This window comes from Flavobacterium sp. B330r, from assembly GCF_056824325.1.
Genome location: NZ_CP124860.1, coordinates 461,372 through 576,714, shown reverse-complemented (window position 1 = coordinate 576,714; position 115,343 = coordinate 461,372). Strand labels below are relative to the sequence as shown.

Below are 115,343 nucleotides of genomic sequence, written 5' to 3'. Positions count from 1 at the left end.
AGAAATCAGGAGTGGAAAACGCCTTTCACACCAGAAAATGCGCGTCCGGCGGTTTATACATTTGATGGTGACGTTTATGCAGGTTTAGATGCTTATACAATTCCGTTAGAAAAATTAGATGATTTACAAGATAAACTTCGAATTCTATCAGGTCTTTACGGTCTTTTGAAACCGCTTGATTTAATGCAGGCGTATCGTTTGGAAATGGGAACAAAAATGCCGGTTGGTGAATCTAAAAATCTGCATGAATTCTGGAAACCAACTGTGACTAAAGCTTTGAATAAAGAATTGAAAAAAGACGAATTGTTTGTGAATTTAGCGAGTAACGAATATTTTTCGGCTATTGATGTAAAAGCTTTAAAAATTCCTGTAATTACTCCAGATTTTAAAGATTACAAAGATGGAAAATTAAAAATGATCAGTTTCTTTGCGAAAAAGGCGAGAGGTATGATGGTTCGTTATATTATCGATACAAACACTGAAACTATTGACGATTTAAAAGGTTTCAATTACGATGGATATCAGTTTGATGCGAATCTTTCTAAAGGGAATCATTTAGTTTTTACAAGATGATTTTAAAAAGATGCTAAGGTTCTGAGGGGCTGAGGTTCTAAGTTTTTTTTACCGTGCAAAGTTCGCAAAGTTTTTTATGATAAAGCTTTGCGAACTTTGCGTTTTGTGACCTCGTAAAAATATAATCTTTGCGTTCTTTGCGGTAAAATAGAAATAAAAAACAACGCCGAATTCAATTAAGAATTCGGCGTTTATGCGTATTATAAAATTATTATTATCATTAATGCATTGCGTCGGCTGCACTAATTTTGTTCTTCCCTTTTTTAATAAAGAGAATAATCGGTATGCAACATAAAAACATGATTCCGAGATACATGAAAATATCCATGTATGCCATTACAGTACTTTGCTTCATCACTGACATTTCAATAGCCTGATACGCTTTTTTCAAAGCAACATCTGCGCTATATCCTTTTGCCATGAACGCGTGCTGCATTCCTGCAATTCGCTGCTGTACTTCAAACTTGGCAGGATCTAGGTTATTAATTAAATCTACTCGGTGTGACTGGCTGAAACGTGTGATGAAAGTAGTAATGATCGCGATACCAAAAGACCCGCCTAACTGACGCATCATTCCTGTAAATGCTGCTCCTTCACCGATTTGTTTTCCTTTCAAAGTAGAAAGAGAAAGTGTTGTAATAGGTACGAAAAGTAGTCCTAAACCAATTCCTCTTAAAATTAAAGGCCAATACATATGTTCAACTCCTGTATCTGGTGTCATTCGGCTATACATCATAAAAGTAAAGAAGAAGAAAACTAAAAATCCTACTCCAACCATGTATCCTTGAGGAACCCCTTTTTGAATCATATTTCCAACAAATGGCATCATGATCGCCGTTGTGATAGAACCTGGAATCAGTAATAACCCTGCATCAGTTGCCGTCCATCCTAAAATAGACTGTGTATAAATCGGAATGATTAATGTTGAACCATAAAGACCAAAACCAAGAATAAAACACATTATAGTTCCAATTCTAAGGTTACCATCTTTTAAAACGCTTAAGTTTACGATCGGATGTTTGTAGGTAAGCTCTCTCCATATAAAAAGAACCAATCCTAAAACTGTCACAACACTTAAGGTTACAATAAGTGAATCGTTAAACCAGTCGTCTTGCTGTCCGTGCTCTAATACGAATTGTAAAGAACCAATAAAGGCACTTAACAAAATAATTCCCCACCAGTCAACCTGATTGGCTTTTAGTTTTTCTCCATATTTCGGACTTCTAACAAATGTTAATGCCAAAATAGTTGCAATAATTCCCAACGGAATATTGATATAGAAAATATAAGGCCAAGAATAATTATCTACTAAATATCCTCCCAAAGGCGGACCTAGAGTTGGACCAACAATTACACCCATACCGTAAATAGCCTGTGCCATTCCACGTTTTGCTACTGGGTAACTTTCTGTAATAATCGTTTGGGCTGTTACTAGTAAAGCTCCTCCTCCCATACCTTGTACGAAACGGAAAGCTACAAGCTCCCAAATATTTGTGGCATTACCACACAAAAAAGAACAGACTGTAAATATTATAATGGAAGCCACAAAATAGTTACGTCTTCCAAATTGCTGCGATAGCCAGCTCGTCATCGGAATTACAATAACATTCGCAATAGCGTATGCTGTAATTACCCATGCCACATCGGTCAAGGTAGCACCAAGACTTCCGCGCATGTCAGTTAGCGCTACGTTTACAATCGTAGTATCTACAATTTCCAGCAGTGCACAAAGTACTGCTGTAATCGTAATGACAACACGTCTGAAACCGTATTCTACTAAATCGTCATCTTGTACTGCTGTTGCCATTTATTTTATTTCAAATGTACATCTACATCAACATTCATTCCTGGTCTTAAAAGTTTTACTTTCTCAGGATCGTTTGATTCATCTATACTAATTTTTACTGGTAATCTCTGAATTGTTTTTACGAAGTTTCCTGTTGCATTGTCAGGAGGTAATAATGAAAAACGAGATCCTGTAGCAGGTGAGAAAGAAGTTACAGTGCCTTTAAACTCATAGTTTGGATACGCATCTACTTTTAAACTTACTTTTTGTCCCACAACCATTTTGTTTAATTGTGTTTCTTTAAAGTTTGCTACAACCCAAGCTTCGTTGTTGTTAATGATGTAGAATAAAGATTGTCCTGGCTGAACCAATTGTCCTGGCTGAATATCAACTTTAGAAACCTGACCATCAATTGCAGCAGTTACTACGGTATAAGAAAGGTTTAAGTGAGCCACATCTAGCATTGTTTTTGCTTTTTTGATATTTGCTGCAGCAACTTCTGTTTGTTTGTCTGAAACTTTAGATTTTGACTGAATAACAGATTTTTGGTAAGAAGTAGCTTTTTGTTGTTGCTCTAAAACACGTACTTGGTTTTCTGCTTCTTCTTTTGCTGTTAAAGCTTGCTCATATTGTTGTTTTGTAATAGTATGAGTTTTGTACAAGTTGTTGTAACGATTGTAATCGTTTGTAAGCTGTCTCAATCTAATTCTTGCACTTTCGATAGAACCGGTTGCAGATCTCATTTGAGCATCAGATACTGAGATGCTTGCATAAGCACTTCCAATATCCGCTTTTGCAGCTTCGTACTGACCTTCAGCACCTAATAAAGCAGCATTAGCTTCATCAATCTTTAATTGATAATCTCTCTTGTCAATAGTAAATAAAGTATCTCCTTTTTTTACATAATCATTATCTTTCACATAAACTTTGCTGATATATCCTGAAACTCTCGGGATAATCGGGTTCATTTTTTTCTCGATTTGAGCATCATCCGTTTCTTCGTGAGCTTGACCGTGTAGGTATTTAGATATTCCGTAAGTTCCGCCTCCTAAAATCAGAACTGCAAGTATGATGATGAATTTTTTATTTGTTTTTTTCTTTTCCATGAGAGCTATCGATTATATTTTAGAAAGATTGAATGATTGTGATAATTGTCCTGATACTGAAAGTAATTCGTAATATTTTTGAATAATGGTTGCTTTAGATAAAGCAGTTTGAATTTTGGCATTTAAATGCTCTACATCTGCTTCTACTAAATCATTAGTGTCAGATAAACCATTGTCAAATTTATCTTTTACTAATCTGTAGTTTTCTGCTGCTTGCTGTAATGCTTCTTCATAAACCACACTTTGATTAATTGCAAGGTCATAATCTTCAATAGATTTTTGAACCTCTACTTTAATGCGGTCTGTCATAATTGCTTCAGTATTTTTTACTTCCAAAGCTCTGCTTTCTGCTTCTTTTACGTGAACACTATTTTTTAGAATTCCAGATAAATCATAAGATAATCCGATTCCAAAGTTCATCGCATATTTTACTGTTACAATGTCTTTAAGATCAAATGCAGTGTAACCGCCTAAAAGTGAAATTGAAGGATAATATCCAGCTTTTGCAATTTTGACATTAGCTTCTGAAGCTTTACCTTGTAATCTTATTGCTTCTAAATCTTTTCTGCTTTCAAGTGCAACAGCATCAGATGTTATAGAATTGCTTGTTTTAAGATTAAAGAAATCTTCTTCATTTACCTGAATTTTTACATTAGGATCTAGTTTCAGCAAAGTAGTCAAATAGAAGTTGATATTATTGATGTTGTTATTAGCTTCATCAATAGATAATTGCGTTTTAGAAACTAATAATTGCGCTTTCAATAAATCATTTCTCGGAATAATTCCGTTTTTCTCCAACTCTGTAAAATCAGTAACACGCTGTTTAGCACTTTTTTGATTTTCGTTTAAAACATCTAAAGTTTTTTGAGCCTTGTATAATGCCGTATAATAAGTAATTGCTTTTAAAGCAACATCTTCTTTAGTTTTTTCAGCATTTGCGCTTTCAGCTTCATATAAGTTATCGTATGCATCAATGCTGTTTTGAATTTTAAATCCAGCAAAAATAGGAAGACTTAAATTTGCCATTCCAAGCATTGCTCTATCTGGAGAAGCTAATGAAGCACTTTCACCCTGATTAGGCATATCAATCGATGCTTTTGTAAGACGCTGATATTGACCGGAAATTTTAAGATCTGGGTATTGATTATTTTTTACGGTTTTTAATTCGTATTTTTTTGTGTTTACCTTAGTATTGGCAAGTGTAACTTCGTTACTCTTTTCCCAAGCCATTTGTACGGCTTCGCCCAAGGTTAAACTTGTTTTCTCTTGTGCTTCCATTGAAGATATTCCGATAAAGAAAACTCCAAAGAGCATTAATTGACTAATTTTCATAAACAAGTAGCGCTTTTATAGTTTGTTGAATGTGCTTTGTAAGATCGTTTTTAATGTAATTGTTAAACATTTCTTCGGTTTTTAAATCAAATATTTCTTCGAAGAAAGAGCGATTCATGTGAAAGTGAAAAAAGGTTCCGATAATTGTTGGTGTAATAAGCTGGATATTTACATCTTTTCTAAAAACCCCCACAGCTTGACCTTGCTTAATAATGCTTTCAACCGATTTTAAATTTCCTTTTTTAAGCTCAGTAAAAGCTTGAAGGCTTTTTTCTCTCTTTTTGTTGTAAAGTTCAAAATGTAAAACCCTGTAAATCCCTTTATTAAGGCAAATTCTGTTGATGTAAATTTCGATTAATTTATTGACTTTTTCAAGAGGTTCTATGTCTTCTTGTAATAAATTTTCGAGTTGTAGTTTTAAATCAACGGTCTTGTGAAAAATAAGAGCTTCCAGTAGCCTTTCTTTCGAACCAAAATAATAAGAGACCATTGCAATGTTAATTTTGGCCTCCTTGGAGATATCCCGTATCGATGTACCCTCAAATCCTTTCTCAGAAAATAGCTTTTCTGCAACATTGAGAATCTGAATTTTTTTATCGTTCAATTCGATGTGTGACATGGTATTGTTTCTAATCGGATGCAAAATTAAACACTTGTTTAATTTAAACACTTGTTTAATTTTATTTTAACACAATATTAACATAAAACGCTTTCGATAATTTATGTTAAATCGTGCATTAATTAGTTAAAATAAAAAAGCTGAAATACTTTAGTATTTCAGCTATGTGAGCTTGTTTTGTCATTCTGAGGAACTAAGAATCACACTAGAAATTCCGCAAACTATGTCGCCAATCTTTATAGAGTTACGAGTGTGATTCTTCGTTTCTCAGAATGACAAACGATATGCTTATTGAGATTTATTTATCGAATCTCTCCAACAAATTCTTCAATTTTTCCGCTTCCGTTTTCGCTTAAATGTTTAATAAAAGCACTTCCAATTATTGCACCTTTTGCATATTTGGTAGCCTGATTGAAAGTTTCTTTATTCGAAATTCCGAAACCAACTATTTGAGGATTTTTCAAATTTAGATTAGCGATTCTTTCAAAATAGCTTTCTTGAACATCTCCAAAACCAGATTGAGATCCTGTAACGCTTGCAGAACTTACCATATAAATAAATCCGTTTGAAACACTGTCAATAAAACGAATACGTTCGTCTGAAGTTTGAGGCGTAATCAAGAATACATTAATTAATCCGTATTTTTCAAAAATCGCTTTGTATTCATCTGCATAAACATCAACTGGAAGATCTGGAATAATTAAACCGTCAATTCCAATTTCAGCACATTTCTGGCAAAAAGCTTCAACACCATATTGTAACATCGGATTAAAATATCCCATAATAATCAACGGAATTTTTACGCTTTCGCGGATGTTCTTCAGTTGATCAAAAAGAATTTGCGTTGTCATTCCGTTATGTAGCGCTGTTGTAGAACTAGCCTGAATAGTTGGTCCGTCTGCCAAAGGATCACTAAAAGGAAGTCCAATTTCGATTAAATCCACTCCATTTTTTTCTAAATCCTGAATAATCTGCACCGTATCATTTAAATTCGGATATCCCGCAGAAAAATAGATCGAAAGGATCTTTTTATCTTCTTGTAATTTTTGAGTTATTCTGTTCATTTTTATATTTTTTCTCCTGCAAGGTTTTCAAAACCTTGTAGGTGTTTGTATTTAATTGTTTGTAGACCTACAGGGTTTTGAAAACCTTGAAGGAAATTCTGCTAAGCGACAATAATTTTACTTATCCAATTATCGTTTTGTTTTTCGATCAATAATAATCCAGAATCAGCATCATTCATTTGGGCGACTAATTCTCCTTTATTATTCCAAAAAGCACTTTGGCCTGCTGACGGCGATCCCCAAGATTCTCCACTGAAATTCGACATCAAAACATTCATTTTATGTTTTTCAGCATAATTTTGTAAATCTCTATACGCATTCGGAATTCCGTTTGGCGAAAAGAAAATACTTGCGATATAAATATCGGTATCATTTTTAGCTGCGTTTTCAGGATGTAGCGGATTGTCAATGTCGGCGCAAATTGCAAAAGAAATATTTTGACCCTCAATCGTTAACATAGGGTTGTAATCAAACGAAGAATCGAAAAAATCACCTTCGCCTTCATGTAAAAATTGTTTCGTATAAATAGAAACAGAATCATCTGGAGCTATAATAAATTCGCCAATAAACAGTTTTGAATCTATTCGAATTGGCGCTCCAGCTATAATGACAATATTATTTCTAACCGACAATTCTTTTAAGTGATCAATTCTATAATCGTCTTCTGTAAAAACTAAAGCTTCTGCATTTTCTCTTTCATAACCCGTAATAGATAATTCAGGAAACGCAATCAAACTAGCGCCATTTTGCGCCGCCAATTCAATAAGATGATAATGATTCAGTAAATTAGAAGATATGTCTCCACGTTTTGGTTTGGTCTGCGCAGCCGCTAAAATCATTTTATATTATTTATTTTCTGTATAAACCCAAGCTACTCTTCCTGATTGAAGTTTGACCTGAACTCTTTTGTATGAATTAGACTCGAATTGATCTACTTTTAACAATTCTTGATTAGAAACTTCAAAAGCAACACCGTGTATAATGTCTTCCAAGCTTTCACTTGGTACAGCCACAACATAATCTGCCATTCCAAACTCTTCTTCAATTTGTAAACTTTTAAGTTTGAAGCCCAGTATTTGATCTGGACTGCCGCTTAAAACTTTATTAAAAATCTGCATCTGAATTTGTTTCGATCTTAATGTTCCGTAGGAGAATAATAGTTCCATAATTATGATTTTCTCTTTATTTGTTAGCGTACAGACTCCCGATAACTTTCGGGATTTGAACGCCCAAATTACAATTTTTATTACAATTTAAAGTAATCTATATAATTATCTAAATCTTTGTCACCACGACCAGAAAGACTTATTACAACAACATCTGTAGGCTTGAATTTCTTCTGATCTAGAACTGCAAAAGCGTGTGCACTTTCAATTGCTGGAATAATTCCTTCTAATTTTGTTAATTGAAGACCGGCATTCATCGCATCATCATCAGTAACTGAGAAAAATTCTCCTCTTCCTGTTTGTGCTAAATGGGCGTGCAAAGGCCCAACTCCAGGATAATCTAGACCTGCAGAAATAGAATAAGGCTCTGTAATTTGTCCGTCTGGAGTTTGCATTAAAAGTGTTTTACAACCATGAATAACGCCAACTTTTCCTAATTTACTAGTTGCAGCGCTGTGTCCGCTGTCAACACCTTTTCCAGCAGCTTCAACCGCGATAATTCCAACTTCTGGTTCGTGCAAAAAGTGATAATAAGTTCCAGCCGCATTACTTCCTCCGCCAATACAAGCTACTACATAATCAGGATTCTCACGACCTTCTTTTTCTTTTAACTGCCATTTGATTTCCTCAGAAATAATGCTTTGGAAACGTGTCACCATATCTGGGTAAGGATGTGGCCCAATTGCAGATCCGATGATATAATGCGTATCAACTGGGTTATTAATCCAATCACGAATTGCCTCATTTGTAGCATCTTTTAAAGTTCTTGAACCCGAAAGTGCCGGACGAACTTCTGCGCCTAACATTTTCATACGAGCCACGTTTGGTGCCTGACGCGCAATGTCGATTTCACCCATGTAAACGATGCATTCAATTCCCATTAAGGCACAAACTGTTGCGGTTGCTACACCGTGTTGGCCAGCTCCAGTTTCGGCAATAATTCTTTTTTTACCTAAACGTTTTGCAAGTAAGATTTGCCCAATTGTGTTGTTAACTTTGTGTGCTCCAGTATGGTTTAAGTCTTCTCTTTTTAGATAAACTTTGGTATTGTATTTCTCAGATAAACGTTTTGCAAAATACAATGGACTAGGGCGTCCAACGTAATCTTTCAGTAATTGGTTGAACTCCGCTTTAAAATCAGGTTCATCCATTATGCTTAAATATTTCTGACGTAGTTCTTCTACATTTGGATATAACATTTCTGGAATATAAGCACCGCCAAATTCTCCATAATATCCTTTTTCGTTAACGTTAAAACTCATTTTATTTAAATTTTAAAAGTTGGCAACATCAAATTTTCGCTTGAAATTGCTTAATAGATTTTTATTTTTTAGCCCTGGCTCGATTTCAAATTTACTATTTACATCGACAGCATAAATAGGTAATTTGGTTTTTGAAATTTCTTCAATGGCTTTTAATTCATTCATTCCAATTCCGCCACTTAAAAAGAAAGGCTTTTTCGAATTGTATTTTTTTAATATGCTCCAGTCGAAAGTTGTTCCATTTCCGCCTGGTAATTTTCCTTTGGTGTCAAATAGAAAATAATCGCAGACATTTTCAAAAGGTTTTATGATTTCAAAATCGAAATTCTCATCGGCCGAAAAGACTTTAATAATTTCAATTTTTTTTGGAAGTTTTTCTTTTAATGTTGAGCAAAATTCAACTGATTCTTCCCCGTGTAATTGAACTGCTTGTAAATTGTATTTTTCGACTTTTTCCAGAATTTCTTCCTGACTTTGATTAACAAAAACGCCCACTTTTTTGATTGTTTTTATCAATTCGGGAACATTCCCATTGCAATATCTAGCGGATTTTTCCCAGAAAATAAATCCCATATAATCGGGTAGGAGTGAACCTACTTCGAGAATGTTTTCGGGATATTTCATACCGCATATTTTGAGTTTCATTTTTTTTAAATGCTTTAAGCTTTAAGCTTTAGGCTTTAGGCTAAATTAGTAATGTTAAGAAGGCTTATTGCTTACAGCTTAAAGCCTATAGCTGTTTAATAAATTCTGTTGCCGCTTGACCAGCATTGTCGGTTTTCATGAAGTTTTCTCCAATTAAGAAACCTTTGTAACCGTAAGGTTTAAGTTCTTGAATGGCTTCAATTGATGAAATACCGCTTTCGGATACTTTTACAAAATCATTAGGAATTTGTGAAGCCAATTCTTTACTGAAATCTAAACTTACTTCGAATGTTTTTAAATTTCTGTTGTTTACGCCAATCATATCTAAAGTCGGCATAATTGATTTTTCTAATTCTTCTTGATTGTGAACTTCCAACAAAACTTCTAAACCTAAACTTTTTGCAAATTCAGATAATGATTTGATTTCTTCTCGAGTTAAAACTGCTGCGATTAACAAAATCAAATCGGCTCCGTGTGCTTTTGCTTCCAAAATCTGATATTCGTCTACAATAAATTCTTTTCGCAAAAGCGGAATATTTACTGAAGCTCTAGCTAAAAGTAAATCGTCAAGAGATCCGCCAAAATATTTACCGTCGGTTAAAACTGAAATTCCGCATGCACCGGCATTCTCATAACCTTTAACTACTTCTTCAACTGTAAAATTATTGTTGATGATTGATTTTGAAGGCGAACGGCGTTTATGTTCGGCAATAATTCCAGAATTACTTTCTTTTAATTTCTGACTAAGAGAAATGGTCTGTTTTCCAAAAAACACAGAAGCTTCTAACTGAGAAACCGGAATGATCGATTTCTTTAGAACAACTTCTCTTTGTTTGTCAAGTATTATTTTATCTAAGATATTCATTGTTTTGTTTGTTTCAGGTTTCAAGTTTCAGGTTCGTTCCAACAACTTGAAACTTGAAACCTGAAACTTGAAACAATTTTTTACCTGCTTAATTCTTGTAATTTCTGTAATGCTTTTAACCCTTTTCCAGACAATAAACTTTCTTTAGCCAGTTCAAATCCTTCTTTTGGAGAACATTTCGTAACAGTCGAAATTGCCATTGCAGCATTGGCACAAACTACATTATTCTGTGCTTCATTTCCTTTTCCAGAAATTATATTCGTAAAAATTTCTGCAGATTCTTCAATTGTTTTTCCTCCTTCAATTTCGGTTTGAGAAAGAAGACGAACACCAAAATCTTCTGGATTCAACATTCCCTCCATATGGTTGGAAATTGTTTTGGTTGGACCAGTTAATGAAATTTCGTCATATCCGTCAAGCGAATGTAAGATCGTAAAATTGGTATCTGTATTTTGATATAAATAAGCATACATTCTTGCCAATTCTAAGTTGAAAACTCCAACCAATTGATTTTGTGGAAATGCAGGATTTACCATTGGTCCTAACATATTAAAGAATGTTTTTACTGCCAATTCTTTTCTAATTGGTCCAACATTTTTCATTGCTGGGTGAAATAGGGGAGCATGCAAAACGCAGATTCCAGCCTGATCGATACATTTTTCTAAAAAGGAAGAGTCGTTGCTAAATTTAATTCCCATTTTCTCCATTACGTTGCTGGATCCAGAAATAGATGAAACTCCGTAATTTCCGTGTTTTGCTACTTTTATTCCTGCTCCAGCCGATACAAATGAAGCTAAAGTCGAAATGTTGAAAGTGTCTTTTCCGTCACCACCCGTTCCGCATAAATCGATGGTATTGTAAGCTGATAAATCAACACGAATGCAAAGATCTAATAAAGCTTCGCGAAAGCCAGAAAGTTCATCAATTGTAATGCTTCGCATCATAAAAACAGTCAAAAATGCCGAAATCTGACTTGGATTGTATTGACCGCTTGAAATATTAATCAATACGTTTTTTGCTTCTTCTTTAGTAAGAACTTCGTGGTTGATTAATTTGTTTAATATAGTTTTCATTTTTTTTAAAGTTGCTAAGGTTCTAAGATGCTGAGATTCTAAGTTTTTTACTGAGACTGTAAACTGAGACTGAAATACTGATCACTAACTCTTAATCCAATTCTCTAAAATCCTTTTACCGTTTGGAGTCAAAACGCTTTCTGGGTGAAACTGAACGCCTCTCACGTCATAAGTTTTGTGTCTTAAAGACATAATTTGTCCGTTTTCGTCTACCGAAGTTGCTTCTAAATCTTCAGGCAAATTGCTGTTTACGACCCATGAGTGGTATCTTCCGACTTCAAATTCGTTTCCTAAACCTTCAAACAAAATTTCGTCTGAAACTACTGTTTTTACATTTGTAGCAACTCCGTGGTACACTTTATCAAGGTTAGAAAGCGTTCCTCCAAAAACTTCTCCAATGGCTTGTTGTCCTAAACAAACCCCAAGAATGCTTTTTGTCGGACTATATTTTTCGATTACTGCTTTTAACAAACCTGCTTCATCTGGAATTCCAGGCCCTGGAGAAAGTAAAATTTTCTCAAAAGAAGCAATTTCATCAATATCAAATTCGTCGTTTCTGTAAACGGTAACTTCGCAGTTTAAATCTTCTAAATAGTGCACTAAATTGTAAGTGAAACTATCGTAATTATCTATAACTAAAATCTTTTTCATTTTTTTTTAAGGTACTAAGTTGCTAAGATTCTAAGGTTCTAAGGTTCCTAACTTGAAACTTGAAACAAAGAAAACTTGAAACTAAATTTTATTTATTTTTCTCGAACGTATTTTTCTATTATAACACGATCTACTCCTAATTTTTCTATTTTTTCTACACCTTTTTGAATTAAAGTGTCGTTTTGAACTTTCACTACAAATTCAAATTTGTTGTTTTCCCAATCGCGGTTGTTAAAGAACTCTAAGTTTTCTGTATAAATACTGTCTTTTAAAGTATATTTTCCGCCGCCTCCAAAGAACAATGCTGTTGTTGAATCTTTTCCATTTTTCAAATCATGATTAAAAAAAGCAAAATGTGTATCGTTAATAATCTTAATCATTTTTGTTTTAGTATTGAAAGTTGAAAAAGTCGAATCTTTCTCAGTTGTTTCAGCTGATATAAGACGCCAGGTTCCTTCAATCGGATTGTGCTTTTTTTCTGAATTACAAGATGTCATCGTAATGATTAAAACTAAAATTGATACTGCTTTTTTCATGGTTTTATAGTTTGTGGTTTTATATTTTATGGTTAATTGTTTCAGGTTTCAAATTTCAGGTTTCAGGTTTTGCGACTGAAAACTGAACACTGATGACTAAATCTTCTCTGCCATTTCTAGCGCTGTATTTAATGCTCTTAATTTATTATAAACTTCCTGCATTTCACTTTCTTCATCAGAACTTGCTACAATTCCGGCTCCAGCTTGACAATGCAATTGATGATTTTTGGAAAGGAAAGTTCGAATCATAATGGCGTGATTAAAGTTGCCGCTAAAATCCATAACTCCAATTGCGCCTCCATAAAAATTACGATTTGTTTTTTCGCAATCTTCAATTAACTGCATCGCTCTGTGTTTAGGCGCGCCACTCAAAGTTCCTGCTGGGAAAGTGTCTGCTACAACTTGCATTGTAGTTGCTTTGTCGTGCAAATGTCCCGTAACTTTTGAAACTAAGTGTATTACGTGAGAGAAAAACTGCACTTCTCTATATTTTTCTACATTAACATCGTGACCATTTCTGCTCAAATCGTTTCTTGCCAAATCAACAAGCATAACATGCTCGCTATTTTCTTTTTTATCTTCTGAAAGTTCTTTTGCTAAAAGAGCATCGCGTTCGTCATTTCCAGTTCTTTTGAAAGTTCCTGCAATTGGGTGAATTTCGGCTTTTCTATCTTTTACGATAATTTGTGCTTCTGGCGAAGAACCGAATATTTTGAAATCTCCATAATCAAAGAAAAATAAATATGGAGAAGGGTTAATGCTTCTTAAAGCTCTATAAACATTAAATTCATCTCCTTTGAAGCCTTGAGTAAATCGGCGAGAAAGAACTAATTGGAAAACATCTCCACGATAGCAATGTTTTTTGGCTAAAGCCACATTTGTTTTAAATTCCTCATCGGTTAAGTTAGAGAAACCTTCGCCTTCTTTAGAAAATTTATAAGAAGCTATATTTCTAGATTGTAATAATTGCTCGATTTCTGAAATATTGTTTTTTCCATCAAGACTATGGCAGAAAATATAAGCTTCATTTTTAAAGTGATTGATTGCAATAATGTTCTGATAAACAGCATAAAAAATATCTGGAATAGAAGTCGCATTGTCTTTTTTTGCAATAGATACTTTTTCAAAATAACGAACAGCATCGTAAGAAATATATCCAAATAAACCGTTGTTGATGAATTTAAAATCGTTTTTTTCTGATTTAAACTGACTTGAAAATTCCTGAATTACCTGAGGAATATTTGTAGAAGCATCAATATTGATTTTTTCTGAAGTTCCGTCAGGGAAAGTTTTAGAAATAACTTCATTTTCTATTTTGATTGTAGCAATCGGATTGCAGCAGATATAAGAAAAACTGTTGTCATTTCCATGATAATCACTACTTTCTAGTAATAAACTATTTGGGAATTTATCTCTGATTTTGAAATAAATACTTACTGGCGTTACCGTATCTGCCAGAATTTGTTTGTAATGTGTATTAAGAATAAAAGGTTTCAAAATATATAGTTTTATGTTGTTCTGTTAATTTATTTTCAATTTGATCCAAAAAAAAGGGCTTGTCGTGATGACAAGCCCTTTATATTTTATAGTTTTAACAATACCATAGGAAGCTTCGTTCACGACGTCTGACGTAAATTGCTCCACCACCAAGTATTGTTTAAAATTGTTCTCATTTCTTTATTTTGATTTCACAAAGATATAAATGTAATTTTAATTAGAGTACATAAAATTTGAAAAAAAACTTTTCGAATTTGTAAAATTTGTTAAATTTTAATTCAAAGTATCTCTATAACTCCTTAGTTACCACTTGCTACCGTGTTATTTACATTTAGTCTAAAATCTGGATTTCCTTTAATATTTGGAATAGCAAATAGCTCGCTAAGTTTCATTTTTGTATACTCTATTCCGTAAGCTGGGTTACCATAATAATTTTTTATGCCAGGAATATTGCTTCCAGATTCACTTTCAATTTCTCCTTGACAATTGTTTGCAATTACATTTTTAAATGTGATTTTTGATAGATTAGCTTCACCATTTCCGATATTTCCTTCCAATAAAATAAAAGGAGCAAATCCAGAAACTACACTATTGGTTAAATTGAAAAAAGTGTTTTCTTTAATATAGGCAGATTCTCTAACCAAGCCTTGATTGTTTTCTTCTAAATTAACCAATGTAATATTGTTGGCATTTATTTTAGTCATTTTTTTAGTCATGTCTGTAGCCGCAACTTTTTCGTATGAATCTACCTCAAAACATCTTGAACCTGAAATATCTGAAGAAAACGGATGGCGAACAGCAATACTATTGCTAATGTTAATTTGAGCACCTTGGGTAAAATCAAAATCATCATCTGTTGTTCTAAATGAAACCAAATTGCTTAGATTTAAATCTCCACCATAACATTCGAAAGAATCATCATTCGAAAAGCTAACTTGAACATGACTAACAATTGTTTTTCTTCCAACGCCAGCAAGAGAAAGACCATTTAATTCTTTAGAAGCGCTTAATTTTCTTCCAGCATATTCGATTCTCACGTATTTAATAATTCCCGAGTTATCTTCTGGATCTTGACCTCCATAGTGATTTAAGGTTGGATCTAAATCGAAAGGCAATGTATGTATACCTCCAAGAGAGTTTATTGGAGCTTTTCCTAAAACGATAATTCCGCCCCAGTCACCTGGTTTTCTATTGTTTATTTCATTTTCAGAAGTAAAAATAATCGGATCGGTTTCTAATCCTTCAGCTATAATTTTAGCTCCATTTGTAATTACAAGAGTTCCGCAGGTTTTATCATCGCCACGTATTACAGTACCAGGCTCGATTGTTAAAGTGGCATTATTTGTAACGTACACAACACCAACTAAATGATAAATATTACGCTTTGCCAATCGGGTGTCTTTGTCGATTGTTCCGGCAATTATATTGGTTGCTTCGCCATAGTCATTACCAGCTGGTTTAAAGCTCGTCCAGTTGGTCATCCAGTTTGAAGTTCCAACGATTCCTTTTGGTTGTTGTTGAGCTTGTGCTAAAAAGCTGATAATGAATATTATAGATGCAAAATGTAATTTTGTTTTCATAACTATGATTTTAATTTCTAGTTTTTGATTTTTTTAATTGTCCCAAAAATAGAAGCCGTATGTTAATCAAAGTCCTGATACTTATTACGAAAGAGTTACTATATTATTAAGAATGTTAAGTTTTTGAAAAGCTTAGAAAAGAATAAACCCCAACAGTAAAAAAACTGTTGGGGTTTATTGTATTTCTGAATTAGTAAGCTTGAAATATTAGAATTTTAAAGCTACAGCCAATTCGAATTCGTCATTGATAGTTTTGTCTCCTAAACCGTCGAAGAAGCTACCTGAACCGTATTTAATATCGTATTTAGTTCTGTCAACTTTGAAAGCAGTTGTAGCAGTGTTTCCTTTTACAGTGATATCAAAAGTTACTGGTTTAGTGATTCCTTTGATAGTTAAGTCTGCAGTTACAGTATAAACGTCAGCAGATTTTGCACCGATAGTTTTGAAAACTAATTTTGAAGTTGGGAATTTGTCAGTTCCGAAGAAATCGTCAGCTTTTAAGTGACCGTTTAATTTTCCTTGGTATTCTCCAGTTAAATCTGTAGAAGTTAATGAAGTCATGTCAACTGTAAAGCTTCCTCCAGTTAATTTTTTTCCTTTGAAAACTACAGAACCTTCTTTGAAGTTTACTGTTCCGGAGTGCTCTCCAGTTACTTTTTTACCTACCCATTTAATAGTAGATGCTTTTACGTCGATTTTTTTAGTTTGAGCATTTACTGAGATACTAGCAGCTGCTACGAATAATGCTATTGCAATAGTTTTTAAATTTTTCATGTTTTTTAAAATTAAAATTTGAATTTGATTAATAAATAATTATAGAGTGATAAATAATTCTTCGTGTGATTTTCTAACTTTTTTCTGGTGTTGAGATTTGTCCTCATCATGTCTGTAACCTACAGTTGCAATTACAGAAGCATTTAGACCTAATTTGTCAAAACCTAAAATTTCGTTGAAAGAAGCTGCGCTGAAACCTTCCATTGGAGTAGCATCAATTTTTAATTCGGCAGCTGCATTTAATAAGTTTCCTAAAGCTAAATAAGTTTGTTTTGCCGTCCAGATATGTTTTGCGTCTTCAGATAAATTTGAAATTACACCTTTCATCATATCGCTAAATCCGCCTAAAGCTTCAGCAGGAACGCCTCTTACTTCGCTAATATTGTTGATGTATTTGTCAACAGAACCTCCGTCAAGGCTTAAATCATTTGCAAAAATGAATAGGTGAGAAGCATCTGTAATTTGAGTTTGTCCCCAAGCTGCTCCTTTTAATTTTTCTCTTAACTCTGGATTTTCAACAATAACTACTTTATAAGGTTGTAATCCGTATGAAGAAGCACTTAATCTTACTGCTTCTTTTAATGTATTTAAATCAGCATCTGATATCTTTTTTGAAGCATCATATTGTTTGACTGCGTATCTCCAATTTTGATTTTCTAAGAAATTGCTCATAGTTTTTATTATTTTATTTGTTGGTTCTATATTTCTCTAATAATTGATTTAAGAAAACTAATTCTTCTGGTTGTAAATTGTTAGCAAACGTTTGTTCGTGTTCATCTACTTTCGGATCTAATTCTTTTAAAACATCTAATCCTTTTTCTGTAATCGAAACTTCAATTTTTCTTCGATTATCTGGACAGACATTTCGAGTTACAAAATCCTTTAATAATAATTTGTCTACCAAACGTGTTGTGTTGCTTGTTTTAGCAAGCATTCGCTCTTGTATCACGCACATATTAGCAGGTTTTCCTTTTTGTCCTCTTAATATACGCAACACATTATACTGTTCTCCAGATAAATCATACGGTTTGATCAACTCGTTGAAATGATCCTGAATCACATTTTGCGTGTACATGATATTCAGAATAACTTTTTTCGCATTATCCATCTTAACCGTACTCTTAATAACCTCTTCAATTGTCATAGTCGTAAGTGTATAATTTGTATATACAAATGTATAACTTTTAATAGTTGTATATACAAATGTTGTGTTAATTATTTGTTAACATGTTTAATTGCGCTTTTAGCAAGAACTAAAAGACTCGTTTTTCGATACTAAAATTAATGTAATTTTTTAATATAACGATCTGATATATTGTGAATTAATGATTTTTTAAAATCAAGAAGCAATTTTGATTTATACTATTTTTTAAATGCCTTTTTGTAAGAATATTTTAAAACAAAAGTTATTGAAGATAAGCTGAATTTACCATTTATTGGAATTCCGAGAGAAGAAAACCGTTTGCAATTTGCCTGAAATTGGCAATTTCTGTGTTGATCCAAGCTTCATCATGTTCTAATTCTTTAGCAATTACTCTTGCTGTTTTCTCAGAAACTTCAATTGCAGCTCTCGCATCTAAGAACAATAAACGAACTCTTCTTGCTAAAATATCATCTACCGTTCTTGCCATTTCGTAACGGATAGCCCAAACGACCTCTGCCATTGTAAATTCGTAATCAGGATGCAGTTTTTCTTTTAACTCTTGTTCGCTTTCTTGTAATTCAATTATTTTAGGAATATCAGTACCATATATATAAAGGTGATTTTCTCTATCTAAAGAATTCGTAGATTTATTTCCATGAATGGGAAGATGTTCTGTGCGACATTCCTTCGGAGATAATTTTCCAGTTTTGATTGCTTTATCCATAATATCTTCAGCAATTTTTCTGTATGTTGTCCATTTTCCTCCTGTAATAGTAATTAGCCCCGTTTCTGAAACTATAATTTTATGACTTCTAGAAACTTCTTTGGTGCTTTTACCTTCTTCTTTGGGAGCAGCCAATGGGCGCAATCCTGCAAAAACAGAAAGAACATCTGCTCTTGTGGGTTTCTTGGTTAGAAAACGTTGAGCGGTTTCGAGAACAAATTGAATTTCGCTTTCTAAAGCAATGGGCTCTAAGCTTTGTTTTTTAATTAAAGTATCGGTCGTTCCAACTACAACACGATTATGCCACGGAACAGCAAATAAAACTCTCCCGTCTTTTGTTTTTGGAATCATTAAGGCATGATCTCCAGGCAAAAAAGATTTATCAAATACTAAATGAATTCCTTGACTTGGAACAATGTATTTTTTATAAACGTTATCATTCAATTTCATGATTGCATTTGTAAAAACACCTGTTGCGTTAATTACGACGGCACCTTTTATATCCTGTTTAATTCCGCTTTCCTGATCTTGAACTTGAACACCAATAACTTGATTTCTGTCGTCTTTTAGCAAATTGACAACTTTTGCATAATTCAAAACACAAGCTCCGTTTTCTACAGCCGTTTGAGCAAGGTTAATCGCTAAACGAGAATCATCAAATTGGCCATCATGATAAATAACGCCATTCACCAATCCATTTTCTTCTACGTTTGGAAGCATTTCAATAGTTTTCTTTTTCGAAAGATATTTAGAACTTCCTAAACTCACGCAACCAGACAATAAATCGTAAATCTTTAATCCGATGGTATAAAAATAACCGCTAAACCAATGATAATTTGGAATAACAAAGGATTGGTTTTTAACTAAATGATTTGCATTTTGCGCCAATAATCCTCTTTCTTTTAATGCTTCTCTAACTAAATGAACATCGCCCTGCGCCAAATATCTTACACCGCCATGTACCAATTTGGTGCTTCTGCTAGAAGTTCCTTTTGCAAAATCTACAGCTTCAAACAAGATTGTTTTATAACCACGACTTGCTGCATCAATTGCGGTTCCGAGTCCACTTGCTCCGCCGCCTATAATTATTACGTCCCAATTTTCTGTATTTTGTAGTTTTAGTAACTGCTCTGAACGATTCATATTTTTTACGGGACTTTTTTGTTTAAAGCAAACTTAACGAAATGAAATTAAAAATTGATGAAGAAAAAGTTTCAGGTTTTATTTGTTTTAGGTTTCAAGTTGGATTTACTAGATCTAAAAAAAAATAAACCCGACAGGCTTTTAAACCAGTCGGGTTATTAATTTTATATATATTGTTTATCTAGATCAATCGTTTTTCAAAAGCTTTTCTTGCAGCGCCTCTTAAATAGACTTCGCCGCAATACGTATATTTTAGTTTATCTAAAATTTTAAGCATTGGAACATTGTCAAAATTAGTGTCAACTTTTATGCTGTAAATGTTATTTTCAACAGATAAACTTTCAATCTTTTCAAATAGCTTTGTTGCAATCCCTTTTCCTTTTGCTAGTTTTGAAACTGCGACGCGGTGTACAACAGTATAATCGCTATCAGTTAGCCATTTTCCTTCGATGTTTTCGTAAGCAGGATCTTTGTCGAACATAATAGCGGCATAACACAAAATAGATTCGTTTTCTGTTAGTACATAACCGTAGCCATTTTCGATATCATTTTTAACAGAAAGCTCGTTCGGATAACCATCTTGCCACTGCGTGCTTCCGTCTAATCGTCTTTGTTCAATTGCATCTTGCAGTATTTCCCAAATTGCAGGCACTTCAGAAAGAACTGCTTTTCGTAATACTAACTGTTCTGTAGAATTCATTTTTGGATTTACTTTATAAAAAATTAATGAGGCAATTTATCTTTAATCAAACCATAAACCCAAGTTCCAGCAATAGCACTTACCAAAGTAACCACGATTACAGTAGCACCAGTTCCTATTTGAGCGAAAAGCGGACCAGGACAGGCTCCCGTAATAGCCCATCCGAAACCGAATAATAATCCGCCATAGATTTGTCCTTTGTTGAAAGTCTTTGGCTGGATTTCGATTTTTTCGCCATCAAGAGTTTTGATATTAAATTTTTTAATCAATTGTACTGAAATTAATCCAACAGCAACAGCGCATCCAATTACGCCATACATATGAAACGATTCCAGATTGAACATTTCCTGAATACGAAACCAACTGATGATTTCTGCTTTTACGAATACAATTCCGAAAAAGATTCCAACGATTAAATATTTTAGGTTTGCAAATGCAGTTTCTTTTTTCTGGCTTGCGTTGATTCCTTCGCCGTCTATATTTTTATTTTCTAAACTCATTTTTGAAATTTTAAAGTGAAAGAATATAAGGTAAAATCAAAAGTGCCATTACAAAACCGCCAATCATAAAACAGATTGTTGCTACCAATGATGGCCATTGTAAGTTTGATAATCCCATAATCGCGTGTCCGCTTGTGCATCCGCCAGCGTAACGTGTTCCGAAACCTACTAAAAATCCGCCAACCACAATCATGATAAATCCGCGAAGCGTTAATAAACTTTCCCAAGAAAATAATTGCGATGGAACTAAACCACTGTGATCTGTAATTCCGTAAGTCGCTAATTTCTCCGATAATTCGGGAGCAATTTCTACAGGATTTGGATTTGATAAAAAGTGAGCCGCAATAAAACCACCGAAAAATATTCCTAAGACGAAGAATAAATTCCAGCTTTCTTTTTTCCAGTCGTATTTAAAAAACGAAATATTTGCAGGAATACAAGCAGCGCAAATATGACGCAATGAAGAACTAATCCCGAAAGATTTATTCCCAATAATTAATAAAATTGGAACTGTTAATCCAATCAGCGGGCCAGCAACATACCAAGGCCAAGGTTCTTTAATGATTTCAAGTATACTCATTTACTTTTAAAATTTAGATTTTTTATTTTTAACCATTAAGATATTAAGAATATTAAGCCAATCTAACTTAATGAAACTTTTTAAAGAAGGTTAAGAAAAATTAAGCATTCCAACTTAATTAACTTAATATCTTAATGGTAAAAAATTATGCTTTATAGTGTTTTGCTTTGACAAACAAAATCTGATTTTGGGATATTTGTTTTAGAAATCGCTCCAAAACCGCCTTCAACTTCAGAGAAATTTCTGAAACCTCTTGCTTGAAGAATAGAAGCTGCGATCATACTTCTGTATCCTCCAGCGCAATGCAAATAAAAATGCTCATTTGGGTTAATATCTTTTACCCAGTCATTGATGTAAGCCAAAGGTTTGCTGTAAGCGTCATCAATATGTTCTGCTGCGTATTCTGTTTCTTTACGGATATCTACGACTTTATCTTCGCCAAATTTAAACTCATTTGCAAATTGCTCAGCAGTAATTCTGTTAACAGTGTCAATTTCGAAACCTTCATTTTGCCAAGCTTCAAAACCGCCTTCCAAATGCCCAATAATCGTATCAAAACCTACACGGCTTAAACGCGTTACAGTTTCTTCTTCCATGCCAGCCGCAGTAACCAGAATTATTGGCTGCTTTACATCGGCAATTAAAGTTCCAACCCACGGCGCAAAATCACCATTGATTCCGATATTGATCGATTGCGGAATAAATCCTTTACTAAAATCGGCGGCACTTCTTGTGTCTAGAATTAAAGCGCCAGTTTCTTCAGCAACTGCTTCAAATTCTTTTACATTTATCGCTTTCATTCCGTTGTGTAAAACTGTTTCAAAGCTTTCGTAACCTTGTTTATTCATGGCAACGTTCATGCTGAAGTAGGCTGGAGGAGGCAATAATCCATCTGTTACTTCTTTGATGAATTCTTCTTCGGTCATATTAGCACGCAAAGCATAATTTGTTGCTTTTTGATTTCCGATTGTTGAAACCGTTTCTTTGCTCATGTTTTTTCCGCAAGCGCTTCCCGCACCGTGCGCAGGATACACAATTACGTCATCAGCCAAAGTCATGATTTTATCTCTTAACGAATGATATAAAATTCCAGCCAATTGATCTTGTGTCATTCCAGCTGCTTTTTGAGCCAAATCAGGACGGCCAACATCTCCGATAAATAAAGTGTCTCCAGAGAAAATGGCGTGATCTTTTCCGTTTTCATCAATCAGTAAAAAAGTAGTACTTTCCATGGTATGACCTGGAGTATGTAGTGCTTTAATTGTTATTTTTCCGATTTTGAATTCCTGACCATCTTTCGCAGAAATGCAGTCAAATTCGCAAGCAGCATTTGGACCGTAAACGATTGGAGCTCCGGTTTCTTTGCTTAAATCAACGTGACCTGAAACGAAATCGGCGTGAAAATGCGTTTCAAAAATATATTTCAGTTTAACGCCATCACGCTCTAAACGATCCAGATAAGGCTGAATTTCTCTAAGCGGATCAATAATGGCCGCTTCGCCATTTGAAGTGATATAATATGCACCTTGAGCAAGGCATCCGGTGTAAATTTGTTCTATTTTCATGATAGGTATTGTAAAATGATGGGTTACAAAGGTAACTTTGTTTTTTAAAAAAATAGGTGACTAATGTTACAGAAATTAGGTTTTTGTGTAAAAAAATGTGCCGTTTGTCATATTCGGTTGAGATAAATTAAATTTAAAGTTGAGCAATTACGCTTTAAGCTTTAATTTTGCATATGACGAATGTCATTTTAAAACAAAAAATAAAATGAACACACAACACTTATTGGATCAAATTGCTTTTATAAAAGAAATTGATAAAGTAAAATACATTCAGCGCAAGACAAAATTATTCAATAGCGACAGATGTGAAAATGATGCAGAACACAGTTGGCATTTGGCTTTAATGGCAATTGTTTTGGCAGATCATTCTAATGAACCGATTGATGTTTTGAAAGTCGTGAAAATGGTTTTGATACACGATATCGTAGAGATTGACGCGGGAGATGTTTTTATTTATGATACTGTAAAAAATCATGATAATACAGATGAAGAACGTTTGGCCGCAAACAGAATTTTTGGTCTTCTGCCTAAAAATCAAGCGGAAGAATTTATTGCAATCTGGGAAGAATTTGAAGCAGGAGAAACCAATGAAGCCAAATTTGCAAGATCTATGGACAGATTAGAGCCTTTATTGCAGAATACATCAAACAACGGCGGAACTTGGAAAGAGTTTGGAGTGAAGTACGATAAAGTTTATGAGAAGAAAAGCATCATTAAAAATGGTTCAGCATCTTTATGGAATTACGCAGAAGGTTTGATTAATGAGAGCGTTGAAAAAGGGATTTTAGAAAAATAATTTTTTACTCTTTTTTTAGCAATTATTGTACACAATCTTGTCATTTCGACGAAGGAGAAATCTTCGTAAGAAGCTCGACAAACAATGGCTTCTCGTTGCGGAGTTACTTGCGGAGATTTCTCCTTCGTCGAAATGACAAAACAATACGCAAAAAATATATACTAAGAAACTTTGTCAAAGTTCAAAACTTTGACAAAGTTGTAATGACAAGTGTAATTTCTACCCTTTAAATTGTTGAAAAGTTTAACAAATATCGGGCGATAAACTTTTTTTAAAGGACGTTAATTCGGGTTCTAATGGTTAAATTTGTGGAACTTCATAAACAAATTACCATTATGGAAGAAATGCTCTTTTATGATCGAATGCAATTTGCCTTCACGATTACTTTTCATTATCTTTTTCCGCAACTTACAATGGGTCTTTCGTTGATCATTGTGTACTTTAAGTGGAAATATCTCAAAACTAAAGACGAACAATACAATCACGCCACCCATTTCTGGATGAAAATCTTCGCCCTCAATTTTGCAATGGGAGTTGTAACCGGAATTCCGATGGAGTTTCAGTTTGGAACCAACTGGGCTAAATTCTCCGAATTAACAGGAGGAATTATCGGGCAGACATTGGCAATGGAAGGAATGTTTTCTTTTTTTCTTGAATCTTCTTTCCTCGGATTATTTTTATTTGGAGAAAAACTACTCGGACATAAATGGCATTTTGTAACAGGATTATTAATCATGATTGGTTCGTGGGCGAGCGGTTACTTAATTATTGCCACACATTCTTGGATGCAGAATCCTGTGGGTTACGAAATCTTAGAAAATGGAAAATTTGTACTCACAAATTTCAAAGCTTTATTTTTAAATCCGTGGCTTTGGCCTTCTTATTTACACAATCAAGCCGCTTCTTTGGTAACCAGTTCTTTTGTTGTAGCTGGAATTGGAGCTTTTTATATTTTAAGTAATAAAAATGTTTCTTTCGCGAAATTGTTCTTGAAAACAGGTGTTATTTTCGGATTGATTTCGAGTGTAATTGTGGCTGTTCCAACAGGAGATTTATTGGCTAAAAATGTTGTGAAATACCAACCGGTAACTTTTGCGGCTATGGAAGGAATTTTTCATACCGAGAAAAAAGGTTCCGAAATTGTTTTAATCGGACAGCCCGATGTAAAAGATAAAAAACTGGACAACAAAATTGCCGTTCCTAATATTTTGAGTTTCTTGACTTATGGAAATTGGGATCAAGAAATAAAAGGTTTAGATCAGTTTGAAGAAGACTTGCATCCAACTAATATTTCTGGACTGTATTATGCGTATCATATCATGGTTGGACTCGGAACGGTTTTTATCGGATTAATGGTGCTTTCGCTTTTTCAATTAATTAGAGGGAAATTGTTTGAAACTAAATGGATATTATGGTCTTTAATGTTCATGATGCCGTTTCCTTACATTGCCAATACAACAGGCTGGTATACGGCAGAATTAGGAAGGCAGCCTTGGTTGGTTTATAATTTATTACGAACTGCAGAGGGAGCTTCGCCAACGGTTTCATCGGGAAATACCTTGTTTACATTGCTTGGTTTTATTGGTTTATACCTTTTACTAGGAATGCTGTTTTTACTTTTAGTTGGAAAAATTATTAATAAAGGCCCTCATAATGTGGACCTTTCATCAGAAAAAATATAAGTATGGAATTTTTTTGGTACGTAGTTTTAATGGGAATTTTGGCTGTTTATCTGGTTTTAGATGGCTATGATTTTGGTGCAGGAATTATTCACTTATTTTTTGCCGATACAGAAAAAGATAAAAAAGCAATTACAAATGCCATTGGTCCGTTTTGGGATGCCAATGAAGTTTGGCTAATTGCGGCAGGAGGGGTTTTGTTTTTTGCCTTTCCAACTTTATACGCTTCTTCTTTTAGCGGATTTTATCTGCCTCTGATTATGATTTTATGGCTTTTGATTTTCCGTGCCATCGGATTAGAAATGCGTGGACAGATTCATAATCATATGTGGGAAAGTATTTGGGATAAAGCTTTCGGAATTGCGAGTCTGCTTTTGGCTCTTTTCTTCGGAATTGCTTTAGGAAATATTGTTCGAGGTGTGAATCTCGGAATGGTTCAAAACGGAGTTTCTACGCAGGAAGCGCATTATTTCTTTTTGCCTTTGTGGAATCCGACTTTTAGTCCGCAAGCAAATGAATTGGGAATTATTGACTGGTTTACGCTTTTCTTAGGAATTGTGAGTGTTGTGGCATTAACGATTCACGGTGCAAACTGGATTATTTACAAAACGAATTCGGCGCTGAATCCGAAATTGAAAAATGTAGTTTTTAAACTGAACTTTGTTTTGCTGATTTTGGTCTTTATTTCTTTAGGAATTTGGCATTTTATCGAACCAAGACCATTTCATAATTTTATTGAAAATCCGATTCTTTGGTTTTTTCCTTTAATGACTTTTGTTGGAATTGCGGGATTATTCAAAGTTCGTTCTTTCAAAAAAGATGGTCAAGGATTTATTTTTTCGACCTTATTTTTAGTTGGCGGATTTGCGTCTACAGCGGTTTCGATTTTCCCGAATGTTTTGCCATCCACCAATAAAGTAAATCCGTCTTTAACGATTTACAACACTGCAGCTCACGAATACGGATTAAACGCTGGTTTGAGCTGGTTTTTTATTGCTTTGTTTCTTGTAATTATTTATTTTATTATTCAATATCGCGTTTTCAGTGGAAAAATGGATGATATTGGATATGGAGAACATTGATTTTTTTATAGCCACGAATTCACGAATTTTAGTTTCAATATAAAATGAATTGCCTCCAGCTTTAGCTGGAGGTTTTTTGTTTGAATTTGAATTAGGCTTTAGCCAAACTTTACGATTTTGGCTAAAGCTTTTTTTTATATAGATTTGTTTACCTCCAGCTGAAGCTGGAGGCAATTTTTTTTAAAAAGCATCAATGAAAAAACAAATAATAGCATTACTTATTTTCTTATTTGGATCTATAAAAGCAGTTGCTTGCAGTTGTGATACACCTAAACCAATTTTAGAGTTTTATTCTTCCAAGTATGTTTTTGAAGGATTAGTAACACTTAAAAAAATTGCCAAAGATTCTGCTACTTATTCTATAAAAGTTAAAGTGCTCAAAAATTATAAAAAAGCTAATATTCCAAAAGAACTAAATTTTACATTTTACTACGAAAAAGTATACTCTGGTGGGAGTTCTTGTTATTCGGAAGTTTATAAGAATCAGAAATTACTAGTTTTTGCCTCTGAATATCAAGGAAAATTAGGTTTTAGTATTATGTGTTCCAATTCGCAGGTTATTCGGGAAAGAGGAATTGATCCTCGTCTGCAAAAGGTGTTGGATCATGGCAATGAATTTAAATTAGATAACTACATCTATGATCTTGACTATACGGTGAACAATGAATTTAATCCTACGAAACCAATTACCAATCTCGACTCCATTTTTAAAGATGCGAAAGCTATAAAATCTGATAAACCATTCGGGCTTTTTGCATTGTACATTAATAAAAAAGGAGAATTAGTTTCTGTTTTTAATTTTTTTGATTGGCATAAATCTTCTGAGGATTTTAAAATTGATCCGAATTTTGGTTTAATGACAGAATTTAATGTAAAAAGTAAAAGACCTATAACAGAATTTGAAATTTATGCTACAGAATTGCTCAAAAAAGTAAAGAGTTGGGAATTAAAAAGGAGTAAAGTAACACAAATTGCTGTTGATTACATGGCTTATATTTCTGTAGATTTTGATGAAAAGACTTCAAAATGGACTTATGAATTGAGATAAAGTTTTTATTTTAAAGTCAATTTGGCTTTAGAAAAATCATAAAGTTAGACTATGGCTTTTTTGCATTAGTACGAAAAACTTGTATTTTTACGAATCAAATAATTTTTCAAGAAATTTAAATATCTTTGAATTATGAGCACAACAGCAAAACCAAAACATATAGGAAGGAACATAAGCCGAATTAGAGAGCTTAAAGGAATGAAGCAGGAAGCTTTGGCAATTGCGATTGGGCTAAGCCAGCAAACTGTTTCGAATATAGAATCGAGTGAAACGATTGATAATGAGAAATTGACAGAAATTGCAAAAGCACTTGGTGTTTCTATTGAAGCAATTGAAAATTTTTCGGAAGAATCTGTCTTCAATTTCTTCAATAATTTTTATGATAATAGTTCAAGTCAAGGAAATAGTTTTAATCAAGGAATGTATGCGACTTTTAACCCTTTAGATAAAGTGGTTGAACTTTATGAACGATTGGTCCAAGCTGAAAAAGAAAAAGTAGAATATTTAGAGAAATTGCTTAAAAAGTAATAGAAAAACATAAAGAAAGAAATGAATTGCCTCCAGTTTTAACTGGAGGTTTTTTGTTTGAATTTGCATTGGGCTTTAGCCAAACTTTCCAGGTTTGGCTAAAGCCTTTTTTGTATACATTTGTTTACCTCCAGCTAAAGCTTGAGGCAATTGATTGAAAATTTTAAAGACTAAAACGTCATTTTACCTGAGTCTGCGTTAGGGATAGGAGCGGTATCTCGCGATTTAGAAAAACAAGGCTTTTTAGCCGTAGTTTTTGTTAATCGGGAATATAGCGGATAGCCCGGCCGGAGGCAACGCCCAAAAGAATCTTCTTACTTGAGATTTTTTTTTGTAAATAAAGTATAAGATAACTTTTACGAAAGATTTAATTACAACCGATAGTTATATTCTATAATGTTAATTGTAAGAAAAAAAAAGTGTTAATGCTTAATATTGCGTATCTAAGAATTTTTTCCCCCTAAGAATTTTTAGAAATTGATTTTTCACTAGAAGCTTAAATCTATTTTTACCTACTAAATTATTATGCCTTTAACAGTTTTTTCCGACAAGGTTAGATTTCGTTACAAATCTAAGAATTGGCAGTATCACTTTGATGAAATTAAAGAAATTGGACTGCTTAAAAAAAAGAAAAAATATTTTCTTGAAAACGGTGCTTTTTTAGCCGTAACCGCTGCAACATATTATTGCATGCTATTTTCCAATTTAATGGACTTGTATTACATTATTCCTGCAATTTTGTGCTATTCGTTTATTTTAGCTATGAGATTCGGGAACAAGGCCGAATTTGCCTATTTTGTTTTTGTAAAAGATATTTACCAGAACAAAATAAGGACTAAAATTGCCGCCAAAGACCGCATATTGGTTGGCAAGCAGATCGATTCTTACTTAGATCTTCAGTTTGAAAGAAGTGTAAAAAGAACTGCTTAAAAAAAATCAGAGATGTTTATATTCAGTATTTCCCGTTATGATTGCATTTTTCATAATGGCAGCTTTGATGTACGGTTATTTTATCATTACACAAAGAAAAAATTAACAAAACGCTGCGACATAAGTCTTTAGTTATGAAGTAGTTTTATAATTTCCCAATAAAAATAATAGTATAGTCTTGCCGTTACATTCTAACGGCTGGCTGTTTTGACTATACATGACCACAAATCAGAAATAATATGGCCACAACAATTAAAAGTAAAATCAAAAATATTAGAGAGTTAAAAAATTATACTCAGGAATACATGGCAGAAAGATTAGGCGTAACCCAAGCTGGTTATAGTAAAATTGAAAAAGGAAAGACTTCTTTGAGTTACGAAAAATTGGTTGAAATAGGAAGAATTTTGGATGTAAGCGTAGAGGATATAATTAGTTTTGATTATGATAAATACTTTAATAATTACAACAAAATAACAGGAAACAATAACGGTAGTATTTTGATTAATGCCGATAATTCTTCAGTTTTGAAGGAGCTTTATGAAGATAAAATTCAATTGCTTGAAAAACTGCTTTCGAGAACTGAAATCGAGCTTGAAAGATATAAAGATAAATTTGGAGAAATCTGAAGGTTTTAGTTTCATCTTTGTCAAAGTTTAAAACTTTGACAAAGATTACTCTACAAGTGAAACTAAATAAAGCGTTGAAATTCTTTTTAGAATAAAACTTCTTTGGCAATGATATAAAATCCCATTACGAGCACAAACCACCCAAAAAGAGGTTTTAATTTTGTGCCGTCCATTTTTTTTGAAAGCTGGCTTCCAATAAACATTCCGATTAAAGCCATTGCAGAAACGCTTAATAAGAAAGTGTAATTTATTGGTGTCCCAATGTATAGATCGCCAGCAAAACCTATTGACGAATTAATAGTGATGATTAATAATGAAGTTCCAACGGCTTGTTTCATGGGCAGATTGGCAAAAAAAAGCAAGGCAGGAATAATTAAGAATCCGCCGCCTGCACCTAGAAATCCGGTTACGATTCCGACCAAAAAACCTATAAAACTCAATTGCGAATAATTAGTATCTGTTGATTTAATTTCGGACTGATTTTTTTTAATCATAGAAATGGCTGCCGTAATCATTAGGATAGAAAAGATGATCATAATTAGAAAATCTTTTGAAACGGTATAGGAAGCAACAGAAAACAAAGTCGATGCAATTTGCGGAAATATGACTTCACGAATTATTAAAATCGAAATAACTGAGGGAACAGCAAAGTACAAAGCCGATTTCAGTTTTAGATTTCCCATTTTATAATGGCTGTAACTTCCAAATAAAGCGGTTAATCCGACAATAAATAAAGAATAAGAAGTGGCTTGATCGGGATTTACTTTAAATAAATAAACTAAAATAGGAATAGTAAGAATAGAGCCTCCGCCGCCTATTAAGCCAAGCGAAATTCCGATTATGATTGAGGCAAAAAATCCTAAATATTCCATTGCATTTGTTTTGATGCAAAGTTGCCTCGGAATTTAGAAATCTACAGTAACATTTATCACAGACCTAAAATAATTTTACCATTAAGATATTAAGGAAATTAAGCTATGCTTTCTTAATGAAACTTTTAAAGGTTAAGTAATATTAAGCGATCCAACTTAATTAACTTAATATCTTAATGGTTAAAATTTAGCAATTCAATCTGGTTTCGGTTGAGTTTGACCAAACCGCGTTGTTCCATTTTTTTGAGTAATCTGGAAACGACTTCTCGCGAAGTATTTAATTCGGTTGCGATTTCCTGATGCGATAAATTTACCTCAGAACAGCCACAGGCATCAGAATGTCTTTTTAAGTAGAATTCTAATCTTTCATCCATAGAACGGAAAGCGATATTGTCTACCACTTCGAGAACTTCTTCAAAACGGCTTCGGTAGGTTTCAATTACAAATTCGTACCAGCTTCTATGTTCCATCATCCATTTGTCCATTAATTGCAACGGAATCATCATAACAGTAACATCCTCAACCACTTTTGCCATAATCTGGCTTTTTTCGCTTTTTGCTGTACAAATCATTGATATCGCACAAGCTTGTCCAGGCTGCAAGTAGTACATTAAAAACTCTCCGCCGTCTTCACCTTCGCGATAGATTTTGATTTTACCTTTAGTTATCAAAACTGTATTTTTAATATACTGACCGGTACGCATTAAAATGGTTCCGGCTTCAAAATCTTGAAGGCTTCCGTTTTCTTCTATCGTAGCAATGAGTTCGTTCGAGAAATTAGGAAAGATGGTTTTTAATGAATGTTGCATATTGTAGATTTTTTTTGCCATCAATTGCATTAATTCAAAACAATTAATTATTGAGAATTCGTGTAATTGGTGGCGAATATTTTTATCAAAATCGGATAAAAATATAGGATTGTTTGCAAAGATAAGGGTTTGGAATGGGAATAATTATCAGAAAACTAGATTTAAGATTAATTTTATGTAAATGAAAAAATCCTATTTTCTATCGATTTTGTAGGCTGAATTTTTAAAAATAGTAACTAAATTTGTAATTCACTGATTATAATACTTTCTCTAAAACGTTTTCTGAGAATAATAATCGAAATCGCATTTGGTACGTTTTTTATATAAAGAAACGTCGTAATTTTACAAAAACACATTTTATTATGAATTTATCACAAGAAGATTGGGTTGCTCAGTTAGAAGCTGACGAAAATGCAGTTATACTTGACGTAAGAACTGAGGACGAATTTAATGATGGCTATATTGAGAATGCTCTAAATATTGATATCAATAAAGGGCAGGCTTTTATTTATGAGATTGAAGAATTAGACAAAAATAAAAACTATTATGTATACTGTCGTTCTGGGGCTAGAAGTGCAAAAGCATGCCAGATTATGAACGAGTTGGGTATCGAAAACGCCTACAATCTACTTGGAGGAATCCTAGATTGGGAAGGTGAAACAGTACAACCATAAATGAAGAAGAGGCAATAAAAAAGCCTCTTTTTTCTTTTGAAAATAAAATTACCAGACCATTAAACAAACCAAATTATGAGTTTTATACCAGAAGAATATCAGATTAATAGTCTGATAAATCAAGATACCTATCTTGTAAATGGAGAATTGAAACAATGGACAGGGCAAACCACACCTGTGTTTTCTACTATTTCTTCAACAGAAAAGTATTCGCCGACTTTATTAGGATCTATTCCTTTTATGGGAGAAAAAGAAGCAGCAGAAGTTGTCGAAGCTGCTACCAATGCATACGATATGGGACAAGGCTTATGGCCGACTATGAAAGTAGTTGATCGTATTAAATGCATGGAAAAATTTGTGAAACAAATGAAAGAAACCCGCGAAGAAGTAGTGAAATACTTAATGTGGGAAATCGGAAAGTCATTAGGAGATTCGCAAAAAGAATTTGATAGAACTGTAGAATATATTTACGATACTATTGCCAGCTACAAAGAATTAAACGGACGCAGTTCGCACTTTGAAAAAGTGCAAGGTGTAAACGCCATGATTCGCCGTGGACCTCTTGGAGTTGTATTATGTCTTGGACCTTACAATTATCCTTTGAATGAAACTTTCTCATTGTTGATTCCTGCCTTGATTATGGGGAATACTGTGATCTTCAAACCAGCTAAACATGGTGTTTTATGTATTTCGCCATTATTGGAAGCTTTTAGAAGCAGTTTTCCTAAAGGAGTAATCAATATTGTTTATGGAAGAGGACGCGAAGTGGCTTCTCCGATTATGAAATCTGGAAAAATAGACGTTTTAGCTTTAATTGGAAACAGTAAATCGGCAATTGCTTTACAGGATCAGCATCCAAACAAAAATAGACTGCGTTTAATTTTAGGTTTAGAAGCTAAAAATCCAGCAATTATTCTTCCAGATGCCGATTTAGATTTGGCTATTCAGGAATGTATTACAGGAAGTTTGTCTTTTAACGGACAACGTTGTACTGCTTTGAAAGTGTTATATGTTCACGAATCGATTGCTGAAGAATTCAATAAACGTTTTTCTGAAAAAGTAGACAGTTTGCTTTTTGGAAATCCGTGGGAAAAGGGAGTTGCTCTAACACCGCTACCAGAAACCGACAAACCAAAATATATTCAAGGCTTAATTGATGATGCTCTTCATAAAGGAGCTAAAGTCATTAATGAAAAAGGAGGAAAACATACTGATAACTATATTTTTCCAGCAGTTTTATATCCAGTAAATAAAGAAATGCGTGTGTATCACGAAGAACAGTTTGGGCCAGTTGTTCCTGTACTTTCTTTCAAAGATATTAAAGAACCATTGAAAGATATGGCAGAATCAAATTACGGACAGCAAGTAAGTTTGTTTGGTAAAGATATAAAAACTCTTGCACCGCTAATTGATGCTTTAGTTAACTTAGTTTGTAGAGTAAACCTCAACAGTTCTTGCCAAAGAGGGCCAGATGCTTTCCCTTTTACAGGAAGAAAAGATTCTGCTGTAGGAACTTTGAGTATTCCAGATGCTTTACGTTCTTTCTCAATTCGTACGTTTGTAGCTTCAAAAGATATCGATTATAATAATGAGATTCTGCAGGAATTGCTTAACAGCAAAGAATCGAATTTTATTAATACAGATTATATTTTGTAGTATCAAGGTTATATATTAATTGTAGATGCCGTCTATTCCTTTTGGTGATAGACGGTTTTTCTTTTTAAAGATGCTAAGTTTCTAAGGAGCTAAGATTCTAAGTTTTTTTGTAAAAGTTTGATGTAAAATGTAAAATGAAGTTTTTCTGCATCTCACATCTCACATTTCACCATTTACAATTCACATCTTACAATTCATCATTAACAATTAATAATTAAATTTGTAACATTGTTTTAAAACAGCAGTCTTATACATCAAACAATTTAAAGACCTAAGAATTATTTATGAAAAAGAGATTTTTGCAATTTGCATTAATAGCATTCGTTCTTTTTGCCCAAGATACTATTGCTCAAGAGCTTTACATGCCTCGAAATATAAAAAAAGCCTATGAAAATGGAACACGTTCTAAAGACGGAAAACCAGGCGCAAACTATTGGCAGAACCGTGGAAAATATAATATGGAAATTTCAGTTGATCCGAAAACGAGATTGGTTAGTGGAACTGAAACCATTATTTACGAAAACAATAGCAAGGATACTTTAAGAAACTTAGTTATTCGTTTTGTAAACAACCTTCACAAGCCTTCTTCTCCAAGAGGAGGTGAAGTAAGCAATGATTTTTTAAGCGATGGATTAACAATTACTTCATTGAAAGTAGAAAATGAAGTGTATAAAGAAGACGCTAAAAACTGGGGAACTGTTGGAAATATAAAATTGCAAAAACCAATTTTACCCAATTCAAAGACCATTATAAATATTCAATGGAATTATCCTTTGTCTAAAGAAAGCGGTAGAGAAGGCCAGATTGACGAAACGACATTTTTTGTAGCGTATAGTTATCCTCGTGTTTCAGTTTTTGACGATTATAATGGATGGGATAGATTACCACATACAGATCGCCAAGAATTTTACAATGACTTCAATGATTATGTTTTTTCTGTAAAAGCACCAAAAAACTACGTGGTGTATGCAACTGGAGATTTATTAAATCCAGATGAGGTTTTGCAACCTGAATTTGCTTCACGCTTAAAAAAATCATACACAACAGATGAAATTCTGCATATTGCAAACGAACAGGAAATGAAAAGCGGAATCGTAACTAAACAATACGATTGGAATGTCTGGAAATTTGAAGCTAAAAACATAACAGATGTGTGCTTTGGTTTAAGTGATCATTATTTATGGGACGCTAGTAGTGTTGTAGTGGATAAGAAGACAAATCGTCGCGCGAGCGTTCAGGCGGCTTATAATGTTAAAGGAACCGATTTTGTGAATTCGGTAAAAAATAATCAATATGCTTTAGATTGGTTTTCTAACAATTGGCCAGGAGTTCCGTATCCATTTTCTAAAATGACGGCTTTCCAAGGTTTTGCCGATATGGAATATCCAATGATGTGTAACGATTCTGAAATGGGAGATCCTATTTTTGCACAGTTAGTACAAGATCACGAAGTAGCGCACACTTATTTTCCTTTTTATATGGGAATCAATGAAACGCGTTATGCCTTTATGGACGAAGGTTGGGCAACAACTTTTGAATATTTAATCGGAATTGCTGAACATGGTAAAGAGGCTGCCGATAAGTTTTATAAAGAATTTAGAGTGAAACATTATATAAGCGATCGATCTTCAGAACAAGATCAGCCCATTATAACAATGTCTACACAGGTTTCTGGCGCAGGTTATGGAAATAATTCTTATGGTAAAGCTTCTCTTTCTTATTTGGCTCTAAAAGATATGTTAGGAGATGAAATGTTCAAAAAAGCGCTTCATTTTTATATGGATACTTGGAACGGAAAACATCCTATTCCGTGGGATTATTTTAATTCATTTAATACAGCAGCAGGAAAGAATTTAAATTGGTTTTTTAATAATTGGTTCTTTACTAACAATTACATAGATATTGCTGTAAAAGGTCTTTCTTCCGATAAGAAAACCATAACAATAGAAAACATTGGAGGTTTTGCAATTCCTTTTGATGTTGTAATTACGTACGCTGATAAGTCAAAAACAATTTTGCATCAAACGCCAGCGATTTGGGAGAAAAATCAAAAAATAGCTAGAATAATTTTGAAAAGCGCAAAAAAAATCGAAAAAATTGAGATTGATGGTGGAATATTTATGGATGCAACACCAGAGAACAATGTTTTAAATGTTAAATAATTGAATTAAATTTAACTAAATAAATTAAAGCGTCACTTTGTTTTAGCAAAGTGACGCTTTTTGTTTAAAATAATTAAAAATATTCAAGTTACGGAAAAACAGCACAAATATTTCTCGGAAAAATATTACGTTTGCCAAATACTAAAAATACCACCAAATCTAATGAAGAATACTTTTTTTCTGATTGCTTTGCTAAGCAGTCTTCAGTTTTTTGCGCAGAATGATCAAAAAGCAGCGTTTCAAAAAAGTAAATATGAACTAGCTGTTTCTTACTACAAAAAAGCCGATTTTGTAAAAGCTATCGACTTATTTTCTTTGGCTGCAAAGATTAAGCCGGACAACGAAATTGGAAAAGATGCTGTTAATAAAGTAGATACTTTACGTGAAATTTTAAGAAAAGAAATTCTAAGTCAAGCAATTGGAACTTGGAGAAGAACTGGAAGTCAGCCAGTTTGGTCTGCGGCAACAGCAGTTACCGCCAGTCAATCTACTTTTGATGAAGTGGTCGAAATTAAAGAAAATGAGATCTTGTTTTACGAGGTCGACAAAAAAACAAAAGTAAAGAAACTTCTTAAAACTGAAAATTTAGTTTATAATGATGCCAAAAGTACGGTCTCATTATTTTCAGAAATTATTCTTTCTGATGGAACAGTTTGGAACTGTAGTCTTAATGAAAAGTCAGATGTATTGCATGTTGTTAATGTAGCTGTTAAAACAGAAGAGGGAATAAAAAAGATACAAAGTGATAATGAGGAAAATTATTACGTTAAAATGTAAATGATAAATAAAAAAAGGGAATCGATTGATTCCCTTTTTTATTATGAGTTTTATAGAAATTTAAATCCAATGGAGAGATTGGTAACTCCAGTTTTAATTTCACTGCTAGAGGCATCTATATCACTAAGTCCAGCAAGATATCTAACATCAAAAGTTAGTCTCCAGACATCCACTCCAACACCTCCAAGAATGCTATGATTATTTTTTTCTATAGCTATAGAATTGAGATTATTGCTGGTACTTATGTCTGAATAATTTTTCCAGTTGTATCCCACAAAAAGCCTCACATTTCCGAGTTTTCCAAGCGGAATAATTTTAAGTCCTGCAATTAATGAAGCATCTGTTCCTGATAGTTTAAATTCGGTTTCTCCCACGCCGTTTTGGTATACGCTAAAATTAGTTTGACCATATCCAAATTCGCCCTGGGCATAAAAAAGTGCAAGGTTTAATCGGCCAAATGCGGCAAATCCAATTCCTGTATTCGTATGATCGGAACTGAAATTTTTGGCATTGACAGAAGTAATGCTTGTAGAAAACTGCGGCCCGATTTGTATTAATTGCGCAAATCCATTGGCACAAATACATAAAAATGTTGCTAAAAGGAATTTTCTCATAACGGAATTTATTTGATTTTGGTACTATAAAAATAATCATAATAGATTAGAATTGAATGATTTGTCTGATTTATTTTTCTGTAAAGTTTTGATAATTAATCAGATCAAGATTTCTGGTTTGTTTTTTTCGATTAAATCAAAATGAATTAATTTTGAGAAGATTTAATACATTAAAATGAAAGTTAAAACAATAAACCCTAGTGATACTTGGCCAATAAGACACGAAGTAATGTGGCCAGACCAGCCTTTTGAGTTTGTACAGCTTGAAGAAGATAATTTAGGAATTCATTTTGGAGTTTTTGAAGAAGATAAATTGGTTTCTATAGTCTCTTGTTTTATGGAAGAAAAAGAAATGCAGTTTAGAAAATTAGCTACTTTAGAAGAGTATCAAGGTAAGGGAATTGCGTCTCATCTTTTAAAGTATATTCTAGAATTTGCAAAGGAAAAAGGTGTAGAAAAAGTATGGTGCAACGCCAGAACCAATAAAAAATCATTTTATGAGAAGTTCGGAATGATAGATACTTTTAAAACTTTTGTAAAATCAGGACAAGAATTTACGATTATGGAAATTTTGCTTTCTTAATTGTGAAGTTTAAGTTGTTGATTTTTAATGTTGTAAATAAGGATTTTAATTTTGAAGTAAAGTGATTAATAAAAATTAAGAGAATGAAAACGTTTTCGTTTTATGGAACTGTTAAACCTTGTTAAAAATTCTTTTTTTGTTTTAATTCTTTTACTACTTTCGCACCGAAATGAGAAAGTTAATAGTATTTTTAGTATTCATGAATATGCTTCTGTTTGGCGGAGGCCAATATTTGAATGCAAATACTTTTGGTGCTCATACTCACCATCACCTACAGAAACATAGAGTTAAGTTTACTAATCAAGATCGTGGAACTTCAACAATTGAAGAAGCTACAGATATTGATTTAGAAGAAGATCTTGTTGGAGGTGAAGATGTTGATTTACTTACGAACAAATATTTTACTGCTTCGTATAGTTTGGTAGACGCTTTGTATCTGGCACTTTCAGATCAGTCTGCAGCGAATGATTCCAATCGTTTAAAAATTTCTACGCCTTTATTCGGGCATTCAAATCCTATCTATATTACTCAACGAGTATTAAGAATTTGATTCTAAAGTATACATCGGTTACCTGAGTTTTGATCTCTGCGTATCTTGCTGTTGTATATTTTTTCTACTTCTGCTTATATAAAGTTAAGGTCTGGGCTAAGGCTGACTGATGCATTTTAACATCCAAAAGGAATTTTCATTCCAAAGCATTCAATCGCTTAATTTCCAAACTAAATCATGAAAAAAATTATTGTGTTCACAGGCTTAATGGCCTTGGTGTGCTTAACGAGCTGTACATCTAAAAAAGAAGAAAAAGAAGAAGTAGAAAAATTCACCGTTACTAATCCAGTAAGAATCGATACTTCATTTACAAAAGAATACGTTTCACAAATAAAATCGGTTCGTAATATCGAACTTCGCGCCCAAGAAAAAGGGTTTTTACAAAATATATATGTTGACGAAGGACAGTTTGTAAAAAAAGGACAGCTGTTGTTTAAAATTATGCCAAACATGTATCAGGCAGAATTATTAAAAGCGCAGTCAGAACAAAAATCTGTAGAAATTGAATTGCAAAATTCAAAATTACTGGCAGATAAAAATATCGTTTCTAAAAACGAATTAAGTGTCGCTCAGGCAAAATTGCAATCTGCAAAAGCTGAGGTTGCGCTGGCAAAACTTCATTTATCATTCACAGAAATCAGAGCTCCGTTTGACGGAACAATCGACCGTATTCCTTTAAAACTAGGAAGTTTAATAGATGAAGGAGAATTACTGACAAGTCTTTCGGACAACAGTCAGATGTTTGCTTATTTCAATGTTTCTGAGCCAGAATACATTAGTTATGAAACAAATATTAAAGACCGTGCAGATAACAAAGTGAATTTGGTTTTGGCTAACGGAGATATTTTTAAAGACAAAGGAAATGTTGAGGTAATCGAAAGTGAATTCAACAACGAAACCGGAAACATTGCTTTTAGAGCAAGATTCCCTAATTCTGGAAAATTACTTAGAAATGGCGAAACAGGCCAAGTTCAGATGAATGTTCCTCTTAAAAATGCTATTGTGATTCCGCAAAAAGCGACTTACGAAATTCAAGACAAAAAATATGTTTTTGTAGTTGGAAAAGACAATAAAGTAAGTTCTAGAGAAATCACTATTACTGGCGAAATCCCTGATTTATATGTAATCAAAAGTGGTCTTACAGAAAATGATAAGATCTTGCTTGAAGGTGTTCAGAAAGTAAAAGAAAACGACAAAATTAAATTCGATTACGAATCTCCTAAAGAAGTAATCAATCATTTACGCTTAAAAGCAGAATAGTTTTTTGTTTTAATAGTTTCAAGTTTCAGGATTCAAGTTACGTACTGAACCTAAAACTTGAAATCTGAAACTTGAAACATTTTAAACTTCAATAAGTTTAATCATTTAAAAAATATAAAAATGTTTAATAAATTTATTCAAAGACCTGTTCTGTCGATAGTAATATCGTTGATTATTGTCTTTTTAGGGGTATTGTCGGTTTTAAATTTACCAATTACACAATTCCCTACAATTTCACCTCCAATGGTGAATGTTACCGCAGATTATCCTGGATCTAACGGTGAATTGATGGTTAAGGCTGTTGTTATTCCTTTGGAAAGAGCCTTAAACGGAGTTCCAGGAATGAAATATATGGCTTCAGATGCTGGAAACGATGGTGAAGCTACGATAAAAGTAGTCTTTAACTTAGGAACAGATCCTAATCAGGCAGCAATTAACGTTCAAAACCGTGTAGCTTCTGTTACCAATAAACTTCCTCCTTTAGTAATTCGTGAGGGTATCAAAATCACTCGTGAGGTACCAAGTATGTTGATGTACGTGAATCTTTACAGTACAGACAAAAATACCGACATGAAGTTCTTATATAACTATGCCGATATCAACGTTCTTTCTGAATTGAAAAGGGTAAATGGTATTGGTTCTGGAGATATCTTAGGAACACGTGAATATGCAATGCGTATCTGGCTGAAACCAGACCGTATGCTAGCTTATAAAATTTCTGCTGATGAGGTAATGGAAGCATTATCTAGTCAGAGTTTGGAAGCTTCTCCAGGTAAAACGGGAGAAAGTTCTGGTAAACGTTCTCAAGCATTTGAATATGTATTAAAATATTCTGGACGTTTTACAACAAAAGAACAATACGAGAACATTGTAGTAAAAGCAAATCCAAACGGAGAGCTTTTAAGATTGAAAGATGTTGCTAAAGTTGAATTTGGAAGCTCGATGTATGATATCTATTCTAATTTGAATGGAAGACCATCTGCGGCGATTGTATTAAAACAATCTTTTGGAAGTAACGCGAATCAGGTTATTGAAGAAGTAAAAGCAAAACTAGAAAAAATCAAACAAAGATTCCCTAAAGGAATGGATTATGAAATTTCGTATGACGTTTCTAAATTCCTTGATGCTTCTATCGAAAAAGTAATTCATACTTTGGTTGAAGCATTTATCTTAGTTGGTTTAGTAGTATTCCTTTTCTTAGGAGACTGGCGCTCGACGGTTATTCCTGCAATTGCAGTACCGGTATCGTTGGTTGGAACTTTTGTATTCATGACATTCTTTGATATTTCATTGAACTTGATTACGTTATTTGCCTTAGTGTTAGCAATTGGGGTCGTCGTCGATGATGCGATTGTGGTTATTGAGGCCGTTCACGCCAAGATGGAAGAGGAACACCTCTCGCCATTTAAAGCGACTAAAAAAGCAATGCACGAAATTGCGGGGGCAATTATTGCGATTACTTTCTTGATGGCTGCGGTATTTATTCCTGTTGCCTTTATGTCTGGTCCTGTGGGAGTTTTCTACAGACAGTTTTCTGTAACTATGGCAACGGCGATTATCCTTTCTGGTATTGTGGCTTTAACATTGACGCCGGCACTTTGTGCGATGATGTTAAAAAACAATCATGGCGTGCCTAAAAAGAAAACACCTGCAAATAGATTTATTGATGCTTTCAACGAAAAATTCAATTTAGCGCAAGGTAAATATCAGAACTTACTGGGCAAAATTGTTGACAGAAGAGTAGTTACCATTGTAGCGCTTCTTGGTTTCTGTGCTGGAACATGGATCATCAGTAGTAATGTGCCTTCAGGATTTATTCCGAATGAGGATCAGGGAATGTTTTATGCGGTAATTCAGACACCGCCAGGATCTTCTTTAGAAAGAACAAATAATATTGCAGAACGAGTTCAGAAAATTGCTGAGGATATTGACGGAGTAAAATCGGTTTCTTCATTGGCAGGTTATGAAATTTTGTCTGAAGGTACTGGAGCTAACTCAGGGACGTGTTTGGTTAACTTGAAAGACTGGAGCGATAGAAAAGAATCTGTTTTGGAGATCATGCACGAAATGGAGGAAAAATGTAAAGATATTGCGGGGGCAAATATCGAATTTTTCCAACCGCCTGCTGTACCTGGTTATGGTGCTGCCGGAGGATTTGAGCTTCGTTTGTTAGATAAAACTGGTTCTGTTGATTATAAGAGAATGGAACAGGTAAACAACGATTTTGTGGCTGAATTGAACAAACAACCAGAACTATCAAACGTATTTAGTTTCTATAGCTCTAGTTTCCCTCAATACATGATGAAAGTCGACAATGATTTGGCACAGCAAAAAGGGGTTTCTATCGAAAACGCGATGAATACTTTGTCAACTCTTGTGGGAAGTAACTACGAAATCAGTTTTATCAAATTCGGTATCAACTATAAAGTAATCGTTCAGGCTTCGCCAGAATATCGTGCACAGCCAGATGATATCTTAAAATTATACGTAAAAAATGATCGTGATGAAATGGTGCCTTTTTCTGCTTTCATGAAATTAGAAAAAGTATATGGACTTTCAGAGATTACACGTCATAATATGTATACCTCAACACAAATTAGTGGTTCTCCAGCTGCAGGTTATAGTTCTGGTACAGCGATTAAAGTAATTCAGAGAGTAGCTGCCGAAAAATTACCAAGAGGATATGACATTGACTGGGCTGGTATTTCTGCCGATGAGGTGGCTCAGGGTAATCAGGCAATTTGGGTATTCTTAATCTGTTTAGGATTCGTTTACTTGGTATTAGCCGCACAGTACGAAAGTTTTATTTTGCCATTGTCAGTAATTCTTTCTTTGCCAGCAGGTATTTTTGGAGCTTTCCTTTTATTGAAATTAACAGGATTAGAAAACAATATTTATGCACAAGTTGCCATGGTAATGCTTATCGGATTATTAGGTAAGAATGCCGTGTTGATTGTAGAGTTTGCGATCCAAAGGCATGCAGCCGGTAAGTCAGTTTTAGATGCTGCAATGGAAGGGGCAAAAGCAAGGTTCCGTCCGATTTTGATGACTTCGTTTGCATTTATCGCAGGTTTATTACCGCTTGCTTTTGCAACGGGTCCTGGTAAAATTGGAAACAGAACCATTGGTACTGCAGCAGCTGGAGGTATGCTTATCGGAACCATTTGCGGTGTATTTGTAATTCCAGGCTTGTATTTCATATTTGCTAAAATTGCTGAGAAACACAAATTGGTAAAACATGAAGAAGAAAACCCATTAACAGAAGAAATTGACAACAATCATGTATAAAGTTAAATCATATCAATATAGTATTGCGTTTGCTGTATGTCTAGCAGTTGCAGGGTGTAAAACCCCTGCACCTGAGGCAGCAGTTACTACCAGTACACCAGTTCCAGAATCGTTTGGCTCAACAGTTCAGACTCAGGATGCAAACAGCAATACGGCAGCATTAAACTGGAAAGATTATTTTAAAGATCAGAATCTAGTTGATTTAATAGATACGGCTCTTAAAAACAATCAGGAATTAAATATCACTTTGCAGGAAATTGAAATTGCAAAAAATGATATTCGCGTTAAAAAAGGACTTTTATTGCCAACTGCAGGCTTACGTGCCGGAGCTGGAGTAGAAAAAGTGGGTAGATATACCAGTCAAGGTGCGGGTGATGCTACCACAGAGATTAAACCAGGGGTAGAAACTCCAGATCCGCTAGGAGATTTTACGATTGCAGCTTACGCAAATTGGGAAGTAGATATCTGGAAAAAACTGCGTAATTCTAAAAAAGCAGCTTTAAATAGATATTTGGCTACAGTAGAAGGTAAAAACTTTGTAATTACAAACCTCATCGCCGAAGTTGCTGATTCGTATTATGAATTACTAGCTTTGGACAATCAGTTGGATATTGTAAAACAAACGATCAAATTGCAGACTAACGCTTTAGAAATTGTAAAAGTTCAAAAACAAGCCGCAAGAGCAACTGAACTGGGAGTTAAGAAATTCGAAGCTGAGGTTTTAACTTCGCAAAGTATGGAGTTTGATATTTTGCAGCAGATAAAAGAAACTGAGAATAAAATCAACTTTTTGTTGGGTAGATACCCTCAGGAAGTAAAAAGAACAAGCAGCACTAATTTCTTAAGTTTATTGCCAGCTTCTGTAAGTTCTGGAATTCCGTCTCAATTGTTACAAAACCGTCCAGATGTTAAACAAGCAGAATTAGAATTAGTAGCGGCAAAATTAGATGTAAAAGTGGCTCGTGCCGAGTTTTATCCATCTTTGGATATTACGGCAGCGATAGGAGTACAGGCTTTCAAACCTTCTTATTTATTCACTATGCCAGAATCGTTATTGTATTCTTTGGCTGGAGATCTTGTTGCTCCTTTGATTAACAGAAATGCGATCAAAGCAGAGTTTGCAAGTGCCAATGCCAAACAAATTCAGGCTTTGTACAATTACGATCGTACAGTTTTGAATGCTTATCTAGAAGTTTCAAACCAAATGTCTAAGATTGAGAATCTTCAAAAAGGATACGATCTTAAATCGAAACAAGTTGATGCTTTAAATACTTCGATTGATGTGTCAAACGATTTGTTTAAATCGGCTCGAGTAGATTATTTTGAGGTTTTGATGACGCAGAGAGACGCATTAGAAGCGAAATTAGAATTAATTGATACTAAAAAAGAACAGTTGAATGCTGCAGTTCATGTCTATAGAGACTTGGGTGGCGGATGGAAATAATATTGCCAATTAATTTGTAGAAAGAAAGCCTTTTGGGAGTAAAATCCTGAAAGGCTTTTTTGTAAGAAAATTATCTTATATTTGCATTTCACTGTTCTGAAAAAAAAGTGACCATAAACCTCGGAAGCTATTATTTAGTTTTCGGGTTTTTTTTTGCCTTTTAAATTTTTACCTATTGTTAAATTTTAATATTTTTCTTACTTATATAAACGGTCTTATTATATTTACAATATAATTATGTAATATTTTATTTACTTAAATACCACTTCTCATTTATTGATTAAGGTTATAAAATCTACAAAAGCCTGTAAAATAATCAATAACCTTTTAGATATGAGTTTTTTAGCAAAATTAGAATTAGACAATGAAGTGTTTAATGTTTTAGAATTTGATGTTCATTTTACCCAGAATGTCGATAACAACGGAAAACCGGCCAACAAGACAAAAGGCGGACAGATAAAACTTGTAATAGAAACCACACAAACGGATCTGTTTTCAGACTGGATGGTATCTCAGACCAGTGTAAAAGACGGAAAAGTCATTTTTTATCGCAGAGACGCTATGAGCACCATGAAAAATGTAACCTTTAAAAAGGCCTTCTGCATATCGTTTCATAAGAGTTTTAGAAGTGAAGGATCAGTTCCTATGGTTACTGAGATTTTGATTTCATCAAACGAAGTAAAAATTGGGAATACAATTTTTGAAAACAATTGGAAAAACTCATAGCTCTTTTAAAAAACAACTAGTATGGCATTGCAAACAATTACGAATATTAAAATTGGCGAAATAAGAATTGCTAATTTCAACAAATTAGAAGTTTTTCAGACGATTCATGACCACCACACTTTTTCCTTCGAAGTAAGACAAGATTTATTAGTAGAAGAATTTAAAAGTGTAATGCCTTTTTCCCAAAAGTTATATGGAGAAAAAATAAGCATAGAAATAAAACCTATAGAGGGTCTGGAAGATCTTATTATTGGAGCAGATTCTAAAGATTACATCATGCAGTTTTACGGCATAGTAACCGAAGTCAAACTGCAAAAATCCCGTATTAAAGACGTAGAAGAAACCATCGTAATAAAAGGAAAGAGTACTACAATACTTTTAGAAAACGGACCCGAATGCAATTCGTTCACCAACATGTCTCTGAATGATATTGTAAAAAAAGTAAAATCAGACTGTGACATTGATATCGATGTAAGACCATTTTATTTAGACAACCTGCCTTACACTGTGCAGTATAACGAAAGCAATTTTGCTTTTCTAAATCGTTTGGCCAAAAGAAATGGGCATTGGTTCTATTATAACGGAAGAACAGCCATTTTTGGAAGTCCGGGCGGTGTGGGTGCAACGCCAAAATTAATGTATGGAATAAACATGCAGGATTTTGATTATACCCTAAAACTTATCCCTGCACTGTTTAAAGTAATAGAAAACGATAACAATGACGGCCAGTATAAAACTGATGAAACTTTAAAATACAGAAAAGAAGCCGACGGTTTCCATCAAAACTTTTTAAACAGGTCTAATGAAGTTTTTAATAAAGAAACCATTATACAGTTAAACCAAACTCCTGTGGGCGGATCCGGAAGGCGATCTTCAGAAGAATATGCCAAAAACAAAATGCGCTCTGTTTTAAGCGGTTTAGTAGAAATAAAAGCTTCAAGCGAAGTTCCAGGCATTACTATAGGAAACGAAGTAAGAGTAACAGGTGTCGACATGCAGTTAGAAAGTTCTTACCGCGTTACTCAGATAACACATATTTGTGATGACGGAGGCGGTTACGAAAACCATTTTACAGCTGTAAATTTTAACGGTTCTGTGTTTTCTCCCGAAACAGATCCAGATTTAGTGCCATTCTGCAAAAGCCAGACCGCCATTGTAACTGCCAATGCAGATCCTGACGGACTCAGCGGTATACAGGTACAGATGCCGTGGCAGGCAGCCAAAGGCGAAACCACACCTTATATTCCTTTAATTCAAAAATACGGAGGCGATGCCAGAGGCGCTCATATCATACCTGAAATTGGCGATACCGTTTTTGTAGACTTTCAGGGCAATAATGCCGAACTGCCTATTGTATTGGGAACCATGACCAGCAGAAGGGAAAAAAGCGGTTATAGTACTCCGAATAATGATTTGAAGGTTATGAAGACACGTTCTGGAATTACAACTACTATGAACGACGCAGATGGAAGTGTTTCTATTGAGGATCCAAGTGGCAATAAATATTTTATGGATGGAAGCGGAAATACTACCATTGATGCGCCTAAGAGTTTAACAATCAATGCAGGAGAAAATATCAGTATAAATGCTGGGCAAAATATGGATGTTAATGTTGGGCTTAATAAAAGCAATACTGTTGGTGGTAATTATACAGAAAGTATAACAGGTTCAAAATTCCTTAATATAGGAATAGATTTTATGACAAAAGTAGTGGGTAATCTAGCAGAATTTGTAAAAGGTAAAAGAGAATCCGAGACAGGAGAAAGAAAAGAAATAGCCAAGACAGCTTCTTTAATAAGTACAGAAGAGCATATAAATGTACATGCTTCTACAAACTTGAATAAATATAGTGGCGAAAACTCAATAAATTCATAGCCTATGAGTATTCTAAGAATTGTTGAAGGTGACATGATAAACACCACAACGGGCAAAATGGATTTGCGTGCCACAGATGGAGATTATACGATTCATGCTATGGGCAAGAACCGCTGGAATGGTGGCGAAGAAGGAATTTTTGAGAAAGATTATGAGCCCTCGCACCCTGAAGATTCATTAAATAACACTATTAATGTAAGCTTAAATATTTTTTTTGATGGTACTCAGAATAATAAAACCAATACCGATGCTAAAAAACTAGATTCAAAAGATCATGATGTTTATCTAAAAGTAGGGAATAAGGAAGATGACAGTTTTGAAAACGATTATACCAATGTAGCAAGAGGCTACGATGCTATAGATCCCACTGCTGATTTTCAAAGTGCCTTATATATTGAAGGTATTGGCACCGAGGATTTAGAAAGCGATGATGTTTTTCCAGACGTTGCTATAGGTATGGGCTATCGAGGTGTAGTGGCAAAAGTGGTAAAAGCATGTGTAAAAACACCAGAAATGTTGAAAGAATATAGAGGCAAAGAAATAGATGTTTTAAACTTGAATGTGTATGGGTTTAGCCGTGGCGCAACCGCGGCCAGACATTTTCTGCATGTTGTAAATAGTTCTGCTATTATATATGGTCAGCTTCCCGATAATAAAGTACAGGTAATGGCTCCCGGTTATTATCAAGGTATGAAAAATGAACATAGTATTCTTAAAGTATCGAATCATTCACTTTTAGAGCGACATGGTTATTTTGCCGCTTGTTTGTTAAATAATGGTTTTAATATAAAAAAAATTGAAATCAATTTTGTGGGTCTGTATGATACTGTGGCTTCTTTGGGATTTTATCACGGTAACGATAGTACAGACTTACATTTAGATGCAGTTAAAAAAGCACGTTTTGTTTTGCAGCTGTCATCTGATGATGAGTATCGCGAAAATTTCGATTTAACCAATATTCAGAGTGCCGGCTTGCATGGTTTAGAACTCACTTTGCCAGGTGTGCATTCAGATATTGGTGGTTCTTATATAAACAATGCCAAAGAAGTTTCGGCTCTTTACTATAAAAGAGAATCACTTTATAACAAAATGATTCATAGCTCAGATAAAGAAATTGAAAAATTGAAAAAAATAGTAATTAGCGAAGGCTGGTATAAAAAACATCAAATTGAAGCTGGAGTTTTGCATAAATCGGCAATTGATGATAAAATAAAAAAAGGATCTGTAGAAGATTTAGAACGATTTTATGCAGTAGTAGGAATACGAAATCTGTATAATACTTACGACCAAATTCCGCTGAATTTAATGTTTCACTTTTCTAAAGATGCTGAAGTAAAATATGATGTTAATCTAGAAAAGAGATATACTATAGTTGATGAATTTATAAAATCAGTCAGCAACAGTTTAAATAACTATGTAAACACCTGCAACAATTTGCGTAATAGTTATATCGAAATGTATAATGGTGATCTGTACGATAAAAACTCTATAAATGAAGAATATTTATCGAAACTCAAACGAAAGTCTTACTTGAATTATATTGACGAAGAAGTATTAAAAAAATTAAGAAACCAATATTTACACTGGTCTGTAAAAGCCAATGAACTTGGGCTTGGTTCTCGAGAGAGTCAGGCACCTGCCAAAGACGGCGCTTATGAAGGCCGATATAGAAAAAGAGAAATACACAATGGCTAAAACCTATATAAAAATAATAGTATGCTTTTTTATAGGCATACAGATAAACAGCTGTCAAATGAAAAATGAAAAAATACCCGAGTGGCATGCCGAAATGTGCCATCCTGCAAATAAGTATAGAATTGACATGGTAAAAGACGAAATTTTTACCCTCGAAGGCATTCGTGCAGGCATGCCTTATGGAGGTTCCTCAGGTACATGGGGCCGATCAGGCAAAATGTGGACGGAACAGCATGGTACACCCGTAGGGGTAGACCTAACCTATTATGCTGGTTATGATAATGTCTTTTACAGGTTAAAAATTGATCTTCCTGTAGAGCGGATGAAAGATTTGGTAAAGCGCAATTATGCTTATTGTGAAGCAAAAAATAAAACAATCGAGGAATATAAATATGAAGGTGATCCTGATTTATTGGGCGATGCTGATGAAACTTACAAATCCTATGATAGAATTTCCAGCCTTATTTTTGGTTTTGCGCCAAAAGGCATGGTAGTGGTTTGGGTAAATTATGGTTTAACGGTGATAGAAATTGGCAGATATCAGGCTAAAGTAATAACTGACACAAAAGAATTGGAATCTGCAAAGAAAAGATATTTAGATATCTGGCGTTTTTCACCTGCCCGCTTTGATGAGTTGGCAAAAGAATTTTCTGTTCCAGATGCCAATTGTAAGATTTGGGATATGTTCCGTCTACGATACAATTGGAAACCCGTATTTACCTCTGAGAATCCCAATTTCAGATTATTCACAATAAATACAGAGTATTACAATGGAGAAAAAGACCAAATGATGCGTCCATGGCTGCTAGAAAATAAAATAAGAGACAGGGCACTGCCAAATGTTTTTCAGTTTTTCTGGGAAACAGGAATAGGACAAAAATTTGAAGGAAGGATTTTCTTTAATCAAAATGAAATTTTCAGCCGTTTTAAAGGACTCTCAGGAAATAATGAAATTCAGATAAAAATTGCTGAAGACAACAGAAGTTTGAAAGTTTTATTAAACAATCAAAAACTGGAGGTTGACAGCATTAGAATTTATCCTAATAGCAAATGGGATTTTAATGATTCCTATAAATAACTTTTGAAATGCTTAATTGTAAAATGAAATTAACCCGCCCGATAGCGCGGATTTGCAATCCGTGCCCGCAAAGATTGGTTTTCAATTTTAAATAAAGACAGAAACGACATGATTCTTAGTGGCTTTTGTCTTGTAATTTGTGTTGTGTCTTATTGTTGTGGGCACGGATTGCAAATCCGCGCTATCGGGTTCCAGATTTAGTGCCATTCTGCAAAAGCCAGACGGCCATTGTAACCGCCAACGCAGATCCTGACGGACTTAGCGGTATACAGGTACAGATGCCGTGGCAGGCAGCCAAAGGCGAAACCACACCTTATATTCCTCTAATGCAGAATTATGGAGGCGATACCAGAGGCTCTCATATCATACCTGAAATTGGCGATACGGTTTTTGTAGACTTTCAGGGCAATAATGCCGAATTGCCGATTGTACTGGGAACCATGACCAGCAGAAAGGAAAAAAGTGGTTATAGTACGCCTAATAATGATATAAAGGCAGTAATGCATAGCCGAAGCGGAAACAGAATTATAAATGACGATGCTACGGGAGATATTACAATTGAAAGCCAAAAAGGAGAAACTATAGCTGTAATTCATGGAGATGGAAACATTAGGTTTAAAGCTCCTAAAAATATTGAATTGGAAGCAGGGGAAGATATTGTTATGAAAGCTGGTAAAAATATAAAAATTGATGCTAAAGAGGATATTGAGGTTGATGCAGGTTATAATATCTCTCAAGAAGCTCAAAATGATATTTATGTAAATGCAAATGGGAATATTATGGAAAGATCAGATAATAGGACTGAATTGGTTGATAAAGATTTTAGTCGTACTTCAGACAGTTCAAATGAAATAGCCTCGAAAGCAAGTCTTTATAGTCATGAAGAAGACATGACCATACAAAGCGGAAAGCAAGTGCGTATTAATAGCACAGAAAAATCTAATCTTTTTTAATTTAATTTTTATGGCAATTGCAAAACAAGCGAAGATTATTCAAATAAAAGTGAGTGATTCTTATCAATTAACTGTTGGCAGAAAACTTGAAAAAAATGCCAATAAATTGAATTTTGAAGCTACAAAAGACGATTTGAATTTGATTTGTGGTAAAAAAATAATAATAAACGGTGAGAAAAAATAGTATCAAGAAATACAACATCTTATTATGTTTCATCATAATAATAGTGATAACTGTAGTAACAATAACAATGAGTTCATATATAGAAAAAAAATATGAGTGGGCAGCAAATATTTGTGCACCAAGAGAGTATCCTGTAGAAGTTTATACAGGAGCAGCAGGAGGATATTTTTTTAGCCAAATGGGCGGATTTAGCAATTCTGGCTGGGGAGGATTGGGAAGTATCGATTATATAAAAGCACCAGTGCCAGACAGACTTGATATGACATGGTTATCATATGTAGACAATAAATTCTATAAAGGCGACTGGAAACTCCCTACAGAAAAAATAAAAAAGCTTTTTGATGAAGGATTTCCTGCTAAACCAGGTTTAGAAAATGTAAAGGAGTCTTATGATTATATAAATATTGGTCTCGGACCAAAAGGAATGGTTATAGTATGGGTAGCGGGGGCTGGTAGTCAGGTGGAAGTGGCGCGATTTCAGGCTCATGAAACGGTAATAGATCCTAAACTTATTATCGAAAGCGAAATGTATATGTTTCGAAAAGGTTATAGTCAACATAGATTAGAAAACAATTTTGTTATATCTGAAGACGTTCGGGAACAAATCAAACAATACGGTTATCCCCAATCAGAAGTTTATGAGGAGTATAGAGAAAAATACTTATGGAAACCGCGAGTAATCTTGCCAGAAGGCTCTAAGCTTACTTCAATGTATATTAAAATGTGTAATGGAGAAAAAGAAGATCCTTATGATAAGTCAATAGATATGAAATATAGAGCCATTCCTTACGCTTTTCAAATTTACTGGTCGGTTGCTAATGGCAAAAAAGAAAGACAGTTTGTATCTAGAATTGCTTTTACTAACGACAAAGAATATTGGGAAAAATATCTTAAACCTATGGGAGGGGATGAAATTCCTGTAGATTTTGATAAAAATGAGATTCGAAAATTGTTTAAAGAACATCTTGATAAAAATAAATCTGCAGAAATGATAATAAAAATTGATCCTAATGTCGAATTAAAATCAGATAGAGTCACTGAATTATATATAGAACAAGCAGGAAAACAGTATCATATAAAAGAGAAAGTTACACAAACAGGTAATTATGATTAATTATGAGTATAGTATTTGGAGATTACACGTCACCGCCGCCTCCCAAAGGAACAATTGATATACGAATTGGTGTTTTTTTTGATGGCACGCAAAATAACAGAACCAACACTAATGCTAGATTAGCAAAAAAAGGAAGCGACGCTAACAACGCCTATCGTAAAATGTCTGATAAAGAAACAGACAGTTACATGAATGATCTTTCTAACGTAGCTCGCAAGGAACTGAATTATACAAAAGAAAAATATGTAGATAGTATTTATATAGAAGGTATTGGGACTGATGATTTAGGTGCTGATACAGACGATGCAACAACTGCGTTTGGAGAAGGGCATTTAGGAGTTGCCTTTGGTGTAGGGAGACAAGGTATTGTTGCCAAAGTTACAAAGGGATGCGATATGTTGGCTGAAAAAGCAGGCAAATTAAAAGGCGAAGACGACATAAATACGTTAACCGTTGATGTGTTTGGTTTTAGCAGGGGGGCTGCGGCAGCCAGAAACTTTATTTATGAACTGAGTAAAAAAAGAAAAGACGACATTTGGGGTTCAAAACTGGTAAAACATAAGGTGCAATATGCACGTCTACAAGTACGGTTTGTAGGGTTGTACGATACTGTTTCTTCTTATGACCCCAATGCTACAAACACCACAACAGATCCAAACTATAACAATGATGTGAGTGAGCTTCATTTAAACAACCTTAATGTAGAAATCAATAATTTGTATAAAGCAAAAAAAATAATTCATTTTTGCGCCAGCGACGAACATCGCAAAAACTTTATGCTTACGCCTACTGCACGAGCAGGTGGGCAAGATTTTTATTTGCCTGGTGTGCATTCTGATGTTGGTGGATGCTATACCGATAAAATGAATGAGTCTAAACAAATAATGGATTTAGATAACACTTGGGGTGATGGTTATGACGATGATGAATACGACGAAATATTAAATAATGATCTAAACAATCTTATACAGCAAGGTTGGGTTAACGAAAGTGAAGTAGAACGTCCTGATAGCTGGCATCAAACCTTCATTAATCGTAAAGGGATACGTAATACCTATAGTTATGTTACCCTTTATTTGATGGTTGAAAAACTCAATAAAGAATATATTGATACTATTAATATGGAAAAGTTAAATAAACAATTTAACATTCCAAAACCAAGTAAACCGGACGAGTTAGATTTGCATACAGTAAAAAAACGTCTCGCGGAGTATATTAACGGCAATCAACCCCAAATGAGCTACTACACCAGCAAGGAGATTGAACAATTGCGAAAAAAACTCGATTTAAAGAACCCGAACGATGTAAAGAGTTTTAATATAAAAGTGCGTGACCATAATATACTCAAAGATTTAAGGCACAAATACATACATTGGAACTCTGAATTTGGAGATACCGTAGGAGCTTATTTACCCAATTACAAAATAGAAGGCAAAACCATTGTTAGATTTCGTAAAATAGAACCCCACTCATGAGAATTTTAACCTCTTTATTATTAATAACTATAATATCCTGTAAACCCGAAATGAAAAAATACAAATGGTTGCCCACGTCTAATGCTCCCGAACTTTATCCCACTTATATCCATGATGGCCATTTTTATTTAGAAGATGGTGGCAGTGTTTACATTCCGACATCTGCTTCAAACGAGAATGGCTGGGGTAATGATGGCTCAACGCACACACAAGGCGAAGATTTAAAAGCATTGCCTGTAAAAATGGATATTACCTGGGCATCTTTTAAAGAAAACAAGTTCTATACTGGCAGTTGGGATATGCCTATTGATACCCTAAAAAAACTTTTTGAAAAAGGCACTATCGACTGGAGAAGTGGCAGGATATCTAATTATTCTGATATAAGGGTAGGGTGTGCACCTGGAGGCATAGTGATGGTTTGGGTATATGGCAATGACCAGCAAATAGAAATAGCTCGTTTTCAAGCAAAAGAAACTCATGTGGCTATGAAGGAGCTTGTGCCAGGAAATCCTACTGTTTCTCAAAATGAATATTTTACAGTTTTAGGCAAATTAAAACCCGAGTTTGAAGAAGCGTTTAAAAAGAAAGGGATTCAATATGGTATTTATGATATTTATCGAAAAAAATATACTTGGCGAGCTCGTGTTGAAATCGCGAGTCATTCATTCGAACGAACTATAATAAGGATGTACAACGGAGAAGAAGAGACATTATTTAATGGTGTTGATAGACAAAATGATTTTAGACCAAGAGCAATTCCTAAATTTTTATCATTTGCTTTCAAAGACAATAAAGAGGTCATAACAATTTTTCAAGTCAAAGATTTTAATGAAGACGAAATCATGAGCCTATTCCAAGAAGCAGATGCAAATAAACCTATAGAAATTATTTTGCGCATGAATGCAGATTTAAGTAATCGAAGATTAATTTTTAAGCAAGGTGAAAAAGAAATCCCCATCAACAAAATAGATGTTGAGAATATGTGGAAATATAAAGGTTAAAAAGGTTGATTAAAAAAAACAAACGATGTAAAAAGTTTTAATATAAAAGTGCGTGAACCTGATAGCGCGGATTTGCAATCCGTGCCCGCAAAGATTGGTTTTCAATTTTAAGTAAAAACAAAACCCTGCAAATCTCAATTCGCAGGGTTTTCAACTTTTACTGAAATAATTTATCTATTACTAGCACAAGCCTTATAAATCTGCTTTTCAGAAAATGGAGATAAGGCTTCGGCGAGATTTCTGCTAGTTCTTAAACAGCTCAGTATTTTTTGCCTTAAATTAATATCGTCGCCAAATTCTGTATGCATGAGGAGCTCGAAGATTTCCTGCAAATACATAGGCTGTTCTTTGTAATCTCCCTCAAACAATTCGTCTGAAAGGAAATTAATTACGGATGGCATTACATCACGATGTGTTGGTTTTTGATTTTCTTTTGACATAACGGAAAATATTAAACGCACGAAATCCCTCATCTTCGGTTGTGTCAAAACATTTCTAGGAATGCGTTTAGGGCTATCACTAGCTCCAGCAACGTGAATGAGAGATTCGCTTATGTTAACTTATATTAAGTTTTCAGGATATAATCCTAGATTTATTTTGACATCACAAATATAAGTTTTTATTTTAAAAAGAAAGAAATAACCTACTTTTAATTCTTTTTGAATTGTAATGCTAAGTTTAGGTTTAAAACAAAGATAGAAAATATTATTTGTGGTTGAGTTGCGCCCTAATTTTGATATTAGAATTCATGTTTATAGAGACTTGGGCGGCGGATGGAAATAATATTGCCAATTAATTTGTAGAGAAAAAGCCTTTTAAGATTAATCTTAAAAGGCTTTTTATTATTTATAAAATAGTCAAACCAGTATTTTTATACGGCTTTAAAATTTCCTCATCTGGAGAAACATTGGTTACCAAGACATCAATATCTTTTATTGGGCAGACAAAATAAGGTTCGGCGGTTTCTACTTTTTCGATAGAGCTTAAAGCAATAACAAAGTTGGAGTTCTTAATCATATTTTTTTTCAGCATAGAATCGTCGTATAAAATTCCTGTAATTCCTCTTTCATGATGAATACTGCAGATTCCTAAAATGAAGATATCTGCTCTAAAATTTCTAAAGAAATCAATTGTTTCAATACTCGAAGTGGCAAAAGAAGTTTTACACATTTTACCGCCTGCAAAAATTAAATCAATATTAGGTAAATCTTCAACCAACGAAGCTATGGGAAAACTATTGGTAATAACCGTCAATTTTAAATCGTAAGGAAAGCTTGCTACCAAAGCTAGAGAAGTGGTTCCGCCATCAATAAAAACAACTTGTCCGTCTTTTAAATACGAAATAGCTTTTTGAGCGATAATTTTTTTGTTTTCGATATCGTGTTTTTCTCTTTTTCTATAATGAAGCGGAATTGGAGAAGGAGCGACCGCCCCACCGCGAACTGCTTTTAAAAGTCCTTGATCTGAAAGCTCTTTCAAATCACGTCTGATCGTATCTTCAGAAACACTCAAATATTCGCTTAATTCTACCGAAGTTACACGATGTTCTTTAGATAAATATTCTAAAATGGTCTGTTGGCGCTCTTCCTTTCTCATTTGTTTTGCGTTTTTATATTGCAAAAATAAATAAAAAATTGCAACATTTTGCTGTTTATTGCAATTTTTGCATAATTTAGCAGTAAAATAAAATTACAAATGAAAAAGAAATCAATCGCAATCGACATGGATGGCGTGCTTGCTGATGTAGAGGCACATCTAATCACTTACTTCGAAAGAGATTTCGGAATAACAATTTTAAGAGAAGATATTCAAGGTTTAACAGAAGAGGAAGCTTTTTATGGTCGTGAGAAGGTAATGAGTGTTTTAAACTCTAAAGACTTTTTTAGGACATTGCCCGTAATAGAAGATGCTGTAGAAAGTTTAAAACTATTACAGGAGAATTTTGAAATTTATATTGTTTCTGCGGCGACCGAATTTCCGCTTTCTCTGAATGAAAAAATAGAATGGCTTGCAGAACATTTTCCTTTTATCAATTGGCAGAACATTGTTTTATGCGGAAGCAAAAGCATTATCAATACTGATTATCTAATCGATGATCATCCAAAGAATTTAGATTTTTGCATGGGTAAACCCATTATGTTTACAGCATTTCATAATGCCAAAAAAGAGAATTATTTGAGAGTAAATAATTGGAAAGAAGCTGTTGCTGTTTTGAAAGAAGCAGTTTAACGCAAGGTAATTTTAAAAATTACTTGTTTTTTGAAGAAAAAGCCTTTCAGAAATCTTCCGAAAGGCTTTGGTTTATTTAGGGATTGCTATTTTAGCTTTAAATCCGTTTTGGGGTTCTGTTTCAAATTCGATGGTTCCTTTAACGGTCTGAATTCGATGCTCCATATTTTGAAGCCCATTTTTAGAAATCTTTGTTTTCTCACAGCCAATTCCGTTATCGGTATAATTTATCAGAATTGATTTCTGATCGCTGTCAAATTTTATTACGACCAAACTTGCTTTGCTATGCTTTTTCATGTTTACCATTAATTCCTGTAAAACTCTTCCAATAGTGATTTTCTTTATCTCATCGATATCTTCCCAGTTTACACTTTCTAAATTAGTGGCAATGATGTTTCTCTCAGCCGTATTGTAGGCAGAAAGCATTTCTTTTATGCTTTTGGTAAAGTCTTTGCCCGTTTCAATCTTGTTATTTTCTTTTGAAATTCCTCTCACGCGGCCATAAATATCATCTAATTTCTGTAGAAGATTCTCTTTGGTGTTTTCTACAGCCAATGGTTGAGATTCGGCAAAAGCAATGACTTGGAACACATCATTGGCCAATTCGTCATGGATTTTTTTAGAAATTCTAGTTTCTGTGTCGTACGAACTTTTAAACTCGATAGCCTTGTTTTTGTTTTTATAATAGCGGATTAAAATTGCAATTAGAATGACTAAAAAGACAAATACAATTACGAATACAATTCGAAGATATTTGGCTTTTTGAAGAGATAATTGATTTTCTGCCTTTTCTAAACGCAGTTTTTCATTTTCGTCTTTTTCTTTCTTCGCATCGTATTTAATTTTAGCAGATTTATTTTTAAAATTATTTCTAACCTTAATAATGCTATCATTTAATGTGAAAAACTGCTGTATGTACTTGTTAGTATTAGGACTGTTGTCATTTGAAATTAAAATTTGCAGCGCTTCTAATCTTTCATCTATGCTATTTATGTCTGTTGCTACTTTATAAGCCAAAAGAGCATTCTCATCCGATTTTTTTACGTTTTTTTTAGAATAGTAATCGGCAAGGTGGAGATAGCTTTCGATACTTCCATATGTATCTTGACGATCAATTCGGATATTTAGCCCCTCAGTCATTAGATGAAAACCTTTGTCTTCCATACCATTCTTAAAGTAAGCATAGCCTAAATTATCGATCAATGTAGATTTATCATCTGGTGTCGCTCTTTTCTTCAGGCTTTCACTTGAAAGAGATTGTAAAAGAGAGTCTAATATAGGGATAGCTTTACCGTATTTTTTTTGATGAATGTAAACAGTAGCAATATTCTGTATAGGAGCTTGTTTAAATAGAGGATCTTTATATTGCTCAGCAGCTAGTTTGTAGTAATAGATGGCGTCATCATAAAGAGAAAGTTCTTTGTCAGCAATGCCCAATAAATTATACATGCTACCAGTATTGTCCCCTCCTTCTTCTTTACTAAATAATAACGCTTCTGTTGCAAGTTCCTTACTGCCATAATAATCTCCATTTCTTTGATGAATTTCTGCTATTTTAATAAGTGCATAAGAAATATTGGCACTGTCTTTTAAGATTTCATAAAGTGCCTTTGATTTATTGAATTGGTAAAAAGAGGTGTTAAAGTTTTGTTTGTCAAAGTTCTCTATAGCTTTGCTTCGTCTAAAAAGTGCCTCTTTACGTATAGCTTCTGTCTTAAGATTGACAGTCTTTTTTTCTTCGCATGAAAAAAGAAAAAGAAGTATAATAAAATAAAAAAACGGGGACCGTAACATACAAATTTACTTTCCCCGAAAATAGTAATTAATTAAATACCAAAAAATATATTTATTAAGGTCTTGGAGGGTTCGCTGAACCTCCTTTATCACCAGGTCCGTCTGGATCTTCTCCATCACCACCAATAGATAGATTAGCACTCTTTTCAACTTTCTTTTTTGGTTGAGTCTCATACTCATCTGGAGTACAAGAAAATATCGTGAACAATAGCGCAAAAGCGATAAATAGTATTAGTTTTTTCATTTTAATTTAATTTAGAAATTAGACATAGGTATGGCTGTCCGGAGTTAACCAGATCTTGGAATTGCGATACCAAAATTGTTTTTTGGGGAAGTAGATCGTGTAGACCTGTAAGACGTAATTTATACTTCCCGAATAAACTCGGTCTTACGGTTTTCCACAATGTTAATTAGAACTAGTTTTATATTTTTGTTTTAGTCTGCAGACAAAACTTGAACTAATTTCTGATGCAAAGTAAAGGCGCTTCTAGATCACTGTTGATAAGGGATTCCCGGAATTCCTGCGTTTTCCTGAGATTCCCGAGAATTCCCAATAAAACAAAATCGGAAGGCCTATTTTTTAAATTAATTGTTATTTAATTCTAAACAAATCTCTATTATTATAGATGCAATAAGTCCGTCAAAAGTTGGTTGCGAACAGTAAAAAAAAATATATAAATAATATAGAATTGGAACAAAAATTGAAAGTGTTGGATAGGGTTTAATAGTAGAAGTCGAAAATAAAGGCATAGAAGAAAGTTTTGGTTAAAAATGAAATTAAAGAGTCTAAAGAAGTTTCCTAAAAAAGGCAAGATGAATAATACATTAGAAGCGTATAAAAAGGCAATTAAAATTAAATATGAAATCGAAAAGGAGGGAGAATACTTTGATTTTCTGTACAGCCCTTCGCGCGGGAAACTCCGCGATCTGTGTTGGCTTATTTTTGAAGATAATCCGACCCAAGACGATTTAAATGTTTTTAGAAATTTATTGTGCTTAGATTTTGACCATACTCAAAAGAATAAGTTTAAAGATCAGAAAGACAAGTTTAGGCCTATTGAAACTTTCTTTAAAGGAGAAACAGATCCATCAAATATTGATGCGATAAATCTTGCCGCAGTGATAGTCGATTTTCAGCCGCGCCCTTTTAAAAAGTTCAATGAAAAATGTAGAATTGAAGAAGCGAAACAAATGAAAAGTGTCGTTAAAGAGGTAACGGTTGAAATTGAAAATAATGGCATAGAGAAAAAGGTTTTGGTGGAAAATGAACATGAAGAGTCGAAAGAAGTTCCTAAAAAGAGAAATTCTTTATTTGATTTAGCAGATGAATTTTCTAAAAAAATAGTTCAGAAAATACAACCAGAAAAAATAATTATGGTTGCAGTTGGTGCAGTCGCACTTGTATCGTCTGCGTGTGTAAACTTGGTGAAGAAAAAAGAGTAGAAATAAATTCTAACCGATTTTTGATTGCATTTTGAAAAATAAAATGCGTGAAGCGATAAAAAGAATAATTTTTTGAGGTGTGATTTGGGTAGTTAAAAAGTACGTTTTTCGGCATATATTTACTGTTATTTACACTATAAAGATAAGAAAAAAATCCCGTTAAACCTAATAAAAATCAATGAAATAGCACTTTTTTTGTCTAAAAAACGTGTTTTTTTTTGATAATTTGAAACCCACTTATTTCCATGTAACAAGACAGAAAAAGTCACTTTTTCGAGCAGCCGAATTGCAATAAAATTATCTATATTTATAAAATTAAAATAGATTTCGAATCTATCAGTATCAGTTACAAAAACATCATTTTATGAAAAAGCTTCTATTACTCCTAATTGTTTTATGCACCGTCAGCTGTAAAAAATATGTTGTCTCATTTGAACAGCCAACCAATATGAAATTGGACAACATAAAACTAGAAGTGTTTATCGATAAAGAAAAAGTTCAAGACATTAATTTAAAAGCTACAGAAGCATTACCAACTTACGAAACAGTCGGGCTATCAGTTTCTGGTGAAGGAAAACATTTACTTCAAGTTAAAGTAAAAGATACGACCTTTAGTTTTGATGTAAAATATCCTGAAGAGAAATTTATTAGGATTATAACTAACTTAAAACCTAATGGTAAAATCCAAGTTGGAATTTTAAAACAGAATTATAAATATAAGTCTTAATACTATTGGGGTCTAGTTTTAAAGCAAAGAGCATATAGATAAACACAAAGTTAGCAAAGCTCCATCTTTAAATAGCTTTGCGAACTTTGCGTTTATTTTTTGCGTGCTTTGCGGTTAAAAAAAATCAAGATAAAAAATCCTTAAACCACAATCCAGAGTTTTTTATCGTTCTTTTTTGCGTTTCAAAATCAACGTGAATTAATCCGAATCGGGCATTGTAACCTTCGGCCCATTCAAAATTATCGGTTAGAGTCCAGACAAAATAGCCATCGACATTTAAGCCGTCTTGTTTCGCTTTTAAAATCTGTTCTAAATTGTCCTGAATAAAATGAGTTCGTTTTATATCGTGCACTTTTCCGTTTTGAACGGTGTCAGGAAAAGCAGCGCCGTTTTCAGTTACAATGATTTTTCTGATTCCGTCATATTCATTAAACTTTTTGAGAATATGGTACATTGCTGGCGGATAAACTTCCCAGCCCATATCGGTAGCAATTACATTTCGCTTTTCGGCACTTACTAATTCGGCACCAATATACGGAATCAACATGGCCGATTTTACCACTTCACGAGTATAACATTGCAGACCAATAAAATCAAAATCGAAATCGAGATTGTTTAAATCGTCTTCTAAAATGTAATTATTGAGTTTCTTAAGAACCGGAAGATCTTTCTGCGGATAACCTAATCCTAAAATGGGTTCTATAAAAGTTCGGTTTAATAAAGTATCGACACGTTTTGCGGCTTCGACATCTTTTGAGCTTTCTGTGGCAGGTTCAATATGCGTGCACGAAAAAGTGGTTCCGATATTCGCATTCGAAATTCGTTCTCGAATTATTTTGGCTCCAGCAGAAGTTGCAAGCGTAACATGATGCATGGCTTTTAGGTAATTTGTAATTCCTTTTTTACCTGGTGCGTGAATGCCTAAAAAATAACCTGCGCCTGTAAAGACAGAAGGTTCATTGATTACCATCCAATTTTTAACACGATCGCCAAAATACTGTACGCAGACTTCAACATAATCTTTAAACCAAGAGACAGACTCTCGGTTTGTCCAACCTCCTTTTACTTCTAGATCGTGTGGTAAATCCCAGTGATAAAGCGTTATCCAAGGTTCGATTCCAGAAGCTAGCAGCGAATCTATTATTTTGTTGTAATAATCGATTCCTGCTTGATTAATAGGATGAACGCCCGTTGGCATAATTCTAGGCCAGCTGATAGAAAATCTAAAATTAGGAATATTTAATTCCTTAATGAGACCAATATCGTCCTGATAATTGTTGTAGAAATCGCAAGCAGTTATGGCATGATGACCGTTTTTAATTTTTCCTTTTTGAGAAGTAAAAACATCCCAGATAGAAGAACCTTTTCCGTCAGAATCATGCGCACCTTCAATTTGGAAAGCGGCAGTTGATACACCCCACAAGAAATCTTTACCAAATTGGTTTTTGTTCAGAAATGAGCTTTCAATTTTATTCATTCAATTGTACTTTCCTTTATTTATAAACTATTTATTAATGTAGGAAAGAAGATTGCATAGCTCTTAAGAAAAGCCATTCTTTGAAAGAAACTAGAAAATTTAGATTAAATAATTTCATGACGATTAGTTTTATATCAAATTAAAAAAACTAATGTGAAATTATTGTAAAGTCATTATTATCAAATGATTAAATATTGAAATGGGAAGATCTTTAATCTTCCCATCCGCAAAGTGTCAAGCCTAAACCTTTAGCCTGTTTGAGAGAAGTTTTTACCGTACCGTGACTACAAGAGCTTAAGCCACGACAATTTTCATTATAATGATATTTTTTAGCCCCAGTAGGCCCGCAGATAAAAACGTTGTCTTCTACAGGATGAAAAGAAGTGCAAAAAATAAAAAGTAAGAGTAGAGTGTATTTCATTAGTTTGTTTTTATTTAACGACTAGATTATATTCGTTTCCTTTTTTGTCAATAGCTTTTAGTTTTCCGTGAGAAACCCATTCGGTATTAATTTCTAATTCTGGAATGCTATCTGTTATTAAAATCCCTGCGCCGTATTTTCCTTCTGTATTAATGTTTCCAAAAACCGAATCGCCTAGCATGTTTATTCCCTTTACATGATAATTGTACTTATATTGCCCTGGATGCCCAGTTCTATACTCGTATTTATATACAGGATTTACATGATATGTTTTGGCTTCTTCTGCTGTAATAGTTTTGCGGTCGTCAGCGTTAATAGCGCTTTTGTAAAATGAATTTACTTGCGGTAATGAAGGTGGAGCGCTAGCTTTTTGGCAGGAATAAAATGCAAATATTAAAAATAAGATGAGGTAGTTTTTTTGCATAGGCGATGTGGTGTTTAGTGGGAGCTAAAAACTTATTTGGTAGCGATAAATTTAATTAGAATTAAATTCTTTAAAATGAGTACTTATACGGGATTTAATTCTGTTTCGTAAAGTGCTACAGTTTCTAATAATTCCTTTTCGTATTGATAAATATCATCAATTGAGGATATTGCAATTTTCGCTTCGCTTTTGTTATTATTGAAAAGACTTATGTATTTTTTCCCGCCATTTAAGTGAAGTCTGCAGAGCGGTTTACGATTGTTATCATCTAGCAGTATTCCAAAATAAGATTGTGTATCGCGAGATACAATTCTTGCCGTTGGCAGTTTTCGACGTAAAATAGCAACTACAATACGATAACCATCAAGTTCTTCTTCGGTTGTTACGACTTTATTGTCATCTTCAACAGAACTAATTTCTTCATCTTGTTGTTTAATCGTTTCTTTACTTAAAGCGGCATTTAAACGATCATTAATCTTGTCGTTAATGAATTGACTAACTGATTTCTGAACTAAATCTTTAAATTCATCTACAACTTTTTCAGTTAATCTGCCCGTGTATATTTTACTTGCAAATAATTTTGTAAAATCATTCGAAGGATTCTCTAATTCAGCGTTGATCAGTTTCTTAATTTCTTTAATGTATTTTAGAGAGCTGGCATTGCTCACAATATTATCAACGTCAAAATTTGCTTTGTGAAATTTCGCAATTTCGTTTATTGTATTTTCTTTTAGATTACAAATATCAAATTCCAAAAAAGGCTTTTCATCCATTTTATTTTGATCATCCAAATCGGTAAAGAATTGATAATTTATTCCGTTTGTTAAAAGAGCAAATCGGGTTTTTGTGACATGAAAATAACGGAATAACTGAGAATTATGAACCGTAAGTTTTTCTTTCCAGCTTTTGCATTCCACAATTATTATCGGTTCTCCATTTTGGAAGATCGCATAATCTACTTTTTCACCTTTCTTTAATCCAAGATCTGCAGTAAATTCAGGAACGACTTCAAGCGGATTAAATGCATCATATCCCAAAATATGGATAAAAGGCAAGACAAAAGCATGTTTAGTAGATTCTTCTGTTTCAATTTTACTTTTCAGCTGATTTATTTTATCTGCCAATGATTTTAGTTGAATGTTCATTTCCATAGGTTTAGAATTTAAATTAATAATTCAAAAGTAAAACCAATCAAAATCAGTATTTTATGGAAAACCGTAATGAAACAGAATTTTAATAGAAGAAGTGTTTTAAACGGAAAAAAGAGGACAATGAAGTTCCTCTTTAAAACATATTGTTTTTACTAAAATGAGTTTTACTATAAATCTTAATCTTAGTTTCTGCAATCAATCATGATAGTGCCAGCTTGGCAAATGTATATGCTATTAACTCTTGAGTCGTCTTGGTAATGATTCTCGAGATCTTTCTTTAATTCTTCGTATTCTTCTGAAGTTACAATTTTTTGTATTTTTACATTTACCAAACGACCAATTGGAGAAATAGTATACAGTCCGTCACTAGTGGTCTTAGAATATTTTTCAGGAGAAAATCCATAGCTCTCATATTCTGTTTGTAGAGATTGCACAAATGAATCTGTTTCTTTATATAATTCACTTTTGGTTGAACAGCCAAAGATTGTAATTAGAGTAAAAAGTAATACAATTTTTTTCATAATTTAATATTTTTAAAAATTACCATTTTAAGTCTACCGTATTAAACTCGAGTATCTGATTTCCAGCTTGATATAGAGGTAATGAAATAAGTGTTTTTTTGGATTTTTTTAATTTTGATAAAAATTTTATTCCGTTATCAATAAAAATTAAGTCACTGCTTCCATCTTGTGGTTCAGTATAGCTAAATTTCAAAGGCTTCTCTTCATCAAAACGTACTGAGATATAATTGTTGTCATATCCTCCACTAATTTGTCCTTTATCAATACTTAAGTATATATCTAAGCCATCTTTTTTTCTTAATGTTAATATACCATAATTAGTTCCTTCGTATGGAAATTCTAAATCTAAGCTTTCATTAGACATTATTTGTGCAAACTTGATTGCTTTTGATGTCATTTTATCTGTCGATTGATGATATTCCCATTTATTATTTACAGTTGGTGGCATCGAATCAACAACTATTGCTGCCGTGTCTACTGCAGCTGCTATTTCTGTATCTGATACAATTGGTTTTTGACAAGAAAATAGAAGTACAACAATAGCAAATGGGATAATTTGTAAGATAGTTTTCTTCATTTTTTTAGATTTAATTGATTAATAATTCCAAAAGTAAAACCAATCAAAACCAGTATTTTATGGAAAACCGTAATCTCTAAAATTTAAATTTCAGAAATAAAAAAAGCTCCCAAAGGAGCTTTGAAAATAGAGTAATAAGGAATTTAAATAATTCCCATATCTTTTGTGATGGAAACCAAATGGACGGTATTATTTGCCTTGAAAAAATCTTTTAGTTTTGATAACCTTTTTTCCATCGCACTTTTGCTATTGGGTTTAATGTCGCTGGTTTTAAAAATTTCGATAATGTCATCCTGAGATGTTCCAGCAGACAAATATTTTAAAATTTTAATATCGACATCGTCTATTTCGTAATTGCCTTTTTCCTGTAATGCAGAAGCTATTTCCGGAGAAATAAATTTTTGATCAGAAGTTGAAATGATTGAAAGAGCTTTTCTGAGATCTTCAATACTGTTTCTGCCTTTTAGCACAAAGGCATTAATGTCAGAATCTTCAAAAAGTGATTTTATACGAACATTTTTATCTTCAACCGAATAGGCTATAATTTTAATATTGGGTTGCAATTCGCGAACTTTTTGAATTAATTCGTCGCCACTTCCAATTTTTACTTCACGATGGTCTTTTTTAAACGAAAGATCACTAATCAATAAATCAAACGGTTCATTATCCTGAATAGCTTTTCTTATTTTTAGAAAGGCATCATCACAATATTTTGCATGCTGAAAATTGACAATGTTGAGGTCGCTCAAAGTTTGTTTTACGGCTAAATTGAATTCTTCAAAATCTTCGGCAATAATTACTTTTTTAAACATAGGCTCTTATTTAGGCATTGTTATTTTTACTTTGAAACCTTTATTCGGTTCAGTGTCAAAAGTAATAGTTCCTTTTAAGGCCAAAATACGGTTTTCCATATTTTGCAGACCATTTTTTATAATTTTTGATTTTTCGCAGCCTTTGCCAATATCGCTGTAGTCAATAAAGAGAGAATTGGAATTGGAATTAAATTTTATGGATACAACAGAAGCTTCGCTATGCTTTTTCATATTAACCATTAATTCATGCAAAACTCGCTGAATGGCAATCTTTTTTAAATCCTCAACCGAATCCCAATTTATTTTATCTACACCATTAATAATAACGTTTGTTTGGCTGCTGTTATAAGTCGAAAGCATTTCTTTTAAATTTTTCGCATAATTTATGCCTGTATCGATATCATTATTTTCCCTAGAAATTCCTCTAACTCGCGAATAAATAGTGTCTAGTTTTTGAACCAAAGTTTCTTTCGTGCTTTCGTTTTCCAAGGGCTGTGTCTGTGTAAAAGCAATGGCATTGAAAACGTCATTTGCCAGCTCATCATGAATATCTTTCGCAATTCGGGTTTCGGTATTATACGCCGTTTCTATTTTTTCAATTCGATTTCGGTTCTGGTAATACTTCCTCAAATAAAGCAATAAAAGAAAAAGCGATGTAATACCAATTATAAACAATATCTTTTGGTATTGCGCTTTTTGTAGCGCAAGTAAATCCTCTGCTTTCTCTAATCGCAGTTTTTGGTTTTCGTCTTTTTCTTTTTTAGAATCGTATTTAATTTTAGCAAACTTGTTTTTATAATTATTTCGAATGGTAATGATGCTATCATTTAAGAAAACGAATTTTTTTGCATATCCCGTATTTTGGGTTTCAGAATCATTGGAGATCAAAAAAGATAATGCTTTTAAACGTTCATCAATACTGCGGAGTTTTGTAGCGGTTTTGTAAGCTTCAAGTGCATATTGATTCGATTTTTTTGGATTGCTCGAAGAATAGTATTCTGCCAAATGTAAATTACTGCCAATACTGCCGTAAAAATCATCAATTTGGTTTCGTAACGCTAATCCTTTTGTCATAAGCGGAAGTCCTTTTTCTGGCATTCCGTTTTTTGAATAAGCAAATCCCAAATTATCTAAAATTCGAGCTTTTTTTATGATGTATTCGTCTCTAGGAAAAATATCTTTGGCAAGTATAGGTTCTAAAATTTGAATGGCCTTATCGTATTTTTTCTGCTCAATGTAAATAACAGCAATGTTATTTAAAGGTGATTGTTTTAAAACTTCATTTTCAGAATCTTGTAAAGCTTTATTGTAATAGTAAATGGCATCTTCGTATAAAGAAAGTTCTTTATCGGCGATTCCGAAGAAGTTGTTAATCGAAACACTATAAATATCTTTCTTTTTAATATAAGGAAGAGCTTCGGTCAAAGTTTCTTTGCTTCCATAAAAATCGCCGTTTATCTGCTGGATTGCAGCCATCTGAATCAGATTGTAGACAATATTGGTACTGTCTTTAGAGCTTTCTAATATTATTTTCGATTTATTGAAATTGTAAAAAGCATTATTGTAGTTTTTGTTTTGAAGATTTAAAATACCTTCATCTCGATGTTTATAAGCTTCTACCCGAGTAGGATCAGGCTTAGGCGAAACAACTGTTTTCTCTTTACAGGAAAGGAAAAATAGAACAATTAGCAAACAAAAAAAAGGGGATCGTAGCATAAAAGTTACTTTCCCCTAAAATAGTAATTTATTACAAATTACAACTTTTTAAATTATGGTTTTTTTGGTGGCGGCGGAACCGTGATCGGATCATCATCTGGACCAATATTCGCTTGTGACGGAATAGACTCTTTTTGTACTTCAGTTTTATCTTTAGTTGTTTCTAGTTCATCAGCAGAGCAAGAAAATAATGTAGTTGACAATAGGATACACGCTCCCCATAAATATAATGTTTTCATTTTTTTAAAATTTAAATGTTGAACAATGGGCATTGCATTCCTGAATTCTTTTTCAGGTTGGTTTTAAATGGCAATACCAAATTTTGTTTGGGAAGTGAAGTGCGTAGAACAGTAAGATTTTCATCTATACTTCCCGGAATAAAATCCGTCTTACGGTTTTCCGCACTTGGTACATAAACTAGTTTTGTACATTTGCTTTTTGACCTGCAGATCAAAGCGATAACTAATTTTGTTGAGGCAAAGTAACAACCGTTTTGAGCGTGTATTGATACGGATTTCCAGGATTTCCTGATTCTCCGATGATGTCCTATAAAAACTTGAAAAAACCTATAATAAATCCTGAAAATCCTAATAGCTTATGAAAAAAATTACTCAAGATGATATTCAAAGTGACTATAAAGAAGCGATTCGAGAGAAATATAGAGTTGAAAAAAATGAAGGAAAATATTCCGATTACTTAAGCAATCCTTCGCAAGCAGTTTTAAGAGATTTATGCTGGGAAATTTTCAACTCAGAACCTAAAGGCGATGACATTGCGGTATATCGAAACTTTTTTAAGGCTGACTTTATTCCGAAAGAAGTGGATACTTCTCAACAATACACAGATAAGTTTAAAAAGGTAGGTGCTTTTTTTAAAGCGGAAAGAGAAACAGCTAAGATTAGTACGGTCGAATTAGCAGCAATTTTGGTAGATTTTCAGCCTAGACCTTTTAATAAGTTTAGAAAAGAAATTGATCCAGAGAATTTGAAATTAATAGAAGAGCTAAGAAACACCAAACATTATAATCCTGAAATTAATTCTGTTGGTTTTAGTGATGAGGTCGAAATGGAAAAATTTCCTAGTTTAAAAGATGAGGAAGTAGAAAAAGATAAAAAATACGTACCTCTGCCATTTATTACCAACGACAGTTATGCCTCTAATAGAGTAGGACAAGAAAATGCAAAGACTACTAAATCTGAAGCAAATTTTAAGGAGAGTGATTATACTAAAATAGATGAATCTAAACGGAATGATCCTGATTCACAGAAATTTGAAACAAAGAGAAAAAAGTTCGTTAGGAGAATTAGACAGCTCCTATTTGAAAATTTCCTAAAACGATTAGGAAAAACAGCAATGGTTACTGTTTTAATTTTTTTCTCAATTGGAGGAGTGGTCTATTTCGCTTTCTTTAAAAAACACTGCATGCAATGGATGGGCGATCATTATGAAAAAATAGAAAGGTCTGACGATGGTTATTGCGATACTTATTATGATGCCAGATATTTTGATTTAAAGAAGATTGAAGTATGTGATACGACTGAGTTTTTTGACGATAGTGGAAGAGCAAAAGTTTGGTATATAAGAATTGGAAATTCTGTAGAATGCTATAGCCAACATGCCCCTTATCCAGAAAACACACAACGATTCTTAAAACCAATTACGCAGCATATAATTGATAAGTATTTGTCAAACAGGCCAAAATGCAATTAATTTTAAAACATCCTAAAATGCGATTTATGTAAAATATTCCTAAAATCATGGAATTATTTGTAAGTATATCCTTTTAATTTAGCATTATTGAATTAAATAATTAAAAAACAAACAAACATGAAAAAAAGAAGCATATTATTCGTATTAGCCTTAAGCGCAGGAATGTTCGTAACCTCTTGTAGTAGTGACGATAATGAAGGAGAAACAATTGTACCAATTCAAGGTAAATATAATCTAAGCCAAAGAGGAACAATTGTAGATGGAAAAGAAGTATTGGTTGACGCACCAGAAAATGCAGCAGGATGTAATAGAGATTATTTAGATTTAAGATTAAGTAATTCAGCAGTTATTGGTGACTATAATGGATCTGATTGCGCTTTAACAGAAACTACTGGAACTTATGTAAGATCTCATAACGATTTGACTATTACTGTTGGAAATTTAAGTTCAACAAGCGATATTATGAACCTTACTAACAAAGAACTAAAAATTAAAGACAAAACAACTGGTATTATTACTGTTTATACTAGATAATAAAATTGTTTTGAGATAATTTCAATTTGTTTTGAAATGGAAAACGGAAACTCCAATTAAGAAGTTTCCGTTTTTTTTATGGAATAAAATTAATTGACGGGGATATAAATATCAAAAGAAGCTCCTTCGTTGTGAATGCCAGAAGCGGTTATAATTCCGTTGTGGTTTTCTACAATTTTTTTTACAATGGCAAGTCCGATTCCTGTGCCGTTATAACGATCTCTGCCATGAAGACGCTGAAAGACTTCGAATATTTTTTTGTTGTATTGCGCTTCAAAACCAATTCCGTTATCAGAAACTTTAATGTGGCAATATTTTTTGGACGGAATCAGTTTTTCTTCTTCTAAGTCTTGACCAAAAGCAATTGTGCTTGTAATTTTAATTAAAATCGGAATTTCGGGATTTGAGAATTTCAATGAATTACTGATTAAATTATATAGTAATTGCTTGAACTGAAATGGAATAACATCAACTTCAGAGGTTTCTCCGATTTCAATTACGGCGCTTTTCTGTTCTAATTCTTCCGTTAAATCTTCTTTAACCTCCTTAATAATTTGGCTCAGATCTGTTTTTATAAAAATGCGTTCTTGACTATTTGTTCTAGAATAAGCTAATAAATCATTAATTAAAGTCTGCATTCGCTGTGCGGCATTCTGCATTCGTTTAAATTTATCTTTTCCGTTTTCAGATAAATTTTCCGATTCTTTATCGATAATCTGCGAGGCAAAAGTCTGTATTTTTCGAAGTGGTTCCTGTAAATCATGACTGGAGATATAAGCAAAGGACTGAAGTTCTTTGTTCATTTCTTCCAATTCATTGTTTTTTTGCTCTAGCTCGAGTGCATTCATTTTTAATTTATCATCGGCTTTTTTCCTTTCATTTAGATCGTGCGTCACTTTAGAAAAGCCAATAACATCGCCTTTTTTATTATGAACAGCCGTTATCACTACGCTTGCCCAAAACAAGCTGCCGTTTTTACGTATGCGCCATCCTTCATGAATCACTTTCCCTTTTTCTCTTGCAGTTTGCAAAAGTTTTTGAGGCAGATTATTTTTTTGATCTTCTTCGGTATAAAAAATAGCTAAATATTTCCCGACAATTTCCTCTGCTTTATAGCCTTTTATTTTTTCGGCACCAGCGTTCCAATTCTCAATAATACCTTCACGGTTGAGGTATAAAATGGCATATTCCTGAATTTCTTCAACCATTAAATGATAACGTTCTTCACTTTTTCGGAGTGATTCGTTGATCTGAATGAGTTCTTTGGTACGAGCAGTAACCTGCTGTTCTAGTTCGTGTGTAAAAGCTTTTTCGGTATGAATATCGGTAAACGCACCAACCCATTTTAAAATTTTATTATCAGGACCCAAAACAGGTTCCCCAATAACAGTATGCCATCTGTACGAACCGTCTTTTCTATGCATACGTACATCACAGCGATACATTTCTCCGGTTGCAAGAGCGTGCTGCCAGATTTTTACATTTTCGTCAAAATCATCAGGATGAATCATTTTCTGCCAAGAACCTTCGGCTCCAGGTTCTATTCCGGTATATTCAAACCATTTTCCTGAGGTAAAAAGTGCATTTCCTTCTGCATCGGTTTCCCAGATTAACTGCGGAATACTTTCGGTAAGCGAACGGAATCTCTTTTCGCTTTCTTCGATTTTTTTTCTGGCTTCGACTTTTTCAGTCACATCAATCAATGTCATTCTAATTCCAGAAATCGAATTGTCACTTTCGCGCAGCGGGGCAAATTCAAAATCAACATAAAATTGACTGCCGCCATTTTCATTAGCAATAAAAAGTAACGATTCAGATTCTGAATACACTTCTCCAGATTTGTAAACTTTACTTAATAACTTGGCATATTTTTGTTTGTTGAGTTCGGGAAATAATTCTAGTATTTTTTTTCCTTCAACTTCAGATGCTTCTCTTTTCCAAATATTATGCAGTAATACAAAATTGGCCATTTCGATTACAAAATCATCTCCACGTAAAATAGCTTTCGGCACAGGCGACTGCATAATAAGATTGCGCAGTTTCTTTTCGCTTTCTTCTATTTTCTGCTGGTATTTTTTTTCTTCGGTAATGTCGCGAATAGTTCCAATTAATTTTTGAGGCTGATGGTTTTCATCATAAAAAACTTTTCCTTTTCCTTCAATCCAATGTATAGATTGATCCTTCCAGATAACGCGAACCTCATAATTTAAAAATCCAGAACTTAGAGCTTCTTTAAAACCTTTGTTTCTAATATGTAAATCATCAGGATGAAGATGCTCCAATAATTCTTCGTGAGAAAGCATTACATCTTCGGTATAGCCGCCAAGAATTTCAAGATATCTTTTAGAGTAAGTCGGAATTCGTGTTTTAACATTCAATTCCCAAGTTCCCAATTCGCTGGCTTCTACAACAATTTTAAGACGATCTTCGTTAAGTTCGATTTTTTTTCGGGCTTCCACTTTTTCGCTTACTTCGGTAACCGTAACCAAGATTCCCGAGATTGTTCCATTTTCTTCTTTTAACGGATGATAAAGAAAATCAAAATAAGCAGTTTCGATTTTTCCGTATCGGTTTAAAGGAACAGGAACTTCAATGCCATGAAACGGAATTCCAGTTTTTAATACATTGTCTAATAAATCGCTAACGGTTTCTTTTACTTCTGGGAGAGAATCATACAATAGTCTTCCAACAAAAGATTCCTCTTCTCGAGCTACAAGTTTAAGATAAGCTTCATTGGCCATTTCCACAATATATTCTGGACCTCGAAGAATTGTGATGCCAACAGGAGCTTGTTTTACGGTATTACGGAAACGTTTGTCGCTTTCTTCAATTTTTTGCTTGGCCAAGTACAAATCTGTAATTTCTACAGCGGTATTCATTACACCGTAAATTTTACCAGTCAGATCATACAAAGGCGTAAAGCTATAATTGAAATAAAACGATTGTAATTTATTATCGATCACAAGATCAATACGAGAATTTCTCGAATGAAAAGATTGTCCGGTTTCAAACACCGATTCAACTTGTTCAAATACCGACTGATTTTGTAGTTCGGGGAGAATTTCTCTGTAGGTTTTTCCAATTACATCTGGGCCTTTTCCCCAGATTTTTATAATAGATTCATTTGCGAGTTCAATACGCATTTCTTTTCCAACATAAACACCAATCGGGAAAGGGGCGTTTTCAACTAGCTGTCTTATTTTTTGTTCGCTTTCTTCCACTTTAGCACGAGCCAAAACTTGAGCGGTAACTTCTGTAGCAATTGCTGCAACGCCAGAAATAGTTCCGTCTTTTTCGCGTAAAGCTTCGTAAACAAAATTGATATAAGTATTTTCGGTTTGGCCGTTTCGATTTAAAGGAATAAAAAGTTCTTCTGTAATTACTTTTTTACCAGAAATAAAAACGTTTTGCAGAATTTCATCAAGTCCTTGTTTTTTTAATTCGGGAAGAACTTCAAAAATAGGTTTATTAATAATGTTTTCTGCTTTTGCATCCCAAAGCCTCAGCATTTGGTCGTTGGCGATTTCAACAATATGATTTTCACCTCTAAAAATGCACATTGCTACTGGAGCCTGCATGATATTATCGATGAATCGTGTATTGCTTTCATGCAAAGCGTCTGCAACGATTTTCTTTTCTGTGGTTTCGATAACGGTAACCAAAATACCACCAACAGATCCATCTTCTATTTTTATGGGACTGTACGAAAAATCAAAAAAGCAATCTTCTGTATAGCCATTTCTATTAAGCGGCACTTTAAAATCAGGAAAACTTACCGCATGTCCTTTTATAACATCAGCAAACATAGGGCCTATGGTATCCCAGATTTCAGCAAATGTATCTTTAGAACTTCTGCCTAGAGCTTGTGGATGTTTGGAAGCACCCAAAATAGGACGAAAGGCATCATTATAGAGTTGAGTATAATTTTTTCCCCATGCGATGTACATTCCAAACGGATTGCCGAGCATCATTGCGGTCATTGTTTTTAAACTTTGAGACCACTTTTCAGGATTTCCCAAAGGGGTTTTACTCCAATCTGCGGAACGAATTAATTCTCCCATTTCTCCACCTTCGGAAAGAAAATAATGTTCCTTTTGTTTGCGGTTCATTTTCAGAGAGGATTAAGGTTGCAAAATGAAATTAGCTCTTTCGGGCTGTTTGAAACTATTTTCGGGTGCAATGGTTAGGGCTTTTTCTATTACATTTTTGAGTTTAGAAAATTCTCCAGGCTTTCGAATATAAAATGAAGCGCCTTTTAGATATAACTTATCAACGATTTCGCTGTCTAGCGAAGTAGAAAATATAATAATTGGCAGATTTTTTAAGTTTTCATTGTCTTTTATTTCAGCCAGACATTCCAAACCATTTTTTAGCGGCATGTTTAAGTCTAAAAAAAGAACATCAGGAAGATTTGCGATATTAGTTTTTAAATAATTCATCAATTGCACGCCGTCGTGTACCACTGATAGAGTAGTGCTAATTGTTATTTCGTCGAGAGCTTCTTTAAAGAAAAGGCAGTCATCTTCGTCATCATCAGCCAATAAAAGATAATAATGCTCTTTGGTCATTTTTAGTCTCCTTAAATTTAGTGTTTGAATTTTGCTTGGATAAATTTAACTTTTTTAAGTAAAACTTCTCGTTTTTTTATGAAGAATGTTTTTTTAAAGACGTAAAAAAATAGAAAATTGGATTGTTTTTCTTTCTTTTATGCAATTATAATATAGTAATTGCGTTTTATTAATTCTTGTAGTTTTATGTTTTTGAAACGTGCTTTTTGAGATTCGCATTTCTTTACTAAAAAGAAGAGAGAAAATACTGTAAACCCTTTTAGAATCTCACTTCTTTCATTCAAAAAATCACCATTTTAGTGTATACCGTATCCAAAAAGTGTAAAATAATTACACACTCTTTTTTGTGCTTGTTTTTCTAAATAGCTCTATACCAGTTTAAAACCGTATTGGCATGCCGCTTGCAAATTGTGTTAATGTCAAAATCTCTAATGTGTCCGTTTTTGAAAGGAAGAAGATTTTGCTAAAAGCCCAATTAAGGAAATTAAAAAAGGAGTATAAGCATGAAAAGCGAAACAATTATCTCAGAACAATTTTATGCGAACAGCAGTTCAGCTATCAGCGAAAAAACATTAAACGGTTCTTTTTTTAGAACCAACGAAAAATCACAAAAAGTACACGTAGAAAGGCCAACAAGTCCTTTTGGATTAGCGGTTCTTATTGCAACGTTCTTATTATTACTTGCAGGTGTATTTATGGTAATTCAATTGCAAGACGATTTCGAACAATTTCATTTTGAAAGAATTGCTTCGACTTGGGGATTGCCATTTTTAATAATCACAACAATATTGTTTTTCTACCAAACAGGAGTTTTCTTGTATAGCTCTTATTTGTACTTAAGATACAAAGCAATTCCATCGGTTTCAGACGATTTATTGCCAACGTGTACGATTATCGTTCCAGCATACAATGAAGGAAAACTAGTTTGGGACACTTTATTGAGCCTTGCAGAAAGCGATTATCCAGCAGAAAAATTACAGCTTTTGGCTATTGACGATGGAAGTAAAGATGATACTTGGTATTGGATGCAAGAAGCAAAAGCAAAATTGGGAGATCGTGTAACGATTTTTCAGCAACCTAAAAACCAAGGAAAACGCCAAGCGTTGTACAGAGGATTTAAATTAGGAACAGGAGAAATTTTTGTAACTGTAGATAGTGATTCTATTGTAAAAAAAGACACTCTTAGAAACTTAGTTAGCCCATTTGTGGTAAACAAAAAATGTGGTGCAGTTGCAGGAAACGTTCAGGTTTTGAACAACAAAAAAGCAATTTTACCAAAAATGCTTAATGTAAGTTTCGTAATGAGTTTCGAATTCCAACGTTCTGCAGAAAGTGAATTAGGTTCTGTATTATGTACACCAGGTGCTTTGGCAGCGTACAAAAGAGATGCCGTTTTCAATTGTCTTCCAGAATGGATCAACCAAACTTTTATGGGACAGCCATCAGATATTGGAGAAGATCGCGCTCTTACCAATATGATTTTGAAACAAGGTTTTGAAGTGAAATTTCAAAGAAATGCAGTGGTATTAACCAATGTTCCAGAAGAATATAAAGGATTATACAAAATGTTCATTAGATGGGCGAGAAGTAACGTTCGTGAAAATCTTATGATGGCAAAATTTGTTTTCAAAGATTTTAGAAAAGATTCAAAATTTGGACCAAGAATGCTGTTTTTAAATCAGTTTTTTAAAATTGCAATGACGTATCCATTTCTATTGTTTATGTTTTACTTTATCGCGGTTCACCCCGTGTTATTTTTAAGTTCAACATTAATGGCAATCTTAATATTTTCAAGTTTTTCAATGTTGTTTTACGCAAAAAGATACACGCTTTCAGAATCTTTCTGGGCTTATTCTTACAGTGTTTTTTACACTTTCAGTTTATTCTGGATTGCGCCTTATGCCATTGCAACAGCCAACAAAAAAGGCTGGTTGACAAGAGGACTATAAATTTAGTACACTATTCATTCTATTATATAAAACTCCGCCCAATGAAAACCCGCTGTAGTGTCAGCGGGTTTTCTATTTTTATTTAGAATCTAGTACAGCAATAATCTGCCTTTTCATTGTGGTATTGGTATAGTCCAGAGCTTCGGCATAAGAAACAGAATATTTTCTGTCTATGTTTTGAAAATGTTCTGGAAACGAGCTTAAAATTTTATCGTAATAAATATCCAACTGTTTTTCTGAAGGCATTTCATATTTCAAACGAAGTTGAAATCTTCGCAGTAAAGCGCTATCTATTATTTCGTAATGATTGGTGGCACAGATCAATAAACTATCAGAAGGGAAATAATCAAAAAGCTGGATTATAGTGTTGACCAAACGCCTCATTTCACCAACATCTTTGTCATCGCTGTCACGGCTTTTTCCAATTTGGTCAAATTCATCTAAGAATAAAACCGCTCTTTCGCGAATAGCTTTATCAAAAATAGCTTTTAAGTTTTTAGAAGTTTCGCCTATCCTAGAATCGACAACAGTGCTGAGGTTGACTATGATAATCTTTTTGTTTAAAGTATGGGCAATCGCTTTTGCGGTTGTAGTTTTACCGCAGCCAGAACTACCGTGCAGTAAAATCTTGTTGTCAACTTTAAGATTATATTGCTTTAATTCTTCGATATATTGATGTTCTTTGATAATCTGAAGCAAAGCAGCTTTATTTTCTTCGCTAAAAAACAAATCGTCTAAAGCAATTTTTTCAGTATCAATTACGGTAAGATCATTCAGGTTCATCTGCTTTTAATTTGCTGCAAAATTAAGTTTTATTCTGCAATGTTTTCGTTCCAGATTTCTTTTCCTAAAAAACGGTTTCCAAAAATTGACGTGCCAATTCTCACCATATTAGAGCCTTCTGCAATGGCGAGTTCCAAATCTTGAGACATTCCCATAGAAAGTTTTAAATCGTGTAAGTCTTCAATTCCTTCTGAATAAATCTCATCTCGTATGGTTCTTAGAAGTCGTAACGACGGAATCATTTTTTCTTTTTCAACATCCAAAAGCCCAATGCTCATTAAACCTTTAATATTCAAGGTTTCGTACGTTTTTATTTTTTTAATGAAAGATAAAACGTCTTCTGGCGGCAATCCGAATTTGCTTTCTTCGTAGGAAGTATTGACTTGAACAAAAACATCCAATTTTCTGTTTTGATTTTGAAGCTGTTTGTGCAATTCATCAGCCAAATTGATTCTGTCCAAAGATTGAATGCAAGTAACATATTTCAAAACATCTTTGACTTTGTTTGTTTGGAGATGACCAATAAAATGCCTTTCAATAGGTAGGTTTTTCAAAACATCATTTTTATCTCGCAATTCCTGCATTTTGTTTTCGCCCATTAAAGTTTCGCCAGCTTCTATCGCGATTCGTATTTTTTCGGCAGGAACAGTTTTGGTTGCCAATAAAAGCTGTACATCTTCAGGATTTCTTCCAGCAATCTTGCAAGCATTTTCAATGCGTTGATGCACTTTAATTAAATTAAAAATAATATCGTTTTTCATATTGCAAAATTAAATGGAAACCACAAAATTCTACTGGACCAGAACCTTTCAAAAAATGAAAAAACTGGATGATTCACGACTTTCATATCCACCGTAAATTTGTGTCATAAAATAATAAAACTTAGAACCTTAGTAACTTAGAATCTTAGCACCTTAAAAAACATGAAAATAGCAGTTTGGGATACCTATGTAACCCGCAAAGACGGAAAAATTATGCACTTTGATATTTTGGTAGACGAAAATGTTAACGATGCAGAGCAAGTTTACGAATATGGGAAAAAGTACCTGAAAAGTGTTGCGCAAGAAGGACAGACTTTGTCTTCTAAAGAATGTCGTTTTTGCCATATTGATAAAGCGCCGATTGAAGTAGAAAATCAGATTCGGGAAAATGGGTTTTCTATTATTGAAATGGAAAACTGTAATTAGTTTTTAAAAGAAACTGATGACTAGAAAGTCTTCGACTCCGCTCAGCCAGACAGCGATTTATGTTACCCTGAGCGAAGTTGAAAGGCTTTTTATAACAATTTAGAAAGCGCTATAATTCCCTCTTCCATTTGTTTTTCAGAAAGAGAAGCATAGCCCAGACGAAAACCTTTAATGGTTTCATCAAAACTAAATCGGTTTGGACTCATGATTTGAATGCCTTGCGATTTTAGCTTCTCAAAAATTTCTAAAACATTACAATCTGCTTTTGGAACAATCCAAAATGCAAGTCCGCCTTCGGGTTTTGTGAAAGTAATTTTATTTTGAAGATATCGATTTAACAAGCTTTCAAAAAAATCTCGTTTGTTTTTATAAACCAAATTGGCTTTTTTAAGATGGCGCTTTATTTTGCCTTCATTAATAAGGCTTAAAATTGCTTCTTCCATAATATTATCACCCTGGACATCGATGATTTTTCTATGATTTCCAATCTTTAGAACATTCTCATGCGAACTGACTAAATATCCAATACGAAGTGCAGGAGCAACAATTTTGCTAAAAGTGCCAATGTAAATATAGTTTTTCAGACCCGAATAACTCGAAATAGGAAGTATTGGTCTTAGTCCGAAATGAAATTCGTTATCGTAATCGTCTTCAATAATCGTAAAATTATATTGGTTAGAAAGTTCAATCAATTTTAATCTCTTTTTTAGAGACAGAGTAACGGTAGTTGGAAATTGATGATGAGGAGTAACATAAATTGCCTTTATGTTTTTATGCTGTAGATATTTTTCGACTTGATCGATATCCAATCCGTCCGATTCTATATTTACAGGAAGTAGAGTTGCACCTGCATTTTCAAAAGCTTCCCAAGCGGGTTTGTACCCAGGATTTTCAACCAAAACAAAATCGCCTGATTTTAAAATACAATGAGAGGCAAGATACATCGCCATTTGGCTTCCGCGTGTGATACAGATTTGATCGTGAGAAATACTCATGCCGCGTTTAAAATTAAGCATTTGAGCAATTGATTTTCTGAATTCTAAATTTCCTAATTCGCTACTATAACCCATAATCTGCCAACGTGATTTTCGGCTAAATAATTCGCGATACGCTCTAGCCAAATCATTCATTGGTGCCAATCGGCTATCAGGGAGTCCGTCGTCAAAAACTAAAATTTTTTTAGGATCTTCAACTTTAACTTTTTGCTCTTTTTCATTTTCTGACGAATGACTGATTTTTGGCAACGATTCTGTTACAAAAGTTCCCTTTCGGTCAATGGTTATCAGCCAGCCTTCAGCAGTTAAAACATCTAAAGCTTCTACAACAGTATTTCGGTTTACTTTCAGTAATTCAGCCAATTGTCTGCTTCCTGGCAATGCATTTCCGCTGACCAGTTTTCCTGTTTTGATAGCGTCAATTACAGCATCGGCAATCTGCAGGTAAATTGCTTTATCTGATTTTTTGTCTAAATGAATTTGTAATGGCCAAGGTCGAAGCATCTGGACTGTTTGTTGTTGCTAAATTAAGTTTATTCAGTAGTCCAAAATTAACTTTTTTTGACGGAATAATAGTGATATTTATGCTAAAAGAAATACCTTATTTTGTTGTTTTTTAGACTTTTAGGAAACATTTTTTCGAAACTCTCATTTTAATTTTGCATCGTCAAATAATTGATTTTTAATGTTTTAAAAATGAAAGGTTTATGAAAATAGTAAATATAATAATCCTAATAACAGCATGTGTTTTTGGCAACCCAAAACCAAAAGAAGAAAATACGATAAAGGATTCTGATGCAGAACGTTTTAATCAACAGATTGAAAATGTAAAAAAAATGAGCGCTTCTGGAGTTTATAATTCTAAAATCGCATTTTTTATTGATATGAGAATTAAATCGGGTAAAAATAGATTCTTTGTTTATGATCTTGAAAACGACAAACTAATTGATGAAGGTTTAGTAGCAAATGGTGCAGGTTCTGAAACGGGTGTAAAAGGAGAATTGAAATTTAGCAACGAACCGAATTCTAAATGCACTTCGCTTGGATGTTATACAATAGGAAAATCGTATAGAGGAATGTTTGGAAAAGCTTATGTTTTAAAAGGGCTGGACCAAACGAATAATAATGCCGTTAAAAGAATGATTGTATTGCATTCATATTCGGCAGTTCCAGAAGGAGAACAGGATCATTATATTGCTCTTAGTCAAGGGTGTCCCATGGTTAGTGAAGTGTTTTTTAAAAGACTTGAAAAAATTATCGATAATTCGAAGTCGAATATTATCCTGAATATTTATTATTAATTCGAAAGAATTTTTTCTTAAGGAAACTAGATTTGAACGCAGATAAAACAGATTCACTATAGTGAAAACGCAGATTAACAGAGATTTTTAAAAATCAGTTTTTTCCGTGTCTTCGCTATAGTGAATCTGTTTTATCCGTGTCTAATTTTATGTTTCTTTTTTATTTTAGAAATTTTGAGTTAAAAAAGATAGCCTGAAAAGACTCAATTTTATATTTAAAGAAATTGGCTACGGTATTTTTTTGAAATTTAATAAAAATACAATATTAACGCAACAGCGTTTTAAATCTATTATTTTAAAATATTCATTTTATTTTAATCCTGAATCTTACTTAAGCTTAAAAAACATGAAGGTTTTATGGGGAGAATTGAAAAATTTATAAAGTTTTTTTATTTGCAAAATTATGTTTTCTTGCAAAAATAAAGATGTGTTGTCGAGAACAAATTAGGATTATTAACGGAATTTATTAAGTTTGTTGCGAATTATTCAATCTCGATAAACAGCCAATCATTGCCAAATTCCATCTTAAATCAGGATCAAATTTTAATCGATCGTCTTCGTGGCGGCGATGAATCGGCATTGACAGAGTTGTATAATAAATTTTGGCAGGCACTTTTTATGTCTGCTTACAATGTGATTAAAGACAAAGAATTGTGCGAAGATATTATTCAGGATATTTTCATGAATATTTGGCACAACCGCGAAAAGATAGAAATTCATATTTCACTTAAAGGGTATATGTATGCCTGTGCGAGATATCAGGTTTTTAATCATTTGAGAAAAAATAAAGACAAAGTTCATGTCGAACTTTTTGATGATGTAGAAAAGCGCTTTTTATCTACAACTCCAGAAACGCAATTAATGCACGACGAATTGGTGCAGCAGCTTAATTTAATCATTGCAGGACTTCCTGAAAAATGCCAAGCTGTTTATAAGTTAAGCAGAGAAGAACAGCTAAGTCATAAAGAAATTGCCGAACGACTCAACATTTCTACAAAAACAGTCGAAAATCATATTACAAAAGCGTTGCATACGATTCGATCTTCTATGGGCGAAAGTATGAGTATAGCCATGATTTTATGGTTCACAAAAAATATCTTTTAGCAAAAAAATAAATGAAGTGTTTGGGCTGAGGATGTGTGGTTTTTCTTCTTTTTTAATTCTTTTTCAAAAAAAATAAAAAAAAATGCAATTGGGAATAGGGGGTATATGCCTTTTAGGTTACTTACTCTATATACTCCCGAAATAATACAATAAAAAATGAAAAAAGAGGATTTCTTACTGTTACTAAATAGATATCTTTCCGGTGATACTAATCTCGAGGAGAATAATAAATTATTAAATTATTACGAAAGTTTCCAGACAGATAAAGAGTGGGACGAAGCTTTGGGTTCTAAAGAAGAATTAGAATTTAGAATGAGAAACCGTCTTCAAAATGCCATTCAATCTGAAGAAACTCCAATAATATCAATACAGCCATTTTATACCAAAACAGCTTTCAAATTGACTGTTATGGCGGCATCATTATTATTGCTGATTTCAATTTCATTAATCATTAATAAAACAAATCCGCTTAAGATTGAAACCCCGCAAATGGCGCACAAAGAAATCCTAATTGGAAGCGATAAAGCAACTCTGACTTTAGAAGACGGTTCTGTTATAGCCTTAGAAAAAGGAAAATCTTACACCAAAGGAAATGCTTCTAGTAACGGAGAAAAATTAGTTTACAATTCAAACGGAAAATCTGCAGCAATTGCCAATAACCTTTTAACGATTCCGAGAGGAGGGCAGTTTTTTGTACAGCTGGCAGACAGTACCAAAGTCTGGCTGAATTCGGAATCACAATTAAAATATCCTGTCGCTTTTGTTGATGGAGAAACAAGACAAGTAGAACTAGTTTATGGAGAAGCGTATTTTGAAGTATCGCCAAGTACCAAACATAAAGGTTCGAGATTTAAAGTAAAAACTGAAAATCAGAATGTAGAAGTAATTGGAACCGAATTTAATATTAAAGCTTACAGAGACGAATCTGCTATTTATACCACTTTGGTCAAAGGAGTTGTAGCAGTTAGCAATACTAGTAAAAAACAAATTCTGACTCCAAACCAGCAATCTAAAATAACAGAATATAACGGAAATATTAATGTTTCTGAAGTTGATGTCTATAATGAAATTTCTTGGAGAAAAGGTTTGTTCGTGTTTAAAGGAATGCCTCTAAAAGATATTGCGAGAGTATTGTCAAGATGGTACGATGTTGATATTGTCTTTGCAGATCCAGCGCTTGGCAATGTCAAGTTTAATGGGGTTTTAAATAAGAATCAGAAATTAGAAGACATATTAACCACGATCAAGAATATTAATTTTATTAATGCCTATGAGAAAAAAGACAATAAAATTATAATCAAATAAAAAAGAAAAGGGATTAAAGTTTAGACCTCTCACCGTACTGCGCTTTATCCCTTTCTGTGTATCAACCAGTAAGTCAGTTTTATTAACCAACCAACCAATTAACATGTAAATTTATGAAATTTAAATTAACCAGTGCCTATTTCTATTTTAGAAACAGGCTAATTATTAACATTATGAGAACTTTTATCTTCTTGTTTTGTACTACAATTTTTGGTTTTTCTCCCGTAAATCTATTTTCACAAAACACGAAAGTTGTAATTACAGCTGATAAAACAGTATCTGTTGACGAAGTTTTTGACATCATTACAAAACAGACCAATTATACTTTCATTTATCAGGAAGATTTATTTAAAAAATTGCCTAAAGTACATTTGAAAAAAGGAAAAATTAAGGTCAATGATTTATTGGAAGCCAGTTTCTCTGATAAAGATTTTGATTTTAGTTTTTCTGCTGGAAATACGATTATTGTAAAAGAAAGAAAAGCAGAGAAAGTTGTCGTTCAATCTAAAATAATCGAAATTAAAGGAACAGTTACCAATGAAGCCAAAGAGCCACTGCCAGGAGTTAACATTAAAGTAAGAGGTACAAATGTTGCTGTGCAGACCGATTTTGACGGAAAATATACAATTAGTGCACCAGAAGATGGGCAAATTTTGTTTACCTATATCGGGCACAAAGCGCAGGTAGTGGAGATAAACAAAAGAAAAGTAATCAATATTACACTAGCTCAAGAAACTAAAGAACTTGTTGGCGTTGTTGTAAATACAGGGGTTACGGTGCGTAAGAAAGAATTAATTACGGGTGCAGTTACTGTTTTTAGAGGTGAGGAATTAAGACAGATTTCTACGCAAAATGCAGTTCAGGCTTTAAAATCATTAGATCCGTCTTTTATTGTGGTCAATAATAATATTGCAGGTTCAAACCCAAATATTCTGCCAACAATCGAGGTGAGAGGACAGACAAGTTTAACGGCCAATCAGGTTGACAGTCAGTTTAGAGATGATCCAAATCAGCCTTTGTTTATTCTGGACGGATTTCCAACTACTTTACAGCAAGTTGTCGATTTGGATATTAATAGAATTGCAAGCATCACTTTATTAAAAGATGCGGCTTCAACTGCATTGTACGGTTCTCGATCTGCAAATGGAGTTGTGGTTATTGAAACCAATAAACCTCTTCCTGGAAAACTGCAGTTTAATTATGTATATAATTCTTCTTATGAATTAGCAGACTTAAGTGTTTATCATTTAATGAATGCAGCGCAAAAATTAGAATTTGAAAGACTTTCAGGCGCATTTATTGTTAAGGATGGAACTGCCGAATCTACTCCATTAACTTGGGATAAAGAATATAACAGACGTCTGGCTGCAGTACGCAGCGGTGTAGATACGTATTGGTTAAACGAACCGATACAGATGGGGATTACTTCTGGACACAGTTTGAATTTTGGCGGAGGTTCTGATGAGTTTAGATTTAACATTGCTGGAAATTACAAAACACTAACAGGAACAATGAAAGGTTCTGAGCACGATACTTGGGGTTATAATACAACTTTGACTTACAGAAAAAACAAATTAAGTCTTAACAACCAGTTTTTTGTTTCTGGAGGAACGAATCAGGAATCTCCATACGGTTCATTTGAAACTTGGGCAAAAGCAAGTCCGTATTATCCAAAGTATAACGAAAATGGAGTGATAACACGTTATATGGATGGTTCGTCATTGCCATTAACTAGTTTGCAAACCATTGTAAACCATCCTGCTAATCCGCTTTACAATGTCTTTTTAGGAAGTTATAACAAAGGAAAAGACTTTAATTTTACGAATAACTTCGCTATTAATTATGATGTAAACTCGCATATCAAGGCAACTGGAGCTCTATCTGTTTCAAGATTGGATAACTACAATGTCGTTTTTGTTTCTCCAGACGATACTCGTTTTGTAAATAACATTGCGACAGAAAAAGGAACGTATAACAGGTATGATGCCATTACCGATAAATGGAATGCAAATCTTGGTGCAACGTACTCAAATGTTTTTAAGAACTTTCATTCTTTTAACTATACGATTAGAGCTTCGGCTTTAGAGACAAAAAACAATTCTTATAAATCATTTTTAAGAGGATTTCCTCTTGGAGTTCCTGGCAATCCTTCATTTGCTTTTGGATATGAGCCAAATGGAAAGCCAGAAATTTATACCGAATTAATTAGAAGTGTCGATTTGACTAACCAAATTAACTATGCTTACGACCGCAGATTTTTATTCGATTTTACTCAGACAATTTCAGGAGCGACCAATTTTGGAACCAATAAAAAATATTCGCCTTATTGGGGAATTGGTTTTGGATGGAATTTGAACAATGAGTTTAGAATGAATGAAGATATTGTCAATATTTTTAAAATTCGTGCCAATATCGGTCAGACCGGAAATCAAAACTTAGTGGGTTTTGCTTCTTATGATGTATATGCTTATAACCCAAATACCAACGTTTTTGGTCCTGGATTAGGAGTCTCTCAAATTGCAAACCCAAATTTAGAAGCGCAAAGAACCAAGGATTTGTCTTTAGGATTAGATCTGGCTATGTTTAGAAACAGATTTACGATGACTCTAGGAGCTTACAAACGTAAAACGTCTCCACAGATTGTAGCGATCGATCTTGCAGCTTCAACAGGACTTAACGGTTATCCTTTAAATGTTGGGTATTTAACTACTCAGGGATTAGAGTTAAAAATGAACTACAATTTTATCTATGATTTGAGCAGAAATTTTGTTTGGGGAATAGGTTTAATGGGAACGACAGGAGATAATGAACTTGGAGGTTTTGGTAATGCATTGGCTTCGTTAAATTCTGAAGCGCAAAAAACAACCAGTTTAACGAGATATTATGATGGAGCAAGCAGTAATGACCTTTGGGCTGTACCTTCATTAGGAATTGACCCAGCAACAGGAAGAGAAATTTTCTTAAAGAAAGATGGTCAGACTACTTTTATTTTGGATAAAAAAGATGAAGTAGTAATGGGGAATTCTAGAGAAACGGCTACAGGAGTAGTTTCTACAAACTTAAACTACAAAGGTTTTAGTTTTGGATTGTTTGTGCGCTATAGTTTTGGTGCAGAAAGATTTAACTCTGCCTTGTACAACAAAGTAGAAAATATATCAAGAGATAATATTTTTGATAATCAAGATGTGAGAGCTTTTACAGACCGTTGGACAACTCCTGGTCAGATGGCACAATTTAAAGCGATCGGACTAACCAATAATACCCCAATCTCATCCCGTTTTATCCAAAAAGATGATTACATCTCTGGAGAATCTATTCGATTAGGCTACAGATTAACAGATAGAGCTTGGTTAAAAAGAAACGGATTAACTGCTTTAGGATTTAATGTTTTTGCAAACGAATTCTTCCGTGTTTCAACCATAAAAGCAGAACGTGGTATCGATTATCCTTTCTCAAGAATATATTCTTTGAGTCTTAATTTATCATTTTAATAAAGAAATTATGAATAAGTATTTATATAAAATTACATTCCTTTTGCTTGCTTCTTTTGTTGCAATAAGCTGCAGTGATTTTTTGGATGTTGTGCCACAAGATAAAATATTAGAAGATCAGGCATATAGCTCTGAAGCGGGTATGCAAAATGTGCATAACGGACTTTATCTTCAGCTGGCTGTAAATAATCTTTACGGCAGACAGCTTACCATGGATGCGGTAGAGATTTTAGGACAGCAGTATAATATGACTGGAACACATGTTAAAGCGAAAATAGCAAGTTATTCGTATGCTGAAACACTTCCAAAAAATACTTTCGCCGGCATTTGGGAAAGCGCTTTTACAACAGTTTTATCTGCAAATAAATTTTTAGAAAGTATTGATGAACATCCTGAGATTATTTCAGCTGAGAAAGCAAATCTTTTAAAAGGAGAAGCTATTGCTATTCGTGCTATGCTGCATTTTGATATGTTAAGATTGTACGGTCCAATTTACAAAATAGCACCAGCAGATCCGTCAATACCTTATTATGATGCTGCAGTGACATCTAATAACCCGATTTTGCCCGCTCAAGATGTTATTGCAAAAATTACTGCCGATTTAGATGCAGCAATAGTGCTTTTAGCAAATGATCCGATATTAACTACAGGAAAAATCACGGGATCGACAGCGTTTGATGGCAATCCGTATTATTCCGTAAACCGCGGACAAAGAATGAATATACTGGCGGTAAAATGTTTAAAAGCGAGAGTTCTTTTATACGCTGGAGATAAAACTGGAGCTTTTGCTCTGGCAACTGAAATTATAAATTTTGTAAAAACACAGTCTTTTATTTATTGGACTCCATTTTTAGAAGCGACAAACACTTCCAATCCAGATCGTATTTTTTCTACTGAGAATTTCTTTGCGCTTAGCGATTATACTTTGTATACCAAACAAAAAGCACTTTTTGATTCTAGTTTAGACGAGTTTAATATTTATGCGCCAATGCTGAGCAGAATAAATGCTGTTTTTGAGTCTAATGATAATGATTATAGAAGTTTGCCGAGTTGGAAAATTCCAATTACGGGAGGAAAAACCCAGAAGACATTTTTTAAGTATGAAGATGTAACAGACAAAACTAAACTTTTCCGTCTTCAGATTCCGATGTTCAAACTATCAGAACTATATCTTATTGCAGCAGAAACGGCACCCGTGCCAGCCGATGGTATTGCTTTCTTGAACACACTGCGATTTAATAGAGGTTTGACCAATTTAGCTGCAACTGCAGTATTGGCTACAGAAATTACAAAAGAGTACAGAAAAGAATTTATAGGCGAAGGACAATTGTTTTTCTACTACAAAAGAATCAATTCGACTGCAATTCCAAATGGTTCTGCTTCTTCAGGAAATGTTACCATGAATGCCGTTAAATATGTAGTGCCATTACCAGAATCGGAAGTTAATTTTCAAAACTAAAAAAAGTAATCATGAAAAAAATATTGATTTTAAGCATTCTTCTTTTTTCTCTGTTTGGCTTAACATCTTGCGATAAAGAAGAAATTGAAACTTATAAAGCTACCAATAACATTTATTTTCCGCTTGCTGTATTTCCAGCATACAACAACGCACCGCTTATAGACAGTACAGGATTCAGTTTTAGTTTTGATAAAGCTGATGTTACCGGAAGAATTTATAGCATTCCCGTACAAGTTCAAGGAACTGTAAGTGATGTTGACCGTCAAATTAAAGTTTCGGTAGATCCTTCAAGTACCGCAGTTTTAGGCACACATTTTTCTTTGCCCGAAAATATTGTTCTGCACGCTGGTAGAGAAAAAGATTCTATTCCCGTAATCGTTCATAGAACTTTAGATTTAAAGGATAAGGCCGTAACATTAGTTTTGAATCTGGAAGAAAACGAATTTTTTACTGTCAATATGAAGGACAGAATAACAAATGTTTTGACACAGAAAAAGATTCACTATACGCGTTTTAAGTTGACTTTTACAGACAAGCTTACGCAACCAATAAGTTGGCAACCAGGAACATTTGGTGTATTTACCGCTAAAAAACTCTTTTTAATGTGTGATTTGATGAATTTGGAGCCAGAAATGTTTAACCTGCCTACAAGTGCGCCAGGACTTTCAATACCTGAAGTCTTGTATTATGGAAGTTTTATGAAACGTTATCTGGCCGATCAGAAAGCCAATGGCAATACTATTTATGAGGAAGACGGAAAAGAAATGTTTTTTCCTTAAAACCATTCTTTAATTTAAAAATATAAAGCGATGTTTAAAAATATAAAAATACAGACAGCCATAATAGCGCTCCTCTTTTTGGCATACGGATGTGTAAGCGATGAAGGAAATTACAATTATGAGAAGATCAATGAATTTAATGTAACAGGAATACAAGAAGAATATACGGTTTATACGGGAGATTATTTTAAGATTGCACCCGAATTAAATCCAACTTTAGATGACGGCAAAGATCCTGACCGATATGAATATAAATGGGTTGCGGTAAATCCTTTAAAATTGGTTGACGAGGCGAGGACAACTATTGCGACCACAAAAAATTTGGATGGTATTTTAAAATTACCGCCGGCAAAATATAGTCTTTATTATTTTATCAAGGATAAAGTAACGGGAATCAACTGGCAGCAGCCCATTATTACCTTAAATGTAGTTTCTTCTATTTATGAAGGATGGCTGGTTGTGGGAGATGTAGACGGAAAAGCTCGATTGGATATGGTTTCTGTAATTCCAGGAATTCCACAGCCGCGTATTATAAACGATGTGCTAGATGCCGCTGGGTCTGCATTGAAATTAAAAGGAAAAGCTGTAGATGTAGAAACTTTTAGCGGGCCTTTGTCAGGAAGTATCATTTATGGAATTTATGTAACAGCATCAGAATCTGGAACAGCAAGATTAGAACCCGATTCTTTTGAATGGAATCAGACCATGAATATTGCATACGAAACAATTGGAGGAAATTTTCCAACCAATTTTGCAGTAGATTTTATGAAATGTCCTGGAGGATCAGAAAATTACCTGTATAAGGATGGTGATATTTATTATTATAATAGAGCCGTACAAATTAGATATGGATTGCCCCAAAATAAAGTAGATCTTGAAACTAAAACTTTCTATGCAGCTCCTTTTATCGCAGAAACCACAGGAACAGGAACTCCTGTCTTTTTTGATGCTGAAAAACATCGTTTTCTACGTTATAGTTCTTCAAAAGGAAATTGTTCGGCAATGCCTCCTGTTACAGCTTCTCCAACAACACTGGATTGGAATAATCCCAACTGCGAGCTGATTTTTATGACTACATCAAATTTCAATTTAAATGAAAGTTTTGCGGTATTAAAGAATATTTCTACAGGCAAATTCTATCTGCTTCGTTTTAATACAAGTGCCGTGCAGACCTATTATAAAGAAATGCTGAATGCGCCCGATTTAGATAAAGCCACAAAATTTGCCGTAAGTCCAGATGCTGGTTATTTATTTTATACTGTTGGAAACAAAGTGTATGAATATGACAGCGGAACGCAATCTGCAAAATTAATGTTAGATAAAGGAAATGAAGAAATTACCTATATAGGTTTCAGCAAAAGAGGGAAAAAGGAGATTATCAGCAAATTAATTGTGGGTTCTTACAGCACAACAGGAAAATTAGAATTGTATACTGTGCCGCCTGTAAATGGTAATTTAATTTTAGAAAGCAGTTATTCAGGCTTATGCAAAATTGTCGATGTTACTTATCGTGTTCGATAATGATAGGAAGTTAAAAATCTAAAAATAAAACCGAATGAAGTATAAATCTCATTCTTCATTCGGTTTCTAAAAACCACATTTTATGAAACGATTTATTAAAATCGCAAGCGCAGTTTTGCTGCTTGCCTGTCCATCTATTGCCTTAAAAGCACAAGCGCAATCCACTCAAGAAAGTTGGGAACAAGCTAAAAAACAGGCTGAAACAGAGAAAAAAATGATTTTTGTCGACTTGTATTTCACAGGCTGTATGCCGTGTGCACAAATGGACAAAGAAGTATTTCCAGATCCAAAAGTTGCTGCAGTTTTAAATGCCGATTTTGTAACGTTCAAATCGGATATTTTAAAAGAAGAAATTGGTAAAAAGCTATGCATGAAATATGGCGTTACCGGATTTCCGACCTTTCTGTTCCTGAATGCAGACGGAAAAGTAATTGATATTGCGGGTGGTTTTCAAAACGTAGAGCAATTTACTGCCTTGCTTCAAAACGCGAAAGAAGCGGCCAAAAAAGGAATCTTCAAAAAGTACAGTCCAGAAATTCAAGAAAAAGAGTATCCTGATTTTTACAAACAAGCGTATTTAGATGGAAAAAGAAACGTACCATTTGAGGTTATCGATACGTATTTGAAATCTAAAGATGCTTCTGAAGAGATCTCTTTTGTAATTATTACTGGATTAAGAGTAGGGAAACAATATGACGATCCATTTCTTTTTGCTAGTAAAAAATTAGCGACAGATTACGGAAAATGGAGTGTTAACAGCCATGTATTTACCATATTACAACGTAAGAAAAAAGAGTTCGAAAAAAAGAATGATTTGAAAGGATTTACAGAATTGATAAATGATTCGAAAGAACTTTACACACCAGAAGAATTTGCAAAATATTCAGGTATTTTATTGAAAGATTTCGGAGTAGAAAAAGTGGTAGTGAAGCCAAATACGGCACAAAAGTAAACCGAAATGAAAAAGATAATCCTGCTTTTAATATTGATTTTTGGCTGTACAATTTATGCTCAAAATAGCATTCAGAAATCTATTAAAACTTTCGAAAAAGCCTTTAAGAATAAAAGTTATCAAGAAATGAAAGATCTTCTGGCGCCACAATTTACAGTTGGCGTTGGAGATTCTTCTTCAAACGAATTTTATCTGAATGGTATTTTTAAAGCATTTCCAGCTTTAGATTCAATTCAGATTGGAAAATCTGTGGCGATTAAAAATGAAACTTTTGTCTTGGTAGATTTCTGTTTTAATGGAAAAGAAAAAAAGCCATCTCAAATTGTTTTCAACTCAGAAAATAAAATCCTGTACGTGACTTTTTTGGATGGCTTATATAAAGTGGATCGACATGCAACAGTAAAAGAAGTAGCAAGTATTCCATTTGAAATTATCGAAAACGGAATCGCCATTAAAATAAAACTAAATAAAGCCGATCGTGAGTTTTTAATGCTTTTTGATACGGGCGCCGACGGAATGGCACTCAATCCAGACAGCGCGTACAAAGCGGGAGTTGTGGTTACCAAAAGTAAATCGGCATCTGTAGTTGGCGGAAGTCAGCAAGTGCAGTATTCGGCAGATAATACGATTTATATTGGCGATCAGGTTCTCAAGAATCAAGGCTTGGTTATTTTTCCGAAACATGGTGTTTACGACGGATTATTTGGCGCCAATCTGCTTCGCAATTTTATCACTTCTGTCAATTTTGATACCATGACGATTGACTTGTACAATTTTGGAAATTTTAATTATTGGGGAAAAGCAAAGCCATTAGTTTTTGATTATAAATCGGGACTTCCGGTAGTAAAAATGAATCTGACTTTTGAAGATAAAAAAACAGTCGAAGGCAGTTTCACTTTTGATACTGGAGCAGGTTATGATTTAATTGCTTACGGACCTTTTAATCATAAAAATAATCTAGAGGCGAGCTTAAAAACCGAATATACATCTGTGAATTACAGTCTGGGAAAACAAACCAAAATTGTGGGAGGAGCCATTCCAAATGTTGCTATAAATGGGAATAATTTTCCAAACGTAACAATTGCTTTGCAGGAATACGAAGAAGCCAATAAAAACTGGGCTTATGCCGATGGTTCTCTTGGAATCGATTTAATAAAACGTTTCAATTTTACAATCGATTTGTTGCATAAAACCGCTTATCTCGAACCCAATAAAAATTTCAAAAAAATACCATCTTTCTATTTAAGCGGACTGGAATTAGATTTTGACGAAAACCAAAATCTTATTGTAAAAAGAATTATCAATCAGGAAAATGAAGATTTGAAGAAAGTGAAAGTTGGCGCCAAAGTCACACAAATCAATGACTATGAAGCCAAGGAATTATTGAATTCTGAAAATCTTAAAAAGCTGAAAGAAACCAAAGAAAGTAAAGACTTTATTATAGAACAAGGCGATCAATCGATGCGAATTTCAATTTAAAATATCAATCCAAAAACAAAAAAACAATGAAAAAACACATTTTTTACTTCATTTTGACCTTTATCACGGTTCAAATGAGTTTTGCTGCCAGCCTTTCAGAATATGCAGTAATCAGAGGGACAATTTCAATTCCAGATTTCAAGGCAAAAGAAGTTACACTTTACAGTGTCGAAGAAGGAAAGCCAGCCGTTGCCGCTACCGCAAAAGTTAATTCGCTGGGGGAATTCGGCTTTATGACACCAGTTTCAGCTGCTGGCTTTTATTATATCGATTACGGACAATTTAAAAGTAGAAACCAATTAATCCGTTTGTATTTAGAACCAAAATTAGACATCAATCTTGTAATCAATAAAACGAATTATGTTTTGAGCGGGAAGAATGTCGGACAGAACGCTTTGGTACAAAAAGCAAATGAAATCTACAACGATTTTGCGCCTTTCGCAAGATTGGGAGGAAATGAAACCTATGTAGAATTTTATCCCTTCATTGATAAAGGTGTGACCAAAGCAGAAGAATTTTCGAAATCAATAAAAACGAAAGATGCTAACTTTAATAAGTTATTAAAATTGGCCGTTGCAACAGATGTTGAAGAATTGACTTATACTTTTTTTAGAATGCCAAGAACAGCATTTCCAGACAAAGACGATCGTCCAGCAGTAATCAAAACATGGCAGACAGACAAAAAGTTTACAGATCCAGATCTACTAAAATTGCAAAACGGCGTTTCTTTAATGTCAAATTATTTCTTTTATGTAACTATGAATTCTGGTGATGCGCCAAAACGTTTAGATTTAACTGAAGCAATTACCCATATTACAGATCCTGCTTTAAAAGATGTTTATTTACGTGATGCAGTTGCAAATTCAAGAATGAAAATTGAAGAATACGAAAAAATCGCACCAAGCATAAAACCGTTTATGATTTCTGATAATAGCAAAGCATTTTTGTTAGAATATGAAAAAGTATTGCATAAAAACGTTGGTCAGAAAGGATTAGATTTTACATATAAAGACATTAACGATAAAGCGGTTTCGTTTTCAGATTTTAAAGGTAAATTTGTTTACATCGATTTATGGGCAACTTGGTGCGGACCTTGTAAAGCAGAGATTCCTCACATGAAAAAAATCGAAGAAGATTATCACGGAAAAAATATTGTTTTTGTAAGTCTTTCGTTAGATAAACCAAAAGATGCTCAAAAATGGAAAGATTACGTTACAAAAGAACAATTAAAAGGTATCCAGTTAATGGCCGATAAAGATTTTGGTTCTGATGTGGCAAAAAATTATGATGTAAATGCCATTCCGAGATTTTTATTGTTTGATACAAAAGGAAACATTATCAATGCAGATGCACTTCGTCCTTCAAATCCAGAGTTGCGAGTGCAACTGGATAAATTATTGAAAGGTTAATTAATAGCTTTATGAAATACAGCAAAAAAATATCAGTTTTACTCCTTTTTATTGGAAGTTTGACTTTCGCGCAAGCGCAAAACTTTAAATCAAGCGACCCAATTGCAGTCAACCAAAAAATTAAAAAAGGAGTGCTGCCAAACGGAATGACGTATTATATTTATCCGACAGATGTCAATAAAAATACGGCAAGTTATTATATTATTCAGAATGTTGGTTCAATTTTAGAAAACGACCAGCAGAAAGGTTTAGCGCATTTCTTGGAACACATGGCGTTTAACGGAACCAAAAATTTTGAAGGAAAAGGAATCTTGAACACGCTTCAAAAACAAGGTGCTGTTTTCGGAAAAAATATTAATGCGTACACAAGTACAGACGAAACCGTTTACAACTTAGATAATATTCCGTCAAAAGATGGCGGAGTAGTAGATACCTGTTTGCTGGTTTTGCACGATTGGTCTAATTTTTTGTCTCTAACAAATGAAGAAATTGATGCCGAACGCGGTGTAATTACCGAAGAATGGCGTACGCGACAAAATGCTAGAGCGAGAATCTACAATCAGTTGGCGCCTTATTATTACAACAATTCGCTTTATGCAGACCGCATGCCGATTGGTGATATGGAAATCGTTAAAAACTTTAAATATCAAGTTTTAAAAGATTTTTATAAAGACTGGTACCGTCCAGATTTGCAGGCAATCGCAATTGTTGGCGATATTAACGCAGACGAAATTGAAGCGAAAGTCAAAAAACTATTTGCTGATATTCCGACTCCAGTAAATCCGAAAAAACGTTTTGAAATTGCCATTCCAGAAAGAGTAGAACCAACTTTTAAATTGGCTTTAGACAAAGAAATTTCGGCTTCAAATATTAGTTATATGATTCGTCATACGGCTGAAAAATCAACTAATACTTATGCCGAATTAGAAAAATCTACTCAAAGAAGTCTTGCTTTTTCTATCCTAAATAATCGTCTGACAGAAATGGCGCAGAAACAAGAATGCCCATTTAAAAGTGCCTCAATTGGATACCAAAATTTTTCCCGTTTAAATGATATCTGGATTTTGAGCGTTTCTCCAAAACCAGAAAAACAAGCCGAAGCTTTTGCAATGATCATGAATGAATGGGTTAGAGCTTACAAATTTGGTTTTTCTAAAGAAGAAATTGAAAGGGCTGTTGCAGAAAACATTTCGGGTTACGAAAATTATTTAGAAAAACTAAATGAGATTTCGCATAAGGATGTTATTGGAATGGTGAAAGATGATTATCTAAATCACGAAGTTATTGCCGATCCTAAAGCTGAATTTGAAATGGTAAAAAGCATTTTGAAAAATGTTGACACTAAAATTCTTCAAGAGCAAATCAGAAAATTATATACAGCACAAAATCGTGTTGTAGCGGTTACAGGTGTAGAAAACGAGAATAATTTAACTCAGGAAAAAGCTTTTGATATTATTCAGAAAGCCGAAAACGATGCTTCGTTACAGCCTTATGTGGATACTTTTGAAGGAAAAACTCTTTTAGGAAACCTGAAAATCAATTCAGGAAAAATTGTTTCAGAGAAAAAAGAAACAGCGATTGATGCTACCACTTTTGTATTGAGCAATGGCGTAAAAGTGCATTATAAATTTGCCGATAAAAACAAGAAGCAAGTAGATCTGAAAGGTGAAAGTTTTGGAGGATCTTCTTTGTACGAACCTCAAGATTTACCATCAGTTAGTCGCGCAACCGAATTAGCACTAATGTCTGGGGTGGGTGAGTTGTCAAATGTTGATTTGACAAAAGTTTTAAAAGGAAAAATTGCTGGCTCTTCTGTAGATGTAGGCTCATTGAAAGAGACAGTTACGGCATGGGCAAATGCAAAAGATCTCGAAACAATGATGCAATTGGTTCATTTGCGTTTTGTGCAGCCAAGATTTGATAATCAGATGTATGCACTTATGAAGCAAAGATTAGAAAATTCGCTTAAAAACAGAGCAAATGATATCAATGCAAAAATGGGAGACAGTTTAACAGATGTCGTTTATGGGAAAAACAACCCAAGAATACAGCCATTGAATCAAAAATATATCGACGGTTTATCTTTTGATAAAATGAAAGCTTTTTATTTGGATCGTTTTGCAGATGTTTCAAACTTTGAATTTTATATTGTTGGAGATGTTACGCCAGAAGTTTTAAAACCTTTGTTAGAAAAATATATTGCGAGTATAAACGGAATTAAACGTAAAGAAAAGTTTAAAACAGACTTTCCGAAATGGACATCAAATAAAATTGATAGAGATGTTTTCATCAAAATGGAAACTCCAAAAAGTTCTGTTCGAATTGCCTTTTTAAAAGATGTTGCTTTCTCTCAAAGAAACAGAATCTTGGTTTCGTATTTAAGCGATGTGTTGACTTTGCGTTATACTGAAAGTCTTCGCGAAAAAGAAGGCGGAACTTACGGTGCACAAGTAAGAGGAACTATTGATAAACTTCCGATTTCAAAAGCAAATCTTCAGATTAATTTTGATTGCGATGCTGATAAAGTGGAACATTTACTGCCAATTGTGTATCAGGAAATTGATAAAATCAAAAAAGGAGAAATCGCTGCTGAAGACATTGAGAAAACAAGAACAAACTATTTGAAATCTAGAGAAGACAGCAAAAACTTCAATAGTTATAGCATGAACTTGATTTATAATTATTTTGAGAATGCTTACGATATGAATGACCCTGCAACTTATGTTGATATTGTAAAAAGCATCACAGCCAAAGACATTCAGGAATTTGCTAATTCATTTTTGAACAAAGCAGATTCTTATGAAGTAGTTTTTAAACCATTAAAATAATCTGACCCCTTTTTATTTAATAGAGTTTAATTTGTATTTCCCTATCAAATAGTTATTTTGAATTAGTAAGCAATTTAGTTTGTATAGCGGATTACCGAGAGGGTTGTTTTTTGCTATTCAACCCTCTTTTTTAAAGATTTTATCCCATGAAAAAAAATATTTTTTTACTGGGCTTTTTCCTGCTGTTTTCCATATTCGTAAAGGCTCAGATATACAATCCCATAAAATGGAAAACCAGTGTCGAGAAAATTTCTGATACTGAATACGAATTGCAGGCAAAAGCCATTATAGAGTCAGGCTGGCATTTGTACAGCCAGGAAGTTGCAGACGGAGGACCGATTCCAACGCGTTTTAATTTTATAAAAAGCGCAGATTTTCAGTTAATTGATGCTGTAAAAGAAGAAAAAGGAAAAACGGTTAATGATCCTGTTTTCAAAATGCAGATTAAGTTTTTTGAAAAAGAGACTACTTTTAAACAGCGTGTTAAAATACTTTCATCTAAACCTTTTAAAATCAAGGCTGAAGTTGAATTTATGGTTTGTAATGATGAAAACTGTCTTCCTCCAAGTTCAGACGAATTGGAGTTTGTCATGAGTCCTTCCGCGAAAGCGAAAACTTTAATAGAAACGGCAGCTAAAACAGAAGCTAAAGCTGTTGAAATAGATTCTTCGGTTACCGAAATAAAAGAAAAAACAGAAGAAGTTCTTGCTGCAGAAATAACAAAAACACCTCAAAAAGAAATTAGAAAAAGAGAACCAAAAACAGAATCAAGAAGTTTGTGGACGATTTTTTTATTATCATTTTTCTCTGGATTTGCGGCCTTGCTAACACCTTGCGTTTTTCCGATGATCCCGATGACGGTGAGTTTTTTTACCAAACAGAGTAAAACTAAATCGCAGGGAATACGAAAAGCCGTTTTTTACGGAATCGCGATTATTGCCATTTATATCTTTTTGGGAGCTGTTGTAACTTGGGCTTTTGGAGCAGATTCGCTTAATGCGCTTTCTACAAATGTCTGGTTTAATCTTGTATTTTTTGTGCTTTTAATGATTTTTGCATTTTCATTTTTAGGAGCATTCGAAATCATGCTTCCCAATGCATGGGCAAACAAAGTCGATTCGCAAGCCGATAGAGGCGGAATCGTAGGAATATTGTTTATGGCTTTGGCTCTAGCAATTGTTTCCTTTTCTTGTACGGGTCCAATTGTTGGTACTTTATTGGTCGAAGCTGCTTCGCGAGGCGGAATTGCGCCATTTGTCGGAATGTTTGGTTTTTCTCTGGCTTTGGCTTTGCCCTTTACTTTATTTGCGGCTTTTCCGGGTTGGCTTAATTCGCTTCCAAAATCGGGAGGATGGTTAAATTCTGTAAAAGTATTTTTGGGATTTTTAGAAATGGCTCTTGCTTTCAAATTCCTTTCCAATGCCGATTTGGTTCTGCAATTGCATTGGTTGGAAAGAGAAACTTTTCTAGCAATTTGGATTGCCATTTTTGGAACGCTGGCTTTTTATTTATTCGGAAAAATTCAGTTGCCGCATGACAGTCCGGTTTCAAATATCAGTGTAGGAAGATTAGGATTAGGGGTTTTGGTTTTGGCTTTTACCATTTATCTGATTCCTGGAATCTGGGGAGCGCCTCTTAAAATGATTAGCGGTTTTCCGCCACCGATGCATTACAGCGAAATTCCAAATGGATTGAATAATTCCAGTTCAAAAGAAATAACACAAAACCTTCCAGAAGGAGCAGAACTTGGTCCGCATAACATTATGGCTTTTACGGACTATGATTTAGGAATGCAATATGCCAAAAAGATCGGAAAACCAGTTATGATAGATTTCACAGGTCACGCGTGCGTAAATTGCCGTAAAATGGAGGACAATGTTTGGTCTGATGAAAAAGTGCAGAAGATCTTAAAAGGCGATTTGGTTTTAATTTCACTTTATGTAGACGATAAACGAGAACTAAATCCGCACGAACAGATTACCTCTAAACTAACAGGGAAGAAGTTAAAATATATTGGTCAGAAATGGAGCGAATTTCAAACACTGACTTACAAAACCAATGCACAACCATTTTATGTTTTGGTAGATCATAATGGAGAAACGCTAAATGAAACGTCTGCTTATAATCCAGATATCGAAGAATATTTGAACTGGCTTAAAAAAGGGGTTTCTAATTTTGATAAAAGCTAAAGTTCAGGATTTGTACTTTATTTATAATTATGTTGTTAATCAAAAAGGGAATAGTTTACGAGCTATTTCCTTTTTTGTCCTAAGAATATTAAGAAAGTACTGTGTCTGGCAGGACACTAGTTTTTTGTGTAAAATTTAAAGTCAGCTGATCCAGATGTCCAAAGAAAAAAGTATCTAGAATTTCCTGAAAAACAGGATGCGCATTTTCTACCTGAACAAATAAACTCATAGAAGAATGCAGTTTTCTTGCGCCAAGTTCTCCTAAAATTCCTTCGGCAGACTTCTTTTTTAAGGTCAACAGCAATTTAGAGATCTCAATTAAATGTTTCGATAAAATCGGATGCTTTAAAAATTCAGTAGCTTCTTTAAGATCTGCAACGGCATAATATTCAGAAAGAGCACTTTTGCCAAGTCCTTTGATCTGCGGAAAAATGAACCACATCCAATGGGTTTCTTTTTTACCTTTTTTTATTTCAGATAATGCTGTCAGATAAAGTTTATTTTGCGCATCTAAAAATCGGGTCAAATCATTTTTTGCGTAAGTCATCTCTTGATTCTGTATTAAATGATTAGTAAATCTAATTTGTTTAATCGGTAACACTTGTAATATATTTTTTAAAGAATTGTATCAAAATTTTCGAATACCAAAAGTAGAATGCCTATAGTGTTCTGAGTTATAGAATTGTAGTTTGTCTTTACATAATTCCGATAGGCCTGTAAGAATGCCTTGTTAATATAATTTTAAAGTTTTGAATGATTCTAAATTCTAATGTTATTTTAATGTTCTACAAAAAAATTGGCTCTAAATTGCGCGCTCAGAAAAATTATAATAAACGCCTTAAATCACTGGGGTTTTGAATCAAAACGATGTGATTGCAATTAAACTTTTAGCCTTTTTTAGAGTATGTTGAACAAAATTAAAAATAGCTTTTTATGTAAATGCCTTCAGGCATTGCTTGTCGGCTATTTTCTAATTAGCAGTTTAAATATTTCTAATAGCGTTGGAAGGATCTTAAGCGATAACGCCGAAACCTACACGGTAAAAGGCATTACCTGCAACTTTCTGAAAAAAATCTTCAAGTGTGATGGAATCCCAGAGGAACTGGATGACTACAAAACAAAGGACACTAAAACTGCCAAATTAGCAAAAGGCATTCCTTTAATGGAATATTTGATTTCATCTGAATCTTTGATGCCTCATTTTGGTTTTCTAATAGAATCAGAAGGGAAAAAATATATTGATAATACGATCTTTTCGTTTGGTTTTCATGGTAAAATAGATATACCGCCTCCTAGGGTGAATTCATAAATACTTGTTTTTTAAGGATTAGGATAAAAATCTTAATCCAAAAATGCGGTTTTTGCCGTATATTTATTCTATGTAATAATCTTGTATTTATACTTAAATTCATGACACCATTTAAACGTTTTTATAACTTATTGCAGCTCGATAAGCGCGATGTGTATCAAATTATCTTCTATGCTGCATTTGCAGGGTTAGTTAATCTTTCTCTGCCTTTGGGAATCCAAGCTATTATTAATTTTATTCAAAGCGGACAGCTGAGCGTCTCGTGGATCGTTCTCGTTATTCTAGTTACGGTTGGAGTTGGCTTTGGCGGAGTTCTAACGATTTTGCAGTTGCGAATTGTAGAGAATTTGCAGCAGCGAATTTTTGTGCGCTCTTCTTTTGAGTTTGCGTACAGAATGCCTTTAATAAAATTTAAAGAAATGTACTCGGAATATGCTCCCGAAAAAGCCAATCGTTTTTTTGATACTTTAATGGTACAGAAAGGCACTGCAAAACTATTGCTTGATTTCTGCACCGCATTCCTTCAGGTTGGTCTGGGGATTATTCTATTGGTTCTTTATCATTCTTTCTTTATGGTAATTGGACTTTTATTTATTGTCATTTTATATGTCATTTTTAAATTTTCGTATAAAGATGGTCTGGAAACCAGTTTAAACGAATCGAAATTTAAATATAAAGTGGCAGCATGGCTTCAGGAAATTGCTAGAAATAGAGAAAGTTTCCGTAGAAAAGGAGCTTTTGAATATGCTTTGGAAAGAAATGACCAATATGCAACCAACTATGTAAATTACCGCGAAAAGCACTTTCAGGTAATGAAGAAACAATATATTCAGCTGACTATTTTTAAAGTAATTGTTACTGCTGCCTTATTATCGATCGGTGGTTTTCTGGTAATTCACCACCAAATGAACATAGGGCAGTTCGTAGCAGCTGAAATCGTAATTGTATTATTAATCAACTCGGTAGAAAAAATCATCTTCGGATTAGAGTCTTTCTACGACGTATTGACTTCTGTTGAAAAAATTGGTCAGGTTACTGATATGGAAATTTCATGCATTCCTCAAACTTCAGATAAAACTGAAAAAGGAATCAATATTGAGACCGAAAGCATCAATTACCATTATCCAGAACACAACAAAAAATCACTGAAGAATATCAATTTAAAAATCTCTCAAGGAGAAAAAATCATTCTTACAGGAACAAATGGTGCAGGAAAAAGTACTTTGCTAAGATTGCTTTCGGGTGTTTTAGAACCAGAAAGCGGAGCGATGTACGTAACTGATAATTATATGAATCGCCTTAACGAAGATACATATAGAGCGCAGGCAGGGACATTCTTGCAAGGCGATACACTTTTTGCAGGAACAATTCGTGAGAATATTGTTTTTGGAAATGAAGAATTAAATAGCGATGATTTAAAATGGGCTTTAGATAATGTTGGCCTTACTCCATATATTAAAACTTTTGAAAACGGGTTGGAAAATCAAATTCATCCTGGAGGTCGTGAACTATCTGCTTCTGATGTTCAAAAAATTCTTTTGGCAAGAAGTATTGTGGGTAAACCGAATATCTTATTCTTAGAAGATCCAGTTGACAAAATGGACGATTTGACTTCGAGTAAAATTGTAGACTTTTTACTTTCGGAAGAAAATGACTGGACTGTTATTGTGACTTCTAAAAATGATATTTGGAAAAGCAAATGTAGTCGTATGATTACGATTGATGACGGAAAAATTATTAACGACATAAAGCTTTAATCATGCTCAACCTATCTAAAGATAACAACGTACTTATAACGCCGGGGCAATACAAATCGATTACAAGTGTTGCTCGTAGACCACATTACGCAATTTTAAATAAAGTCATAATCGGATTTTTGATTTTTGCTGTCTTATGCCTTTTCTTGCCTTGGACACAGAATATTTCAGGAACAGGTTCTGTAACGACTTTAAAACCAGATCAAAGACCACAGACTGTTCATAATGCCATTGCTGGACGTATAGAAAAATGGTTTGTAAAAGAAGGAGATTACGTAAAAAAAGGAGATACAATTCTTTTTATTTCGGAGATCAAAGAAGATTATTTAGATCCTAATTTGGTTAATAATACCAAACAGCAAGTAGATGCCAAAAAAATGGCTGTAGAATCGTATGGAGATAAAGTAAACTCTCTTGACGTGCAGGCGCAGTCGCTTAACACGGAAAGACAGTTGAAATTGCAGCAAGCGCAAAACAAAATTCGTCAGTCACAATTGAAAATAAAAAGCGACAGTATGGATCTTGTAGCAGTAAAAACTCAGCTTCGAATTGCAAAAACACAATTTGACCGTTCGACTGCTTTAAACAAAGAAGGTCTTAAACCGCTGACAGATGTCGAGCAGAAAAGATTAAAACTGCAAGAGTCAGAAGCTTATGTGATTACGCAGGAAAATAAATTGTTGAGCAGCAAAAATGAATTGATAAATGCAAAAGTAGAAATCAATAGAATTACTGCTGAATATGCTGAAAAAATATCAAAATCAAGAAGCGATAAATTTACTGCTTTAAGTACGCAATACGATACAGAAGCTCAGGTAAATAAGCTAGAAAACCAATATACTAATTACAGACTTAGAAACGGTTTATATTATATTACAGCGCCACAGAGCGGTTACGTAAACCGAGCTTTACTGGCTGGTCTTGGAGAAACGATTAAAGAAGGAACTCCTGTTGTGAGCATTATGCCTTCTAAATATGATATTGCGGTAGAAACTTACGTAGATCCAATCGATTTACCGCTTGTGCATCGTGGTGCAAAAGTTCGTGTTTGGTTTGATGGATGGCCTAGAATTGTATTTTCTGGATGGCCAGGATTATCTTATGGAACTTACGGAGGTAAAGTTGTAGCGATAGAAAACTTTATAAGTCCGAACGGGAAATACAGAATTTTGGTTTCACCAGATGGAGAAGATCGTCACTGGCCAAAAGAATTGAGTATTGGTGCAGGTGCGCAAAGTATTGCATTGCTAGAAACCGTTTCGGTATGGTACGAGATTTGGCGAAACTTAAATGGTTTTCCGCCAAACTATTATAATTCAGGAGAAAAAGAAGATAAAGGAAAGGAGAAAAAGTAAAATGAGAAATCTTGTAAAATTGTTTTCTTTCTTAATACTATTTTGTTTTTCTACACTTCATAGCCAGAATTTTAATCAAGAGGAACTTACTTTTATCGAGTACTTGGGATATGTAAAAAAATATCACCCGTTGGTAAAACAAGCCAATCTTGAAGTGACAAATGCTCAAGCAAAATTGATGATGGCTCGAGGCGGATTTGATCCAAAACTGGAAGTAGATTACAATAAGAAAGAATTTAAAGGCACAGAATATTATTCGTTATTAAACAGCAGTTTCAAAATTCCGACTTGGTATGGAGTAGAAATTAAAGCAGGTTTTGACGATACAAATGGAGAATATTATAATCCGCAGAACAAAACTCCAGAAGCAGGTCTAACTTCCCTCGGAATTAATGTTGCTCTAGGGCAGGGAATGTTTATTAACCAAAGAATGGCCGATGTTCGCGAAGGAAAACTTCAGGTAAAACTGAGTGACGCACAGCGAAAATTGAGAGCAATTGAAATTTTATATCAAGCTAGTGAAGCTTATTTTGAATGGAGAAGAAGCTATAACGAAGCTGAATTGTATAAAAATTATTTAGGTTTTGCGAGCACTCGTTTTGAAGGGGTTAAAAAACTAATCGCAGCAGGAGATGCGCCAGCAATTGACAGTGTTGAAGCTAAAATCACCGTGCGAAACAGAGAACTGAATGTTGAAAACGGAAATTTGAAATTAGCGAAAGCAAAACTTAAATTGGCCAATTTTTTGTGGATTGAAAATGTTCCAGTTGAATTGGGAGATTTGGTAAAACCAGAACAAAACCTAATTCAGACCATTGAGGAAACATTAAAAACAGATGCGATGATGGTTGATGTTGAATCATTAGATTCTCACCCAAAGATTCAATCTTTAGAAACTAAAATGGATATTTTGGAAGTTAATCGCCAGCTAAAAGCCAATTCATTGCTTCCGAAAATAAATGTGGGCTATAACTACATTTCAGAACCAAATTACTGGAATAATTTTAATGCTGATGATTATAAGTTTAATATTGATTTCAGTTTCCCAATTTTCTTAAGAAAAGAACGTGGAAGTTTAAAAATGGCTAAACTGAAAATTCAGGATATGCAATATGATATTGGACAACAGCGATTGGAACTTAAAAATAAAATAAAAGCACAGCAGACGGAAATTGCTTCGTTAAGAAAACAGAAAATCGTAATCGACAATCTCGTACAAGATTATATGACGATGCTGAATTCAGAAGAAAAATTATTTTCATTCGGCGAGAGTTCGATTTTCTTAATCAATTCGAGAGAAAACAATCTTGTAAGTGCAAAATTATCGCAAATAAGTTTAGAGAATCAGTTTTATCTTTCGAATGGCGAATTGTATAAAATATTGGCAAATCCAGATTAATACGTAATCAGATATGCAGTTTGCAATGACTGTACTATATTAATTTTCATAATTTAAATTTAGAAAGCTTCAGAATCATCTGAAGCTTTTTTATTTATGCAATTAATTCAAACTTCTTTTTAAATTTGGCTAAAAAGAAACAAATTAAATCATGAAACAAGCGATTGTAAATGCTGTTGTGCATACAGGTGACGAAATAATTGAAAATGGAGTTGTTATTATTGAAAACGGAACTATTATTTCGGTGCAGAAAGAAATCCCAAATGATTTGGAAAAAATCGATTTGGGAGGCAATCATCTTTCAGCAGGATTTATAGATATTCAGATCAATGGCGGTGAAAAGTATTATTTCAGCCAGACTCCAAACGAGGAAACCATTCAGGATATTTATGATGCAAGTATGAAATACGGCACAACACACGTTTTACCTTGTTTGATTTCTTCTTCAAGAGAAACCATTTTAGAAGGAATTGAAGCCGTTCGCAATTACATGGAAAAGCATAATAATGGTGTGATCGGAATGCATTTAGAGGGACCATTTTTAAATCCGTTGCGACGTGGTGCTCACAGCATTGATCAAGTTCGAAAACCGACTAATGCTGAGCTTGAAGAAATTATCGAAAAAGGAAAAGATGTTATTAAAGTAATTACAATTGCTCCAGAATGTTTTACAGAAGAACAATTGAATAAACTGATTGAAAGCGGAATTACCATTTCGATCGGACATTCGACCATAACTCATAAAGAAGCGCAACCTTATTTTGCTAAAGGAATAAATCTGGTAACGCACTTATTTAATGCCATGACACAGTTTGGACATCGTGAACCAGGTTTAGTTGGAGCCGTGTTTGAAAATGAAGCTGTTTATGCGCCAGTTATTCTAGACGGTGCACATTGCGATTATGCGGCGGCAAAAGTGGCTTACAAATTAAAAAAGGATAAATTCTTTTTAATAAGCGATGCTACTTTTTTAGGACGAAAAGTAGCCAATTTTAAATGGGATAATTTTGATGCTCATTTAGAAAATGGTTTTTACAGAAATGAAGACGGCAATCTGGCGGGAGCTACAATATCTATGGCAGAAGCGGTGCAAAATGCGTATAATCATCTAAATGTTTCTGCAGATGAAGCCATAAAAATGGCTACTATAAGAGTAGCTTCTGCAATTGGTATGCAAGATAGAGTGGGAAAAATTAAATCTGGATTTCCTGCCACTTTTGTTAAATTCAATGCTGATTTAAGCGAAATAGAAACCCTTTAATTTTTCTTAAACCAACTTACCTATTTTATATGATTGAAGAAAACGACTTTTAATTTTCAATAAATTAAAAGAATGTAAAATCATTTTAGTTGGAATTGGTTTCGCTTTTTTGTGGTCGATGAACCTCTGACTTTATATACGCTTTTTGGAGTTATTTTAGTTGTAGTAGGATTATACATCAGTATTTCTTCCGAAAAACTAAAAAAAACAAATTAGAAGAAGCAGTATATAATAGTCTAAAAACTAACCTTTAGATATTTTTAAAACAAAAAAAACGATTTTTAATATATTTTACCTTCATACTTTTCTTGCAATACCTATGATTTTAAAAATCATATTTATAGTTTTGCACCATATTTTTAACCCCAAACCTACTTACTTACTATGAGAAAAAACACTCACTTTTTTGTATTTGCCCTACTGGCAAGTATTATTTTTGGCTGTAGTGACGATGGAGATTCGTACAAACCAAATTATCTAGCAAGCATAGATTTAACAGCTTTGCCAGCAGAAAATCATCCGATGACCATGTTTGCCGATGACGAAGATCCAGCAAGAATGTACGACAAAACAGATCGCTGGTTTAGAGTAAACGAACCGTTTCAAGTTATTCAAAAAGGAAAAGATTCTGTACAAATTTCGCTTTATTCTCCAGTTGGATTAACAGACGTAAAAGTGTATGCAAAATTGCCTAATTACGATAAAAAGTTTTTGCTTTATAGTTTTTCAAAAGTTCCTGCTTTTCACCGTTCTTTTCATAAAATTCCTTTAACAGAGCAGAAAAACGATTATTTGCTAGAAACAGGAAATACAGTAACAATCGATAAAATTGAAGGGTTTTCATCTGGAGCGATCGAGTTTTCTGTAGAATCAGATGATCCTTTGTTTAAACAATTCAAAAAGATAAAATCTAATCATTTGGTTCAGTTTCATGACGGATACCACATTAATGATTTGGGTAAATATCTTCCGATGAATCCTGCATTGGCAAAAGAAGCGATTACAATGATTATCAACTATTCTTATGCATTGAGCCATCCACTGTATTACAGTACATTCACCAATTTTGACAAGTACAAGCAAGAACAGGCAGCAACGGCAGGAACGGGCATAAATGGCGCGTTAAACTGGCACGGAAATGCAGATGATGTAGATGGTGTTTACGATTATTATTCTAAAGAAGAAATTGAAAAAATATATTGGAATTATCTAGATAAAAGAACGCTTTGGATGGCAATGGTTGGAGGCGATTCTGCTTGGGGCGGAGGAAATCTGGCATCGCAGTGGGAATCAGGTTATGTAAGAGGACATTGGCTAGGAGAAATGTCGGTTTGGTCTCACGAATATTCGCATCATATTGGTTTCAGCCATAGCAGTAACTTAGCAAATAGCGGAGAAGGCGGTGGACAGCAAGAAATGCTGACTGAATTTTATAAGTATTTAATTTATTTAAATGATCTTCCTTTTACAGATCCAGATGTTTTAAAAACATATGAGAAAACAAATTATGTAACAGGAACTTATAAAAAACCAGTATTTAAAATTGACCCTAAAAATTCATTTTTAGTCAAATATAAAGGCGAAGGAAAATGGAACTAAAATATAAACTACACATGAAACATATTCTGCCCCTAATTTTAGCACTTTGTTTGTTTACAAATTGCAGTAAAGACGATGCTGCATCTAAGGATTATACCTATTATTATCCGACTGAGGAAGCTTCTATTACAAACGAAAATATTCCAGGTAGCACAGAAGCATTTGACCCGAAAGGAATCACTATTGCAAATGAAAAATTGTATGTGATTAACGGAAATGTACTAGAGGTTTTTAATGCTCTGACTTTAGAACATATTAAAACAATAAAAGAGTATAAAAAAGGAAATACTACTATTCCGCTAACAAGTTTAACATCAGTTTCTGTTGATAGTGGTCGTATTTATGTTGGCAGTACAGAATCTAGATTATTTGTTTTTGATGAGATTACAAACGCTGGAATTAGTACTGTTGGAAATGGCCAATGGTGGCAGACTTTTGTTCACGTTTTTGGCGTTGTAGCAAAAGACGGATTGGTGTTTGTAAAAGAAAAAGAAAAGAGCATAAAGGTTATTGATGCTTCTCAAATTACAGAAACAAGCGATTGGAATTTAAAGCCTATTGCCAAATTGAATACTTTAAACGGATATACAGAAATATATTCATTGGATGTTTATGATGGAAATTTGGTTGTAGGAGGAAGAGATGCCAAAAGCTATTTATATTATAATATTGCCAATATTAAAGCCAACGCTGCAGCTTCGTTAACAACTCCTATCGAGCCAGAAAAAGTGCAATTTGTAGACGTTAAGCCAATTGCAGTATCTTTTAGCAAAGATTGGGCAGTTACTTCAGAAAATGTTGGAAGTGCATCTTATTTAAAATTATATCCAAAAGAAGAGTTCATTAAAAAGAATTATAAAGCAGCTTTAAGCGTTTCTGATATTTTAGGGCAAAATGCTTTTGGAACTATTGTTGGAACAGCACAACTTGACGATCGTATTTTCTTATCTGATAATACCAATAAAAAAATCAGAATAATAAAGTTGAATAAGTCAGTAATTGCGGAACAAAATAATTAAATTCCAAAAGTTTAATTATAAAACTAAAAATTCCAAATTCCAATCTAATCCCGAAACTTCAGGAAGAGACAATTGGAATTTGGAATTTTTTATTTGAAGTTTCATTTCTATTTGGAATTTCAAAATAACCTACTAAATTGATAGGTTAATAAAAGTTTTAACAATTTATACCTTAAAATTGAAAATAACTATTTAAATTTGCACTCGCTATGAAGAAACAGAACCAGAAAATGAATAATTATTATCGTCGCAGTATGAAGTGCTGTGCTGCTGTAATGGTATTTATTGATCTGGCTTAATATATAAAATGATAAAATTTATTTCGAAAAAGCCTTTCAACTAATTAATGGAAGGCTTTTTTGTTTTTTTAAACTGTAAAGAATGATTGAATTAAAAAATGTAACCAAAACTTTTCATCAGAAAGACAGAATTGTTGCCGCTTTGTCTGATGTCTCTTTAAGGGTTCCTGAAGGGAAAATTTTTGGTGTAATTGGAACTTCCGGAGCAGGAAAAAGTACCTTAATTCGCTGCGTGAATTTGTTGGAAAGACCAACTTCTGGCGAAATTATCGTTGATGGAAAAGCTTTAATGCAGTTGTCAAATGCAGAATTAGCAATTGAAAGAAGACAAATCGGAATGATTTTTCAGCATTTCAATTTACTTTCTTCGAGAACGGTTTTCGAAAATGTGGCTTTTCCGCTAGAATTGGCTGGAACGCCAAAAACTGAAATCAAAACACGTGTTTTAGAATTGCTGCAATTAGTTGGATTGGCCGAAAAAGCCAATGATTATCCAGCAAGTCTTTCGGGAGGACAAAAACAGAGAGTTGCCATTGCAAGAACTTTGGCTAATAATCCGAAAGTTTTACTGTGCGATGAAGCGACAAGCGCGCTTGATCCTGCAACAACTAGATCGATTTTAAATTTACTGAAAGACATTAACAAACGTCTTAACATTACGGTTTTGCTGATCACGCACCAAATGGAAGTTGTAAAATCTATTTGTGATGAGGTAGCGGTAATCAGTCACGGAAAATTAATTGAGCAGGGAAGTGTGGGCGAAATCTTTGCAGATCCAAAACATGAACTGACAAGAGAATTTATTTCTTCTTCGCTTCATATCGAAGTTCCATCTGTGTATCAGGAAAAATTGCAAAAAGAAAACAATGGAAATCTGAATCCGTTATTGAAATTGGAAATGACAGGAAAATCGGTTAATGAACCTGTTATCTCAGAAGTTTCAAGACTTTTTGATACCGATTTTAAAATCGTTAGTGCACAAATGGATCAGGCTGGCGAAGTGAATTTTGGCGTAATGCTGATTGAACTTTCAGGGAAACGCGAAAATTACGACGCAGCAATTCAATATTTTAATTCAAAACATATTAAAACAGAAATTATAGGTTATGTCTGATTCTCTTATAGATTTATTGTTAAAAGGAACATGGGAAACCATTGTTATGACTTTTGTATCGGGCTTTTTCGGGTTTTTGTTAGGACTTCCAACGGGAATTTTATTATTCTTAACTCGTAAAAACCAGATTCTGGAACAGCCGGTTTTAAACAGAACATTATCAGTAGTGGTAAATGTTTTTCGTTCTATTCCATTCATCATTTTAATCGTTTGGATGATTCCGTTTACACGAGCCATTGTTGGGACTTCTATTGGTGTGAGTGCCGCTTTGGTTCCGTTAAGTATTGGTGCAGCACCATTTATTGCCCGTTTGGTAGAAAATAGTTTGCTAGGCTTACCGTCGGGATTAATCGAAGCAGCGAGAGCATTGGGCGCAACTCCTTTACAAATTGTGTACAAAGTATTGTTGCCAGAAGCTTTGCCCTCTTTAATTAATGCGGCTTCAATTACTTTAATTACTCTTGTTGGATATTCTGCAATGGGAGGAGCTGTTGGAGCAGGTGGTTTAGGACAAGTTGGGTATCAATACGGATATATAGGTTATGATGCTGTAACAATGAACTCTGTTTTGGCTTTATTGGTCATTCTGGTATTTGTAATTCAGTTTGCTGGAGACAGATTATCAAAACGATTTGATCATAGGTAATATTTAGTCGAAAAGTCGAAAGTGAAAAGTCGAAAGTGAAAAGACGGGAGGCGAGAGTGAATATTAGAATTAAGAAATTTAAAAAATATACAATTATTATGAAAAGAAATATTTTAAAAATAGCTGGAGTTTTGACTTTGGCGCTTGTTTTATCGAATTGCGGGAAAAGCAAAAACAACGACCCTCATTTTATAAAAGTGGGAGTAGCTTCTGGACCAGAATTAAAAGTAGCAGAAGCGGCTAAAAAAGTAGCTAAAGAAAAATTCGGATTGGAAGTAGAACTGGTTTCTTTCAACGACTATGTGATTCCAAATGAAGCTTTAAGCCAAGGTGATATCGATGCGAATGCGTTTCAGCACAAACCGTATTTAGACGAGCAATCGAAACAAAGAGGTTACAAATTAGCCATTATCGGGAATACATTCGTGTATCCGATTGCTGGGTATTCTAAAAAAATAAAAAGCCTTTCTGAATTGAAAAACGAAAGCACAATTATTATCCCAAATGATCCAACAAACGGAGGACGTTCGTTATTGCTTCTACAAAAAAACGGATTATTGAAGTTGAAAGATGGTGTTGGTTTATTGCCAAAAGTAACAGACATTGTTGGCAATCCTAAAAACTTAAAAATCTTAGAATTAGAAGCACCTCAATTGCCTCGTGCTTTAGACGACAAGAATGTGTCTATTGCGATCATCAACAATACTTTTGCTTCTGCAGCAGGATTGGTTCCATCTCGTGATGCTTTGTTTGTTGAAGACAAAGATTCTCCTTATGTAAATTTGGTGGTAAGCCGCGAAGACAATAAAAACGAAGAAAAAGTAAAACAGTTTTTACAGGCTTTTCAATCTCCAGAAGTAGAAAAAGCTGCTGAACAAGAATTTAAAGGAGGAGCAGTTAAAGGCTGGTAAAAGAATGTGAGATGTAAAATGTGAGATGTGAAATGTTATTGATTAAGACATTTCACATCTCACATTTTACATTGTACAATTCATAATTATATAAAACAATCTGTTGATTTTGTAATGCTTACGTTTTTTTATTGAATTAAATTAGAGTTCAATTTTTAAAGCAAAAGCCATGAGATCGATTTGGACAGGTTCGGTAAGTTTTGGGTTAATTAATATTCCAATAAAAATGTTTTCGGCGGTGCAGGAAAGCAGTCTGGATATGGATATGCTTGACGCAAAAGATCACGCTAATATCAAGTTTAAACGTGTTAACGAAAATACGGGTAAAGAAGTAGATTTTGCCAATATTGTAAAGGGATATAATCTGGAAGGTAAATATATTGTTTTGGAAGATTCTGATTTTGAAGCTGCAGACGCTATTAAAACCAAAACAATCGATATTGAAAGTTTTGCTTTCGAAAAAGAAATCCAAAGTATTTATTACGAACAGCCCTATTATCTCGAACCCGATAAAGGCGCCATGAATGCCTACGGGTTACTTCGCGATGCGCTCGAAGCTTCAGGAAAAGTAGGTGTTACAAGATTTGTACTGCGAAATAAAGAAAGTCTAGCGATTTTAAAACCGTATAAAAATGTCATTGTTTTAAACAGAATTCGATTTGAACAAGAGATTCGAAGTACAGCAGAATTAAAATTGCCTCCAATGTCTAAAAAAGCGACAAAAGAAATGGACATGGCCGAAAAACTAATCGATCAGCTAACGGAGAAATTTGATATTTCTGGCTTTAAAGATGAATATACCGCTAAGCTTTTGGATATCATTAAAAAGAAAGCCAAAGGAAAACCACAGAAAGCGGCTCCAAAACTAAAAGTCGTGCACAAACAAAGCGACGATTTAATGGAAATGCTGAAAGCCAGTCTCGAAAACAAAAAGAAAAAATCTTCTTAAGCCTTTTGGCTATTTTCTAGTTTGTGAATAATCTTTTTAATGTTGGCGCCTTTCGATAAAACAGGTTTCCATAAATCGCCTTTTTTCTCAAAACGACTTAATACATTTTTGATGGTAAATTGCGACGGATGCAGTTTATCATTTACCTCACTCCATTCTAAAGGCGTAGAAACTGTTGCGCCAGGTTTTGGACGAACAGAATACGGCGCTGCCAAAGTTTGTCCGCGTCGGTTTTGTAAAAAATCGATGTACAGTTTATTTTTCCTTTTTTTGATGCTTCTGTCAATCGAGGTAATATCAGGCAGTCTGGAATGTACCTCTTTGGCAATTAATTCGGCTAGAATTTTAATCGAATCATAATCGTATTGCGCGCCAAGCGGAATGTAAATATGAAGCCCAGAAGCGCCCGAAGTTTTGCACAAACATTCGGTTTCCAATTCGTCTAAAACTTCTTTTACAACCAAAGCAGTTTGAACCACTAGTTTAAAGTCGTCTTTTGCGGGATCTAAATCAATTACGAGCCAATCTGGATTCTGAATATGTTTTATGGTCGAATTCCACGGATTCATTTCGATACAGCCTAAATTGGCCATATAAAGGAGTGTTTCTTTATTATTGCAAATAAGATAATCAATGTTGGCATTGTTGGATTCTGAGAAGATTTTTTTGGTTTTAAGCCATTTCGGAATTTTATCGACATCAACATCTTTCTGATAAAAACTAGGAGAATCAATTCCGTTTGGGAAACGGTTCATCGATTCTGGACGATCTTTTAAATACGGTAAAATCAGTTCTGAAACTTCATTATAATATTGCACAATATCACCTTTTGTAATTCCATCTTTTGGAAAATAAATTTTATTCTGATTGGTAAGATGTAAGGTAGTTTTACCAATTTTTAAATCGTAATCATTCTCAGTTTTGTGTTTATTTGATTTTTCCATTTCAATTAAATTAGAACTCCCATTAACATCGTTTTTCAAATTGATTTTGCCATTGTCATTGCCATTTTCATTACCATTAAAATTCACTTCCTCAGCTTTTTTATCAACCCTTAATCCAAGATAAACAGGATGTCGCAAATGCTGATCCTGCGTCCATTCGGAAAATTTTACCTGGCAAACGACCTTTGGTTTTACCCATTGAATGGGATCGCGCAAAGAGATTTTTTCGTCAAGCGGAGATTTTTCTATAAAGTAAGGCTCGAGTTGAGTGTATAAATCTTTCAGTACAGCTTCGGTAAAACCCGTTCCGCATTTGCCAATATATTGCAGTTTTTTAGCATTATATTGACCTAGAAGAAGCGCGCCAAAATACTTTCTCGAATTTTTAGGTTCGGTGATTCCGATAATTATGGCTTCTTCTTCATTTGCTGTTTTTATTTTGAGCCAGTTTGTACTTCTTCTGTTTGCAGCATAAGTGCTATCGGCTCTTTTGGCAAGTATACCTTCCGTTTTATTTTTAACTGCTTTTTCAAATTGTTTTATTCCGTCGCCAACGGTATGTTCAGAATAAAAAACATTCGAAAAAGGATATTTATTGAAGAGAATTTTCAGCAGTTCTTTTCGTTCCAAAAGCGATAATTCAGTAATCAGATTTCCATCCAAATTCAATAAATCAAAGACGTAATATTTGAGATTCCCAATTCCGGTTTTCATGTAATTTTGAAGCAGTTGGAAATCGGCTTTGCCAGCATCATTTTCCACCACAACTTCGCCATCCAAAACTACGTTATGATCTATTTGTTGTAATTCTTCGGCGATTGGTTTGAAATTATCAGTAAATGAAAGCTGATTTCTGCTGAATAAATCTACCTGCTGATCATTAATAACGGCAATCGTCCTGTAGCCATCGTATTTATTTTCGAAAACCCATTCGTCATCATCAAATGGCTTTTCGCTCACACTGGCAAGCATGGGTTTTATAAACTCAGCTATTTTAACTTTCGGATTAGACTTTTTTTTTGCTGTTTTTTTCTCAACTGTTTTTTCTTCTGTTTTTGAAGCCAGTTTTTCAGATTTTTCTATCAGCTGTTCCAAACTTCTTTTAGAAATAACCGATTTATTTTTTTCTAAAATATCTTCAGTAGAAGCATATTTATCATTTTTCTTGATTAAAAGCCAAGCATTTTCTTGTTTGCCATGAAGTTTAACCAACGAAAATTCGCCTTTGAGTTTTTTTCCTTTTAAAACAAAACTCAAACGTCCTTTTTCTAAATCGCTTAATAATTGTTTTTCGTCCGAAGCTGTTTTTTCATCTGAAGTATATGTTCCATTATCCCAAACAATCACATTTCCGGCACCATAGTTTCCTTCTGGAATTGTACCTTCAAAATCCTTGTAACTATACGGATGATCTTCTACCATCATTGCGAGACGTTTTACTTCAGGATCCATTGACGGACCTTTTGGCACTGCCCAGCTTTTTAAAACGCCATCCATTTCTAACCTAAAATCGTAATGAAGATGCGATGCGGCATGTTTCTGTATCACAAAAATTAATTCGTTAGCCGATTTTTCTACTTTT

At 33.8% G+C, this 115,343-nt stretch carries 102 protein-coding genes (2 of these 102 running past the window's edge); 56 read left to right on the top strand and 46 right to left on the bottom strand.

The window, feature by feature from the left end; translation table 11 throughout:
• Positions 1–573: the 3' portion of a peroxide stress protein YaaA gene (yaaA, locus tag QLQ95_RS02535; RefSeq protein ID WP_482502490.1), read on the top strand. The gene continues 186 nt to the left of window position 1, outside the view; 573 of the gene's 759 nt are visible here — the last part of the coding sequence; its start codon lies off the left edge, out of view; the stop codon is at positions 571–573.
• Positions 574–793: 220 nt separating this feature from the next.
• Here the strand turns inward: yaaA and QLQ95_RS02530 are convergent, their stop codons facing one another.
• The 23 genes from QLQ95_RS02530 to QLQ95_RS02420 all read right to left on the bottom strand — a co-directional run bounded on the left by QLQ95_RS02530 (position 794) and on the right by QLQ95_RS02420 (position 22,885).
• On the bottom strand, positions 794–2,380 hold the full coding sequence (locus QLQ95_RS02530; protein ID WP_095929089.1) for an MDR family MFS transporter: 1,587 nt from the start codon (positions 2,378–2,380) through the stop codon (positions 794–796).
• A gap of 5 nt (positions 2,381–2,385) precedes the next feature.
• Positions 2,386–3,465 carry an HlyD family secretion protein gene (locus QLQ95_RS02525; RefSeq protein ID WP_095929088.1) on the bottom strand — a complete coding sequence of 360 codons (1,080 nt, stop codon included), beginning with the start codon at positions 3,463–3,465 and terminating at the stop codon, positions 2,386–2,388.
• 12 nt (positions 3,466–3,477) lie between these two features.
• Positions 3,478–4,797, bottom strand: a complete 1,320-nt coding sequence (locus QLQ95_RS02520) for a TolC family protein (RefSeq protein WP_320492276.1) — start codon at positions 4,795–4,797, stop codon at positions 3,478–3,480.
• Entirely contained in the window at positions 4,787–5,416 is a 630-nt protein-coding gene (locus tag QLQ95_RS02515) for a TetR/AcrR family transcriptional regulator (protein WP_320492275.1), read from the bottom strand. Before QLQ95_RS02515 ends, QLQ95_RS02520 begins: the two co-directional genes overlap by 11 nt.
• 302 nt (positions 5,417–5,718) lie before the next feature.
• On the bottom strand, positions 5,719–6,480 hold the full coding sequence (trpA, locus tag QLQ95_RS02510; protein WP_428237647.1) for a tryptophan synthase subunit alpha: 762 nt from the start codon (positions 6,478–6,480) through the stop codon (positions 5,719–5,721).
• 101 nt (positions 6,481–6,581) lie between these two features.
• Positions 6,582–7,319, bottom strand: a complete 738-nt coding sequence (locus QLQ95_RS02505; RefSeq protein ID WP_482502488.1) for a carbon-nitrogen hydrolase family protein — start codon at positions 7,317–7,319, stop codon at positions 6,582–6,584.
• A gap of 6 nt (positions 7,320–7,325) precedes the next feature.
• A complete protein-coding gene (locus QLQ95_RS02500) occupies positions 7,326–7,646 on the bottom strand; it encodes a gamma-glutamylcyclotransferase family protein (RefSeq protein ID WP_202006225.1) in 321 nt (106 codons plus the stop codon).
• A gap of 80 nt (positions 7,647–7,726) precedes the next feature.
• Entirely contained in the window at positions 7,727–8,908 is a 1,182-nt protein-coding gene (gene trpB / locus QLQ95_RS02495; RefSeq protein ID WP_132989783.1) for a tryptophan synthase subunit beta, read from the bottom strand.
• 12 nt (positions 8,909–8,920) lie between these two features.
• Positions 8,921–9,553 carry a phosphoribosylanthranilate isomerase gene (locus tag QLQ95_RS02490; RefSeq protein ID WP_482502486.1) on the bottom strand — a complete coding sequence of 211 codons (633 nt, stop codon included), beginning with the start codon at positions 9,551–9,553 and terminating at the stop codon, positions 8,921–8,923.
• 85 nt (positions 9,554–9,638) lie between these two features.
• Complete coding sequence (gene trpC, locus QLQ95_RS02485; protein WP_482502485.1) at positions 9,639–10,418, bottom strand: indole-3-glycerol phosphate synthase TrpC; 780 nt, start codon at positions 10,416–10,418, stop codon at positions 9,639–9,641.
• Positions 10,419–10,498: 80 nt separating this feature from the next.
• Positions 10,499–11,491, bottom strand: coding sequence for an anthranilate phosphoribosyltransferase (trpD, locus tag QLQ95_RS02480; RefSeq protein WP_095929080.1), 993 nt, complete (start codon positions 11,489–11,491; stop codon positions 10,499–10,501).
• Between the two features lie 84 nt (positions 11,492–11,575).
• A complete protein-coding gene (locus QLQ95_RS02475; RefSeq protein ID WP_320492271.1) occupies positions 11,576–12,142 on the bottom strand; it encodes an anthranilate synthase component II in 567 nt (188 codons plus the stop codon).
• 92 nt (positions 12,143–12,234) lie between these two features.
• Positions 12,235–12,678, bottom strand: a complete 444-nt coding sequence (locus tag QLQ95_RS02470; protein ID WP_095929078.1) for a hypothetical protein — start codon at positions 12,676–12,678, stop codon at positions 12,235–12,237.
• 96 nt (positions 12,679–12,774) lie between these two features.
• On the bottom strand, positions 12,775–14,175 hold the full coding sequence (locus QLQ95_RS02465; RefSeq protein ID WP_482502483.1) for an anthranilate synthase component I family protein: 1,401 nt from the start codon (positions 14,173–14,175) through the stop codon (positions 12,775–12,777).
• Positions 14,176–14,474: 299 nt separating this feature from the next.
• Positions 14,475–15,755, bottom strand: coding sequence for a hypothetical protein (locus QLQ95_RS02460; RefSeq protein WP_482502482.1), 1,281 nt, complete (start codon positions 15,753–15,755; stop codon positions 14,475–14,477).
• A 207-nt stretch (positions 15,756–15,962) separates the two neighbouring features.
• Complete coding sequence (locus QLQ95_RS02455) at positions 15,963–16,529, bottom strand: YceI family protein (protein WP_095929075.1); 567 nt, start codon at positions 16,527–16,529, stop codon at positions 15,963–15,965.
• Positions 16,530–16,568: 39 nt separating this feature from the next.
• Positions 16,569–17,201 (bottom strand): NAD(P)H-dependent oxidoreductase, encoded by a 633-nt coding sequence (locus QLQ95_RS02450; RefSeq protein WP_095929074.1) that lies wholly within the window; start codon positions 17,199–17,201, stop codon positions 16,569–16,571.
• Between the two features lie 13 nt (positions 17,202–17,214).
• Positions 17,215–17,673 (bottom strand): MarR family winged helix-turn-helix transcriptional regulator, encoded by a 459-nt coding sequence (locus QLQ95_RS02445; protein WP_095929073.1) that lies wholly within the window; start codon positions 17,671–17,673, stop codon positions 17,215–17,217.
• Between the two features lie 289 nt (positions 17,674–17,962).
• A complete protein-coding gene (locus QLQ95_RS02440) occupies positions 17,963–19,540 on the bottom strand; it encodes a glycerol-3-phosphate dehydrogenase/oxidase (RefSeq protein ID WP_482502479.1) in 1,578 nt (525 codons plus the stop codon).
• A 181-nt stretch (positions 19,541–19,721) separates the two neighbouring features.
• Complete coding sequence (locus QLQ95_RS02435) at positions 19,722–20,240, bottom strand: GNAT family N-acetyltransferase (RefSeq protein WP_095929071.1); 519 nt, start codon at positions 20,238–20,240, stop codon at positions 19,722–19,724.
• Between the two features lie 23 nt (positions 20,241–20,263).
• Positions 20,264–20,740 (bottom strand): DUF6691 family protein, encoded by a 477-nt coding sequence (locus QLQ95_RS02430; RefSeq protein WP_095929070.1) that lies wholly within the window; start codon positions 20,738–20,740, stop codon positions 20,264–20,266.
• Positions 20,741–20,750: 10 nt separating this feature from the next.
• Positions 20,751–21,314 (bottom strand): YeeE/YedE family protein, encoded by a 564-nt coding sequence (locus QLQ95_RS02425; protein ID WP_250837179.1) that lies wholly within the window; start codon positions 21,312–21,314, stop codon positions 20,751–20,753.
• Positions 21,315–21,472: 158 nt separating this feature from the next.
• On the bottom strand, positions 21,473–22,885 hold the full coding sequence (locus tag QLQ95_RS02420; protein ID WP_482502477.1) for an MBL fold metallo-hydrolase: 1,413 nt from the start codon (positions 22,883–22,885) through the stop codon (positions 21,473–21,475).
• 205 nt (positions 22,886–23,090) lie between these two features.
• On the opposite strand from QLQ95_RS02420, the gene QLQ95_RS02415 reads away from it, so the two are divergent.
• From QLQ95_RS02415 to QLQ95_RS02385, 7 genes are all read left to right on the top strand, one after another.
• Positions 23,091–23,681 (top strand): HD domain-containing protein, encoded by a 591-nt coding sequence (locus QLQ95_RS02415; RefSeq protein WP_482502476.1) that lies wholly within the window; start codon positions 23,091–23,093, stop codon positions 23,679–23,681.
• A gap of 335 nt (positions 23,682–24,016) precedes the next feature.
• Entirely contained in the window at positions 24,017–25,363 is a 1,347-nt protein-coding gene (locus QLQ95_RS02410) for a cytochrome ubiquinol oxidase subunit I (protein ID WP_428237660.1), read from the top strand.
• A 2-nt stretch (positions 25,364–25,365) separates the two neighbouring features.
• Complete coding sequence (cydB, locus tag QLQ95_RS02405; protein ID WP_427874860.1) at positions 25,366–26,442, top strand: cytochrome d ubiquinol oxidase subunit II; 1,077 nt, start codon at positions 25,366–25,368, stop codon at positions 26,440–26,442.
• A 193-nt stretch (positions 26,443–26,635) separates the two neighbouring features.
• Entirely contained in the window at positions 26,636–27,490 is an 855-nt protein-coding gene (locus QLQ95_RS02400; RefSeq protein ID WP_095929065.1) for a hypothetical protein, read from the top strand.
• 132 nt (positions 27,491–27,622) lie between these two features.
• A complete protein-coding gene (locus QLQ95_RS02395) occupies positions 27,623–28,018 on the top strand; it encodes a helix-turn-helix domain-containing protein (protein ID WP_095929064.1) in 396 nt (131 codons plus the stop codon).
• A gap of 525 nt (positions 28,019–28,543) precedes the next feature.
• Positions 28,544–28,948 (top strand): hypothetical protein, encoded by a 405-nt coding sequence (locus QLQ95_RS02390; protein ID WP_482502475.1) that lies wholly within the window; start codon positions 28,544–28,546, stop codon positions 28,946–28,948.
• Between the two features lie 239 nt (positions 28,949–29,187).
• Positions 29,188–29,574 carry a helix-turn-helix transcriptional regulator gene (locus QLQ95_RS02385; protein ID WP_095929062.1) on the top strand — a complete coding sequence of 129 codons (387 nt, stop codon included), beginning with the start codon at positions 29,188–29,190 and terminating at the stop codon, positions 29,572–29,574.
• Between the two features lie 86 nt (positions 29,575–29,660).
• Here the strand turns inward: QLQ95_RS02385 and QLQ95_RS02380 are convergent, their stop codons facing one another.
• Both QLQ95_RS02380 and QLQ95_RS02375 read right to left on the bottom strand, forming a co-directional pair.
• The gene (locus tag QLQ95_RS02380) at positions 29,661–30,446 is read right to left on the bottom strand and encodes a sulfite exporter TauE/SafE family protein (protein ID WP_428237636.1); all 786 of its coding nucleotides are present in this window, start codon (positions 30,444–30,446) and stop codon (positions 29,661–29,663) included.
• A gap of 173 nt (positions 30,447–30,619) precedes the next feature.
• Positions 30,620–31,255 (bottom strand): Crp/Fnr family transcriptional regulator, encoded by a 636-nt coding sequence (locus tag QLQ95_RS02375; RefSeq protein ID WP_250837022.1) that lies wholly within the window; start codon positions 31,253–31,255, stop codon positions 30,620–30,622.
• A gap of 362 nt (positions 31,256–31,617) precedes the next feature.
• On the opposite strand from QLQ95_RS02375, the gene QLQ95_RS02370 reads away from it, so the two are divergent.
• From QLQ95_RS02370 to QLQ95_RS02355, 4 genes are all read left to right on the top strand, one after another.
• Positions 31,618–31,929, top strand: a complete 312-nt coding sequence (locus QLQ95_RS02370) for a rhodanese-like domain-containing protein (RefSeq protein WP_095929060.1) — start codon at positions 31,618–31,620, stop codon at positions 31,927–31,929.
• 75 nt (positions 31,930–32,004) lie between these two features.
• Positions 32,005–33,585, top strand: a complete 1,581-nt coding sequence (locus QLQ95_RS02365; RefSeq protein WP_379796738.1) for an NADP-dependent glyceraldehyde-3-phosphate dehydrogenase — start codon at positions 32,005–32,007, stop codon at positions 33,583–33,585.
• Between the two features lie 284 nt (positions 33,586–33,869).
• Positions 33,870–35,747: a M1 family metallopeptidase gene (locus QLQ95_RS02360; RefSeq protein ID WP_482502473.1), complete on the top strand. Its 1,878-nt coding sequence runs from the start codon at positions 33,870–33,872 to the stop codon at positions 35,745–35,747.
• A 162-nt stretch (positions 35,748–35,909) separates the two neighbouring features.
• Complete coding sequence (locus QLQ95_RS02355; protein WP_095929057.1) at positions 35,910–36,524, top strand: hypothetical protein; 615 nt, start codon at positions 35,910–35,912, stop codon at positions 36,522–36,524.
• A 50-nt stretch (positions 36,525–36,574) separates the two neighbouring features.
• On the opposite strand, the gene QLQ95_RS02350 is transcribed toward QLQ95_RS02355, so the two are convergent.
• Positions 36,575–37,138: a porin family protein gene (locus tag QLQ95_RS02350; protein ID WP_095929056.1), complete on the bottom strand. Its 564-nt coding sequence runs from the start codon at positions 37,136–37,138 to the stop codon at positions 36,575–36,577.
• Positions 37,139–37,313: 175 nt separating this feature from the next.
• Between QLQ95_RS02350 and QLQ95_RS02345 the strand changes: the two genes are divergently transcribed.
• From QLQ95_RS02345 to QLQ95_RS02280, 14 genes are all read left to right on the top strand, one after another.
• Positions 37,314–37,721 (top strand): GNAT family N-acetyltransferase, encoded by a 408-nt coding sequence (locus QLQ95_RS02345; RefSeq protein WP_095929055.1) that lies wholly within the window; start codon positions 37,314–37,316, stop codon positions 37,719–37,721.
• A gap of 169 nt (positions 37,722–37,890) precedes the next feature.
• Positions 37,891–38,271: a hypothetical protein gene (locus QLQ95_RS02340; RefSeq protein ID WP_095929054.1), complete on the top strand. Its 381-nt coding sequence runs from the start codon at positions 37,891–37,893 to the stop codon at positions 38,269–38,271.
• 177 nt (positions 38,272–38,448) lie between these two features.
• Positions 38,449–39,531, top strand: a complete 1,083-nt coding sequence (locus tag QLQ95_RS02335; protein ID WP_248727796.1) for an efflux RND transporter periplasmic adaptor subunit — start codon at positions 38,449–38,451, stop codon at positions 39,529–39,531.
• A gap of 120 nt (positions 39,532–39,651) precedes the next feature.
• A complete protein-coding gene (locus QLQ95_RS02330) occupies positions 39,652–42,819 on the top strand; it encodes an efflux RND transporter permease subunit (protein ID WP_427874850.1) in 3,168 nt (1,055 codons plus the stop codon).
• Positions 42,812–44,263 carry a TolC family protein gene (locus QLQ95_RS02325; RefSeq protein ID WP_482502469.1) on the top strand — a complete coding sequence of 484 codons (1,452 nt, stop codon included), beginning with the start codon at positions 42,812–42,814 and terminating at the stop codon, positions 44,261–44,263. The genes QLQ95_RS02330 and QLQ95_RS02325 overlap by 8 nt, the downstream gene beginning before the upstream one ends.
• Positions 44,264–44,596: 333 nt before the next feature.
• Positions 44,597–44,989, top strand: a complete 393-nt coding sequence (tssD, locus tag QLQ95_RS02320) for a type VI secretion system tube protein TssD (RefSeq protein WP_095929050.1) — start codon at positions 44,597–44,599, stop codon at positions 44,987–44,989.
• Between the two features lie 21 nt (positions 44,990–45,010).
• Positions 45,011–46,864, top strand: a complete 1,854-nt coding sequence (locus tag QLQ95_RS02315) for a contractile injection system protein, VgrG/Pvc8 family (RefSeq protein WP_482502467.1) — start codon at positions 45,011–45,013, stop codon at positions 46,862–46,864.
• Between the two features lie 3 nt (positions 46,865–46,867).
• The gene (locus QLQ95_RS02310) at positions 46,868–48,559 is read left to right on the top strand and encodes a phospholipase effector Tle1 domain-containing protein (RefSeq protein ID WP_482502466.1); all 1,692 of its coding nucleotides are present in this window, start codon (positions 46,868–46,870) and stop codon (positions 48,557–48,559) included.
• 58 nt (positions 48,560–48,617) lie between these two features.
• Positions 48,618–49,637 carry a DUF2931 family protein gene (locus QLQ95_RS02305; RefSeq protein WP_320495876.1) on the top strand — a complete coding sequence of 340 codons (1,020 nt, stop codon included), beginning with the start codon at positions 48,618–48,620 and terminating at the stop codon, positions 49,635–49,637.
• A 200-nt stretch (positions 49,638–49,837) separates the two neighbouring features.
• A complete protein-coding gene (locus tag QLQ95_RS02300) occupies positions 49,838–50,590 on the top strand; it encodes a phage baseplate assembly protein V (RefSeq protein WP_482502465.1) in 753 nt (250 codons plus the stop codon).
• Between the two features lie 10 nt (positions 50,591–50,600).
• Positions 50,601–50,774, top strand: coding sequence for a hypothetical protein (locus tag QLQ95_RS02295; RefSeq protein WP_320492258.1), 174 nt, complete (start codon positions 50,601–50,603; stop codon positions 50,772–50,774).
• Positions 50,775–50,841: 67 nt separating this feature from the next.
• A complete protein-coding gene (locus tag QLQ95_RS02290) occupies positions 50,842–51,888 on the top strand; it encodes a DUF2931 family protein (protein ID WP_482502464.1) in 1,047 nt (348 codons plus the stop codon).
• Positions 51,889–51,890: 2 nt separating this feature from the next.
• Positions 51,891–53,363 (top strand): phospholipase effector Tle1 domain-containing protein, encoded by a 1,473-nt coding sequence (locus QLQ95_RS02285; protein WP_482502463.1) that lies wholly within the window; start codon positions 51,891–51,893, stop codon positions 53,361–53,363.
• Between the two features lie 50 nt (positions 53,364–53,413).
• A complete protein-coding gene (locus QLQ95_RS02280; RefSeq protein ID WP_320492255.1) occupies positions 53,414–54,364 on the top strand; it encodes a DUF2931 family protein in 951 nt (316 codons plus the stop codon).
• Positions 54,365–54,534: 170 nt separating this feature from the next.
• Here QLQ95_RS02280 and QLQ95_RS02275 read toward each other — a convergent pair whose 3' ends face one another.
• Both QLQ95_RS02275 and QLQ95_RS02270 read right to left on the bottom strand, forming a co-directional pair.
• Positions 54,535–54,804 (bottom strand): hypothetical protein, encoded by a 270-nt coding sequence (locus QLQ95_RS02275; RefSeq protein WP_095929038.1) that lies wholly within the window; start codon positions 54,802–54,804, stop codon positions 54,535–54,537.
• A 406-nt stretch (positions 54,805–55,210) separates the two neighbouring features.
• Positions 55,211–55,960 (bottom strand): DeoR/GlpR family DNA-binding transcription regulator, encoded by a 750-nt coding sequence (locus tag QLQ95_RS02270; protein WP_320492253.1) that lies wholly within the window; start codon positions 55,958–55,960, stop codon positions 55,211–55,213.
• 99 nt (positions 55,961–56,059) lie between these two features.
• On the opposite strand from QLQ95_RS02270, the gene QLQ95_RS02265 reads away from it, so the two are divergent.
• Positions 56,060–56,593 carry a 5' nucleotidase, NT5C type gene (locus tag QLQ95_RS02265; protein ID WP_482502461.1) on the top strand — a complete coding sequence of 178 codons (534 nt, stop codon included), beginning with the start codon at positions 56,060–56,062 and terminating at the stop codon, positions 56,591–56,593.
• Between the two features lie 72 nt (positions 56,594–56,665).
• On the opposite strand, the gene QLQ95_RS02260 is transcribed toward QLQ95_RS02265, so the two are convergent.
• Positions 56,666–58,387, bottom strand: a complete 1,722-nt coding sequence (locus QLQ95_RS02260; RefSeq protein ID WP_482502459.1) for an ATP-binding protein — start codon at positions 58,385–58,387, stop codon at positions 56,666–56,668.
• Between the two features lie 55 nt (positions 58,388–58,442).
• Positions 58,443–58,631, bottom strand: coding sequence for a hypothetical protein (locus tag QLQ95_RS02255; protein WP_095929034.1), 189 nt, complete (start codon positions 58,629–58,631; stop codon positions 58,443–58,445).
• Between the two features lie 569 nt (positions 58,632–59,200).
• On the opposite strand from QLQ95_RS02255, the gene QLQ95_RS02250 reads away from it, so the two are divergent.
• Positions 59,201–59,830, top strand: a complete 630-nt coding sequence (locus QLQ95_RS02250) for a hypothetical protein (RefSeq protein WP_482502457.1) — start codon at positions 59,201–59,203, stop codon at positions 59,828–59,830.
• Positions 59,831–60,194: 364 nt separating this feature from the next.
• On the top strand, positions 60,195–60,557 hold the full coding sequence (locus QLQ95_RS02245; protein WP_379796696.1) for a hypothetical protein: 363 nt from the start codon (positions 60,195–60,197) through the stop codon (positions 60,555–60,557).
• A 124-nt stretch (positions 60,558–60,681) separates the two neighbouring features.
• On the opposite strand, the gene QLQ95_RS02240 is transcribed toward QLQ95_RS02245, so the two are convergent.
• The 9 genes from QLQ95_RS02240 to QLQ95_RS02200 form a co-directional block, all read right to left on the bottom strand.
• On the bottom strand, positions 60,682–62,034 hold the full coding sequence (locus tag QLQ95_RS02240; protein ID WP_428238555.1) for a GH1 family beta-glucosidase: 1,353 nt from the start codon (positions 62,032–62,034) through the stop codon (positions 60,682–60,684).
• 211 nt (positions 62,035–62,245) lie between these two features.
• Complete coding sequence (locus QLQ95_RS02235; protein WP_095929031.1) at positions 62,246–62,455, bottom strand: hypothetical protein; 210 nt, start codon at positions 62,453–62,455, stop codon at positions 62,246–62,248.
• A 10-nt stretch (positions 62,456–62,465) separates the two neighbouring features.
• On the bottom strand, positions 62,466–62,879 hold the full coding sequence (locus QLQ95_RS02230; protein WP_428238557.1) for a hypothetical protein: 414 nt from the start codon (positions 62,877–62,879) through the stop codon (positions 62,466–62,468).
• Between the two features lie 83 nt (positions 62,880–62,962).
• On the bottom strand, positions 62,963–64,030 hold the full coding sequence (locus QLQ95_RS02225; RefSeq protein ID WP_320492245.1) for a type I restriction endonuclease: 1,068 nt from the start codon (positions 64,028–64,030) through the stop codon (positions 62,963–62,965).
• Between the two features lie 182 nt (positions 64,031–64,212).
• Complete coding sequence (locus QLQ95_RS02220) at positions 64,213–64,551, bottom strand: hypothetical protein (protein WP_320492244.1); 339 nt, start codon at positions 64,549–64,551, stop codon at positions 64,213–64,215.
• A gap of 19 nt (positions 64,552–64,570) precedes the next feature.
• Positions 64,571–65,128, bottom strand: coding sequence for a hypothetical protein (locus QLQ95_RS02215; RefSeq protein ID WP_320492243.1), 558 nt, complete (start codon positions 65,126–65,128; stop codon positions 64,571–64,573).
• A 143-nt stretch (positions 65,129–65,271) separates the two neighbouring features.
• Positions 65,272–65,940, bottom strand: coding sequence for a response regulator (locus tag QLQ95_RS02210; RefSeq protein ID WP_320492242.1), 669 nt, complete (start codon positions 65,938–65,940; stop codon positions 65,272–65,274).
• 6 nt (positions 65,941–65,946) lie between these two features.
• Positions 65,947–67,656 (bottom strand): tetratricopeptide repeat-containing sensor histidine kinase, encoded by a 1,710-nt coding sequence (locus tag QLQ95_RS02205; protein ID WP_482502453.1) that lies wholly within the window; start codon positions 67,654–67,656, stop codon positions 65,947–65,949.
• Between the two features lie 53 nt (positions 67,657–67,709).
• The gene (locus tag QLQ95_RS02200) at positions 67,710–67,895 is read right to left on the bottom strand and encodes a hypothetical protein (RefSeq protein WP_248727773.1); all 186 of its coding nucleotides are present in this window, start codon (positions 67,893–67,895) and stop codon (positions 67,710–67,712) included.
• A 358-nt stretch (positions 67,896–68,253) separates the two neighbouring features.
• Here QLQ95_RS02200 and QLQ95_RS02195 point away from each other — a divergent pair, with 358 nt between their 5' ends.
• Entirely contained in the window at positions 68,254–69,366 is a 1,113-nt protein-coding gene (locus tag QLQ95_RS02195; RefSeq protein WP_095929024.1) for a hypothetical protein, read from the top strand.
• 117 nt (positions 69,367–69,483) lie between these two features.
• On the top strand, positions 69,484–69,900 hold the full coding sequence (locus QLQ95_RS02190; RefSeq protein ID WP_095929023.1) for a lipocalin family protein: 417 nt from the start codon (positions 69,484–69,486) through the stop codon (positions 69,898–69,900).
• An 89-nt stretch (positions 69,901–69,989) separates the two neighbouring features.
• On the opposite strand, the gene QLQ95_RS02185 is transcribed toward QLQ95_RS02190, so the two are convergent.
• Together QLQ95_RS02185 and QLQ95_RS02180 are read right to left on the bottom strand one after the other, a co-directional pair.
• Positions 69,990–74,009, bottom strand: coding sequence for a PAS domain S-box protein (locus QLQ95_RS02185; protein ID WP_482502450.1), 4,020 nt, complete (start codon positions 74,007–74,009; stop codon positions 69,990–69,992).
• Between the two features lie 12 nt (positions 74,010–74,021).
• A complete protein-coding gene (locus tag QLQ95_RS02180; RefSeq protein WP_095929021.1) occupies positions 74,022–74,468 on the bottom strand; it encodes a response regulator in 447 nt (148 codons plus the stop codon).
• Positions 74,469–74,971: 503 nt separating this feature from the next.
• On the opposite strand from QLQ95_RS02180, the gene QLQ95_RS02175 reads away from it, so the two are divergent.
• Positions 74,972–76,417, top strand: coding sequence for a glycosyltransferase (locus QLQ95_RS02175; protein ID WP_095929020.1), 1,446 nt, complete (start codon positions 74,972–74,974; stop codon positions 76,415–76,417).
• 78 nt (positions 76,418–76,495) lie between these two features.
• Here QLQ95_RS02175 and QLQ95_RS02170 read toward each other — a convergent pair whose 3' ends face one another.
• Both QLQ95_RS02170 and QLQ95_RS02165 read right to left on the bottom strand, forming a co-directional pair.
• The gene (locus tag QLQ95_RS02170; protein WP_095929019.1) at positions 76,496–77,200 is read right to left on the bottom strand and encodes an AAA family ATPase; all 705 of its coding nucleotides are present in this window, start codon (positions 77,198–77,200) and stop codon (positions 76,496–76,498) included.
• Between the two features lie 29 nt (positions 77,201–77,229).
• Positions 77,230–77,961, bottom strand: coding sequence for a YggS family pyridoxal phosphate-dependent enzyme (locus QLQ95_RS02165; RefSeq protein WP_095929018.1), 732 nt, complete (start codon positions 77,959–77,961; stop codon positions 77,230–77,232).
• Positions 77,962–78,123: 162 nt separating this feature from the next.
• Between QLQ95_RS02165 and QLQ95_RS02160 the strand changes: the two genes are divergently transcribed.
• Positions 78,124–78,387 carry a DUF2024 family protein gene (locus tag QLQ95_RS02160; RefSeq protein ID WP_095929017.1) on the top strand — a complete coding sequence of 88 codons (264 nt, stop codon included), beginning with the start codon at positions 78,124–78,126 and terminating at the stop codon, positions 78,385–78,387.
• An 89-nt stretch (positions 78,388–78,476) separates the two neighbouring features.
• Here the strand turns inward: QLQ95_RS02160 and pdxR are convergent, their stop codons facing one another.
• Entirely contained in the window at positions 78,477–79,886 is a 1,410-nt protein-coding gene (pdxR, locus tag QLQ95_RS02155) for a MocR-like pyridoxine biosynthesis transcription factor PdxR (RefSeq protein WP_482502447.1), read from the bottom strand.
• A 203-nt stretch (positions 79,887–80,089) separates the two neighbouring features.
• On the opposite strand from pdxR, the gene QLQ95_RS02150 reads away from it, so the two are divergent.
• The 12 genes from QLQ95_RS02150 to QLQ95_RS02095 all read left to right on the top strand — a co-directional run bounded on the left by QLQ95_RS02150 (position 80,090) and on the right by QLQ95_RS02095 (position 99,199).
• A complete protein-coding gene (locus QLQ95_RS02150) occupies positions 80,090–80,683 on the top strand; it encodes a murein L,D-transpeptidase catalytic domain-containing protein (RefSeq protein ID WP_482502446.1) in 594 nt (197 codons plus the stop codon).
• A gap of 510 nt (positions 80,684–81,193) precedes the next feature.
• Positions 81,194–81,787: an RNA polymerase sigma factor gene (locus QLQ95_RS02145; RefSeq protein WP_320492233.1), complete on the top strand. Its 594-nt coding sequence runs from the start codon at positions 81,194–81,196 to the stop codon at positions 81,785–81,787.
• A gap of 156 nt (positions 81,788–81,943) precedes the next feature.
• Positions 81,944–83,092: a FecR family protein gene (locus QLQ95_RS02140; RefSeq protein ID WP_482502445.1), complete on the top strand. Its 1,149-nt coding sequence runs from the start codon at positions 81,944–81,946 to the stop codon at positions 83,090–83,092.
• Positions 83,093–83,205: 113 nt separating this feature from the next.
• Complete coding sequence (locus QLQ95_RS02135) at positions 83,206–86,583, top strand: SusC/RagA family TonB-linked outer membrane protein (RefSeq protein WP_482502444.1); 3,378 nt, start codon at positions 83,206–83,208, stop codon at positions 86,581–86,583.
• A 10-nt stretch (positions 86,584–86,593) separates the two neighbouring features.
• The gene (locus QLQ95_RS02130) at positions 86,594–88,042 is read left to right on the top strand and encodes a RagB/SusD family nutrient uptake outer membrane protein (RefSeq protein ID WP_482502443.1); all 1,449 of its coding nucleotides are present in this window, start codon (positions 86,594–86,596) and stop codon (positions 88,040–88,042) included.
• A gap of 11 nt (positions 88,043–88,053) precedes the next feature.
• The gene (locus QLQ95_RS02125; protein ID WP_482502441.1) at positions 88,054–88,821 is read left to right on the top strand and encodes a DUF4843 domain-containing protein; all 768 of its coding nucleotides are present in this window, start codon (positions 88,054–88,056) and stop codon (positions 88,819–88,821) included.
• Between the two features lie 30 nt (positions 88,822–88,851).
• A complete protein-coding gene (locus tag QLQ95_RS02120) occupies positions 88,852–90,342 on the top strand; it encodes a PKD-like family lipoprotein (protein ID WP_320492228.1) in 1,491 nt (496 codons plus the stop codon).
• An 82-nt stretch (positions 90,343–90,424) separates the two neighbouring features.
• Entirely contained in the window at positions 90,425–91,294 is an 870-nt protein-coding gene (locus tag QLQ95_RS02115; protein WP_482502439.1) for a thioredoxin family protein, read from the top strand.
• Positions 91,295–91,300: 6 nt separating this feature from the next.
• Positions 91,301–92,773, top strand: a complete 1,473-nt coding sequence (locus tag QLQ95_RS02110) for a retropepsin-like aspartic protease (RefSeq protein ID WP_482502437.1) — start codon at positions 91,301–91,303, stop codon at positions 92,771–92,773.
• Positions 92,774–92,799: 26 nt separating this feature from the next.
• The gene (locus QLQ95_RS02105) at positions 92,800–94,182 is read left to right on the top strand and encodes a TlpA family protein disulfide reductase (protein ID WP_482502435.1); all 1,383 of its coding nucleotides are present in this window, start codon (positions 92,800–92,802) and stop codon (positions 94,180–94,182) included.
• An 11-nt stretch (positions 94,183–94,193) separates the two neighbouring features.
• Positions 94,194–97,010 (top strand): M16 family metallopeptidase, encoded by a 2,817-nt coding sequence (locus tag QLQ95_RS02100; RefSeq protein WP_482502433.1) that lies wholly within the window; start codon positions 94,194–94,196, stop codon positions 97,008–97,010.
• Between the two features lie 146 nt (positions 97,011–97,156).
• On the top strand, positions 97,157–99,199 hold the full coding sequence (locus tag QLQ95_RS02095) for a protein-disulfide reductase DsbD family protein (RefSeq protein ID WP_482502431.1): 2,043 nt from the start codon (positions 97,157–97,159) through the stop codon (positions 99,197–99,199).
• Between the two features lie 88 nt (positions 99,200–99,287).
• On the opposite strand, the gene QLQ95_RS02090 is transcribed toward QLQ95_RS02095, so the two are convergent.
• Positions 99,288–99,746 carry a DUF1810 domain-containing protein gene (locus QLQ95_RS02090; RefSeq protein ID WP_320492222.1) on the bottom strand — a complete coding sequence of 153 codons (459 nt, stop codon included), beginning with the start codon at positions 99,744–99,746 and terminating at the stop codon, positions 99,288–99,290.
• 357 nt (positions 99,747–100,103) lie between these two features.
• On the opposite strand from QLQ95_RS02090, the gene QLQ95_RS02085 reads away from it, so the two are divergent.
• From QLQ95_RS02085 to ku, 11 genes are all read left to right on the top strand, one after another.
• Positions 100,104–100,508 carry a hypothetical protein gene (locus QLQ95_RS02085; protein ID WP_482502429.1) on the top strand — a complete coding sequence of 135 codons (405 nt, stop codon included), beginning with the start codon at positions 100,104–100,106 and terminating at the stop codon, positions 100,506–100,508.
• Positions 100,509–100,609: 101 nt separating this feature from the next.
• Entirely contained in the window at positions 100,610–102,265 is a 1,656-nt protein-coding gene (locus QLQ95_RS02080; RefSeq protein ID WP_095929013.1) for a peptidase domain-containing ABC transporter, read from the top strand.
• A gap of 2 nt (positions 102,266–102,267) precedes the next feature.
• Complete coding sequence (locus tag QLQ95_RS02075) at positions 102,268–103,620, top strand: HlyD family secretion protein (protein ID WP_095929012.1); 1,353 nt, start codon at positions 102,268–102,270, stop codon at positions 103,618–103,620.
• A 1-nt stretch (position 103,621) separates the two neighbouring features.
• The gene (locus QLQ95_RS02070) at positions 103,622–105,019 is read left to right on the top strand and encodes a TolC family protein (RefSeq protein WP_482502427.1); all 1,398 of its coding nucleotides are present in this window, start codon (positions 103,622–103,624) and stop codon (positions 105,017–105,019) included.
• 151 nt (positions 105,020–105,170) lie between these two features.
• Entirely contained in the window at positions 105,171–106,280 is a 1,110-nt protein-coding gene (gene nagA, locus QLQ95_RS02065) for an N-acetylglucosamine-6-phosphate deacetylase (RefSeq protein WP_320492220.1), read from the top strand.
• Between the two features lie 384 nt (positions 106,281–106,664).
• Positions 106,665–107,879, top strand: coding sequence for a hypothetical protein (locus tag QLQ95_RS02060; RefSeq protein WP_248727745.1), 1,215 nt, complete (start codon positions 106,665–106,667; stop codon positions 107,877–107,879).
• Positions 107,870–108,898: an NHL repeat-containing protein gene (locus tag QLQ95_RS02055; protein ID WP_482502424.1), complete on the top strand. Its 1,029-nt coding sequence runs from the start codon at positions 107,870–107,872 to the stop codon at positions 108,896–108,898. Before QLQ95_RS02060 ends, QLQ95_RS02055 begins: the two co-directional genes overlap by 10 nt.
• 381 nt (positions 108,899–109,279) lie before the next feature.
• The gene (metN, locus tag QLQ95_RS02050; protein WP_482502422.1) at positions 109,280–110,311 is read left to right on the top strand and encodes a methionine ABC transporter ATP-binding protein MetN; all 1,032 of its coding nucleotides are present in this window, start codon (positions 109,280–109,282) and stop codon (positions 110,309–110,311) included.
• The gene (locus QLQ95_RS02045; RefSeq protein WP_095929005.1) at positions 110,304–110,957 is read left to right on the top strand and encodes a methionine ABC transporter permease MetI; all 654 of its coding nucleotides are present in this window, start codon (positions 110,304–110,306) and stop codon (positions 110,955–110,957) included. Before metN ends, QLQ95_RS02045 begins: the two co-directional genes overlap by 8 nt.
• Before the next feature lie 98 nt (positions 110,958–111,055).
• Positions 111,056–111,868, top strand: coding sequence for a methionine ABC transporter substrate-binding lipoprotein MetQ (gene metQ, locus QLQ95_RS02040; RefSeq protein ID WP_482502420.1), 813 nt, complete (start codon positions 111,056–111,058; stop codon positions 111,866–111,868).
• A gap of 169 nt (positions 111,869–112,037) precedes the next feature.
• Positions 112,038–112,817: a non-homologous end joining protein Ku gene (gene ku, locus QLQ95_RS02035; protein ID WP_095929003.1), complete on the top strand. Its 780-nt coding sequence runs from the start codon at positions 112,038–112,040 to the stop codon at positions 112,815–112,817.
• Here ku and ligD read toward each other — a convergent pair.
• Positions 112,814–115,343 carry the 3' portion of a DNA ligase D gene (gene ligD / locus QLQ95_RS02030; RefSeq protein WP_482502418.1) on the bottom strand. The gene runs 59 nt beyond the window's last position, so the window shows 2,530 of its 2,589 coding nt (coding positions 60–2,589); the start codon falls outside the window, past its right edge; its stop codon occupies positions 112,814–112,816. The genes ku and ligD overlap by 4 nt on opposite strands.

Excerpts from the sequence above, each read along its gene's own strand:
- QLQ95_RS02530 (WP_095929089.1), bottom strand. The coding sequence starts at position 2,380 with ATGGCAACAGCAGTACAAGATGACGATTTAGTAGAATACGGTTTCAGA.
- QLQ95_RS02525 (WP_095929088.1), bottom strand. The coding sequence starts at position 3,465 with ATGGAAAAGAAAAAAACAAATAAAAAATTCATCATCATACTTGCAGTT.
- QLQ95_RS02520 (WP_320492276.1), bottom strand. The coding sequence starts at position 4,797 with ATGAAAATTAGTCAATTAATGCTCTTTGGAGTTTTCTTTATCGGAATA.
- QLQ95_RS02515 (WP_320492275.1), bottom strand. The coding sequence starts at position 5,416 with ATGTCACACATCGAATTGAACGATAAAAAAATTCAGATTCTCAATGTT.
- trpA (WP_428237647.1), bottom strand. The coding sequence starts at position 6,480 with ATGAACAGAATAACTCAAAAATTACAAGAAGATAAAAAGATCCTTTCG.
- QLQ95_RS02505 (WP_482502488.1), bottom strand. The coding sequence starts at position 7,319 with ATGATTTTAGCGGCTGCGCAGACCAAACCAAAACGTGGAGACATATCT.
- QLQ95_RS02500 (WP_202006225.1), bottom strand. The coding sequence starts at position 7,646 with ATGGAACTATTATTCTCCTACGGAACATTAAGATCGAAACAAATTCAG.
- trpB (WP_132989783.1), bottom strand. The coding sequence starts at position 8,908 with ATGAGTTTTAACGTTAACGAAAAAGGATATTATGGAGAATTTGGCGGT.
- QLQ95_RS02490 (WP_482502486.1), bottom strand. The coding sequence starts at position 9,553 with ATGAAACTCAAAATATGCGGTATGAAATATCCCGAAAACATTCTCGAA.
- trpC (WP_482502485.1), bottom strand. The coding sequence starts at position 10,418 with ATGAATATCTTAGATAAAATAATACTTGACAAACAAAGAGAAGTTGTT.
- trpD (WP_095929080.1), bottom strand. The coding sequence starts at position 11,491 with ATGAAAACTATATTAAACAAATTAATCAACCACGAAGTTCTTACTAAA.
- QLQ95_RS02475 (WP_320492271.1), bottom strand. The coding sequence starts at position 12,142 with ATGAAAAAGATTTTAGTTATAGATAATTACGATAGTTTCACTTACAAT.
- QLQ95_RS02470 (WP_095929078.1), bottom strand. The coding sequence starts at position 12,678 with ATGAAAAAAGCAGTATCAATTTTAGTTTTAATCATTACGATGACATCT.
- QLQ95_RS02460 (WP_482502482.1), bottom strand. The coding sequence starts at position 15,755 with ATGAAAACAAAATTACATTTTGCATCTATAATATTCATTATCAGCTTT.
- QLQ95_RS02455 (WP_095929075.1), bottom strand. The coding sequence starts at position 16,529 with ATGAAAAATTTAAAAACTATTGCAATAGCATTATTCGTAGCAGCTGCT.
- QLQ95_RS02450 (WP_095929074.1), bottom strand. The coding sequence starts at position 17,201 with ATGAGCAATTTCTTAGAAAATCAAAATTGGAGATACGCAGTCAAACAA.
- QLQ95_RS02445 (WP_095929073.1), bottom strand. The coding sequence starts at position 17,673 with ATGACAATTGAAGAGGTTATTAAGAGTACGGTTAAGATGGATAATGCG.
- QLQ95_RS02440 (WP_482502479.1), bottom strand. The coding sequence starts at position 19,540 with ATGAATCGTTCAGAGCAGTTACTAAAACTACAAAATACAGAAAATTGG.
- QLQ95_RS02435 (WP_095929071.1), bottom strand. The coding sequence starts at position 20,240 with ATGAATTCTACAGAACAGTTAGTATTACGAAAAGCAGTTCTTTCTGAA.
- QLQ95_RS02430 (WP_095929070.1), bottom strand. The coding sequence starts at position 20,740 with ATGAGTTTAGAAAATAAAAATATAGACGGCGAAGGAATCAACGCAAGC.
- QLQ95_RS02420 (WP_482502477.1), bottom strand. The coding sequence starts at position 22,885 with ATGAAAATAGAACAAATTTACACCGGATGCCTTGCTCAAGGTGCATAT.
- QLQ95_RS02415 (WP_482502476.1), top strand. The coding sequence starts at position 23,091 with ATGAACACACAACACTTATTGGATCAAATTGCTTTTATAAAAGAAATT.
- QLQ95_RS02410 (WP_428237660.1), top strand. The coding sequence starts at position 24,017 with ATGGAAGAAATGCTCTTTTATGATCGAATGCAATTTGCCTTCACGATT.
- cydB (WP_427874860.1), top strand. The coding sequence starts at position 25,366 with ATGGAATTTTTTTGGTACGTAGTTTTAATGGGAATTTTGGCTGTTTAT.
- QLQ95_RS02400 (WP_095929065.1), top strand. The coding sequence starts at position 26,636 with ATGAAAAAACAAATAATAGCATTACTTATTTTCTTATTTGGATCTATA.
- QLQ95_RS02395 (WP_095929064.1), top strand. The coding sequence starts at position 27,623 with ATGAGCACAACAGCAAAACCAAAACATATAGGAAGGAACATAAGCCGA.
- QLQ95_RS02390 (WP_482502475.1), top strand. The coding sequence starts at position 28,544 with ATGCCTTTAACAGTTTTTTCCGACAAGGTTAGATTTCGTTACAAATCT.
- QLQ95_RS02385 (WP_095929062.1), top strand. The coding sequence starts at position 29,188 with ATGGCCACAACAATTAAAAGTAAAATCAAAAATATTAGAGAGTTAAAA.
- QLQ95_RS02380 (WP_428237636.1), bottom strand. The coding sequence starts at position 30,446 with ATGGAATATTTAGGATTTTTTGCCTCAATCATAATCGGAATTTCGCTT.
- QLQ95_RS02375 (WP_250837022.1), bottom strand. The coding sequence starts at position 31,255 with ATGCAACATTCATTAAAAACCATCTTTCCTAATTTCTCGAACGAACTC.
- QLQ95_RS02370 (WP_095929060.1), top strand. The coding sequence starts at position 31,618 with ATGAATTTATCACAAGAAGATTGGGTTGCTCAGTTAGAAGCTGACGAA.
- QLQ95_RS02365 (WP_379796738.1), top strand. The coding sequence starts at position 32,005 with ATGAGTTTTATACCAGAAGAATATCAGATTAATAGTCTGATAAATCAA.
- QLQ95_RS02360 (WP_482502473.1), top strand. The coding sequence starts at position 33,870 with ATGAAAAAGAGATTTTTGCAATTTGCATTAATAGCATTCGTTCTTTTT.
- QLQ95_RS02355 (WP_095929057.1), top strand. The coding sequence starts at position 35,910 with ATGAAGAATACTTTTTTTCTGATTGCTTTGCTAAGCAGTCTTCAGTTT.
- QLQ95_RS02350 (WP_095929056.1), bottom strand. The coding sequence starts at position 37,138 with ATGAGAAAATTCCTTTTAGCAACATTTTTATGTATTTGTGCCAATGGA.
- QLQ95_RS02345 (WP_095929055.1), top strand. The coding sequence starts at position 37,314 with ATGAAAGTTAAAACAATAAACCCTAGTGATACTTGGCCAATAAGACAC.
- QLQ95_RS02340 (WP_095929054.1), top strand. The coding sequence starts at position 37,891 with ATGAGAAAGTTAATAGTATTTTTAGTATTCATGAATATGCTTCTGTTT.
- QLQ95_RS02335 (WP_248727796.1), top strand. The coding sequence starts at position 38,449 with ATGAAAAAAATTATTGTGTTCACAGGCTTAATGGCCTTGGTGTGCTTA.
- QLQ95_RS02330 (WP_427874850.1), top strand. The coding sequence starts at position 39,652 with ATGTTTAATAAATTTATTCAAAGACCTGTTCTGTCGATAGTAATATCG.
- QLQ95_RS02325 (WP_482502469.1), top strand. The coding sequence starts at position 42,812 with ATGTATAAAGTTAAATCATATCAATATAGTATTGCGTTTGCTGTATGT.
- tssD (WP_095929050.1), top strand. The coding sequence starts at position 44,597 with ATGAGTTTTTTAGCAAAATTAGAATTAGACAATGAAGTGTTTAATGTT.
- QLQ95_RS02315 (WP_482502467.1), top strand. The coding sequence starts at position 45,011 with ATGGCATTGCAAACAATTACGAATATTAAAATTGGCGAAATAAGAATT.
- QLQ95_RS02310 (WP_482502466.1), top strand. The coding sequence starts at position 46,868 with ATGAGTATTCTAAGAATTGTTGAAGGTGACATGATAAACACCACAACG.
- QLQ95_RS02305 (WP_320495876.1), top strand. The coding sequence starts at position 48,618 with ATGAAAAATGAAAAAATACCCGAGTGGCATGCCGAAATGTGCCATCCT.
- QLQ95_RS02295 (WP_320492258.1), top strand. The coding sequence starts at position 50,601 with ATGGCAATTGCAAAACAAGCGAAGATTATTCAAATAAAAGTGAGTGAT.
- QLQ95_RS02290 (WP_482502464.1), top strand. The coding sequence starts at position 50,842 with ATGAGTTCATATATAGAAAAAAAATATGAGTGGGCAGCAAATATTTGT.
- QLQ95_RS02285 (WP_482502463.1), top strand. The coding sequence starts at position 51,891 with ATGAGTATAGTATTTGGAGATTACACGTCACCGCCGCCTCCCAAAGGA.
- QLQ95_RS02280 (WP_320492255.1), top strand. The coding sequence starts at position 53,414 with ATGAAAAAATACAAATGGTTGCCCACGTCTAATGCTCCCGAACTTTAT.
- QLQ95_RS02275 (WP_095929038.1), bottom strand. The coding sequence starts at position 54,804 with ATGTCAAAAGAAAATCAAAAACCAACACATCGTGATGTAATGCCATCC.
- QLQ95_RS02270 (WP_320492253.1), bottom strand. The coding sequence starts at position 55,960 with ATGAGAAAGGAAGAGCGCCAACAGACCATTTTAGAATATTTATCTAAA.
- QLQ95_RS02265 (WP_482502461.1), top strand. The coding sequence starts at position 56,060 with ATGAAAAAGAAATCAATCGCAATCGACATGGATGGCGTGCTTGCTGAT.
- QLQ95_RS02260 (WP_482502459.1), bottom strand. The coding sequence starts at position 58,387 with ATGTTACGGTCCCCGTTTTTTTATTTTATTATACTTCTTTTTCTTTTT.
- QLQ95_RS02255 (WP_095929034.1), bottom strand. The coding sequence starts at position 58,631 with ATGAAAAAACTAATACTATTTATCGCTTTTGCGCTATTGTTCACGATA.
- QLQ95_RS02250 (WP_482502457.1), top strand. The coding sequence starts at position 59,201 with ATGAATAATACATTAGAAGCGTATAAAAAGGCAATTAAAATTAAATAT.
- QLQ95_RS02245 (WP_379796696.1), top strand. The coding sequence starts at position 60,195 with ATGAAAAAGCTTCTATTACTCCTAATTGTTTTATGCACCGTCAGCTGT.
- QLQ95_RS02240 (WP_428238555.1), bottom strand. The coding sequence starts at position 62,034 with ATGAATAAAATTGAAAGCTCATTTCTGAACAAAAACCAATTTGGTAAA.
- QLQ95_RS02235 (WP_095929031.1), bottom strand. The coding sequence starts at position 62,455 with ATGAAATACACTCTACTCTTACTTTTTATTTTTTGCACTTCTTTTCAT.
- QLQ95_RS02230 (WP_428238557.1), bottom strand. The coding sequence starts at position 62,879 with ATGCAAAAAAACTACCTCATCTTATTTTTAATATTTGCATTTTATTCC.
- QLQ95_RS02225 (WP_320492245.1), bottom strand. The coding sequence starts at position 64,030 with ATGGAAATGAACATTCAACTAAAATCATTGGCAGATAAAATAAATCAG.
- QLQ95_RS02220 (WP_320492244.1), bottom strand. The coding sequence starts at position 64,551 with ATGAAAAAAATTGTATTACTTTTTACTCTAATTACAATCTTTGGCTGT.
- QLQ95_RS02215 (WP_320492243.1), bottom strand. The coding sequence starts at position 65,128 with ATGAAGAAAACTATCTTACAAATTATCCCATTTGCTATTGTTGTACTT.
- QLQ95_RS02210 (WP_320492242.1), bottom strand. The coding sequence starts at position 65,940 with ATGTTTAAAAAAGTAATTATTGCCGAAGATTTTGAAGAATTCAATTTA.
- QLQ95_RS02205 (WP_482502453.1), bottom strand. The coding sequence starts at position 67,656 with ATGCTACGATCCCCTTTTTTTTGTTTGCTAATTGTTCTATTTTTCCTT.
- QLQ95_RS02200 (WP_248727773.1), bottom strand. The coding sequence starts at position 67,895 with ATGAAAACATTATATTTATGGGGAGCGTGTATCCTATTGTCAACTACA.
- QLQ95_RS02195 (WP_095929024.1), top strand. The coding sequence starts at position 68,254 with ATGAAAAAAATTACTCAAGATGATATTCAAAGTGACTATAAAGAAGCG.
- QLQ95_RS02190 (WP_095929023.1), top strand. The coding sequence starts at position 69,484 with ATGAAAAAAAGAAGCATATTATTCGTATTAGCCTTAAGCGCAGGAATG.
- QLQ95_RS02185 (WP_482502450.1), bottom strand. The coding sequence starts at position 74,009 with ATGAACCGCAAACAAAAGGAACATTATTTTCTTTCCGAAGGTGGAGAA.
- QLQ95_RS02180 (WP_095929021.1), bottom strand. The coding sequence starts at position 74,468 with ATGACCAAAGAGCATTATTATCTTTTATTGGCTGATGATGACGAAGAT.
- QLQ95_RS02175 (WP_095929020.1), top strand. The coding sequence starts at position 74,972 with ATGAAAAGCGAAACAATTATCTCAGAACAATTTTATGCGAACAGCAGT.
- QLQ95_RS02170 (WP_095929019.1), bottom strand. The coding sequence starts at position 77,200 with ATGAACCTGAATGATCTTACCGTAATTGATACTGAAAAAATTGCTTTA.
- QLQ95_RS02165 (WP_095929018.1), bottom strand. The coding sequence starts at position 77,961 with ATGAAAAACGATATTATTTTTAATTTAATTAAAGTGCATCAACGCATT.
- QLQ95_RS02160 (WP_095929017.1), top strand. The coding sequence starts at position 78,124 with ATGAAAATAGCAGTTTGGGATACCTATGTAACCCGCAAAGACGGAAAA.
- pdxR (WP_482502447.1), bottom strand. The coding sequence starts at position 79,886 with ATGCTTCGACCTTGGCCATTACAAATTCATTTAGACAAAAAATCAGAT.
- QLQ95_RS02150 (WP_482502446.1), top strand. The coding sequence starts at position 80,090 with ATGAAAATAGTAAATATAATAATCCTAATAACAGCATGTGTTTTTGGC.
- QLQ95_RS02140 (WP_482502445.1), top strand. The coding sequence starts at position 81,944 with ATGAAAAAAGAGGATTTCTTACTGTTACTAAATAGATATCTTTCCGGT.
- QLQ95_RS02135 (WP_482502444.1), top strand. The coding sequence starts at position 83,206 with ATGAAATTTAAATTAACCAGTGCCTATTTCTATTTTAGAAACAGGCTA.
- QLQ95_RS02130 (WP_482502443.1), top strand. The coding sequence starts at position 86,594 with ATGAATAAGTATTTATATAAAATTACATTCCTTTTGCTTGCTTCTTTT.
- QLQ95_RS02125 (WP_482502441.1), top strand. The coding sequence starts at position 88,054 with ATGAAAAAAATATTGATTTTAAGCATTCTTCTTTTTTCTCTGTTTGGC.
- QLQ95_RS02120 (WP_320492228.1), top strand. The coding sequence starts at position 88,852 with ATGTTTAAAAATATAAAAATACAGACAGCCATAATAGCGCTCCTCTTT.
- QLQ95_RS02115 (WP_482502439.1), top strand. The coding sequence starts at position 90,425 with ATGAAACGATTTATTAAAATCGCAAGCGCAGTTTTGCTGCTTGCCTGT.
- QLQ95_RS02110 (WP_482502437.1), top strand. The coding sequence starts at position 91,301 with ATGAAAAAGATAATCCTGCTTTTAATATTGATTTTTGGCTGTACAATT.
- QLQ95_RS02105 (WP_482502435.1), top strand. The coding sequence starts at position 92,800 with ATGAAAAAACACATTTTTTACTTCATTTTGACCTTTATCACGGTTCAA.
- QLQ95_RS02100 (WP_482502433.1), top strand. The coding sequence starts at position 94,194 with ATGAAATACAGCAAAAAAATATCAGTTTTACTCCTTTTTATTGGAAGT.
- QLQ95_RS02095 (WP_482502431.1), top strand. The coding sequence starts at position 97,157 with ATGAAAAAAAATATTTTTTTACTGGGCTTTTTCCTGCTGTTTTCCATA.
- QLQ95_RS02090 (WP_320492222.1), bottom strand. The coding sequence starts at position 99,746 with ATGACTTACGCAAAAAATGATTTGACCCGATTTTTAGATGCGCAAAAT.
- QLQ95_RS02085 (WP_482502429.1), top strand. The coding sequence starts at position 100,104 with ATGTTGAACAAAATTAAAAATAGCTTTTTATGTAAATGCCTTCAGGCA.
- QLQ95_RS02080 (WP_095929013.1), top strand. The coding sequence starts at position 100,610 with ATGACACCATTTAAACGTTTTTATAACTTATTGCAGCTCGATAAGCGC.
- QLQ95_RS02075 (WP_095929012.1), top strand. The coding sequence starts at position 102,268 with ATGCTCAACCTATCTAAAGATAACAACGTACTTATAACGCCGGGGCAA.
- QLQ95_RS02070 (WP_482502427.1), top strand. The coding sequence starts at position 103,622 with ATGAGAAATCTTGTAAAATTGTTTTCTTTCTTAATACTATTTTGTTTT.
- nagA (WP_320492220.1), top strand. The coding sequence starts at position 105,171 with ATGAAACAAGCGATTGTAAATGCTGTTGTGCATACAGGTGACGAAATA.
- QLQ95_RS02060 (WP_248727745.1), top strand. The coding sequence starts at position 106,665 with ATGAGAAAAAACACTCACTTTTTTGTATTTGCCCTACTGGCAAGTATT.
- QLQ95_RS02055 (WP_482502424.1), top strand. The coding sequence starts at position 107,870 with ATGGAACTAAAATATAAACTACACATGAAACATATTCTGCCCCTAATT.
- metN (WP_482502422.1), top strand. The coding sequence starts at position 109,280 with ATGATTGAATTAAAAAATGTAACCAAAACTTTTCATCAGAAAGACAGA.
- QLQ95_RS02045 (WP_095929005.1), top strand. The coding sequence starts at position 110,304 with ATGTCTGATTCTCTTATAGATTTATTGTTAAAAGGAACATGGGAAACC.
- metQ (WP_482502420.1), top strand. The coding sequence starts at position 111,056 with ATGAAAAGAAATATTTTAAAAATAGCTGGAGTTTTGACTTTGGCGCTT.
- ku (WP_095929003.1), top strand. The coding sequence starts at position 112,038 with ATGAGATCGATTTGGACAGGTTCGGTAAGTTTTGGGTTAATTAATATT.